General features: G+C 72.3%; 101 protein-coding genes and 1 pseudogene (1 of these 102 cut by a window edge). 42 read left to right on the top strand and 60 right to left on the bottom strand.

Annotation, left to right across the window (positions count from 1 at the left end):
• Positions 1-411 precede the first annotated feature (411 nt).
• A complete protein-coding gene (locus OG875_RS30735) occupies positions 412-675 on the top strand; it encodes a hypothetical protein (RefSeq protein ID WP_330177506.1) in 264 nt (87 codons plus the stop codon).
• A 332-nt stretch (positions 676-1,007) separates the two neighbouring features.
• On the opposite strand, the gene OG875_RS30730 is transcribed toward OG875_RS30735, so the two are convergent.
• Positions 1,008-1,886: an alpha/beta fold hydrolase gene (locus OG875_RS30730; RefSeq protein ID WP_330177505.1), complete on the bottom strand. Its 879-nt coding sequence runs from the start codon at positions 1,884-1,886 to the stop codon at positions 1,008-1,010.
• Between the two features lie 113 nt (positions 1,887-1,999).
• Between OG875_RS30730 and OG875_RS30725 the strand changes: the two genes are divergently transcribed.
• The gene (locus OG875_RS30725) at positions 2,000-3,940 is read left to right on the top strand and encodes an AfsR/SARP family transcriptional regulator (protein ID WP_330177504.1); all 1,941 of its coding nucleotides are present in this window, start codon (positions 2,000-2,002) and stop codon (positions 3,938-3,940) included.
• 344 nt (positions 3,941-4,284) lie between these two features.
• Here OG875_RS30725 and OG875_RS30720 read toward each other — a convergent pair.
• A pseudogene (locus OG875_RS30720) lies at positions 4,285-4,770 on the bottom strand (zinc-binding dehydrogenase); the annotation flags it as partial.
• 396 nt (positions 4,771-5,166) lie between these two features.
• Here OG875_RS30720 and OG875_RS30710 point away from each other — a divergent pair.
• From OG875_RS30710 to OG875_RS30695, 4 genes are all read left to right on the top strand, one after another.
• Positions 5,167-6,234, top strand: a complete 1,068-nt coding sequence (locus tag OG875_RS30710) for an alpha/beta hydrolase (RefSeq protein ID WP_330177503.1) — start codon at positions 5,167-5,169, stop codon at positions 6,232-6,234.
• Positions 6,227-7,534: an acyltransferase family protein gene (locus tag OG875_RS30705; protein ID WP_330177502.1), complete on the top strand. Its 1,308-nt coding sequence runs from the start codon at positions 6,227-6,229 to the stop codon at positions 7,532-7,534. Before OG875_RS30710 ends, OG875_RS30705 begins: the two co-directional genes overlap by 8 nt.
• 76 nt (positions 7,535-7,610) lie before the next feature.
• Complete coding sequence (locus tag OG875_RS30700; RefSeq protein WP_443079305.1) at positions 7,611-9,083, top strand: histidine kinase; 1,473 nt, start codon at positions 7,611-7,613, stop codon at positions 9,081-9,083.
• A complete protein-coding gene (locus OG875_RS30695) occupies positions 9,080-9,763 on the top strand; it encodes a response regulator transcription factor (RefSeq protein WP_330177501.1) in 684 nt (227 codons plus the stop codon). The genes OG875_RS30700 and OG875_RS30695 overlap by 4 nt, the downstream gene beginning before the upstream one ends.
• 660 nt (positions 9,764-10,423) lie before the next feature.
• Here the strand turns inward: OG875_RS30695 and OG875_RS30690 are convergent.
• The 3 genes from OG875_RS30690 to OG875_RS30680 all read right to left on the bottom strand — a co-directional run bounded on the left by OG875_RS30690 (position 10,424) and on the right by OG875_RS30680 (position 14,123).
• Positions 10,424-10,960 (bottom strand): Lrp/AsnC family transcriptional regulator, encoded by a 537-nt coding sequence (locus OG875_RS30690; protein WP_330177500.1) that lies wholly within the window; start codon positions 10,958-10,960, stop codon positions 10,424-10,426.
• Between the two features lie 165 nt (positions 10,961-11,125).
• Entirely contained in the window at positions 11,126-12,553 is a 1,428-nt protein-coding gene (locus OG875_RS30685) for an NAD(P)/FAD-dependent oxidoreductase (protein WP_330177499.1), read from the bottom strand.
• 121 nt (positions 12,554-12,674) lie between these two features.
• Positions 12,675-14,123 carry an aldehyde dehydrogenase family protein gene (locus OG875_RS30680; RefSeq protein ID WP_330177498.1) on the bottom strand — a complete coding sequence of 483 codons (1,449 nt, stop codon included), beginning with the start codon at positions 14,121-14,123 and terminating at the stop codon, positions 12,675-12,677.
• Between the two features lie 227 nt (positions 14,124-14,350).
• On the opposite strand from OG875_RS30680, the gene OG875_RS30675 reads away from it, so the two are divergent.
• Complete coding sequence (locus OG875_RS30675) at positions 14,351-15,766, top strand: APC family permease (RefSeq protein ID WP_330177497.1); 1,416 nt, start codon at positions 14,351-14,353, stop codon at positions 15,764-15,766.
• Positions 15,767-15,998: 232 nt separating this feature from the next.
• Here the strand turns inward: OG875_RS30675 and OG875_RS30670 are convergent, their stop codons facing one another.
• Entirely contained in the window at positions 15,999-16,430 is a 432-nt protein-coding gene (locus OG875_RS30670) for a nuclear transport factor 2 family protein (RefSeq protein ID WP_330177496.1), read from the bottom strand.
• An 86-nt stretch (positions 16,431-16,516) separates the two neighbouring features.
• On the opposite strand from OG875_RS30670, the gene OG875_RS30665 reads away from it, so the two are divergent.
• Entirely contained in the window at positions 16,517-17,086 is a 570-nt protein-coding gene (locus OG875_RS30665; protein WP_330177495.1) for a PadR family transcriptional regulator, read from the top strand.
• 123 nt (positions 17,087-17,209) lie between these two features.
• On the opposite strand, the gene OG875_RS30660 is transcribed toward OG875_RS30665, so the two are convergent.
• Together OG875_RS30660 and OG875_RS30655 are read right to left on the bottom strand one after the other, a co-directional pair.
• Positions 17,210-18,229: a DUF4331 family protein gene (locus OG875_RS30660; protein WP_330177494.1), complete on the bottom strand. Its 1,020-nt coding sequence runs from the start codon at positions 18,227-18,229 to the stop codon at positions 17,210-17,212.
• Positions 18,230-18,520: 291 nt separating this feature from the next.
• Complete coding sequence (locus OG875_RS30655) at positions 18,521-19,411, bottom strand: helix-turn-helix domain-containing protein (RefSeq protein ID WP_330177493.1); 891 nt, start codon at positions 19,409-19,411, stop codon at positions 18,521-18,523.
• Between the two features lie 141 nt (positions 19,412-19,552).
• Between OG875_RS30655 and OG875_RS30650 the strand changes: the two genes are divergently transcribed.
• Entirely contained in the window at positions 19,553-20,572 is a 1,020-nt protein-coding gene (locus OG875_RS30650) for an NADP-dependent oxidoreductase (RefSeq protein WP_330177492.1), read from the top strand.
• 52 nt (positions 20,573-20,624) lie between these two features.
• Here the strand turns inward: OG875_RS30650 and OG875_RS30645 are convergent, their stop codons facing one another.
• On the bottom strand, positions 20,625-21,182 hold the full coding sequence (locus OG875_RS30645; RefSeq protein WP_330177491.1) for an NADPH-dependent FMN reductase: 558 nt from the start codon (positions 21,180-21,182) through the stop codon (positions 20,625-20,627).
• Positions 21,183-21,357: 175 nt separating this feature from the next.
• Between OG875_RS30645 and OG875_RS30640 the strand changes: the two genes are divergently transcribed.
• Together OG875_RS30640 and OG875_RS30635 are read left to right on the top strand one after the other, a co-directional pair.
• On the top strand, positions 21,358-21,957 hold the full coding sequence (locus OG875_RS30640) for a hypothetical protein (RefSeq protein WP_330177490.1): 600 nt from the start codon (positions 21,358-21,360) through the stop codon (positions 21,955-21,957).
• A gap of 268 nt (positions 21,958-22,225) precedes the next feature.
• Positions 22,226-23,557 carry a cytochrome P450 gene (locus OG875_RS30635; protein ID WP_330177489.1) on the top strand — a complete coding sequence of 444 codons (1,332 nt, stop codon included), beginning with the start codon at positions 22,226-22,228 and terminating at the stop codon, positions 23,555-23,557.
• 79 nt (positions 23,558-23,636) lie between these two features.
• Here the strand turns inward: OG875_RS30635 and OG875_RS30630 are convergent, their stop codons facing one another.
• Positions 23,637-24,029 carry a VOC family protein gene (locus OG875_RS30630; protein ID WP_330177960.1) on the bottom strand — a complete coding sequence of 131 codons (393 nt, stop codon included), beginning with the start codon at positions 24,027-24,029 and terminating at the stop codon, positions 23,637-23,639.
• 260 nt (positions 24,030-24,289) lie between these two features.
• Positions 24,290-25,267 (bottom strand): helix-turn-helix transcriptional regulator, encoded by a 978-nt coding sequence (locus OG875_RS30625; RefSeq protein WP_330177488.1) that lies wholly within the window; start codon positions 25,265-25,267, stop codon positions 24,290-24,292.
• A gap of 127 nt (positions 25,268-25,394) precedes the next feature.
• Here OG875_RS30625 and OG875_RS30620 point away from each other — a divergent pair, with 127 nt between their 5' ends.
• Positions 25,395-26,135: an NIPSNAP family protein gene (locus tag OG875_RS30620; RefSeq protein ID WP_330177487.1), complete on the top strand. Its 741-nt coding sequence runs from the start codon at positions 25,395-25,397 to the stop codon at positions 26,133-26,135.
• A 94-nt stretch (positions 26,136-26,229) separates the two neighbouring features.
• Here OG875_RS30620 and OG875_RS30615 read toward each other — a convergent pair whose 3' ends face one another.
• The 5 genes from OG875_RS30615 to OG875_RS30595 form a co-directional block, all read right to left on the bottom strand.
• Positions 26,230-26,682 carry a DUF5707 domain-containing protein gene (locus OG875_RS30615; protein WP_330177486.1) on the bottom strand — a complete coding sequence of 151 codons (453 nt, stop codon included), beginning with the start codon at positions 26,680-26,682 and terminating at the stop codon, positions 26,230-26,232.
• A gap of 156 nt (positions 26,683-26,838) precedes the next feature.
• Positions 26,839-27,363: a potassium channel family protein gene (locus tag OG875_RS30610; RefSeq protein WP_330177485.1), complete on the bottom strand. Its 525-nt coding sequence runs from the start codon at positions 27,361-27,363 to the stop codon at positions 26,839-26,841.
• 9 nt (positions 27,364-27,372) lie between these two features.
• Positions 27,373-29,229, bottom strand: a complete 1,857-nt coding sequence (locus OG875_RS30605; RefSeq protein ID WP_330177484.1) for a SpoIIE family protein phosphatase — start codon at positions 29,227-29,229, stop codon at positions 27,373-27,375.
• A 270-nt stretch (positions 29,230-29,499) separates the two neighbouring features.
• Positions 29,500-30,327, bottom strand: a complete 828-nt coding sequence (locus OG875_RS30600) for an alpha/beta fold hydrolase (RefSeq protein ID WP_330177483.1) — start codon at positions 30,325-30,327, stop codon at positions 29,500-29,502.
• Positions 30,328-30,593: 266 nt separating this feature from the next.
• Positions 30,594-31,109 (bottom strand): MarR family winged helix-turn-helix transcriptional regulator, encoded by a 516-nt coding sequence (locus OG875_RS30595; protein ID WP_330177482.1) that lies wholly within the window; start codon positions 31,107-31,109, stop codon positions 30,594-30,596.
• Positions 31,110-31,224: 115 nt separating this feature from the next.
• On the opposite strand from OG875_RS30595, the gene OG875_RS30590 reads away from it, so the two are divergent.
• Positions 31,225-31,656, top strand: coding sequence for an HGxxPAAW family protein (locus OG875_RS30590; protein WP_330177959.1), 432 nt, complete (start codon positions 31,225-31,227; stop codon positions 31,654-31,656).
• A gap of 24 nt (positions 31,657-31,680) precedes the next feature.
• Positions 31,681-32,361, top strand: a complete 681-nt coding sequence (locus OG875_RS30585) for a hypothetical protein (protein WP_330177481.1) — start codon at positions 31,681-31,683, stop codon at positions 32,359-32,361.
• Positions 32,362-32,426: 65 nt separating this feature from the next.
• Here the strand turns inward: OG875_RS30585 and OG875_RS30580 are convergent, their stop codons facing one another.
• Positions 32,427-33,155 carry an NAD(P)-dependent oxidoreductase gene (locus OG875_RS30580; RefSeq protein WP_330177480.1) on the bottom strand — a complete coding sequence of 243 codons (729 nt, stop codon included), beginning with the start codon at positions 33,153-33,155 and terminating at the stop codon, positions 32,427-32,429.
• A gap of 106 nt (positions 33,156-33,261) precedes the next feature.
• On the opposite strand from OG875_RS30580, the gene OG875_RS30575 reads away from it, so the two are divergent.
• Entirely contained in the window at positions 33,262-33,939 is a 678-nt protein-coding gene (locus OG875_RS30575) for a TetR/AcrR family transcriptional regulator C-terminal domain-containing protein (protein ID WP_443079228.1), read from the top strand.
• On the opposite strand, the gene OG875_RS30570 is transcribed toward OG875_RS30575, so the two are convergent.
• From OG875_RS30570 to OG875_RS30550, 5 genes are all read right to left on the bottom strand, one after another.
• A complete protein-coding gene (locus OG875_RS30570) occupies positions 33,902-34,411 on the bottom strand; it encodes an AAA family ATPase (RefSeq protein WP_330177479.1) in 510 nt (169 codons plus the stop codon). The genes OG875_RS30575 and OG875_RS30570 overlap by 38 nt on opposite strands.
• Positions 34,408-34,800 carry a hypothetical protein gene (locus OG875_RS30565; protein ID WP_330177478.1) on the bottom strand — a complete coding sequence of 131 codons (393 nt, stop codon included), beginning with the start codon at positions 34,798-34,800 and terminating at the stop codon, positions 34,408-34,410. Before OG875_RS30565 ends, OG875_RS30570 begins: the two co-directional genes overlap by 4 nt.
• 189 nt (positions 34,801-34,989) lie before the next feature.
• Positions 34,990-36,168, bottom strand: a complete 1,179-nt coding sequence (locus tag OG875_RS30560) for a LuxR C-terminal-related transcriptional regulator (protein WP_330177477.1) — start codon at positions 36,166-36,168, stop codon at positions 34,990-34,992.
• A 151-nt stretch (positions 36,169-36,319) separates the two neighbouring features.
• On the bottom strand, positions 36,320-38,599 hold the full coding sequence (locus OG875_RS30555; RefSeq protein WP_330177476.1) for a SpoIIE family protein phosphatase: 2,280 nt from the start codon (positions 38,597-38,599) through the stop codon (positions 36,320-36,322).
• A 250-nt stretch (positions 38,600-38,849) separates the two neighbouring features.
• Positions 38,850-41,069, bottom strand: coding sequence for a PP2C family protein-serine/threonine phosphatase (locus OG875_RS30550; protein ID WP_330177475.1), 2,220 nt, complete (start codon positions 41,067-41,069; stop codon positions 38,850-38,852).
• 336 nt (positions 41,070-41,405) lie between these two features.
• Here OG875_RS30550 and OG875_RS30545 point away from each other — a divergent pair, with 336 nt between their 5' ends.
• The 5 genes from OG875_RS30545 (at position 41,406) to OG875_RS30525 (ending at position 47,997) form a co-directional block, all read left to right on the top strand.
• Positions 41,406-41,711, top strand: a complete 306-nt coding sequence (locus tag OG875_RS30545; RefSeq protein ID WP_330177474.1) for a chaplin family protein — start codon at positions 41,406-41,408, stop codon at positions 41,709-41,711.
• A 43-nt stretch (positions 41,712-41,754) separates the two neighbouring features.
• Entirely contained in the window at positions 41,755-43,059 is a 1,305-nt protein-coding gene (locus OG875_RS30540) for a hypothetical protein (RefSeq protein WP_330177473.1), read from the top strand.
• A 120-nt stretch (positions 43,060-43,179) separates the two neighbouring features.
• Positions 43,180-45,246, top strand: a complete 2,067-nt coding sequence (locus OG875_RS30535) for a neutral/alkaline ceramidase (RefSeq protein WP_330177472.1) — start codon at positions 43,180-43,182, stop codon at positions 45,244-45,246.
• Positions 45,247-45,394: 148 nt separating this feature from the next.
• Complete coding sequence (locus OG875_RS30530) at positions 45,395-46,978, top strand: MFS transporter (protein ID WP_330177471.1); 1,584 nt, start codon at positions 45,395-45,397, stop codon at positions 46,976-46,978.
• Positions 46,979-47,124: 146 nt separating this feature from the next.
• Positions 47,125-47,997, top strand: a complete 873-nt coding sequence (locus tag OG875_RS30525; protein WP_330177470.1) for a DMT family transporter — start codon at positions 47,125-47,127, stop codon at positions 47,995-47,997.
• A gap of 32 nt (positions 47,998-48,029) precedes the next feature.
• Here the strand turns inward: OG875_RS30525 and OG875_RS30520 are convergent, their stop codons facing one another.
• The 3 genes from OG875_RS30520 to OG875_RS30510 form a co-directional block, all read right to left on the bottom strand.
• Positions 48,030-49,202 (bottom strand): AI-2E family transporter, encoded by a 1,173-nt coding sequence (locus tag OG875_RS30520; protein ID WP_330177469.1) that lies wholly within the window; start codon positions 49,200-49,202, stop codon positions 48,030-48,032.
• Between the two features lie 83 nt (positions 49,203-49,285).
• Positions 49,286-50,491 (bottom strand): cysteine desulfurase-like protein, encoded by a 1,206-nt coding sequence (locus tag OG875_RS30515; protein ID WP_330177468.1) that lies wholly within the window; start codon positions 50,489-50,491, stop codon positions 49,286-49,288.
• An 80-nt stretch (positions 50,492-50,571) separates the two neighbouring features.
• Positions 50,572-50,811, bottom strand: a complete 240-nt coding sequence (locus OG875_RS30510; RefSeq protein WP_330177467.1) for a DUF2630 family protein — start codon at positions 50,809-50,811, stop codon at positions 50,572-50,574.
• Positions 50,812-51,239: 428 nt separating this feature from the next.
• Here OG875_RS30510 and OG875_RS30505 point away from each other — a divergent pair, with 428 nt between their 5' ends.
• From OG875_RS30505 to OG875_RS30495, 3 genes are read left to right on the top strand one after another with little or no spacing between them, the layout of a single operon-like run.
• Positions 51,240-52,400, top strand: coding sequence for a hypothetical protein (locus OG875_RS30505; protein ID WP_330177466.1), 1,161 nt, complete (start codon positions 51,240-51,242; stop codon positions 52,398-52,400).
• Positions 52,397-53,077, top strand: coding sequence for a DUF1796 family putative cysteine peptidase (locus OG875_RS30500; RefSeq protein WP_330177465.1), 681 nt, complete (start codon positions 52,397-52,399; stop codon positions 53,075-53,077). Before OG875_RS30505 ends, OG875_RS30500 begins: the two co-directional genes overlap by 4 nt.
• Complete coding sequence (locus tag OG875_RS30495; RefSeq protein WP_330177464.1) at positions 53,074-53,847, top strand: PIG-L family deacetylase; 774 nt, start codon at positions 53,074-53,076, stop codon at positions 53,845-53,847. Before OG875_RS30500 ends, OG875_RS30495 begins: the two co-directional genes overlap by 4 nt.
• A gap of 43 nt (positions 53,848-53,890) precedes the next feature.
• Here OG875_RS30495 and OG875_RS30490 read toward each other — a convergent pair whose 3' ends face one another.
• The 10 genes from OG875_RS30490 to OG875_RS30445 all read right to left on the bottom strand — a co-directional run bounded on the left by OG875_RS30490 (position 53,891) and on the right by OG875_RS30445 (position 66,688).
• Positions 53,891-54,820 (bottom strand): MHYT domain-containing protein, encoded by a 930-nt coding sequence (locus tag OG875_RS30490; RefSeq protein ID WP_330177957.1) that lies wholly within the window; start codon positions 54,818-54,820, stop codon positions 53,891-53,893.
• A gap of 204 nt (positions 54,821-55,024) precedes the next feature.
• A complete protein-coding gene (locus OG875_RS30485) occupies positions 55,025-56,716 on the bottom strand; it encodes a glycoside hydrolase family 13 protein (protein ID WP_330177463.1) in 1,692 nt (563 codons plus the stop codon).
• Between the two features lie 105 nt (positions 56,717-56,821).
• A complete protein-coding gene (locus OG875_RS30480; RefSeq protein ID WP_330177462.1) occupies positions 56,822-59,392 on the bottom strand; it encodes a CBM35 domain-containing protein in 2,571 nt (856 codons plus the stop codon).
• A 112-nt stretch (positions 59,393-59,504) separates the two neighbouring features.
• The gene (locus tag OG875_RS30475) at positions 59,505-60,392 is read right to left on the bottom strand and encodes a carbohydrate ABC transporter permease (RefSeq protein WP_330177461.1); all 888 of its coding nucleotides are present in this window, start codon (positions 60,390-60,392) and stop codon (positions 59,505-59,507) included.
• Positions 60,393-60,471: 79 nt separating this feature from the next.
• Positions 60,472-61,434: a carbohydrate ABC transporter permease gene (locus OG875_RS30470; RefSeq protein ID WP_330177460.1), complete on the bottom strand. Its 963-nt coding sequence runs from the start codon at positions 61,432-61,434 to the stop codon at positions 60,472-60,474.
• Position 61,435: 1 nt separating this feature from the next.
• Complete coding sequence (locus OG875_RS30465; RefSeq protein WP_443079304.1) at positions 61,436-62,680, bottom strand: extracellular solute-binding protein; 1,245 nt, start codon at positions 62,678-62,680, stop codon at positions 61,436-61,438.
• A gap of 399 nt (positions 62,681-63,079) precedes the next feature.
• Positions 63,080-64,129: a LacI family DNA-binding transcriptional regulator gene (locus OG875_RS30460; RefSeq protein WP_330177458.1), complete on the bottom strand. Its 1,050-nt coding sequence runs from the start codon at positions 64,127-64,129 to the stop codon at positions 63,080-63,082.
• Between the two features lie 126 nt (positions 64,130-64,255).
• The gene (locus OG875_RS30455; protein ID WP_330177457.1) at positions 64,256-64,657 is read right to left on the bottom strand and encodes a YciI family protein; all 402 of its coding nucleotides are present in this window, start codon (positions 64,655-64,657) and stop codon (positions 64,256-64,258) included.
• 59 nt (positions 64,658-64,716) lie between these two features.
• Complete coding sequence (locus OG875_RS30450) at positions 64,717-65,397, bottom strand: TMEM175 family protein (RefSeq protein WP_330177456.1); 681 nt, start codon at positions 65,395-65,397, stop codon at positions 64,717-64,719.
• Between the two features lie 205 nt (positions 65,398-65,602).
• Positions 65,603-66,688, bottom strand: a complete 1,086-nt coding sequence (locus OG875_RS30445) for a peptidoglycan recognition protein family protein (protein ID WP_330177455.1) — start codon at positions 66,686-66,688, stop codon at positions 65,603-65,605.
• A gap of 540 nt (positions 66,689-67,228) precedes the next feature.
• On the opposite strand from OG875_RS30445, the gene OG875_RS30440 reads away from it, so the two are divergent.
• Together OG875_RS30440 and OG875_RS30435 are read left to right on the top strand one after the other, a co-directional pair.
• Positions 67,229-68,095 carry a hypothetical protein gene (locus tag OG875_RS30440; protein WP_330177454.1) on the top strand — a complete coding sequence of 289 codons (867 nt, stop codon included), beginning with the start codon at positions 67,229-67,231 and terminating at the stop codon, positions 68,093-68,095.
• Positions 68,096-68,199: 104 nt separating this feature from the next.
• Positions 68,200-69,447 (top strand): lactonase family protein, encoded by a 1,248-nt coding sequence (locus OG875_RS30435; RefSeq protein WP_330177453.1) that lies wholly within the window; start codon positions 68,200-68,202, stop codon positions 69,445-69,447.
• A gap of 43 nt (positions 69,448-69,490) precedes the next feature.
• On the opposite strand, the gene OG875_RS30430 is transcribed toward OG875_RS30435, so the two are convergent.
• Together OG875_RS30430 and OG875_RS30425 are read right to left on the bottom strand one after the other, a co-directional pair.
• The gene (locus tag OG875_RS30430; protein WP_330177452.1) at positions 69,491-69,823 is read right to left on the bottom strand and encodes a DUF6191 domain-containing protein; all 333 of its coding nucleotides are present in this window, start codon (positions 69,821-69,823) and stop codon (positions 69,491-69,493) included.
• 123 nt (positions 69,824-69,946) lie between these two features.
• Entirely contained in the window at positions 69,947-71,227 is a 1,281-nt protein-coding gene (locus tag OG875_RS30425) for an FUSC family protein (protein ID WP_330177451.1), read from the bottom strand.
• Between the two features lie 127 nt (positions 71,228-71,354).
• Between OG875_RS30425 and OG875_RS30420 the strand changes: the two genes are divergently transcribed.
• Positions 71,355-72,098 (top strand): SDR family oxidoreductase, encoded by a 744-nt coding sequence (locus tag OG875_RS30420; RefSeq protein ID WP_330177450.1) that lies wholly within the window; start codon positions 71,355-71,357, stop codon positions 72,096-72,098.
• A gap of 22 nt (positions 72,099-72,120) precedes the next feature.
• On the opposite strand, the gene OG875_RS30415 is transcribed toward OG875_RS30420, so the two are convergent.
• Together OG875_RS30415 and OG875_RS30410 are read right to left on the bottom strand one after the other, a co-directional pair.
• Positions 72,121-72,792, bottom strand: a complete 672-nt coding sequence (locus OG875_RS30415) for an ArsR/SmtB family transcription factor (RefSeq protein WP_330177449.1) — start codon at positions 72,790-72,792, stop codon at positions 72,121-72,123.
• A gap of 131 nt (positions 72,793-72,923) precedes the next feature.
• Positions 72,924-73,505 (bottom strand): MarR family winged helix-turn-helix transcriptional regulator, encoded by a 582-nt coding sequence (locus OG875_RS30410; RefSeq protein WP_330177448.1) that lies wholly within the window; start codon positions 73,503-73,505, stop codon positions 72,924-72,926.
• A gap of 43 nt (positions 73,506-73,548) precedes the next feature.
• Here OG875_RS30410 and OG875_RS30405 point away from each other — a divergent pair, with 43 nt between their 5' ends.
• Positions 73,549-74,493 (top strand): DMT family transporter, encoded by a 945-nt coding sequence (locus tag OG875_RS30405; RefSeq protein WP_330177447.1) that lies wholly within the window; start codon positions 73,549-73,551, stop codon positions 74,491-74,493.
• Here the strand turns inward: OG875_RS30405 and OG875_RS30400 are convergent.
• Positions 74,447-75,226 carry an SDR family NAD(P)-dependent oxidoreductase gene (locus OG875_RS30400; protein ID WP_330177446.1) on the bottom strand — a complete coding sequence of 260 codons (780 nt, stop codon included), beginning with the start codon at positions 75,224-75,226 and terminating at the stop codon, positions 74,447-74,449. The genes OG875_RS30405 and OG875_RS30400 overlap by 47 nt on opposite strands.
• A gap of 143 nt (positions 75,227-75,369) precedes the next feature.
• On the opposite strand from OG875_RS30400, the gene OG875_RS30395 reads away from it, so the two are divergent.
• On the top strand, positions 75,370-76,077 hold the full coding sequence (locus tag OG875_RS30395; RefSeq protein WP_330177445.1) for an alpha/beta hydrolase: 708 nt from the start codon (positions 75,370-75,372) through the stop codon (positions 76,075-76,077).
• 166 nt (positions 76,078-76,243) lie between these two features.
• Here OG875_RS30395 and OG875_RS30390 read toward each other — a convergent pair whose 3' ends face one another.
• Together OG875_RS30390 and OG875_RS30385 are read right to left on the bottom strand one after the other, a co-directional pair.
• Entirely contained in the window at positions 76,244-76,618 is a 375-nt protein-coding gene (locus OG875_RS30390) for a VOC family protein (protein ID WP_330177444.1), read from the bottom strand.
• 213 nt (positions 76,619-76,831) lie between these two features.
• The gene (locus OG875_RS30385; RefSeq protein ID WP_330177443.1) at positions 76,832-77,089 is read right to left on the bottom strand and encodes a type B 50S ribosomal protein L31; all 258 of its coding nucleotides are present in this window, start codon (positions 77,087-77,089) and stop codon (positions 76,832-76,834) included.
• Positions 77,090-77,267: 178 nt separating this feature from the next.
• Between OG875_RS30385 and OG875_RS30380 the strand changes: the two genes are divergently transcribed.
• The 7 genes from OG875_RS30380 to OG875_RS30350 all read left to right on the top strand — a co-directional run bounded on the left by OG875_RS30380 (position 77,268) and on the right by OG875_RS30350 (position 84,428).
• Positions 77,268-77,861 carry a GNAT family N-acetyltransferase gene (locus OG875_RS30380; RefSeq protein WP_330177442.1) on the top strand — a complete coding sequence of 198 codons (594 nt, stop codon included), beginning with the start codon at positions 77,268-77,270 and terminating at the stop codon, positions 77,859-77,861.
• Positions 77,862-78,760: 899 nt separating this feature from the next.
• On the top strand, positions 78,761-79,894 hold the full coding sequence (locus tag OG875_RS30375) for a glycoside hydrolase family 19 protein (protein ID WP_330177441.1): 1,134 nt from the start codon (positions 78,761-78,763) through the stop codon (positions 79,892-79,894).
• A gap of 81 nt (positions 79,895-79,975) precedes the next feature.
• The gene (locus OG875_RS30370; protein WP_330177440.1) at positions 79,976-80,935 is read left to right on the top strand and encodes an aldo/keto reductase; all 960 of its coding nucleotides are present in this window, start codon (positions 79,976-79,978) and stop codon (positions 80,933-80,935) included.
• A 336-nt stretch (positions 80,936-81,271) separates the two neighbouring features.
• Positions 81,272-81,682 carry an ATP-binding protein gene (locus OG875_RS30365; RefSeq protein WP_330177439.1) on the top strand — a complete coding sequence of 137 codons (411 nt, stop codon included), beginning with the start codon at positions 81,272-81,274 and terminating at the stop codon, positions 81,680-81,682.
• Between the two features lie 128 nt (positions 81,683-81,810).
• Positions 81,811-82,002: a hypothetical protein gene (locus OG875_RS30360; RefSeq protein WP_330177438.1), complete on the top strand. Its 192-nt coding sequence runs from the start codon at positions 81,811-81,813 to the stop codon at positions 82,000-82,002.
• Between the two features lie 138 nt (positions 82,003-82,140).
• A complete protein-coding gene (locus OG875_RS30355; RefSeq protein WP_330177437.1) occupies positions 82,141-84,051 on the top strand; it encodes a Na+/H+ antiporter NhaA in 1,911 nt (636 codons plus the stop codon).
• 218 nt (positions 84,052-84,269) lie between these two features.
• A complete protein-coding gene (locus OG875_RS30350; protein ID WP_330177436.1) occupies positions 84,270-84,428 on the top strand; it encodes a hypothetical protein in 159 nt (52 codons plus the stop codon).
• A 7-nt stretch (positions 84,429-84,435) separates the two neighbouring features.
• Here the strand turns inward: OG875_RS30350 and OG875_RS30345 are convergent, their stop codons facing one another.
• Positions 84,436-84,927: a DNA-binding protein gene (locus tag OG875_RS30345; protein ID WP_330177435.1), complete on the bottom strand. Its 492-nt coding sequence runs from the start codon at positions 84,925-84,927 to the stop codon at positions 84,436-84,438.
• Positions 84,928-85,099: 172 nt separating this feature from the next.
• Between OG875_RS30345 and OG875_RS30340 the strand changes: the two genes are divergently transcribed.
• On the top strand, positions 85,100-85,423 hold the full coding sequence (locus OG875_RS30340; RefSeq protein WP_330177434.1) for a YkvA family protein: 324 nt from the start codon (positions 85,100-85,102) through the stop codon (positions 85,421-85,423).
• Between the two features lie 24 nt (positions 85,424-85,447).
• Here the strand turns inward: OG875_RS30340 and OG875_RS30335 are convergent, their stop codons facing one another.
• The 10 genes from OG875_RS30335 to OG875_RS30290 form a co-directional block, all read right to left on the bottom strand.
• Entirely contained in the window at positions 85,448-86,191 is a 744-nt protein-coding gene (locus OG875_RS30335) for a carbonic anhydrase (RefSeq protein WP_330177433.1), read from the bottom strand.
• Between the two features lie 313 nt (positions 86,192-86,504).
• A complete protein-coding gene (locus OG875_RS30330; protein ID WP_330177432.1) occupies positions 86,505-87,149 on the bottom strand; it encodes an alpha-ketoglutarate-dependent dioxygenase AlkB in 645 nt (214 codons plus the stop codon).
• A 155-nt stretch (positions 87,150-87,304) separates the two neighbouring features.
• On the bottom strand, positions 87,305-88,261 hold the full coding sequence (locus OG875_RS30325) for an esterase/lipase family protein (protein WP_330177431.1): 957 nt from the start codon (positions 88,259-88,261) through the stop codon (positions 87,305-87,307).
• 207 nt (positions 88,262-88,468) lie between these two features.
• The gene (locus OG875_RS30320; protein WP_330177956.1) at positions 88,469-89,800 is read right to left on the bottom strand and encodes an acyl-CoA dehydrogenase; all 1,332 of its coding nucleotides are present in this window, start codon (positions 89,798-89,800) and stop codon (positions 88,469-88,471) included.
• A gap of 227 nt (positions 89,801-90,027) precedes the next feature.
• On the bottom strand, positions 90,028-90,486 hold the full coding sequence (locus OG875_RS30315; RefSeq protein WP_330177430.1) for an RrF2 family transcriptional regulator: 459 nt from the start codon (positions 90,484-90,486) through the stop codon (positions 90,028-90,030).
• A 95-nt stretch (positions 90,487-90,581) separates the two neighbouring features.
• Complete coding sequence (locus tag OG875_RS30310) at positions 90,582-91,934, bottom strand: LLM class flavin-dependent oxidoreductase (protein WP_330177429.1); 1,353 nt, start codon at positions 91,932-91,934, stop codon at positions 90,582-90,584.
• A 91-nt stretch (positions 91,935-92,025) separates the two neighbouring features.
• A complete protein-coding gene (locus OG875_RS30305) occupies positions 92,026-92,532 on the bottom strand; it encodes a flavin reductase family protein (protein ID WP_330177428.1) in 507 nt (168 codons plus the stop codon).
• 384 nt (positions 92,533-92,916) lie between these two features.
• The gene (locus OG875_RS30300) at positions 92,917-94,101 is read right to left on the bottom strand and encodes an ROK family protein (RefSeq protein WP_330177427.1); all 1,185 of its coding nucleotides are present in this window, start codon (positions 94,099-94,101) and stop codon (positions 92,917-92,919) included.
• A gap of 392 nt (positions 94,102-94,493) precedes the next feature.
• Positions 94,494-96,134, bottom strand: coding sequence for an SDR family oxidoreductase (locus tag OG875_RS30295; protein WP_330177426.1), 1,641 nt, complete (start codon positions 96,132-96,134; stop codon positions 94,494-94,496).
• A gap of 44 nt (positions 96,135-96,178) precedes the next feature.
• Positions 96,179-97,327 carry a DUF475 domain-containing protein gene (locus OG875_RS30290; protein ID WP_330177425.1) on the bottom strand — a complete coding sequence of 383 codons (1,149 nt, stop codon included), beginning with the start codon at positions 97,325-97,327 and terminating at the stop codon, positions 96,179-96,181.
• 190 nt (positions 97,328-97,517) lie between these two features.
• Between OG875_RS30290 and OG875_RS30285 the strand changes: the two genes are divergently transcribed.
• A complete protein-coding gene (locus tag OG875_RS30285) occupies positions 97,518-98,402 on the top strand; it encodes an RNA polymerase sigma factor SigF (RefSeq protein ID WP_330177424.1) in 885 nt (294 codons plus the stop codon).
• 92 nt (positions 98,403-98,494) lie between these two features.
• Here OG875_RS30285 and OG875_RS30280 read toward each other — a convergent pair whose 3' ends face one another.
• Positions 98,495-99,697, bottom strand: coding sequence for a PP2C family protein-serine/threonine phosphatase (locus OG875_RS30280; protein ID WP_330177423.1), 1,203 nt, complete (start codon positions 99,695-99,697; stop codon positions 98,495-98,497).
• Positions 99,698-99,846: 149 nt separating this feature from the next.
• Here OG875_RS30280 and OG875_RS30275 point away from each other — a divergent pair, with 149 nt between their 5' ends.
• The gene (locus OG875_RS30275; RefSeq protein WP_330177422.1) at positions 99,847-100,362 is read left to right on the top strand and encodes a MarR family winged helix-turn-helix transcriptional regulator; all 516 of its coding nucleotides are present in this window, start codon (positions 99,847-99,849) and stop codon (positions 100,360-100,362) included.
• A 127-nt stretch (positions 100,363-100,489) separates the two neighbouring features.
• On the opposite strand, the gene OG875_RS30270 is transcribed toward OG875_RS30275, so the two are convergent.
• The 3 genes from OG875_RS30270 to OG875_RS30260 all read right to left on the bottom strand — a co-directional run bounded on the left by OG875_RS30270 (position 100,490) and on the right by OG875_RS30260 (position 104,039).
• Complete coding sequence (locus tag OG875_RS30270; RefSeq protein WP_443079227.1) at positions 100,490-100,939, bottom strand: response regulator; 450 nt, start codon at positions 100,937-100,939, stop codon at positions 100,490-100,492.
• Complete coding sequence (locus tag OG875_RS30265) at positions 100,936-102,582, bottom strand: sensor histidine kinase (protein ID WP_330177421.1); 1,647 nt, start codon at positions 102,580-102,582, stop codon at positions 100,936-100,938. The genes OG875_RS30270 and OG875_RS30265 overlap by 4 nt, the downstream gene beginning before the upstream one ends.
• 149 nt (positions 102,583-102,731) lie before the next feature.
• On the bottom strand, positions 102,732-104,039 hold the full coding sequence (locus tag OG875_RS30260; RefSeq protein ID WP_330177420.1) for a PP2C family protein-serine/threonine phosphatase: 1,308 nt from the start codon (positions 104,037-104,039) through the stop codon (positions 102,732-102,734).
• A 460-nt stretch (positions 104,040-104,499) separates the two neighbouring features.
• On the opposite strand from OG875_RS30260, the gene OG875_RS30255 reads away from it, so the two are divergent.
• Complete coding sequence (locus OG875_RS30255; RefSeq protein ID WP_330177419.1) at positions 104,500-107,721, top strand: alpha-L-rhamnosidase; 3,222 nt, start codon at positions 104,500-104,502, stop codon at positions 107,719-107,721.
• 230 nt (positions 107,722-107,951) lie between these two features.
• Here the strand turns inward: OG875_RS30255 and OG875_RS30250 are convergent, their stop codons facing one another.
• The 3 genes from OG875_RS30250 to OG875_RS30240 all read right to left on the bottom strand — a co-directional run bounded on the left by OG875_RS30250 (position 107,952) and on the right by OG875_RS30240 (position 111,391).
• Positions 107,952-108,578, bottom strand: a complete 627-nt coding sequence (locus tag OG875_RS30250; protein ID WP_330177418.1) for a hypothetical protein — start codon at positions 108,576-108,578, stop codon at positions 107,952-107,954.
• Between the two features lie 234 nt (positions 108,579-108,812).
• Positions 108,813-110,174 carry an NAD(P)/FAD-dependent oxidoreductase gene (locus OG875_RS30245; RefSeq protein ID WP_330177417.1) on the bottom strand — a complete coding sequence of 454 codons (1,362 nt, stop codon included), beginning with the start codon at positions 110,172-110,174 and terminating at the stop codon, positions 108,813-108,815.
• A 122-nt stretch (positions 110,175-110,296) separates the two neighbouring features.
• On the bottom strand, positions 110,297-111,391 hold the full coding sequence (locus OG875_RS30240) for a LacI family DNA-binding transcriptional regulator (RefSeq protein ID WP_330177416.1): 1,095 nt from the start codon (positions 111,389-111,391) through the stop codon (positions 110,297-110,299).
• Between the two features lie 141 nt (positions 111,392-111,532).
• Between OG875_RS30240 and OG875_RS30235 the strand changes: the two genes are divergently transcribed.
• The 3 genes in view from OG875_RS30235 to OG875_RS30225 are tightly spaced (at most 14 nt apart) and all read left to right on the top strand, a layout consistent with a single transcriptional unit that may run on beyond the window.
• Positions 111,533-112,831 (top strand): ABC transporter substrate-binding protein, encoded by a 1,299-nt coding sequence (locus OG875_RS30235; RefSeq protein ID WP_330177415.1) that lies wholly within the window; start codon positions 111,533-111,535, stop codon positions 112,829-112,831.
• Positions 112,832-112,845: 14 nt separating this feature from the next.
• A complete protein-coding gene (locus OG875_RS30230; RefSeq protein WP_330177414.1) occupies positions 112,846-113,790 on the top strand; it encodes a carbohydrate ABC transporter permease in 945 nt (314 codons plus the stop codon).
• Positions 113,787-113,927 carry the 5' end (the start) of a carbohydrate ABC transporter permease gene (locus OG875_RS30225; RefSeq protein ID WP_330177413.1) on the top strand. It continues 681 nt past the right edge of the window, so the window shows 141 of its 822 coding nt (coding positions 1-141); the start codon lies at positions 113,787-113,789; its stop codon lies off the right edge, out of view. The genes OG875_RS30230 and OG875_RS30225 overlap by 4 nt, the downstream gene beginning before the upstream one ends.

The following is a 113,927-nucleotide window of genomic DNA, read 5'->3' as shown; positions in this document are numbered from 1 at the left end:
GGTCGGCCGGGCATCTTCTGATGGTCGGCCTCGCCGCGGCCGTAGGTCTGGCAAGTAGGTCTGGCAGGACGAACGGTCCGGGACCGTGGTGGCGTCCTGCCGCAACCACAGTGAGACGGCGGGTACCGGCCGTTCGCCGACATCGGTAACGGCAGCCCGGCCGGCGTACGGCGCGATCGGAGAACGTGCTGCCCCTCGGCTGCTGGCTCGACCTCATGCGGCTGTTGAAGGGCCGGCATGCCGTGGCGGGCGGGGGCGACACCCTGCTGCCGCTGCACCCGGGGACCACGGACATCACGCTCGCGAAGGAATGCGCGTACCGGTCCGTGGTGCCGGCCTATCCCGCCCGCGGAGACGACTGCGGCAGCTACGCCGCCCGGGGTGTACGGCGGCGACAGCCCCACAGAAGTGATGTCCACCGCACTGGAGATGCTCGTCGTTCCGAAACACGCGAGGACCCTGCTGTTCGACGATCCGCAAGTGCTGGCGATCGTGCTGCGGTGGCTCACCGGCCCCGGCGGCGTCGCGGGCAACGCCCAGCTGCCTCGCCACGGCCCTGCCCACCGCCATGTGACGCCGGCCGCCGCGCGGTGCCACCGCACCGCGCGGCGCGGTCCGCTCACACCCCGGGCGGCGAAGCCGCCGCCGCACCGGCCCCGGGATACCGCCGCCTGAAGGTCCGGACAGCGCCACGGCCATGAGCACGGCGATCACCACGATGATCCACATCACGCCGGACGACAGCCCGCCGTCCGCGTGGCCTCCGCCGCCACCGAGTGCTTGCAGCACGGTCGCGGGGTGCGTCCCGGCGAGCGGAAGAGATCGTCGAGCCTGCGGCTGCTCGGTCGTGCGAGGTACGCCAGGGACCGATCGACCACAACGCCGCTACCAAACCCGAGGAGCTGGTTGAACAACAAGCTGAAGTTGTCGTTTGTGGTCCGACGGGTCGTCGGACCACAAACGACAATCGGACCACAAACGACAAGTTCAAGGGTCACTTCGTGGGGTCAGCGTGCCAGCAGGTCTCGGATCGCTCCCGTGATCTCGTCCGGGGCTTCCTCGGCCATGAAGTGCCCCGCGTTCGTCAGGCGATGGTCGAGCTCCGGGACCCACGTCCTCCATACCTGGGCGGCGTCGTAGCCGAGTTGGGCGCCCCAGTCCTGCTGGATGACTGTGACGGGCATCGCGAACTGCGATCCGGCATCAAGGTCCGCCCGGTCGTGGGCGACGTCGACACCCGCGGAGGCACGGTAGTCGGCGACGATGGAGTCCACCGCGGCCGCGCTCGCCCGCAGGTACTCGGCGCGCACCTGTTCCGGAATCGCGTCCGGGTCCTTGGCCCACGTGTCGAAGAACGAGCCGAAGAACGCGTCCGCACTGTTGGCGATCATCGTCTCCGGCAGGCCCGCAGGCTGCGCCATCAGGAAGAGGTGGTAGCCCACCGCCGCCGACACACCCTTCAGCACCTTCCACATGTCCAGCGTCGGTACGACGTCGAGGATGCCCAGATGCGTGACGGCCTCCGGGTGGTCCAGCCCGGCCCGGAACGCGACCAGGGCACCACGGTCGTGGCCGACCAGGGCGAACTGCTCATGGCCGAGCCCGGCCATCGTCGACACGATGTCGGCGGCCATCGTCCGCTTCGAATAGACATGCTCGTCCGCGGCCGCCGGCTTGTCGCTCGCCCCGTAGCCGCGCAGGTCGGGACAGATCACCGTGTGCTCGGTGGCCAACTGCTCGGCGACGTGGCGCCACATCAGGTGGGTCTGGGGAAAGCCGTGCAGCAGTACGACCGGGCTGCCGCTGCCACCGATCGCAGCGGACAGCTTCACCCCGCCCGCACCGGGCAGGCGGGTGTACTCGAAACCAGGAATCGTGAGTGCCATGACAGTCCTACTCTCCGTGTCGGCTGGCTGACCGCTCCAACGTGCACGACACCGATGAGCAGCCAGTCAGTACGACACCGCGGATCCGGGCCCGCGCACGGAGGATAGGGAGCATGCGGATCGATGTGCTCGGTACAGTGCAGGCGCGGCGTGACGACGGCAGCCCGATCGACCTGGGCGGACCACGGCACCGCGAGGTACTCGCGCGCCTGGTCGCCGCGGAAGGGCGGATGGTCCCCACCGACACCCTCATCGAGGACCTGTGGTCGCAGGCGAGGACCGGCTCCCTGGGTGCGCTGCGCACCTTCGTCGCCGCGCTGCGTCGCGCCATCGAACCCGAGCGGCCGCCCCGCACACCGCCCCGTGTGCTCATCACGCAAGGACCCGGTTACGCACTGCGCCTGCCCCGCGGCGCCACGGATGTCGGCCGGTTCCAGGACGCCCTGGCCAAGGCCCGCCACTGCCACGACGGCGTGGTGGGCCTTGGTGAAGCGCTCGCCCTGTGGCGGGGGCCGGCCTACGCCGACCTGCCCGAGGCCGCGTGGGCCCAGCGCGAGCGGGCCCGGCTCCAGGAGCTGCGGTTGCAGGGCGTGGAACTGCGGGCGGGCATCCTCCTCGATTCCGGCGAGGGGGCCGCCCTGGTCGCCGATCTCGGCACGCACGTCGCCGAGCACCCCTGGCGCGAGCCGGCCTGGGGTCTGCTCGCGCGTGCCCTGTACCGCGACGGACGCCAGGCCGACGCCCTGGCCGCACTGCGCCGGGCGCGCACGATGCTCGTGGAACAACTCGCGCTCGACCCCAGTCCTGATCTTCAACGCCTGGAGACGGACATCCTCACCAGGTCCGCCACCCTCGAGCCGAACCGCGCACCGGTACCCCGTCCCTGGTCGGGAACCGGCGCCCGGCTGGGCCCGCGCACGACCGTGGACCTGGCCCGCACTCTCGCGCTCGTCGGCGGCGATGCCCTGGTCTCCTCACGGCGCGACCGCCTCGCGGCTGTCCAGGCGGCCGAACAAACAGGGGACGTCGCTCTGACCGCCAGGGTCATCGGCGCCTACGACGTACCCGCGATCTGGAGCCGAGCCGATGATCCCAGGCAGTCCCGCGCCGTGGTGGCGGCTGCCGGGCGCGCCCTCACCGCGCTCGGGCCAGGCGGCCCCACCGACCTGAGGGCCCGGCTGCTGGCCACCGTCGCCGTCGAGAGCCGCGGCGACGCCACCCGCGACACCACGCTGAGGGACGCGCACAAGGCCGAGGCCCTGGCCCGTGGCCTCAACGACCCCCCACTGCTGGCCTTCGCGCTCAACGGGGTGTTCCTACAGTCCTTCGCGCGCCCCGGCCTGGCATCGCAACGCGACACGATCGGAGCCGAACTCGTCTCGCTGTCCACGCGGCACGGGTTGCCGACCTTCGCCATTCTGGGCCGACTCGTGCGCCTGCAATCCGCGTCCGCTCTCGGCGATCTCGAGACCGCCGCCGCGCACGCGGCCGCCGCAGACGACCTTGCCGCCGCCCACGAGTCCCCACTGGTCACGGTCCTGACCGCATGGTTCGGAGCGCGGGTCACCGCCGCCCGCAGCACCGAACCCGGCGGCCCGAGCCCCGCGGCCGCCGCGGCGGCATACCGCGCCGCCGACGACGCCCTCGCGACAGCCGGAATGCCGGGGCTCCACCACGGCCTGCTCCCGCTGGCCCTGCTCGGCCTGCGCCTGCTGCACAATCGCCCCGCCCCCACCGACTCACAGCTGGACTGGGGGCCGTACCTGCCCTGGGCAACGCCCCTGGTACTCCTCGCCCAGGGCAGGGTGGAAGACGCCCGCGCCGCCCTCGCCGCCACACCCGAACCACCCCGTGACCACCTCCAGGAAGCCCTGTGGTGCCTCACCGCCCACGCCGCCGCGCGCCTCGACGAACCCGAGATCGCCGCGCGCGCTGCCGTTCCCCTGCGCGACGCCCGCGCCGAACACGCCGGCGCCGCCAGTGGCATGCTCACCCTTGGCCCAGTGGAGCGCTATCTCACCGAGGCCGAAGCGTGCGTCGCCGCAGACCGGTGATCGGCCCCACCCGGAGCACAGTCGAGGCCGGCGGCCCACCGCCGGCTACGCAGAGACGGCGTACGAGCGCCGGTCCACCCCGCCATCCAAGTGGCCCCGCACTCGGGGCACTTGGCCCGGTCGGCACCGCTCAACTCCGCAGCCACCCGCGTTCGCAACCGGCGTCCCGGCGCCGCTGCCTGGAACGACATGGCGCCGAGCGGTAAACCGCCCCGGGCCGGGCCCCGGCTTCAGCCGCTCATCACCGCCCCCGCACACCCGATCTCCGGCTTGCCCGGCGTCCTCGGACACCCAGCCGGCCCAGGCCCCAAAGCTGCTCAAAACCTTGGAGTCGACAACAGGTATTAAGCGACTTTGAGGACGATCTTTCCCTGGACATGTCCTCGGGCGGCGCGTTCGTGGGCCGCTCGGGCGTCCGCCAGTGGGAATGTGCTGTCGATCGCGACGCGGATCGTGCCCGCGTCGAGAAGGCGGGCCAGTTCGTCGAGTTGCGCGCCGTTCGAGCGGACCTGTGCGCTGGAGACCGTGACGCCCAGCTTCGCGGTCTGTTCTTCCTCGAACTCCCCCGGAAGTACGGCGAACTGAGAGCCGCCGCGTTTGAGTGTGCGCAGGAAGCGGCTGCTGCCGGGGCCGCCGACGGTGTCGAGGACGAGGTCGATGTCGTGGACGACTTCCTCGGGACGACTCTTCGTGTAGTCGATGAACCGGTCGGCGCCGAGCTCCTTCAGGAACGATTCGTGCGCGCCCGATGCCACCGCGATGACATGGGCGCCCTTCCAGCGGGCACGGCATCGCCCGACGCCACTCGGCCCCGACACGACGGTGCTCGTCAACGGCGCGGCGGGCGGCGTGGGGCACCTCGCTCTCCAACTGGCCTCACACCCGGACCCGGTTCACGCCCGGGTTCACGTCCGGGTCCGGTGGGGAGGGGTCGAGGGCGACATCGCCGAGTCGGTCGGCCGGGCCGGGCGGAAGCGCGTCGCGCGGCCCCCGGGGAGCGGCGCGCGGCTGCCCCGGCGGTGATCAACCGGGCCGGGCGGGGACAGGCCCGGCGGATCCGGCCTGGTCCGCAGGTGCTGTCGGCCCGGCGCCGGGGCGTACCCCCTACCCGTAATACCTCAGAGCCAGGCGTGAGATGAGCTCCCCGGCGGGACGCCGACCACAGGACGCGGTCCCTATCTTCCGTACCAGACGCACGACGCACATCCGGTACGGAAGGACCCTCCATGGCGCCCCGCCCGCGCAGCAGCAGCCGTTCGCGTATCAGCGGCTCCCCCGGCAGCCGTCCCCGCCCCGGCCGTGCCCGGCGTACTCTGCTCGCCGTGCTGGTCACCGCGTCGGTGGCGGTGCCGGTGTCCGGCGCCGCCCGTCCGGCGGCCGTACCGGCGCCGGCGCCGGTCCCCGCGCAGCTCGCGCCGCTGACGGCGGCGGATCCCGCCGTGCTCGGCGCCGCACTTGAGGCGCGGTACGCGGCCAACCTTGTCGGCATCCGCGCGGCCGAACGGATGGCCGCCGCCCGCGGCGACCGAAGACGGGCCGCCTCGCTGCGCACCATGGCCGACGCGGGACGGCGTTTCCTCTCCTTCGACGGCCGCGACGGCGGACGTACCGCCGAGGTTTTCGGCGATCTGGCGGCCGCCGGGCGGATCGCCGTGCTGGTGCCGGGTTCGGACACCGGGCTCGACCGGTACGAGCGCTTCCGCGCCGGAGCCGTCGCGCTGCGACGCGAACTGGGTGAAGAGGCGGCGGTCATCGCCTGGCTCGGCTACCGGACGCCCGGCACGGTGAGCCCCGAGGCCCTGACACCAGGGCGCGCTCACGACGCGGCGCCTGAACTCCGCGCCTTCCTCCGTGAGTTGAGCGTGGCCAAGCCCGAAGCGCGGACCACGCTGCTCTGTCACTCCTACGGCTCGGCGGTCTGCGCGCCGGCCGCACGGGGAGCCGCGGGAGCGGCGGCCATCGTCCTGTACGGCAGCCCCGGCACCGGAGTCGACACGGTCGGAGACCTGCACACGACGGCCACCGTCTGGGCGGGCCGCGGCGCCCGTGACTGGATCGCCGACGTCCCGCATGTCCGGCTCCAACTGCCCTTCGCCACCGTCGGGTTCGGGCCCGATCCGGTGTCGGAGGAGTTCGGCGCCCATGTCTTCGACGCGGGGACGGGCGGACACAGCGACTATCTCAAGCCCGGTTCCGTGTCGCTGCGGAACCTCGCCCTGATCGTCTCCGGGGGCTCGCCCGCACCTGCCGGCCCTTCGGACCGGACCGTTTCCGAGGACGGCCGTCATGCGTGAGATCGTCCGGCGGATCGACTCCGCCACCCCGCCCGACCGGGACCGGGCCGTCGACGCGCTGCGGGCCTTCGCCATCCTCGGTGTGGTGCTCGGGCACTGGCTGGTGACCGCCCTGGTCGCCGACAGCGGCACCCTGCGCGGCAGCAGTCCGCTCCGGTACATGCCCCGACTGGCGCCAATATCCTGGGTGTTCCAGACCCTCGCTGTCTTCTTCCTGGTCGGCGGGCAGGTGGGCGCGAAGAGTTACGCGTCGGCCCGTGCCCGGGGGACGACCTACGGGCAGTGGCTCGGTACCCGGATGGCACGGCTGTTCCGACCGGTCGCCGTCGTGCTGGTGGTGTGGGCGACGGCGACGGGCGCGATGCTGGCCTCGGGAGTCGGCTTCGAGACCGTACGGACCCTCGACCGGCTGATTCTCTCGCCGCTCTGGTTTCTGCTGGTCTTCGCGGCCCTGACCGCCGCGACCCCGCTGGTCACGCGGTTGCACCCGCTGTGGCCGCTCGCCGTCGTACTGCACGTCGACCTGCTCCGGTTCGGCCCGACCGGCACCGGCACCGACGGCACGGGCTCCGGCTCAAGCTCCGGGGGTCCGGTCGGCACCGTCCGCCCGGACTGGCTGGACCAGCTCGGCGGCAGCCCGCACTGGCTGGGGTGGCTCAATGTGGCCGCCGGCTGGCTCGTGCCGTACTGCCTCGGCGCGCTCTGGGCACGACGCGGCGTGCCGGGGCGGAGAACGGGATGGGCGCTCCTGGTCGGCGGTGGCACCGCGACCGCCCTGCTGATCCTGTTCGCCGGCTACCCGGCGTCGATGGTCGGTGTGCCCGGCGCCGGGATCTCCAACCTCGACCCCCCGACGCTGGCGGCCGTCACGTTCGGTCTGGCCCAGTGCGGCGCGGCGCTCCTGCTGCTCGGCCCGCTGCGCCGGTGGCTGGTACGGCCGGGAGCCTGGGCGGCGGTGGCACTGCTGAACCTGTCCGCGATGACGGTCTTCCTGTGGCACCAGACCGCGATGATCGCGGTCACCGCGCTCGGGCTGTGGGCGGGCGGCGCCCTGCCCGGACTGCACACCGTGCCGGACGGAACGGGCTGGGTGCTCGCCCGGCTCTGCTGGCTGCCGGTGTTCGCGGTGGCACTGCTCGTGTGCTGGGCGGCGTTCCGTACCTACGAGCGGGGGCGGCCCCGGTCGAACGAGCGGGAACTGCCTCGTCAGCACGGAGAAGGACGGCCGAGGCAGCCCTGCCGGGCCGTGGGTGAGGGGCGTCCCGCCCCGGAAGCGGAAGCGGAGGCGCGACGTGCCTAAGGTGAATCCCGTGGTGAATCCAGCGGAGAGTTCCGCCAAGAGGCGGAAAAGGCCGGAGAGGCCGACGAGCGGGAAGATCGGGACGCAGTGGTACGCGCGGGGCGGGGCGGCGCGGACCGTACGCGCGGCGGCGCGGGCGCTGGGCTCGGATCTGTGGCGGACGGCCGCCGTTCCACCGTCGCGTGAGGGGCGGCCCCGCTGGCTGGAGTGGCGGCCCGCGCTCGTGTCACCGCTCGTGGTGCTCGCGCCGCTCCTGTTCGTGATCAACACGAACCAGTACGCCTTCGACTACCGGATCGGTGTGCCGATCGGTGTCCTGCTCGCCGTACTCCAGTCGGCGTCGCTGGTCACCGCCCCGTTCCTGCCGGTGCTGGCGTGGTGGGCCTCGACGATCGCCCTGGTCGTGGTCACGTCGCTGGCCCACCCCGTCCTCGGCAGCTCGATGTCCTGGACCGACAACGGATTCGCCGTCCAGGTCCTGGCGGTGTTCATGGTCGCGCTGCGGGCCCGCCTCCGGATCGCCGCCAAGGTGCTGGCGTTCAGCGTTCTGGCGGTCGTGCTCTGCGGCGCGCTCGCGCCCAGGCTCCAGGACACCGGCTCGGTGATCGCGATCCTGGTGATCGCGGTGGTGGTCGGGGCCGCGCTGCGCGGCCGTCAGGTGGCCCGTACGGAACTGGTCGTACAGGAGGAGATCACCGCCGAGGAACGGGCGCGGCGCACCCTCCTGGAGGAGCGCAACCGGATCGCGCGGGAGCTGCACGACGTGGTCGCGCACCACATGTCGGTGATCTCCATCCAGGCCCAGGCCGCCCCGCATCTGGCCGAGAACCCGTCCGAGGAGCTGAGGGAGAATCTCGCCGGCATCCGGGAGAACGCGGTCGAGGCACTCACCGAACTGCGCCGGGTGCTCGGCGTACTGCGCTCCGAGGACGCCCTCGCCGACGGCGCGCGGCACGCTCCGCAGCCCAGTCTCGAACGGCTGGACGAGCTCATCGGCAATGTGCGCGCCGCCGGGGTCGGCATCACCACACGTACGGTCGGGAAAGCGCGTCCGCTGCCGCCGGGCGTCGGGCTGTCGGCGTTCCGTATCGTGCAGGAGGCGCTCAGCAATGTGATGCGGCACGCGCCGGGGGCGGAGGTCCGGGTGGAGACCGGGTATCACCCCACGGGGGTCACGGTCCGGGTCACGAACAGCGCCCCCGACCGCACGGCTCTGCCCGCGCTCTCCGCTTCCTCATCCTCCGTCCCGTCCACATCCGCGTCCTCGTCTCCCGCCACCGCCTCCCCCTCGCCGGAAACGGGCCATGGACTGCTCGGTATGCGCGAACGCACCGCGATGCTGGGCGGCGAGCTGGCGACCGGGGCCACGCCGGACGGCGGCTGGGAGGTGACGGCGATACTGCCCACGCGCCTTCCGGCCGGATCCGTCGGTCCTGCCGGATCGGTCAGCTCCGCCGGGCCTGCGGGAAACGCCGGCCGTGCCACTTCCGCCGAACCTGTTGAGGACGAGGACGGCGACGACAGCGACAACATCGAGGACACCGTATGACCATCCCCCGCACGAGCGTCCGCGTGCTGATCGCCGACGATCAGATGATGGTCCGTCAGGGCCTGACCGTGCTGCTGAACGCCGAGCCCGACATCGAGGTCGTCGGCCAGGCCGTGGACGGTCTCGACGCGATCGCCAAGTCCGCCGACCTCGCGCCCGACGTGGTGCTGATGGACATACGGATGCCCGGAGTCGGCGGCATCGACGCGACGCGCCGTATCACCGGCCCGGCCGACGCCACCGTCAAGGTGCTCGTACTGACCACCTTCGATCTCGACGAGTACGTGTACGAGGCGCTGCGCGCGGGAGCGTCCGGCTTTCTGCTGAAGGACGCCTCGGCCGCCGAACTGGCCCAGGCGGTAAGGGTGGTGGCGGCCGGGGACGCCCTGCTCGCGCCGAACATCACCAAGCGCCTGATCGCCGAGTTCTCACGTATGACCGCGGCGCCCCGCACCCAACTCCGCGACCGGGTAGGTGATCTGACGGAACGTGAGACCGAGGTGCTGTCCTTGGTCGCACAGGGCCTGTCGAACGCGGAGATCGCCGCGTCCCTGGTGGTGGCGGAGCAGACCGTGAAGACCCATGTGGGGCGGATCCTGGTCAAGTTGGGCCTGCGTGACCGTACGCAGGTCGCCGTCTTCGCGTACGAGACGGGGCTGGTGCGGCCGACCGGTTACTGAGCCGGCCGCCGGACGGTGACCACGGCGTCGCCGGCCGGCCGCCGTCATGACCACGCGCGGCGGACCTCGGCCTCCGTCTGCTCGCTGCCGAACCCTCGTGCGCGAGAACGCCGTCACGGTGACGGACCCGTCGTGTCCGTCACGGCCTTGGGATCCGAGCCGGAGATCATGCTCGTGATGAACGTCGCGGTCGCGGTGCTCGGAACCGCCGTGCGGTACTGGCGGGTCGACCAATCCGCGCCAGATCGGTTGGCCGCCGTGCACGCCACGCCGGACCGCGTCGGTGCCGGCTCGGCGGCGACGCGGACGTGGCGGCAGGCTCCCGGGCGGTATCACGACCGTGTGCGAACGCCCGCGTGCCCCTCCGATGTCGGCTGATCGGGCCGGGACCGAGTCGTATCGGTGGGTCGGCCCGTCGGCTCACGGGGACTCACGCCCCGAACACCGCGGCCCGGCCAACGGCCCAACCGGTGGCGGAGGTGGACGGCTCCCGAGGCGACACCTCCCCGTCCGGCGCTGTCCGGCGGAAGCCGCCGTCCGGTCCGACGGCCGTGGTCGACGGACGCCGCCGCCCGGCGGCCGGCGGCCGGGGTGCCGCGGCGCGTCGGTGCGAGGGGGCAGGCGGCGCCGCCGTTCCGAGTCGCCGGGGCGGCGCGGGCGTTACGGGCGGGGGTCGCCGCGCCGGGAGGGGGTCCCCGGGGCCGGGGCGTCCAGCAGCCGGGTCTGGACCTCGCCCACGCCCCACCCGTAGGCGAGTTTGTGCACCTCGAGAACGAAGAACGACTCCGTCGACAGGACGCCCTCGATCAGGTGCATCCGCTGGTTGACCAGGTCGGTGAAGTGGTCGGTGTCCCGGCAGATCACCTCGGCCATCACGTCGTACTGACCGGCCGTCAGGATGACGTAGGAGGTCTCCGGATACTCGCGCAGTTCGCGGCACACCTCACGGGCCGTGCCGGGCCTCACCTTCAGCCCTATCATCGCGAAGCGGTCGAAGCCGATGGTCAGCGGGTTGGCGATGCCGACGATCTGGAGGGTGCCGTTCTCCTCCAGGCGCTGGACCCGGTAGCGGACCGAGGACGCCGGGATGTCCAGGTCCTCCGCGATCTGGCTGTACGGGCGGCGGCCGTCGGCCTGGAGGATGGCGATGATCCGCCGGTCGATGTCGTCGAGCGGATGGCCGCTCTGGTTTCCCATGGGGGTGTTCATGCTCTCTCTCGCGAACGGGGTCGGTGCTGTCGGTGCTCCGGCCGGAGCCGGGTGGCGCGGTCTCCATCATTCATCAGGCGGGCGGTGGGTTCCGGCAGGTGACGGGCGGTCGGGGACCGGCGGCTGTGGGAGGGACCGTCACGGGACGGCCGGTCAGGAGTCGAAGCCCAGTCCCAGTCCGTCGAGGGTGCGCAGCCACCGGTCGCGGCGGCCGTGCGCGTCCTCGCGTGCGAGGGAGCGCCGGGTGGCCTGAATGCCGAGGTAGCGCACGGGTTCCGGGGGGAACGGCACGGGAGGGCGGCGGATCATCGCGGGCCGGGTGCGTTCGGTGGGGCGGCCGGCGAGCAGGTCGAGGATGACCTCGGCGCCGTAGCGGGTCGCTCCGACGCCGAGTCCGGTGAAGCCGAGCGCGTATCCGACACGGCCCCGGGACGCCGTGCCCGCGAACATGCAGAAGCGGGTGGTGGAGTCGATGACACCGCCCCAGGCGTGGCTGAACGGGACGTCTTCGAGGCTCGGGAACGCCTCGGCGAACTGGGCGGCGAGGAGTTCGAAGGTCTCGGGGCGCTGGGTCAGGTGCTCGGCCGTGCGGCTGCCGTAGGGGTAGATGGCGTCGTAGCCGCCCCACAGGATGCGGTTGTCGTCGGTCTTGCGCGCGTAGTGGAACTGGTTCCCGGCGTCCGTGATGCCGTGGTCGCCGCTCCAGCCGATGCCGGCGAGCCGGCTGTCCGTCAGGGGTTCGGTGACCAGGGCGTAGTCGTAGACGGGGATCATGGTGAGGGAGAGCCGGCGCAGCAGGGGGCGGTGGATGTTGGTGGCCAGTGCGACGCGGCGGGCGGTGACGGCGGCGTAGGGGGTGCGCAGCCGGACGGGGCCGGTGGGGCGGGTGGTGAGGGCGGTGACCTCGGTGTGTTCGGCGAGGCGTACGCCCTGTGCCAGGCAGGCTTCGCGCAGTCCCCATACGAGGCGGGCGGGGTCGAGCAGGGCGTAGTCGGGGCTGAACAGTCCGGTGTGCCAGAGCGGCGAGTCGACGTACGCGCCCAGTTCCCGGCGGTCGAGGAGGGTGGCCTTCTCGCCGTGCCGGCGGGCGAGTGCGGCGGCGTCGCGGAGGGCGGTGGCCTGCCAGGGGGTGGCGGCGACGGTGACCTTGCCGGTGCGGGCGAAGCCGCAGTCGATGCCGTACGTCTCCAGGTCCTCCTGGAAGGCGGTGAAGTTGGCGGCGCCCAGACGCTGGAGGAGGCCGATCTCGGCGGGCCACCGGTCGGCGCCGTTGGCGAGGCCGTGGGTGAGGCTCGGTGAGCAGAAGCCGCCGTTGCGGCCGCTGGCGGCGTGACCGCAGGTGGACTGTTCGACGAGGAGCACGTCGAGATGCGGATGGCGGCGTTTGGCGAGCAGGGCGGTCCACAGGCCGGTGTAGCCGCCGCCGACGACGGCGAGGTCGCACGAGGTGTCCGCGGTGAGCCGGGGGGCCGCGCGGGGGCGTTCGGGACGGTCGAGCCAGTACGGCGCGGGGGCCGCGTGGCCGAGCCGGTCGCGGGGGTCCGGGCGCCGGGGAACCGGGCGCCGGGGAACGGTGGTCATGTTCTCCTCGTGCGGGGTGTGTCGCGGGGGTGGTGCCCCGGCGGTGGAGGCGCGATGGAGGGGGTGGCCGTGGGGGTGGGCCGCCGGCCCGGCGTCGGTGCGCGGGCCGGGCCGGCGGGGTTCACAGGCTGATGACGCCGGTCCTGGTGTCGGTCATGTCCATCAGGGTCCATTTGCCGCCGATGCGGCCCCAGCCGGTCCCCCGGGCGCCCGCGCCGCCGAACGGCATGTTGATGTCCCACCAGTTGTTGGAGTCGTTGACGATGACCTGTCCGACCTCCATCTCCTCGATGAAACGGAACGCGCTGGTCATGCTGCGGGTGAAGACGGCTCCCTGGAGGCCGAGCGCGTCGGCGTTGGCGATGCGCAGCAGGTCGTCCTCGTCGCGGCCGGTGATGATCGGGACGACGGGGCCGAAGGATTCCTCGCGGGAGAGGAGGCTGTCCTCGGGTACGCCGTCCACGACGGTGAATTCGTAGTAGAGGTCGGTGGGCATGCCGGCGCGGCGCTTGCCGCCGGTGAGGATGCGGGCGCCGCGGGCGCGGGCGTCGGCCATGTGGCGGTCCATCTTCTCGGCGACGCCTTCGTTGTTCAGCGGGCCGAGGAGGGTGGTGGCGTCGAGCGGGTCGCCGAGGACGACGCGTTCGGATTCGCGCAGGACGGCTTCGACGAAGGCGTCGTGGACGTCGGTGTGGACGACGACGCGCTCGGTGGCGCAGCACACCTGGCCGGCGCAGGGGTAGGCGCCGTCGACGGCGGCCCTGGCGGCGGCCTCGATGTCGGCGTCGGCGAGGACGACGACGGGGCCGTTGCCGGAGCACTCCATGAGGGAGCGCTTGAGTCCGGCCGCCGCCGTGATCTTTGCTCCGGTGGCGGAGGAACCGATGAAGCCGATGGCGTGGATGCCGGGGTGGCGTACCAGGGCGTCGCCGAACGGTCCGTCGCCGGGGAGGATACTGACGAGTCCGGCCGGGAGCCCGGCGGCGACGACCGCGTCCATCGCCTTGAGCACGGTGAACGGGGTGTGCGCCGGGGGTTTGACGATCAGTGCGTTGCCGGTGGCGAGCCCGGGGGCGGCGAACTCCGCGAACATGAGCAGCGGGAAGTTCCAGGGCGTGATGATGCCCCAGGTGCCGACCGGGCGGTGGAAGGTGAACATCCGCTTGCCGTTGTCGCGGGAGAGCAGTGTCTCGCCGTTGAGGCGTACGGCGTCCTCGGCGTGCAGCCGGAAGAGCAGCGCGGCCTCGGTGACGTCGGCGACGGACTCGGTCAGTGGTTTTCCCTGTTCCAGGGTCTGGAGGCGGGCCAGTTCGTCGCGGCGTGCGTCGATCTCGTCCGCGATGCGGTGGCAGGCGGCAGCGCGTTCCCAGACGTTCACTCCGGCCCACGCCCGCTGTGCCTCGTGTGCGGCCCGTACGGCGGTGTCGAGGTCGTCCGGGGTGGGCGCAGGGATCGTTCCGACGTGCTCGCCCGTGGCGGGGCTGAGTACGTCGACGGTCGCTGAGCCGGTGCCGTCGGTGTAGGCGCCGTTGATGAACAGTTGTTGTGGCGCGGCGGGCGGGGTGGTCATGGGGCGGGCTCCTCTGTCCGGGCGGGCCGTCGGTGTTCCAGATGATTCATCGACAACAAACAGACGTCAAGACTCATCGATCAGCAAAGCAAAGCCATGGTTCTTGTTGATCCGAGCATCTTGACGCCGAGTTTTTGCTGGCTCTATAAGAAGGCATGCCACTTTCAGCCAATGAGTCCTCGCCATCCACACCACCGGAACGGCCCGCTCCGTCCGGTCCGTCGGCGGTGTCCGCACCCGCCGGGGCGTCCGACCAGCCCGCGCTCGCCAAGAAGATGCGCTGGTACGACGGCTTCGCCATGTCGCTGACCATGCCCGCCGCTCTCATCGCGTCGCTGGGCGCGTCCATAGCCGGGCTCGGCGCCTGGGGGGCGATCGGTCTGTGGGCCGTTTCCATGATCCTCGCCACCGGCACCAACTGGATCTACACCGAGCTGGCCGCGATGTTCCCCCACACGTCGGGCGGTATCGCCGCGTACGCCGCCGAGGGCTGGCGCTCACGCGCCCCCGCGATCGGGCCGATCGCCAGCATGGGCTACTGGTTCCCCTGGACCACGACCCTCGCCGTCTACTCCGGCATCATCGGCGCGTTCGTGCAGGCCCAGTGGTTCCCCGGCCAGGACTGGTCGCTGCATCTGGGGCCCGCCGAGCTCAACTTCCCCATCGTGGTCGGCCTGGCCGTGATGCTCCTGCTGTTCGCCGCCGCCATGGCCGGACTGCATGTGGCCATGTGGCTGGTCTATCTCACCGGCGGCGCGCTGCTCGTCCCGCTGGCCGTCTTCATCGTCGCGCCGTTCCTCAGCGGCGACTGGAGCGCGAGCGGTCTGCACTGGAACCTGCACGGCGCGGCCGGCCTGCGCGAAGCCCTCGTCTGGCTGTACGTGATGGCCTGGACGTCCTTCGGCGTGGAGGTGTGCGCGACCTTCGCCCCCGAGTACAAGGACACCGTGCGCGACACCTCCCGGGCCCTGCGTGCCGGCGTGCTGTTCTGCCTCGGCATCTTCATCCTGCTGCCGCTGGCCCTGTCGGGTTACACGGGTGAGAAGGCCATTTCCGCCGATCCGACCACGTTCTACGTCCAGGCGTTCCAGGACCTGGTGGGCGGGGCGGCGGACCTGATGGTGGTCTTCCTCGTCGCGTCCCTGCTGCTCATCATGATCACCGGGCTCGCCGACGGCTCACGCGTGCTGTACGACATGGGGCGCCAGGGCCTGACCGTACGTCAGGTGGGTGTGCTCAACCGGCGTGGTGTCCCGGCCCGTGCGCTGGTGATCGCGCTGGTGATCAACATCCTGGTGCTGACGGTGCTGAAGACGCCCCTGGCCATCATCGTCACCGGCAACCTCGGCTACATCCTCACGCACATCCTGGCCATCTCCGCCTTCGCGCTGCTGCGCCACGACCGGCCGGACGCGGTGCGCCCCATCCGGCTGCCGGGCTTCTTCGTCCCGCTGGCCTGGGTACTCACGGCGCTGCTCGTCGTCATCCTCGTCGTGGGCGCCACCGGGTTCTCGATCACCGGCTACGGGGGGTACAAGGAACTCGGCATCGCCCTGGCCGTGCTGGCCGTGTCCGTCCTGCTCTGGCTCTACCGCGTCAAGGTCCAGGACCGAAGACCGGACCGGATGTCGCGCGGCGGGTGACTCCCCCGCCCGGCCGGGCGCGCCCATGGACCCGACGGAGATCGACGGTGTCGATCCGCTCCCCCGCGGGACCCTGTCCGCACGCGTCCGGTCCGGGCGTACGGGGCCGTACGCGGCGGAGCGGGTGGCGATGGCGCCGGCCGGAGGGCGCCCTGCCACGCCGGTCGGCGGTGGTGTCCGCGCCGATCACGGCGACCGGACCGGGGGCGGCGGCACACCGGATTCCCGGCTCCTAGCGACCGTCGGTCGCGGGCACGAGGCCGTCGGCGACCAGGCCCGCGAGGACCGCCTCGCCCAGGGCGTGCACGGCGGAGTGGGGACGGACCATCACCGTGAGCTCCTTGATCCGGCCCGCCCCGTCGAACTGGAGCATGTCGATGCCGTGGATCTGTTTGCCGTTCACCGTGGCCCGGAAGAGCAGGACCGCCGACGGGGTGTCCTCGCCGTCGGCGGTGGACTCGGCCGTGCCTTCGAGGTGCCCGATGTAGCGGAAGTCCTCGAACGTGCGCAGCAGGACGCCGAAGAGTCCCAGCACCATGGCCTTGCCCTCGAAGGGAGCGAACTTCACGGGGCTGTGGAGGCGGATGTCGTCGGTGAACAGGTCCTCGAACAGGGCGTGTTCGCCCTTCTCCACGGCCGCGCGGAAGCGTTCGGCGGTCTCCATGATTCCTCCCGATACTCAAGAAAGTGACTAGTCACTTTCTTGAGTATGATGCAGGGGCGGGCGAGGAAAGGAAAGGGGCTGCTTCGATGGCTCTGCGGCACGCGGTACTGGCGGCACTGCTGGACGGTGAGTACAGCGGATACCAGCTGGCGAAGGCGTTCGACATCGGTGTCGCGAACTTCTGGCACGCCCTGCCGCAGCAGTTGTACGCGGAGCTCGCCACGCTGGAGAAGAACGGTCTGGTCGCCGGCCGGCAGGTCGTCCAGGAGACCCGGCCCACCAAACGTCTGTTCACGGTCACCGACGCCGGCCGCGCCGAACTGGAGAGATTCGCCGCCGCCCCGTCGAGGCCCTCGTTCATCCGCGACGATCTGCTCGTCAAGGTCCAGGTCGCCGACCGCGTCGGCACCGCCTCGGTGATCGAGCAGCTGGAGGAGCGGGCGCACGCGGCCGAGGGCAGGATCGAGCTCCTCGGCACGCTGTTGCGGCAGCTGCGCGGCGATACGGACGAGGAGGAGTTCCTCCGCCGGGGCGAGCGCATCGGCCCGTACCTGACCTGTCTGCGCGGCCTCGCCTTCGAACAGGAACACCACGACTGGTGCCGGCGGATCGCGGCCGTCCTGAAGGACAGGCGGACGGCTCCCACCGAACGGTGAACACCTGGGCCGCCCCACCCCTGCCCGGTCCCCCGCCCCGGGCGAACGGTGAATCCGCCGTCCATGCCGCGTCGACCTCGTAGGCGGGGTCGCGTCGCTGCCCGGGTCCGGTGTCGGCCTCGGTCAGGAGGCGGTCGCGGGGTGCGGGTCGCCGAGGTAGGGGAAGTGGTCGAGGGTGTCGGCGTGCGGTGACAGGCCGGTGGGCGGTGCCTCGTTCCTGGTGAGGAAGGCCAGCCGGATGTCGATGACGTCCTCGGTGAAGGTACGGCCGTTGGGGTACGCGGCGGGCCTGGCCGGGTCGAAGCGCAGCACGTCCGGGAGGATGCCGTACTCGTCGAGTGCGGCGATCGCCTCCTCGCGCGAGTAGCCGCCGGTGTGGCCAAGCAGGTGGACGAACTGATCCGTCCACCGGGCCCGGTCGTCGGCGGGCTCGCTCGCGTTGTACTCCTCCTTGGTGTCGTCGGTGTTGAAGAAGCTGCTCACCGACGGGTGCCCGGCGCGGTCCGCGTGTACGAGTTCACCGTCGCGCAGGACGCTGCACCGGCCCCAGACGCGCAGGTCGGGGTCGGGCGCCAGCGTCGCGGTCGGTACTTCGACGGCCATGGAGAACACGTTGGCCGTGCTGTTGGAGTCGACGCCGGTCCACGGGGAGTCCCCGCCGAGATGCGGGACGGTGAAGTTCCGGTTGCCGCTGGTGTCGAACAGGTTCTGGACGCCGTCGAAGTCGAAGTAGAAGGCATCGCTGCGGCTGCCGGCGGCCACTCTGTAGTCGCCGCTGACGACCACGTTGGCCTTGGTGTCGAAGGAGACGGCGGCGTCCGTCACGATCCTGGTGCCGACGGCCTCGGGCTTGCGGGACTCCGCGCCCGTCGCCATGAAGACGCTGTAGGTCTGTGAGCCGTCGGCCGCCGGCGGGGCGAAGACCCAGCTGAAGGCGATGTCGGTCAGGTCGTCGCCGTCGTTGTCGATGTTCAGGCGGTACACGGCGTCGGGGTGCATCGCGTCCGCGTTGGGGTTGGCGTTGAGAAGGAGAACGGTCCGGCTCGGGTCGCCGGGCGCCCCGAAGACGTACAGGTCGCACAGATCGAGGCGCTGGTCGCCGAGCGGCGGCCCGAGACTGAGGCCGGTGAAGTGATTGGACATGTCGGGTTTCCTCTGCTCGCTCGCCGGGGGACCACCAGGGCGCGGGCGGCCGTTCACGCCGCTCGCCGGGGGTGCCGTCGGCACCCGCACCCGGGCCGCCACGCTAGCCCGCCGCGGCGGTCCGGCCGTCGAGGGCGGAGGCGCCGCCGTGGAATGGCCCTCGAATGGGTCACCGCCGGGGGCAATGGCCGGGCGGCACGCCGTCGGGCGCGGACGGCGGCTCCGCCGGTGCGGATCCCCGGCGTCCGGCCCCGACCGCCGGTGCGTCAGGAGTCGGCGGAAGCGCGGAAGTCAGTGGTCCTGGTGTCGTGAGGCGCGAAGGACGTCCCCGGGGGTGTCCGGCGCCCTGGTCGGGCCGGTCGGCGTCAGCGCGGACGAGGCCAGGAGCATCAGGCTGTCGGCGTCCGCCGAGCCGGGCGTGGCGTGATGGATGACCAGATGGGGCCCGCCCGCCCCGCTGATCGCGAGCCTCTCGCGGTGGAGACGCAGTTCACCGACCTGTGGGTGGTCGAACCGGACGGGCGCGCCGCGCTGGGAGCGCACGTCGTGGCGGTGCCACAGGGCACGGAAGCGGGGGCTCGCCAGGGAGAGCTCACCGACGAGCTCGATGAAGCGACGATCGTCCGTGTCGACGCCGACGGCGCGGCGGAGGCTCGCGACGTAGCACTCGGTGGTGCCGTCCCAGTCGAGGTGGAAGGCCCGCTCGGCAGGATCGAGGAACACGTCGAGCAACCCGTTGCCTCCTACGGAGAGGCGCGGCGAGAGCGCGGTCGCAAGGGAGTTCACGGCCAGGATGTCGAAGTAGCGGCCTTCTACGAAGGCGGGATGCGGCAGCGTCGACAGGAGCGTGACGATGCCGGCCGGCACGGTCTCCGCGCGGGGCCGGCGAAGCGTCGGGCGGGGCCGGTCCGTGACCAGGCTCAGCAGATGCGCCGTGTTCTCGTCGTCGAGCTGAAGCACGCGCGCGAGGGACCGGAGAACCTGCGCGGACGGATTGCGGTCGCTTCCCCGTTCGAGGCGCAGGTAGTAGTCGACGCTGATGCCGGCCAGTGTGGCGACCTCCTCGCGCCGCAGACCGGGCACCCGCCGCCCACCGAGATCGGCGACGCCCGCCTGTCCGGGCGACACGCGCGCACGGCGGGCACGGAGGTACTCGCCCAGCTGGTTCGGCCTGTCCGTCATGCGGCCCAGGGTAATCGGCGGGAACAACGGTGAGAGGGGCCCTGCCACTACCTGGCTCACGGGGGCCCTGGCCCGGATTCCGCACGCGCGTTTCTCTTGGCCCGAGGCAGTTCCGCCCGACCCGACAGGAGAGACATTTCCATGAGCGCACAGGTGAATCGCCGGATCGTCCTTGCGGCCCGGCCGCACGGGGACCCGAAGGAAAGCGACTTCGCCGTGGTCGAAGGGCCGCTGCCGGTACCGGGCAGAGGTCAGGCGCTGCTACGGAACATCCTGGTCTCGCTCGACCCGTACAACCGCATCATCATGGGCAACGCGAACAGCGACCAGCCGGCCATCGGCATCGGTGACCCGATGTTCGGCTTCACGATCGCGGTGGTCGAGGAGAGCGACCATCCCGCCTTCGCGGTCGGCGACCATGTCGCCGGCATGTCCGGCTGGCAGGACTACGCGGTGTCCGACGGCACGGACCTCAGGAAGATCGATCCGGACGCGGCGCCGCTGTCGGCGAATCTCGGCGTGCTCGGGATGACGGGACTCACCGCGTGGGTGGGACTGACGAAGATCATCGAACCGAAGCCGGGCGGAACGCTCGTGGTCACGGCCGCCGCCGGGGCCGTCGGAACGGCCGCGGCCCAGATCGGCAAACTCCGCGGGCTGCGGGTCGTCGGAATCGCCGGAGGCTCCGGGAAGACACGCCATCTGTTGGAGGACCTCGGCCTGGACGCCGCCGTCGACCACCGGGCGCCGGACTTCGCGCGGCGGCTCGCCGCCGCCGTACCCGACGGGATCGACACGGTGTACGAGAACGTGGGTGCCTCCATGTTCGAGGCACTGTTGCCTCACCTGAACCTCAAGGCCCAGTTCGCCGTGGGCGGCGTGATGTCACAGATCACCCGGACGGAGGCGTTCGAGGGACCCGACCGCCTGCCGGATCTGCTGAGCGCCGTCATGTACAAGGACCTCACGATTCGCGGTTTCTCCGTACCCGACCACTTCGACAGCTACCCGGACCTTCTCGCCGAGCTGGCACCGGCGCTGGCTCGCGGTGAGCTGCGGTACGCCGAACACGTCGTCGAGGGGCTCGAGAACATCCCCGCCGCGTTCCCGGAGATGTTCCAGGGCCGCGTCATGGGGAAAATGATCGCGAGGATCGGTTAGATCCGACAGCTGAACGGCTGAAGGGCTGTTGAGCTGCTGGGGCGGCATCGGGTCAGCGTCGCAGCGGGCGCAGCGCCTCGCCCCACTCCACGACCTCGTCGATCATTCCGTTCAGTTCGGCGACCAGGCGCTCGGTCGGCTTCACCGTGGTGAATTCCTCGAAGTCGGTGTAGGAGTTCAGAGAAACCTGGGCCCGGACCGTGGCGACCTTGAGTTCCGCGAGTACGAGCCGCAGGTGCTCGACGGCGCGAAGTCCGCTCGCGGCGCCGTAACTCACGAACCCGGCCGCCTTGTTGTGCCACTCGTAGTGGAGGAAGTCGATCGCGTTCTTGAGGCTGGCCGGCATCGAGTGGTTGTACTCGGGTGTCACGAAAACGAAGGAGTCGAGGTCGGCGATGGCGGCGGACCAGTCCTTGGTGTGCTGCTGGGTGTACCGCCTGCCCATCGGAGGTGTCTCTTCGTCGAGCAGCGGCAGACCCGCTTCCGCGACGTCGATCAGCGGGAAATCGGCGTCGTCGCGCTGGGACGCCACCTCGGCCACCCAGCGGGCTACGACCTCACCGACACGTCCGGGGCGGGTGCTGCCGAGAATGATCCCGATCTTGAGCATGGCCACTTCTTCCGGGTCTGGAATCAATTCGTCTCTTTCGCCTACATGCGAATTGTTCCATCTCATCACGTTATGCCGCCAGGTCGGCGTTCCCGGCGGGGACCGGGCCGACTGTCAGTGGCGTGCGATAGACATTCCACTGACAGCGCGGCGGTACGACGACGAGGGAGCGGCCATGGCAGTCGACGGGACACCGACGGGCCCACCACCGACGGTGGACAGGACCGGGAACGAGCCGGTGGACAGCGCCGTGGACGGGACGGTGGACCTGACCGCCGGGCTGCCCGGCCGCACCGGTGCGATCGGCGGGGTCGAGTCGCTGGTCCTCGACGGCCGTCGGCTCTGGTTCGGCTTCGACTTCTCGTCCGACCAGGTCCTCTCGCCGCTGATCGACGACGCGGGAGTCATGACGCGGTTCGCCGCACGGCATCTGCGCCAGCGCACGGGCGTGCACGACGAGAGCTACTGGGCGGAGCTGGTCCGAGCCTCAGTCGACGCCTCCGACCTCGTGTGGAAGGACGAGCAGCGCACCTTCACCACCCGCGCGCTGGAGAGCGGGGACCCGGGGCCCGCGCACGGGCACCTGGTGTATCTCCTCGACGCGGCCACGACGTGGGACGGGCACATACCCGTACACCTCCGGCCCGACGCGGCGCACACCGACGAAGGGACGGCGACACGCCTTCGGCGGCTGATGAGCGCCCGCTTCCCCGTGGCCAACTGGTCCCTGCTGTTAGCGCCGTACCTCCGTGGAGCCGAGCGGATCGGACACTGAACGGCCCGCGACCGGGAACGGGACCTTCGCCGTACCGGAGCCCCCGGTCGGCAGGGCCGGAGCCGGCCTCGTACGTCGTCGGTGCGCGGGGTGCCGCCGGGCGGCGGCCACGGCTCCTTGCCGTAGCCGCCGTCCCCCCACCTGACCGGCCGGGCGGGCAGTACGGAGAGCGAGGAGCGGCCCCTGAACCGAGGGCCGCCGTAAAGTACCTCGTGCCGGTGCGCCGTCACCGCCCACGCCGATACGGCAGTTGACCTGGAGATCATTCATGGACCCCTCAGTCGGTGCGAACTCCCCCTCACGCGGCGCCGGTTCGGTTTCGACGGTTCCCGAGGCGGGGGCCGATCTCGTACGGCGGTGGCGGGAGGAGGGAGAGGAACTGGTCCAGTTGCTCGCGCGGGTCCGCGATCAGGTGGGCGGTGTCGCCGCGTTCCGTCTCGGAGCGGATCCCACCGTCCTGGTCACCGATCCGGAGGCGGTCCAGCACGTGCTCGCCCGGCATGCGGACCGGTACGTCAAACGCTCGCACCGCGCGAGGCCGCTGATCGGGGACGGTGTCCTCGCCGCCACGGGCTCCGCGTGGAAACGCCAACGCCGTCTGCTCCAGTCCCAGTTCACCGGTCCCGGCATGCGCCGTTACGAGGAGCGGATCACCGCCGCCGCCCGCACGACCGCCGGGCGCTGGGCCGGTTACGCCCGTACCGGTGAGAGTTTCGACGTGGGGCGGGAGATGCGCCGCTTCGCCCTCGACGCCATCTGGCGCTCGCTGACCGGGCATCCGCTCGACGACGGCACCGAACGCGAACTGGACGCCGTGGCAGCGGTGGCGGCCGTCCTCCCGACGCTCCCCGCCGATGTCGCGGACGCCCGGGAGGCCGTCGCCGGCGACCTCGCCCGGATCGACGCGGTCGCCGAACGCGCGGTCGCGGCGGCACGTGGCGGGTCGGCCGGGCCCGACGGGCCGGGCCTGCTGCACGTGCTGACCGACGCGGCCACCGAGCGTCCCGAGTACACCGAACAGCTGATCCGCGACGAGCTGGTCACCCTGCTCGCGGCCGGGCACGAGACCACGGCCACCACGCTGACCTGGCTCTTCCTGCTTCTCGACCGGCACCCTGACACCCGCGACCAGGTCCTCGCCGCCGGGGACGAAGGGTCGGCGCCGCGCCGACAGGCGATCCAGGCCCTGGTCCACGAGACGCTCCGGCTCTATCCGTCCGCCTGGATCCTGCCGCGACACGCCGCCGAGGACGACATCCTCGCGGGCTACGGCGTCGAGGCCGGCACGGACCTCCTGGTCTGCCCGTACCTGACGCACCGCGATCCCCGTCTGTGGCCGGACCCGGAGCGTTTCGATCCCACCCGCTTCACCACCCCGGGCCGGCGGCCCGCCCACCCCGGCGCGTATCTCCCCTTCGGTCTGGGTCCCCGGGCCTGTCTCGGCGCGCAGTTCGCGCTCCGTGAATCGACGGCCCTCCTCGAACACCTGCTGCCGCTGCCGACCGTGACCTTCGGGTCGACCCCGGCGAAGGCGGCGTACGGCCTGACGGTCCGCCCCGACGGGCCCACCCCGGCGACCCTCGCGGGACCGCCCGCCTGAGCCTGTCCTTCAGGCGTCGGCTCGGGCGGAGGCTCGGACGGCTCGGGCGGAGGCTCGTGCATTCTCCAGGTTCCGAGGGTCAGGAGTTGGTCCAGCCGCGCGTGCTGAGGACCAACCGGTAGCCGTCCGGGTCTTCGACGCTGGCGCCCCAGGTGTCCCAGTACGGGTTACGGGCCCCCACACGCTTGCCGCCATGGGCTTCCAGGCGTGAGAGCAGTGTGTCGGGCACCGGCTCGTCGAGGTAGACGACGAGCAGGTCCTCCTCGGTGGGCCGGGGTTCGACGGCGGCGTCGTGGACGAGTTCGAGGTGCCAGGAGGCGTCCGGCCAGCCGACCATCAGCAGGTCATGGCCCGTGCCCTCCGTCCGGAACAGTACGTCCAGTCCGAGGCCGCCGACCCAGAAACGTTCCGCCGAGGCGAGGTCGCGTGAGGGCCGTGCGATGCGGATATGGTTCTGGCCGGTGGCGGGCATGGAATGCTCCTCGTCCTCAATCACGTTCCGGCTCCATCGGATTCTGCCTCCGTCATGTTCCGGCTGAATCATGTTCCGGCTGCGGCAGCGTACGCGGGAGCGGGCCGGCGCGGCATCGGCCCATAGGTGCACGGCCCATCGATCGTGAGCCCTACGACCGTGAGACCCACGACCGTAGGGCTCACGACCGCGTGCCGGTCCGGTCGCGGCCGGATCGATGCGGGGTCCCTGCGTCCGCCGGAGGTGGCTCGTGGCGCGGGTCAGGTGCTTCCGTACCGTCGCGCCAGGACGCCCACCGTGTCGGCCATGGCCCGACGGAGTTCCGGCGGCGCGACGACCTCGACGTCGACACCGAGCCGCAGCAGCTCACCGCACGCGTGCTGGGGGCTCTCGGTCGGGATGACCGCCTCCACCCATCCGTCGTCGCCGACAGCGCTCGCCGTGGACTCGACCGCCCGCACCACCTCGGGCGGAAGGTTGTCCGGCAGGCGTCGGAGCCCGCGCGGGGAGAACCGGACGGTGGCTCGGCCGCTGTAACGGCGGGACTGGAAATCGTCCAGGTAGGAGGTCCAGTACGCGCCGAGGTCGAAGTCCGGCGGTCGGTCGAAGCGCTCGTCACCGAGCGTCGCGTCGAGGACCTGGGTGATGCGGTAGGTCGCGATCCGGCTGTCCGACGCGGCGACGAGATACCAGACGCCCGACTTGAGGACCAGCCCGTAGGGGCGGAGGCGGCGGTCCACCTCCTGCGGAGCGCGCCACCGCCGGTAGCGCACCTCCACCACTCTCCGGGTGAGCACCGCGTCGACGAACAGGCCGAGGTACGGCGCCTGTTCGGGCTCCCGGTACCAGGCCGGGGCGTCCAGGTGGAACACCTCCGCGGTCCGCGCCGCTTCCTCGCGCAGTGCCGCCGGCAGCGCGGCCAGCAGTTTCAGCCGGGCACCCGCGACCTCCGACGCGAACCCCAGATCGGCGGCGGGGCCGGGCAGTCCGGCGAGGAACAGCGCCCGTGCCTCGCCCTCGCTCATCCCGGTCAGGCGGGTGCGGTAGCCCTCGAGCAGCCGGTAGCCGCCGCCCCGGCCCGTCTCGGCGTAGACCGGGATACCCGCGACCTGAAGACGTGCCAGGTCACGGTACGCGGTACGCACGGACACACCCAGCTCGTCGGCGACCTCGCGCGCGGACATGCGGCCACGCGATTGGAGCAGGAGCAGCACCGACAGCAGTCGACCAGCGGACATGGTCACATTCTGCCCGGAAACCCTGACAGCCCCTGGCACACGGCCGCCCTACCGTCGGGTCCGTGCCCGGATCCCGGCGAACGAGCCGGGAACGAACCGGAAGCACCGTGCCGAACAGGAGCCCGCCGTGCCGCCTACCGATCCCCCCGACAGCATCGCCGTGATCGAACTTCGCCAGTACACGCTGCGTCCCGGCCGGCGCGACGAACTGATCGAGCTGTTCGACCGGGAGTTCGTCGAAACCCAGGAAGAGGCGGGGATGTCGGTGCTCGGCCAGTTCCGGGACCTCGACGACCCGGACCGCTTCGTCTGGCTGCGCGGGTTCCGGGACATGGCGGCACGACGCCGCGCGCTGGCAGCCTTCTACGACGGCCCGGTCTGGGCCGAGTACGGCCCCCGGGCGAACGCCACCATGCTCGACTCCGACGACGTCCTGCTCCTGCGCCCCCTCGCGGACAAGAACGGCTTCGCTCTCTCCCCGTCCGCACGCCCCCGGACCGGTGCCCCCGCGCCGGACCGATTCGTCTCGGCCACCGTGTGGTCGTTCCCTCCCGGACGTTCCGACGGCGCCGCACTGATCCGGGACGGACTCCTTCCCCTCCTGCACACGACGGGGCCCGCACCGCTCGCCGCCCTCACCACCGAGACCGCGCCCAACACGTTCCCCAGGCTGCCCGTCCGCAGCGGGGAGAACGTCGCCGCGATCCTGACCTCGTACCCCGACGAGAGCACGTACCGGCAACACGTCGCCGATGTCCTGGCCCATCCGGTCGCTCGGGACGAGATCCTGCCGGGCATCGAGCGGGAGCGGACGACGGCCCCCCGGACACTGCGCCTGGCACCCACCGGCCGCTCGCTCCTCCGCTGACCCGCCCGGGTCCACCGGGGACTCAGAAATCCCGGTGTCCGGCACGGGCTTCCGACGCGTCGGCGCCGTACGACCGGCGCCGGCCCCGCCCCCGTCACCTCACGGTGAAATCCGCCGCCTTGGCGTCCAGGGTCGTGGTGCCGTCCTCGGCGGTGGCCAGGGTGGCGACGTGCCAGGTGCCGCGCGGGGAGTCCTCGGCGTCGGTGCGGGTGACGGGGACGGTGTAGGAGCAGCGGACCGTGGAGTCGCCGGAGGGTTCGCACACGGCCGGTTCCGCGGCGGACATGTCCTTGGTGGTCAGCTCGCGGTCGGCGAAGGCCGAATCCTCGGGCCAGGCAAGGACCTTGAGGCCGGTCACGCCGGAGGACGCCGTGACGTCGGTGGTGAACGCCAGTGAGCCGTCGCGGTCACCCTCGGGGGCGGTGTAGCGGGCGGTGCTGTGTGCCAGCGAGGGAGGCTGTTCCTCGGCGTGGGCGAGGGCGAACGCGCCCGCGCCTCCGAGGACGGCGAGCGCGGCGGTCACGGACAGAACGGTACGTCGGGACATAGGAGGCTCTCCACCATCGTCTCAGCGGGATCGAACCGGCGCTCTTGGCCGCGCCGGTATGTAGATCCTCGCTCCGCGGGGTGCGACGGGCGTGAGTACCGGCACTCAAACGGCCTGAGTAGAGGCGGCAGTTGGGCGGGGGGACGCGGCCCGGGGTCAGCGGCCCGCTCCCGGACCGGGTGAGGGACGGGCGCCGGGGCCGCCCTCGTGGGTGATCAGGCGCTCCAGCCGGTCGAAGCGGGCGTGCAGCGCGGCCAGTTCCTGATCTGCGTCGGTCCTCCCCCGTACCTCGGCGTGTTCGACCGCGTGAGCCACTCGCCGGGCGCGGCGTGCGGCGCTGCCGACGAACCAGGTGGCCAGGGAGGCGGTGACGATGCTGAACATGGCGATCCCGACGAGCATCACGACCACCGCGACGACCCGTCCGGCCGGGGTGACCGGGTACAGGTCCCCGTATCCGACGGTGGTGGCGGTCTCGACGGACCACCACAGGGCCAGCGGGAACGAGGTGATCGTGGCCCGGGGCGCGGACTCCTCGCAGGGGACGATGATCCAGGAGCCGAGGAGCAGTACCACGACGACGCCGACGGCCGCCCACAGCGACGCCTTGACGTGCAGCCGCCGCCACCGCTCGTTGCCCAGCAGCTTGTGGAGGAGGTAGGCGGGCGAGAACGGTGGCATGGACCGAAACTAGCCGTCGACGTGGCGCCCGGGGCGGCAGGACACGTCTCCGGTCGGTCCCGTGGGCGGCAGTGGAAGGTCGGCGCCGGGCGGCGCAGGAGGATCCGCGGCGGGCGGTCGGTCCCGGCGGTCGCGGGCCAGCAGCAGGGTGACGTCGTCGGCCGGGGTCGTGGTCGGCAGCGTGTCGATCACCGCCGCGCAGAGCTCCTCCAGCGACGCGGCGCGCCGCCCGAGCGCGTCACTCAGCCGCGCCATCCCGATGTCGATGTCGTGCCGGCGGTCCTCGACCAGACCGTCGGTGTAGAAGGCGATCACGCCGTTCTCGGGCAGTCGCACCTCCCCGGACTCGTACGGGAGCAGCGCGACGCCGAGGGACGTGCCGTGCGGCAGGTCCGGGAAGGTGACGCCGCCGTCCGGGTCCACCACGGCGGGCGGCGGATGGCCCGCCAGCGCCACGGTGCAGGTCCGGGTGGCCGGCTCGTACACGGCGTAGGCGCAGGTCGCCCCCGGCGACGGCTCCGTCGCGGCGCCGTCGTCGTCGTTCTCCTCGGCCAGCCCGACGAACGTCCGGTCCAGCCGCGTCAGGAGCTCGCCGGGTGGCAGGTCCAGATCGGCCAGCGTACGGATGGCCGTGCGCAGCCGTCCCATGGTGGCCGCGGCGTTGATGCCGTGGCCCACCACGTCCCCGACGACGAGGGCCAGTCGGCCGCCGGGCAGGCCGATGACGTCGAACCAGTCGCCGCCGACGTTGTACTCGTCGTCGGCGGGGAGGTAGCGGGTGGCCACGTCCATGGCCCGTCCGCCGCTGACCCGGCGCGGCAGCAGGCTGTGCTGGAGGGCGAGCGCGGCGGTGCGTTCGCGCGTGTAGCGGCGGGCGTTGTCCAGGGTCAGCGCGGCCCTGGCCACCAGTTCCTCGGCGAGCAGTTCGTCGCTCTCGTCGAACGGGGTGGGGTTCCGGGTCCGTACGAACACCGCGACCCCCAGCAGGACGCCGCGCGCCTGGACCGGGACGATCAGCAGCGAGTGCATGCCGAACTCGCGGATCTTCTCGGCCCGTGCGGGGTCCTTCTCCAGCCAGGCGTCGTGGTCGGCGTCGAGCAGCGGCTGGAGTACGGGGCGGCCCGAGGCGAGGACTTCCATGAACGGCGAGTCCTCCGGGACGTAGACCACTTCACCGCTGCCCCACAGCGACTCGGGCGAACCGGTGTGGATCGACGCCCTGCCCGCCCGCCGGAACGTCGGGACGCGTCCCCGGGACGGCCCGAACCGTTCCAGGGGCTCCTCACCGAGCCGTACGGCCTCCGTCAGATCGACGGTCACGTAGTCGGCGATCAGCGGCACCGTGAAGTCGGCCAGCTCCTGCGCCGTACGCATCACGTCCAGGGAGGTGCCGATACGGGCTCCCGCCTCGCTGACCACCGCGAGGCGGTCCCCGGCCCACCAGCGGCCTCCGACGGGCAGGACGAGCAGGCACACCCCGAGCGGGCGGCCGTCGGCGTCGTCGAGGCGCAGGTAGGACGCCGACAGTACGCCGTGCCGGTCCCCCTGTCCGCCGGTGGTCGGCACGCGGAACTCGCGGCCGGTGACGGGGGCGCCGGTGGCCAGCACCCTCCGTACGGTGGTCTCCGTGTCGTCGGCGTCGCCCGCCAGTGCTTCCCGTGGCGGGCGGCCCAGACGGGCGGCCACGGGGATGCCGTCGTAGCCGGTGAGCGCCTCGTTGGCCCAGACGCAGCGCAGGCCGGTGTCCCAGACGGCGAGCCCCAGCCCGGACCCGTTCACCAGGCCGTGCAGGGCCGCGGCGGTGTTCACTGCCGTGTGGGCGTTCGCGGTGCCGGGGATTCCGGGGCGTGGGGCCTGTGCTGCCATGGTGGCGACCTTCGGGTGTGCCGGGGCTGTGCCGGGACTGTTCTGCGAGGGCTGTTCTCCCGACAACAGTCCACCCCGTGCGCTACTTCCCCTTTTGCCCATATTGCGGACGGCGGCCGCGGGAACGTTCGCCGGGGTGGGGGTCACCTCGGCCACCGGTCCCGTACCGGTCGGAGCCGACGCGGATCCCGCAGGCGCCGCGTCGCACCGTCCCCGGAGTTCAGCCCCGGAGGGTCATCCACACCCGGAGGTTCAGCCTCGTGCGAAGGTTCAGCCTCGTGCGAAGGCGAGGAGGTCGGCGTTGAACCGCTCGGCGTACTCCGGGACCATCGCGAGGCCGTGCGGCGCGCCCGCGTAGACCTTGTACGTCACGTCCTTGACGAGCTGCGAGGACTTGTCACCGGCGGCCACGATGGGGACGATCTGGTCGTCGTCGCCGTGCACGATCAGCGTGGGGACGTCGATCGTCCCGAGGTCGTCGGTGAGGTCGGTCTCGGAGAACGCCTTGACGCAGTCGTACGCGCCCTTGACGCCGACCGACATTCCCCACAGCCAGAACTCGTCGCGGGTCCCCGGTGTGACGGGGGACCCGTCGCGATTGGCGCCGTAGAAGGGGGCGCTGAGGTCCCGGTAGTACTGCGAGCGGTCCTTCTGGACGCCGTCCCGGATCTCGTCGAACACCTCCATCGGGAGTCCTTCGGGGTTCGCGTCCGTCCGGAGCATGAGCGGGGGGATCGCCCCCAGCAGGACCGCCTTGGCGACCCGGCCGGTGCCGTGCCGGCCCATGTAGCGGGTGATCTCACCGCCGCCGGTCGAGTGGCCGACCAGGATGACGTCGCGCAGGTCGAGGGCCTCGATGAGCGCCGCCAGGTCGTCGGCGTACGTGTCGAGGTCGTTGCCGTCCCAGGGCTGGCCGGAGCGTCCGCCGCCGCGCCGGTCGTGGGCGACGGCCCGGTAGCCGTGGTCGGCCATGAGCTGCATCTGGGGGTCCCAGGCGTCGGCGACGAGCGGCCAGCCGTGGGAGAAGACGACCGGCTGCCCCCAGCCCCAGTCCTTGTAGTAGATCTCTGTGCCGTCCTTGGTGCCGACGAAGGGCATGGCGCGTTCCTTTCGGACTGATCCACCGGTCCGTGTGTGCCGTGGAGTTCGGCGCCCGGCCGGAGTCCGGGAGGCGCGCCGTGGAACCGGCACCCGACGCACGGATGAATCGACGGAGGGGCCGGCGGCGAGATGCGGCGGCCCGGCGCGTGAGCACGTCGTCCCCCCCACGCTACCGGAGGTACGGCACGCGGGCGCGTCGACCGTTCTCGCCGGTCGGCGGGGGTGAGCGCGTGTCCTGCCGCGTACGTTCCGCGATCCCGGCGTCAGGGGGCCGGGGACGCGGGAGCAACGGGTGGGCAGGTGGCCTCGCGCTCCCTCAGTTCGGCGAGGTAGCCGCTCATGAGACTTCCGGTGCGGCTCAACCACTCGGCGAGGACGGCGACTTCGTCGGGCGAGTAGTCGGTGAAGACCTCTCCGAGGCGGGCGTAGAACGGTTCGTAGACCGCCCGGATCCGCTCGGCGGCGCTCTCGCGTGCGACGACGCGGACCCGGCGGCGGTCGGCGGGATCGGCACGGCGGACGACGTATCCGGCGCTCTCCAGCCGGTTGACGACCCCGGTGATCGCGCCGGTGGTCACGTCCGCGCGTACGGCGAGTTCGCCCGCGGTCATCGGGTCGGGGCCCGCGCCGAGGATGTGCCCCATGCAGGTGAGGTCGGTGATGTTCAGACCCAGCCGCTGCGCCACGGCGTGCTGCGCCACCAGGCTGGTGGCGATCAGACGGTCCATGGCGGCCAGTGCCTCGGCGGGGGTCGCCGCCGGGCGCTCCTTGCCTCCCACGGATAGTCTCCTTAGTATCTAAGAGGTTTAGTTCATGAATGACCTTGCTGATCCGACCCTATCCGCCGACGTGGGTGCCGCGTGACGCCGTGAGCGAGGAGAGACCGTGAGCCGACTGCACGAGGACGTCGACCTCGGACACACCCTCGCGGGCTGGACGGGCTGGGCCCTGGCCCTGACGGGTACGGCCGTCGCCGGGGTGGGGATGTGCGTGTGGCGCCCCGGGATCCCGCTGGGGCTCGCGATCTGCGCGCTGGCCGTGGTGGTCACCTGGGTTCTGCATCTCGTGGGCTGGGGCAAACCGGCCGGTCCGCGTCCGCGCGAGCAGTGGGACTGGCGGATCCGGGACATCGAGGCCCGGACGGGGCATCCCGGCTGTGCGGGCTGCCGTCTGGCGGGACGGGTGCCGCCGCCCGCCGCGGCCGAAGACCGTACGCCCGGAGACCGGGCGCCCGACGGCGGGGCGCTCCGGCCGGCCGGTGGGCTCCCGGTCGTGCCGTCCCCCGCGCGGCCCGCCGTGCCGCCGGTCGGCGAGGGCGCTCTCTGACGGTGACTTGTAGGGTGGGGCGCCATGCCCGCGTCCCACCCCTTGCTGACGACGTTCCTCGACGCCGCCGACGGGCGTTTCCCGCCCGTGGACGGCCGGGTGACGGTGCTCCCCGCGCTGCCGGGCGGGCTGGAGTGCTCGGTCGCCTTCACCGGGCACGCCGTGGTCGCCACGGCGCTGTCCGCCTCGGAGGTCGAGGCCCGGGGACCCGACGGCTACGGGGCCTCGCTGGCTCCCGACTTCCTGAGGTTTCTGGCGGGGCGCGGGGGCTGGATCGACACCCTCGACCTCGTGCTCGTCGCGCGCGGCTCGGCGGGGCCCCCGTGTCTGGCCGAGCGGTTCGATCTCGACGACCACCCGCGTGTCCGCCACGCCCGGTCCCTGCGCGGCGATGTCCGCGTCCACGGCGACGAACGCGGGCTGGTCACCCTGGCCGACGGTCTGGCGGGGCGGCGTGAGACGAGCGTCGAACTGGACGAGCCCGACGCCACGGGTGGAGGCACCGGAGCCGGGCTGGGGCGGTCGCTGCTGCGGGACTCCCTCAGCCTGTCCCCGGCCGGTGAGCCGGTGTTCGCCGCTGTCGCGCCCGGAAACGCCCGCTCGCTGCGGGCGTTTCTGGCGGCCGGATTCCGTCCGCTGGGAAGTGAGGTGATCGTCCGGCCCCGGCGGTCGGTCCCCGGGTCGGACACCGGTCCCCCGCCGTGAGGCGCCGCGCGCAGGGCTCGCCCGGCGGCGTACACGGTCCGGCGCCGGGGTGAGCGCCGCCGGGCTCAGGCGCGGTCGACGGGGGCGCCGGGGTGGGCCCCGGTGTGGGCGAGGGCGCCGGGGGTACGGCAGCCGACGATGGCCGGCGCCTCCCGGACGAGCGTGTCGTCGGTGAGCGCGTGGACCATGAACAGGGCGAAGTCCACCCGGCGGGTCAGGTTCCCGGCCAGCACCGGGTCGCCCACGTGCCTGCTCCACACCGGCAGGCCCTCGCTCTCCCCCTCCTCCAGATCGCTGCCGCGCACCACGGTCCACCGGGTGTCGCTGGCGAACACCCGGCGGCATGCCTCCACCTGGTCGTCGATCTCGGCGAAGCGGACGAGCCTGGCCAGCACGGTGGCGATCCGGATGCCCGCGGTGAACCACCACGCGTAGCGGTCCTTGCCGTCACGGGTGATGTGCCAGCCGCACGAGAAGATCAGCCGCGCGCCCGGCCTCGCGTGGTCGAGCACCGCCCGCGCCGTACCCGACGCGTACCGCTGCACCCGCCACGGCACCAGCACCGTCAGCACGCCGTCGCAGTCCGCCACCGCGCGCCGGATCACCTCCGGGTCGTTGGTGGGCCCCGGGACCACGGTGATACGCCCGTCGAACGCGGCCAGCTTCGGCACGCTGCACTCACGGCACACGCCGACCACCTCGTAGCCCCGGTCCAGCGCGTGCCGCACCATGTACTGCCCGAGTTTTCCCGAGGCACCGACGACGCAGACCCTCTTCACACGATCACCGCTCACAGCGCGGCCCCCTTTGCGCGACACGTCTACCTTATGTTGTAAGGCACGTTATCCTTACACCGTAAGTCGGTCAACGGGTGTGCGGAGAGGCGAAGAGGTGCGGCGGGTGCGCGAAGGGGGCAAGGGACGGCGCGGAGGGTCGGCGCGCGCGCCGCTGAGCCGCGAGCGGGTGATCCGTACGGCGGTGGCGGTCGCCGACAGCAAGGGATCGGCGGCGCTCACCATGCGCGCCATCGCGGAACCGCTGGGCGTGGAAGCGATGTCCCTGTACCACCATGTGGCGGGCAGGGAGGACGTGCTCGACGGCATGGTGGACGCCGTGTTCGCCGAGATCGAGCTGCCGCCCCTCGACACGGACTGGAAGAGCGCGATGCGGCGCCGCGCCGAGTCGGCCCGCGCCGTGCTCCGGCGCCATCCCTGGGCCGTCGCGCTGATGGACTCGCGCACCCGGCCCGGCCCCGCGACCCTGCGCCATCACGACGCCGTCCTCGGCGCACTTCGCGCCGGAGGGCTCTCCGTACCGGCGGCGGCGCACGCGTTCTCGCTGATCGACAGCTACCTGTACGGCTTCGTGATGCAGGAGTTGAGCCTGCCGTTCAGCAACACGGCGGAGCTGGACGCGGTCGCGGACGGCATCGTGCGGGAGATGCCCGCCGACGCGTACCCCCACCTGATGGAACTCGTCACCGAACACGTCCTCCAGCCCGGCTACGCCTACGCCGACGAGTTCGCCTACGGCCTGAACCTCATCCTGGAGGCCCTGAGCCCGGGCGAGGGTCGCTGAGTTCCACCGGTGGATCGAACAGGGCCCGCTCGGACTCGGTCGGGGCCTCGAAAAGCGCTTCGTACCGCGCGATCAGGCCGGGCGTGATGATCGCGGCTCCCGGCGTGCGGTTGCGCGGGGCGATCCGCCGATTCAGTTCGGCCGTCGGCACGGCGAGGTAGCGCAGTTCCACTGCCGCACCGAGTTCGTGGGCCCGTTGCCGCTTCTCGTCCCGTTCCGCCCGTTCCCAGAAGCCGTTCTCCAGAATCACGATCTCTCCCCTCGCCAGCAAGTCCTGCGCGTGCGACCACAGTTGACGCTCGACCCGCTCCCGCGCCGTCTCGTCGAACAAGTCCAAGCCCAGGGCCGAGAGCCACTCGTCGGGACAGAGACGGACGGCCGGGAGACTCCGGGCCAGGCGTTTCGCCTCCGTCGTCCTGCCCGCACCCGGGAGACCGCACAGGAGGATCAGTCGCGGGCCCACCCGCGTCATCCCGACGAGTCGCGAGCGGCGAGGAGTTGGGAGACGCGTTGGGGTGATACGCCGAGGACGTGGGCGATGTCACGGCCCGTCAGGCCCTGGGCCTTGAGGGCGTCGGCGGTCCGGCGGAGGTAGGCCGCCGCCTTCAGTTGCGCCCGGTGGGCGTCGACGGTCGCCTGGGTCGACGCCTTGACGTGGCGGTTGAGTTCCTCCCCCAGGTCCACGCTGACCTGGACGCCGCGATCGGCCCCGGGGACACGCGCGGCCTCCATCAGCGCCCGACCGCGCCTCGCGGCTTCGCTCAGCCGGGGTACGTAGGCCGGTTCCAGTCCTTCCATGACGAGCTTCCAGCCGTCGTCGATCCGGTGGGCCACGACCCGGGGCAGGTCCATTGCCGACACTTCGACACCTCTTTCGGGGACGGGCACTCAGTCTAGCCCCCCTGGACCAGAGCATCAAGGGGGACTGGACGAACGAGTCGGAGTACGGGCTCCGAGACCTGACCGCTCCCTCGTCGCGGGGAACGCGCGACCCCCTGCGGGTGAACAGAGCGAGGGGCCCGGCGGCCACAGCCGGCACGCGGCCGGGGTTCAGAGCACTCCGGGAGCTCCGGGTGCGGCGGGCGGGCGGGGCCGGGGGGCTGCGTCCGGACCGTGGACGGGCGGGATCAGACCGGGCTGGTAGTGGCGTGCGAACAGCGTCGCGACCAGGTCGCGGCGGCTGCGGACCCCCGTCTTGTCGAAGATCGACTTGAGATGGTCCTGCACCGTGTGCGGGGAGAGCCGGACCTGCTGGCTGATCGCGGCCGTGGAGTGACCGCGCAGGACGAGCGAGACGATGTCGCGTTCGCGGCGGGTCAGCGCGTAGGCGGCGACGATGTGGGCGGCGTGTTCGCCCGGTCCGGCGGGTTCGATCGAGACGGCGACGGTGGCCGGCGGCTGATCGCCCAGTCGCCAGGCGTGCAGCCGGACCAGACCGCGCGACCGGCTGCGCAGCAGGGACGAGAGGGAGTCAGCCGCGCCGGGGGCCCGGACGGCGGCGGCGACCGCGTACACGGCCGGTGGCAGGTCCGCCGGCGGACGCCTGGAGGAGCCGGGGCGGCGTACCGGACGGGCGTGCGGCAGGAGGTCGTCGAACCAGGCCGCGGCCGAGGACGTGAGGTGCAGGGCCCGGTAGCCGGAGTCCAGCAGCACGAGGGCCGGGGAGGCGGGTGACGGTTCCCGCCGGACCCGGTCGATGAGGTGGATCCTGCGCAACTCCTCGCCGAGGGGACGGGACAGGGCCCCGGCGAGGGCCAGGACGTCCGGCCCGACCGGCGCCGTGTCGCCGACACCGATGATCAGGGCGCCCCAGGCGTCGCGGGAGTCGCGCAGGACGACCCGCAGTTCGTCCTTCTGGCCGAGCGGTCCCATGATGTCCCGGTAGCGCGGACTGCGCTCGGGCCGGCCGCCGCTCTCCTGGCTGAGCAGACCGACGGGCACGGGTCTTCGTGCCAGCTCGGGGAGGGAGTTGACGTCGCCCTCCCGGTATTCGATGTCGAGCATCCGGGGCATCAGCCGGGCCGGCACCCCGTCGCGGTAGTCGCCCCCCGTGTTCATCAGCGTCCACGGGTCGACCGTGACGCCCGCCCACACGTCGGACGGCAGCACCGGGGTCACGGCCCGCATCACCCCGGCGAACATCCCCTCGACCGTGCGGGCGGCCCTGGCCACCCGCACCGCTTCGTCCAGGATCCTGCCGAGACGCGCGCGTTCCCCATTGTCAGACATGCCCCCAGATTAGGGGCGTCGGGGCCGCGAATAGCCCAACTTCCCCGGACATAGCGCCTGTTGGGGCCTTTCGCTCCGGGGGCGGATGCCGCGTGCGCGACCCGTACCCCGGTGTCCGCCCGTCGCCGTGTCGTGGTTCGCGGGACAGGACTCAGTCGAGATCCTGCTCGACCCAGATGGTCTTCCCGCTCGGGGTGTAGCGGGTCCCCCACCGGCGGGCGAGGGCGGCGATGATCATGAGGCCGCGGCCGTTCTCGTCCTGGGCACGGGCGTGACGCAGGTGGGGCGAGGTGGTCGTGTTGTCCGAGACCTCGACCGTCAGCGCGCGGTCGCGGATGAGGCGTACCAGCGGGTTGCCGCCGGCGTGCCGGATCACGTTGGTGACGAGCTCGCTCACCACCATCTCCGTCGTGAACACCTGGGCCGCCAGGCCCCAGTCCTCCAGTTGCCGGCCGGCCCGGTCCCGGGACGCGGCGACCACTCCGGGGTCCTGGTCTCCCGCCCAGGTGGCGACGCTGTCCTCGGGCAGCCGGTGGGTGAGGGCCGCGAGCATGGCGGCCCCCTCGCCGGATCCGCGGGTCAGCAGGCCCTGGACGACGCTGTCGCAGAGGGCCTTCGGGTCGCGGCCGACCTCTGCCGCGGACCGCCGCAGCAGGGCGACGCGTTCCTCCAGGTCGATTCCGGTGTCCGGGAACGCGTGGGAGCACAGGGTCAGCACGCTCTCGGGCGGGACGGTCCGGCGGGCCAGTTCGTAGCTGGCGCCCCTGCCCAGCGGCGGGCCGATCGGCAGGTCCACGGGGGCGACCTCGCCGTCGGGGGTGGTCAGCAGCGGGGCGGGCCATCCCGCGGAGGCGGCGGACAGCTCGCCGGTCACCGGGTCGTAGACGGCGTACAGGCAGCGCGGGGAGTCCTCGGCCGGGGGCGCGTTCGCGCCCGGTGGACCGCCGTGCCGGGAGAGGAACTGGCCGGTGGCGTCGTCGAGATGGGCGAGCAGTTCGTCCGGGGGGAGGTCGAGGGCGGCCAGTGTGTCCAGCGCCGTACGGTACTGGCCGGTGGCCACCGCGGCGTCGAGGCCCTGCTGGGGCACCTCTCCGATGGCCAGGCCGACGCGGGCGCCGGACAGCGCGATGACGTCGAACCAGACCTTGTCCTGGACGTCCGGTGCGCAGAAGTGCGCCGTGGTCACGGCGGACAGGTCCGGGAACGTGCGGGGCAGCAGGTTGCGCCGCAGCGTGACGGCCATGGTGTGCTCCCGCGCGTAGGTGCGGGCGTTCTCGATGTGCACGGACGCCCGTGCGCTCACCTGCTCGGCGAGGCTCACGTCGGCCTCCTCGAAGGGCACGGGGTGGCGTGGTCCCCGGTAGAAGCCGACCAGTCCCAGTACACGTCCGTGCGAGGAGAGGGGGGCCACGATCATCGAGTGGATTCCGGCGTCCCGGAGGGCGCCCGCGCGGGCGGCGTCGTGCATCAGCCAGTCGGAGGGCGAGGTGGTGGGGTCCAGCAGCCGGGGTGTGAGGTCGGTGAACACCTGCGAGTACGGGGTGGCGGAGGCGTAGTAGCTCATCTCCCCGACGGCGTGGGTGGCGCGCAGGCCGCCGGGGGCCTCGAAGGCGGCGCGGCGCAGGACGACGTCGGTGCCCACCGGCGGGAGAGGTGCCTCGCCGCCGTGCAGGACCGCGTCGACGAGGTCGACCGAGACGGCGTCGGCGAAGTCCCGGGTGGCGACGGTGGCGAGTTCGCGCGCGGTCCGGGGGGCGTCGAGTCTGGTGCCGATCTCCTGGTGGGCCCGGCGCAGGAGCCGCGCGGCCCTTTCTGCGCGGTCCTGTTCGGTGACGTCGTGGATCACCGCCCCGGCGCCGATGACCTCCCGCTCGTCCCGCAGCTGGAACGCGGTGACGGCGAAGACGCGGGACCCGCCGTGGCCGTCGTGTCCGTCGATCCGTCCCTGGGCGGCCGTCTCGTCGCCGTCGAGGACCTTCCGCAGGAAGGGGGCGAGCGGCACTCGCGAGCCGAGGTTTCCCACCCGGTGACGCAGTACGCGGGCCGCCGGGCGTCCGCGCATGGCGAGGGCGGCGGCGTTGGCGCGCAGGACGCTCAGGTCGGTGTCGTAGACCTCCAGACCCGCGGTGGACCGCTCGAACGCCGAGCTGTCGAAGGCCGCCTCGACCTGCGCGGCGTGGAGGCTGGGCGCGGTGCCGCGCAGGGACACGACGGTCTCGGCCCGGTCGCGGCAGGCGCTGAGCAGCAGGGCGGCGGGCCCGGGGCTCCCGTTTGCGTCGGTGAGCCGGCCGAGGAGCCGGTCGAGGGCCACCCCGGCGGGGACGCCGACGATGTCGCGCGAGGTGATGTCCGGGTAGTTGTGGGCCGCGTCGTGCCACTCGGAGACGTTCCCGCCCCCGTCGATGGTGAATGAGCTTTCCCGTGCCATCATCGGCACCTCCTCGCGCAGCCTCCCCCGGTGGTGGTCCACTCGTCCGGCTGTGCGCGTGAGGACTCGTACGCACCCTGTCGTTCGCCGGTCGGGGCCCGGACCCGCGGCCCGGTCCGGCCGTGTCGCCGCGGCCCGTCCCGTCGGTCCCGCACCACCGAGTGTGGGCGATCCGGGGTGCCGACGCGAACGGGGACCGGTGACGGGCCCGCCCGCCGGACCGGGGAGCCCGGGTGCCGGATCACGGTCGGCGTCACCGCCGGGTGTCCGTGCCCGGGGCGGGGTGCGAGCGGATGAGCAGCAGGGCGATGTCGTCGTGGCGGGGTACGGCCTGCTTGGCCCGCCGGACGAGGGCGTCGGCGAGTTCGTCCAGGTTCCCTGTGTCCGCCCGGGCGACCTGCTGGGCGAGGCTCCGGGTGGTGTCCTCGATGTCGGTGCCGGGGACTTCGACGAGTCCGTCCGTGTAGAGGACGAGCAGGCTGCCGGGCGGGAAGGGGACCTCGGTGGTGGGGTACTCGCCGCCGGGGTCGATGCCGAGCAGCAGTCCCGGCGCCAGGTCGAGGATGTCGGTGTGGCCGTCGGGGTGGCGCAGCAGGGCCGGGGGGTGTCCGGCGGTGGCGAGGCGGGCGCGGTGGCGGAGCGGGTCGAGGTGGGCGATGAGGCAGCTGGTGAAGAGGCCGGGTTCGAGGTCGGTCAGCAGGCGGTTCGTCCGGGCGAGAACGGCGCCGGGCGGGGTGCCCGCCGTGGCGAGGGCGTGGATGGCGATGCGTATCTGTCCCATGAGGGCGGCGGCGTGCACGTTGTGGCCTTCGACGTCACCGATGACGGCGGAGACGGTGGCGGGTGCGGACGTGCTGTGGATGAGGTCGTAGAAGTCGCCGCCGATGTCCGTGTCGGGACCGGCGGGCAGGTAGCGCGCCACGACGTCCACGCCGGGGGCGTGGGGCAGGGAGTGGGGCAGCAGGCCGGTCTGGAGGGCGCGGGTGAGTGTCTGCTTGGCGTCGTAGAGGCGGGCGCGGTCCAGGGCCTGGGCGATCAGGCCGGACAACGAGGTGAGGACGGCGCGTTCGGACGGGGGGAAGGTCCGTGCCCGGTCGTAGGACAGGACGAGGGAGCCCATGGCCCGCCCGGAGGCGATGAGAGGCAGGAAGGCCCAGGCGTTGCGCATGGCGAAGCGGGGCGCGTCGGGGTAGGAGCGGCGGAATTCGGCGTACGTGGCGAGGAAGATCGGTTTGCCGGTGGCCAGGGATTCCCGGTGGGGGGCGAAGGCGCTCACGGGTTCGTTGTCGATCCGTTCGACGAATTCGGTGCTGTAGCCGCGGTGGGTGACGACGCCCAGCCGGCCCTCCTCCACGGTGAGCAGGACCAGGCCCTGGGCGCCGAAGCCGGGGATGAGCTGGTCGCAGACGATGCGGGCCACGTCCCTGACGCCGACGGCCTCGGTGAGGGCGACCGCGAGATGGGTGAGGTGGTAGAGGGCTGTCGCGCCGACCGGCTCGCCGAGCACGGTGGCCTGTCGTCGGGACGGGGTCTGGGCGGCCGGTGGCCGCGACGCGCTGCCGGGGCCCTGTTCCGCCGTGGCGGGCGGGGCGGCGGGCGGGGCCGTGAGCGCGTCCGCGGGTGTCAGGGAGACGCTGATGCCGTGGTCGCCCGGGTGGAGGGTGAAGTCGAGGCGGGTGCCGGATGGTCGGACCGCGGTGAAGGTGGTGGGCCGGCGGGCGATCACCGTCTCGCGGAAGCTGTCCTCGAAGACCGGGTCGCGCAGCCAGGACAGAGTCTCCCAGGGGCGCTGGCCGAGTACGAGGGTGCCACCGCCGCCGACCAGGTCGAGGGCGGCGGGGTTGTAGAAGGTGACGCGGCCGTCCAGGTCCAGGGCGCAGCACCCGGTGGGCAGCCGTTCGGCGAACTCGTACGCGGCCCTGGCCTGGGTGGGGTCGGGGTCGGGCGGGCGGGTCGGGGCCATGATGCGCGGTTTGTCGAAATGGAGGGACGTCCGGCCGGTGACCGCGTGCCCGAGGACCTGTCCCACGCGCCGGGAGCAGAGCGCGATGGCCTCGCGTTCCTCCTCGCTGGGCTCGGGCCGGTGCCAGACGGGCCATGCGAGGACGATCCCGCCGCGGATCGGTCCGCCGGTCACGGGTGCGGAGGCGAGGACGAAGTCGTACGGGAGCAGCATTCCCAGCTGGGGGTAGTGGCGGGCGATCTCCTCCTGGCCGCCGAGCCAGACCAGCCGTTCCTCGCGGACGGCGTCGGCCACCGGGGTCGCGGTCTCCAGGGGGACCCGGGCCCAGGGGGCGGCGAGGTCCCAGGGCAGGCCGCCCAGCAGGACGAGGCGCAGGACCTGTTCTCCCTGGGGGAGCATGTAGACCAGGCTCACGGGGGAGCCGGTCCGTCCCATGGCCTCGGCCAGGGTGTCTTCGAGCTGCTGGATCCAGGCTCGGCCGTCGGTCGACGCGCTCACGGGGCGTTCCATACGCCTCACCCTCTCGGCGTCGCGCGACGCCGACCGTCGGTCGGCGGCCCGGGGGCCGTTCCCGCCGGCGCGTCCTGCGCCGGGGCGTACGGACGGGCCTCGCGGATCCACTCTCACCCCCATACGGGCGATATGTTCACTTTAACCGCTTATGCAATGAAATTCCCGAGGCGGCCGACCGGGCCCTCGCGGCGGAAGCAGAATCGTTCCTGATGATCTCCCTGGTGAGGCCGCGTGTCGAACGGTGCGACGCGTCGTTGGTGGAGTGCGGCCGGGGCCTCCGGCCGGGGTGATCGGTCGACGGCCCGGATCGGATCCGGGTGGAGGAGAAGCGCGATGAGCGTGGAGACACGGGACGTGAGCGGCGCGCGGAACGCGGGGATGCGGGTGGCGGTGCTGGGCGCCGTGGCCGGGGCGGCGCTCCTTCCGGCCGGTACGGCCCAGGCGAGTGTCGTCGGGGTCGGGAACGCGGTGTTCGGCAACACGTGCGTGAACGGGAGCGAGGCGCGGGCGGCAGGCTCCACGGTGTCGGGCAGCGGTCTGGGCAGCGGGAACTCCGCAGGACTGCCGCTGAGCCTCACGCGTAATCACTGCGGCAACAGCGGCATCGTCTGCACCGCTCTCTTCCGGTCCAGCGTGTGACGGGGCACCGGCCTACGGGCGGCGGTGTCGGCCGAGGAGAGGCGTGACGGCCGGGGAGACGGCGACCGGCACCGCCGAGGCCGGGCAGGCGACGGCGGTCACGGCCCGGAACCGGGCGCTGGTGGAACTGCTCGCGCAGGGCGGCCGGACCCTGACCCTGCTGCGGCGGTGGGTGGGCGCCGATCCCGGCTGCGGTCTGGCACGGGGCCTGCTGACCCTGGCGACCGGCGACCGGCTGGACGACACCGTCCTCCGGGAGCAGCTGGTGACCGCCCACCGGGACGCGCGGGCGGCCGGTGAGCGCGAGGCCAGTGTGGTGTACGGGGTGTTCCTGTTCACGCACCGCCACCACCGACTGGCCGCCGACCATCTCCTGACGCACTTCGCACGCTGGCCGGCCGACGAACAGGCCGGGCTGATGCTGGGCGCCTTCCCGTCCTGCGACGACCCCGCGTACCGGGCGCTCGGCGACACCCTGGTCGAGGAGCAGGCCGCACTGGCCGGCCCCGGCAACTGGGCGTGGACGGCCTGGCTCGCCACCTTCCGTGCCGAGCAGGGACGGGTCCGCGAGGCACACGGGCTGGCGGAGCGGGCGCTGACCCTCTTCCCCCGCTCGGGTGTCGCCGCCCACGCCCTCGCCCACGCCCAGCACGAGCTGGGGGCCGGACCCGCGTCGACCGCGTTCCTGGACGGGTGGCTGGCGGGCGACCCGGGGGCCCTCCAGACCCGGCATCTGAGCTGGCACGCCGCGCTCCAGGCGATCGCCTGCGGCGACTTCGCCGACGCCCGGCGCCGCGCCGACGCGGCGCTCCCCCCGGTGGACGTCGGCATGCGGGCGGCCACCAACTGGCGTCTCCTGCTGGTCGGGCAGGCCCCGGCCGGGCGCAGCGACCCGCTCCTGGTGCGGGAGCTGCTCGCCGCACCGGGCGGTACGGCGGAGGTCTTCCACACCTTCAACCTCGCCCTCGCACTGGCCGTGGAGGCCGCGACCGACGACCTGGAGCGGCTGGCCCGCCGTGCCGCCGCCGACGAACGCCCCGACTTCCGCGAGGTCCTGGCCCCGGTGGTCCGGGCACTCGCCGCGATCACCGCGGGCCGGCCACGGGCGGCGGTCGACCTGCTCACGGCGCTGGGCGGGCGGACCGGGCGGATCGGCGGCGTACGCGTGGAGCGGGAGATCGTCCAGGACACCCTGGCCCGCGCCCTCGTCGACACCGGGCAGCACGCCCGCGCGGCGGCCCTGCTGCGCGAGCGCTCCACCGCCCGCCACCACCACGCGTACGAGGAGCTGCTGCTCACCCCTCCCCGGGCATCCGTGTCTCCCCCCAAGGGACTTACTGGCCGGTAGAGATCTGTACGGCGGAGGCCGGGCCCTCTACCGTCGGGGCACGCGCCGCCCCGAGCCGCCGACGCCCCGCACCGCCGACCGGGAACGGGCGTCCTGTCCCTCTCCCGCCCAGGAGGTTCCATGCCACCCCCCACCCCCTGTCGTGCCGGAAGCCGGCTCGCCGTCCTCGCCGTGGTCGCGGCCCTGGGAGCGGCCTCGTTCACCGCCCCTCCCCCGGCGCTGGCCTCCGGAACGGCCGCCGCCGAGGGAGGGGCCTATCTCGTCGGGCGCGGCATCGCCGACGTCACCGGCGAGGCCGCCGAGACCGGCATGATGGGCTACTCCAGCTTCGACCAGAAGACCTCCGGCATCCACCAGCGGCAGCGGTCCCGGGCCTTCGTCGTCGCCGACCCGTCGACCGGCAGGCGCGTGGTGTACGTCAACGCCGACCTCGCGATGATCTTCCAGTCCGTCCGGCAGGGCGTGGTCTCCCGCCTCAAGGAGCGGTACGGGAGTCTGTACGGCGAGGAGAACGTGCTGCTGTCCGCGACCCACACCCACTCGGGGCCCGGCGGCTACTCGCACGACGTCGCGTACAACCTCTCCGTCCTCGGTTTCCAGAGCGCCACCTACCGGGCGATCGTGGACGGCATCGTGGAGTCCGTCGCCGAGGCCCACGACGATCTGCGGCCCGGCACGATCAGCCTGGGCACCGGCACGCTCACCGACGCGAGCGTCAACCGCTCCCGTACCGCCTTCGACCGCAACCCGGCCGCCGACCGGGCGGCGTTCCCCGGCGGGATCGACCCGGCCATGACGGTGCTGCGTTTCCGGCAGGGCGACAAGGACGCCGGGGCGATCAGCTGGTTCGCCACCCACAACACCTCGCTCACCAACGAGAACACCCTCATCAGCCCCGACAACAAGGGCTACGCCTCCTACGCGTGGGAGCACGACCTGGAGGGGGTGCGCTATCTCGACAACACCCCGGGGTTCGTCGCCGCCTTCCCCAACACCAACGCCGGTGACATGTCCCCGAACCTCAATCTGCGGCCGGGTTCCGGTCCGACGGAGGACGAGTTCGAGAACACCCGGATCATCGGTCGGCGCCAGCTCGACAAGGCGCGGGAGATCTACCGGGACGCCCGGCCGGTCGGCGGCGGGGTCGACTCCCGGCTCGCGTACGTCGACATGGAGAACGTGACGGTCGGCGGCGCCTACACCCCGGACGGGCAGGAGCACCGTACGTGCCCCGCCGTCGTGGGCGCGTCCACGCTCGCGGGCAGTGTCGAGGACGGCCCGGCGATCCCCGGGTTCGAGGAGGGCATGCAGACTCCGGTAGCCGCGATCATCGAGGCGCTACAGGTCGACACCCCGGCCTGGCTGGCGACCTGCCAGTACCCGAAGGCGAGCCTGGTCCCCACGGGGCTGCTGAGTGAGGTCCACCCGGTCACGCCGAAGATCCTGCCGCTCCAGATCATGAAGATCGGTGAGCTCCATCTGGTCGCGGGGCCGGGCGAGTTCACCATCACCTCCGGACTCCGGGTCCGCCGGACCGTCGCGGAGCAGCTCGGTGTGCCGCTGGACCGGGTGCTGCTCCAGGGGTACGCCAACTCCTACAGCCAGTACGTGACGACGCCGGAGGAGTACGACACCCAGCAGTACGAGGGCGGCTCCACCCTCTACGGCCGCTACACGCTGCCCGCCTACCAGCAGGAGTACGCGCGGGTCGCGGCGTCCCTGCGCGACGGCACCCCGCTGGAGCACGGGACGGCGCCGCCGGACGAGTCGGGGCGGCAGTTCAACTTCCAGACCGGTGTCGTGTACGACAGTCCGCCGTCGGGCAAGGCGTTCGGCGGTGTGCTGACCCCGCCGGACGCCTCGTACGCGCGCGGGCGGACCGCGACCGTCGAGTTCGCCACCGGGCATCCGAAGAACAACCTGCGCCGGGGCGGCACCTTCCTGGAGGTGCAGCGGCTGGTCGACGGGTCCTGGACGCGGGTGCTGGACGACGGTGACTGGCGGACGAAGTACCGGTGGACCCGGACCAACGGGCTCACGGGCACGTCGAAGGCCACGATCAGCTGGGACATCGGGGCGGACACGGTCCCGGGGACCTATCGGATCGCGCACTTCGGCGACGCGAAGAACCTGTTCGGGAAGATCACGCCGTTCACGGGGGTGTCTTCCTCGTTCACGGTGAGCTGAGGTTCGGGGGCGCCTCGGGCGGGCCGCGGCCGGTCCGACGCGCCCCACCCCTCGCAGACCGGCGGGAATGACCGATTCATGATGTTCTGACCTGAACGGTGAGCTGCTGAGGTGCGGCAGCGGAGGTCCACTGCGAAGGAAGACATCGATGAGTGATCCGTCGACGCCCGGCCCGCAGGACGGCACAGGTCGCGGGGGCGATCCGGGGACCGCCGCCCCCGAACCCGTGCAGGAGGCCGATCCGCACCGCTGGTGGGCGCTGGCCGTCATCGCGACCGCGCAGCTCATGGTGGTGCTCGACGCGACGATCGTGAACATCGCGCTCCCCTCCGCCCAGCGTGACCTCGGCATCAGCAACGGGAACCGCCAGTGGGTGATCACCGCGTACACGCTGGCCTTCGGGGGCCTGCTGCTGCTCGGCGGCCGGGTCGCCGACCTGGTCGGCCGTAAGCGCACCTTCATCATCGGCCTCATCGGTTTCGCCGCTTCCTCCGCGCTCGGGGGCTCGTCCAACGGGCAGGAGATGCTGTATCTCTCCCGCGCGCTCCAGGGCACCTTCGCCGCGCTCCTGGCGCCCTCCGCGCTCTCCCTGCTCACCACGACGTTCCCCGCCGGCAAGGAACGCGCGCAGGCGTTCGGGATCTTCAGCGCCATCGCGGGCGGCGGCTCCGCCATCGGTCTGCTGCTGGGCGGCATCCTCACCGAATGGCTCAGCTGGCGCTGGTGCCTGTACGTCAACGTCCCCATCGCCCTCTTCGCCGTCATCGGCGCCCTCACCCTGCTCAGGGACCGGGCGGGGGCGAAGGGCGCGCGCCTGGACATCCCGGGGGTGATCCTCGGCAGCGGGGGTCTGGTCGCGATCGTGTACGGGTTCAGCCGGGCCGAGCAGAAGGGGTGGACCTCCACGGAGGTCCTGACCGTGCTGAGCGTCGGCGTCGCGCTGCTGGTCGCGTTCACCTGGTGGCAGACGAGGTCGCCGAGCCCGCTGCTGCCGCTGCACATCATCCGGGAGCGCAATCGCGGCGGCTCGGTCATCGTGATGGCGATGGCGACGATCGGGCTGTTCGGCTCGTTCCTGTTCCTCACGTACTTCCTCCAGACGATCCTCGGCTACTCGCCGCTGACCGCCGGCCTGGCGTTCCTGCCGCTGTCGGCCGGCATCATCATCGGCTCGACGCAGATCTCCGCCCGGCTGCTCCCCCTCGTACCGCCGCGTTTCCTGCTGGTACCCGGGCTGCTGCTGAGCGCCGGGGGCATGTTCTCGCTGACCTTCCTCGACATCCACTCCAGTTACGCGGGGCACATCCTGCCCGGCACGCTGCTGCTGGGCTTCGGGCTCGGGCTGACGTTCCTGCCCGTGATCTCGACGGCCACGATGGGCGTCGCCACCCAGGACTCGGGGGTCACCTCGGCGACGGTCAACACCGCGCAGCAGGTGGGCGGTTCCATCGGTACGTCGCTGCTGAACACGATCGCGACGACCGCCACGGCCACCTATGTGGCCAGTCATCTCGCGGCGGCGACCCGGCAGGGCGCCCTGTCCCCGGCCGACCGGACCCGGATCGTGAACACCGGCACGGTGCACGGTTTCACCGTCGCCATCACCTGGGCGGCGATCATCCTCCTGGCCGCCGCGGTCATCGGCGCCGTGCTGATCAACGGCCGCTCGCCGCGGGCCCGCGCGGCGGAGGAGGCGGCCGCGAGCGGGACGGCACCGGGGCCGGCCGCCTGACGGACCGCCCGACGGGGTGCGTGGACCGGGCCGACGCGGTGGCCGGACCGGGGCCCGTGACCTGCGGTTGGTCCGTTCGGCCCCCACCTGGCCGCATCGCCCGCGATGACCGACGGCACCGGCGGAGCCGCCCGCATGATGGGGCCGTGATCAGTGTCCTGTTCGCCGTGCTGACCGCCCTCAGCAACGGCTCCGCGGCCGTGCTCCAGCGGCGCGCCGCCTCGACGGTGCCCGACTCCGCGACGCTCCGCCTGTCGCTGATCCGGCATCTGCTGCGCAAGCGCGTCTGGCTGGCCGGGATCGGGCTGGTGATCGTGGCCGCGTTCTGCCAGGCCGTGGCGCTGGCGACCGGGCCCATCACCATCGTGCAGCCGATCTTCGTCATCGAGCTGCCCCTGACCCTGCTGATCGCGAGTCATGTCTTCCGGACCCGGCTGCCGTTCGCAGGCTGGTTCGGCGTCGCCGCGGTGACCATCGGTCTGGTGCTGGGCCTCGGGGCGGCGGCGCCGTACGGCGGCAAGGAGACCGTGGACACGCTCGCCTGGGTCCCGGCCCTGATCGTCACCGGTGTCTTCGAGGTCCTGGTGATCGCCGCCGGGCGGCGGGCGCGGGGCAACGCCCGCGCCGCGCTGTTCGCGCTCGCGGCGGCCTGCGCCTACGCCCTGACGGCCGCGCTGCTCAAGGACGCGGTGGCGCGGATCGACGACGGGGCGGGGGCCGTCGCCTTCTTCACGTCCTGGCAGCTGTACGCCACGGCCGTGGCCGGGATCGGTGCGCTGTTCCTCCTCCAGAACGCCCTCCAGGCGGGCTCCCTGGTGGCGTCCCAGCCGATGCTGACGCTCGGGGACGCGCTGATCAGCATCACCTACGGGGTGACGCTGTTCGGCGAGGGCGTGCGGACCGGGTGGTGGCTGCTGCCGGAGCTCCTCGCGCTCGTCCTGATCGGGGCGGGCTGCGTCGAACTGGCCCGCTCCCCGCTGGCGGGAGGCACCGCGCCGCCGAAGCCGCGCGCCCGCTGACGGGGCGGCGGCGGCAGCGGCAGCGGCAGCGGCTACGAAACGGCGGGTCCGCCCTGCGGGTGTACGGTCGCGGGCTCCGGATCCGGGTCGGGGCCGGGCTGGGCGTCCGGGTCGGCGTCGGGCTCCCGGTCCGGCTCCGGCCGCTCGTCGCTGAGCTGTTCGCGTACGTAGGTCCAGCCCACCCCGATCAGCGCGGCGACGGGCACCGCGAGGAGACTGCCCACGATGCCGGCCAGGCTCGCCCCCAGTGTCACCGCCAGCAGGACGACCGCCGCGTGCAGGCCGAGCCCCCGGCTCTGGATCATGGGCTGGAAGACGTTCCCTTCGAGCTGCTGGACCAGGACGATGATGCCCAGCACGATCAGGGCGTCCATGGGGCCGTTCGACACCAGCGCGATGAGGACGGCGACGAATCCGGCGAACAGGGCGCCGACGATGGGCACGAAGGCCGACACGAAGGTCAGCACCGCCAGCGGCAGGACCAGCGGCACTCCCACGATCCACAGACCGAGTCCGATGAAGACCGCGTCGAGCAGACCGACGAACGCCTGGGACCGTACGAACGCGCCCAGCGTGTCCCAGCTGCGGGCGGTGACGATCGGCAGGTCGGTGGCGAGCCGGCCGGGCAGCTGGCGGGTCAGCCAGGGCAGGAACTTCGGCCCGTCCTTGAGGAAGAAGAACATCAGGAAGAGCGCCAGGACGGCGGTGACGACCCCGTTGACCACGGTGCTGAGGCCCGTGACGGCCGCGGTGACGACGCTGCCGACGCTGTCCTGGAGCCGGGAGGCCCCGGTGTCCAGGGCGCCGGTGATCTGGTCGTCGCCGATGTTCAGCGGCGGCCCCGCCGCCCACTCGCGCACCTTGCCGATGCCGTCGGTGACGCCGGTCGTCAGCTCACCCGACTGGGACGCCACGGGGACCGCGATCAGCGCCACCACCCCGGCGGCGACCAGGAGGAAGAGCACCGTCACGACCGAGGACGCGAGGGCAGGATGCCACCCGTGGCGGCGCAGGAAGCGGGCCACGGGCCAGGTCAGCGTGGTCAGCAGCAGCCCGATGACGAGCGGCCAGACGATCGACCACATCTGCCCCAGAAGCCACACAACCACCCCCGCCATGACGAGAATCACCAGCATCTCGACAGAGACACGGGCCGAGGTGCGCAGCGCGGCACGGGTTTTCGCGGAACTCAACGTGGCAGACATGGGGGCCACCCTATGGGCACACCGCCGGGGTCATCACGGCCGTCCCGGCCAGGCGGACGCGGTCGGCGCCCGCCGGCCCGCCCTCAGGAGCGGAGGAACTCCGCCAGTCCCGTGACGAGACGGTCGACGTCCTCGGTGTCGGTGTACGGGGAGAGGCCGACGCGCAGGCCGCCGGTGTCCCCGAGGCCCAGGTGGCGGGAGGCTTCCAGGGCGTAGAACGAGCCCGCGGGGGCGTGGACCCCGGAGCGGGCCAGGAAGTGGTAGGCGTCGCTCGCGGCGCGTCCCTCGAAGGTGAGCAGTGTCGTCGGGGTGCGCAGCGCGGCGCGGGAGTGGCGGGTCACGCCGTCGAGCGCGGACAGGCCCGTTTCGGCGTACGCGCGCAGCGCCGTCTCGTGGGCGGTGATCTCCGCGTAGGCGGCGCGCAGGCGGGTACGGCGGTCGCCCGTCCCGTCGGGGGCGAGGTCCGCGAGGAAGTCCACGGCGGCGCGGGTGCCCGCGAGGGCCTCGTAGGGGAGGGTGCCGAGTTCGAAGCGCTCCGGCACGGTGTCGGTGGAGGGTGCGAGTTTGTCCGGGCGCAGTGTCTCCAGCAGGTGCGGGGAGGCGGCGAGGACGCCGTGGTGCGGGCCGAAGAACTTGTACGGGGAGCAGACGAAGAAATCCGCGCCGAGCGCCTCGACGTCCACGAGGACGTGGGCGGTGTAGTGGACGCCGTCGACGTACAGCAGTGCGCCGGCGTCGTGGACCGGGCCGGCGATCGCGGCGATGTCCGGCCGGGTGCCGATCAGGTTCGAGGCGGCGGTCACGGCGACGAGCCGGGTGCGGTCGGTGAGCAGGGCGGTGACGGCTTCCACGGGCAGTTCGCCGGTGGCCGGGTCGAAGTCCGCCCAGCGCACCACGGCTCCCGCCTGCTCGGCGGCCCGTGTCCAGGGGCGGATGTTGGCGTCGTGGTCGAGCCGGCTCACCACGACCTCGTCGCCGGGCGCCCAGCTCCGGGCCAGGACGCGGGCGATGTCGAAGGTGAGCTGGGTGGCGCTGCGTCCGCTGACGATTCCCGTCTCCCGCGCGCCCAGCAGGTCGGCCATCGCGCGGCGGAATTCCCGGACGATCGTCTCGGCGTTGATCTCGCCGGGTGCGACGGAGCCGCGCACGGAGAGGGGGTTGCTCAGCGCGGCGGTGACGGCCTCGATGACCGACGCGGGCGTCTGGGTGCCGCCGGGGCCGTCGAAGTGCGCGACTCCGGCTCGCAGGGCGGGAATCCGGCCGCGTACCGCTTCGACGTCGTACGTCACGAGAATCCCTCACCCTTGTCCCGGTCCGGGGCATCCGTCCCGGCTCCGGGCAGATCATCGCAGAAGTCGGAGATCGGTGCTCACTGCTGGTAGGACTCGACCTCGGCGACCGGGCGCGGTTCGACCTGCTCAGGATCCTCGCCCTGGTCCGCCCCCGCTCTGCGCCGCCGCAGCAGGTCCCAGCACTGGTCGAGGCGTTGTTCGAGCACCTGGAGGCGGGCCCGGTCGGCCGGGGCGAGGCCGGTGCCGGGGGCCTGTTCACGGAGCCGGTGTTCCTCCGCGACCAGGGAGTCGATCGTGCGCAGAATGTCGTCCGCCATCACTACCTCCGGTGTCGTGGCCCGCCGGGCGGCGGGCCGGCCCCGCGCCCGGTGCCTCCGGCGGCACCGGGCCCCCGACGGGCGGGAGCGCCGCGCCGGGGGGTGAGCCCGTCGCTTCTCGCCGGCCCGTCCGCCCGTCGAACCTGAGCCCCGCACCCGACCTCATGTCCCTTGTCCCGTACGGGAATTGGCTCTCCTGTCGGCAGGAGGACAGTCTCGGCGTGGTGGGGTCGGTCCCTCGGGCGGCCTCTCCTCCGCCGCCCCCTCCCAGGCTCTCACCGGGGCGCCCCCTGTCAACCGCGGCGTGTTCCCGTCGGGGGGACGCCGGTGGCACGGCCCTCGGGAGGGGGGCCCTTGCACCGGGCAGTGGTCTAGACCTAGCGTGGTGGTTCTTGCGGCCACTCCCGTTCCGTACAGAGGACCGATCCTTGATCGACATCGTTGTTGTGCTCCGTGCCGAAGACGCCGTTCTCGACTTCCTGTCCGTTCTCGCCGACGGAGAGGCCGCCCTCGTCCTCGCCGATCACGGCCGGACCCTCACGTTCCCGGCGGCCCAGAGCACCGCCGAACGGCTCGCCCGGCTCGCGCCGCACATCCGTCCGGCCGACCGGGGCGCCGTGTCGCCCGGCCCCGGCTCCCTGGCGCGGCTCGTACGCGAGGCGGGCGGCGACCGCGAGGCGCGGATCTGGACGCACTCGCCCGCGGACAACCGGCGCGGCCGGGGCACGGTCGGCCGGGACACGGCGATCGGCTGCGCGGGCCGCGACGTGCGGCACGCCGTGGGCTACTCGCCGTTCCTCCAGGTCGTGAGCGAGATCGACCGCCCCCTGGACCGCGAACGGATCGCCGCCAAGCTCGACTTCGTCAACCGGGAGTGCGAGCACCTGCTGACCGAGCCGTCGCCGGAGTACGTGGTCCAGACCCCCCGTATCCCGGCCACCGAGCGGTTCTTCGCCACCGACCCGGACGAGCGCGAGCGCCTCTTCGCCCTGCTGGCGAGTCTCGACGACGAGGCCGCGTCCGTCACCGACCCGTGGGAGTTCGGCAGCTCCCCGTACGAGAAGGACCGGCTGGACGCCACCGCCGCCTGGGTGCTGGGACATCGGGCCGGGACCGGCGGGCCGCTGGTCGAAGTGGGCGCGTGCGAGGGCGCCCTGACGCACCGTCTGGTGGCGGCGGGCCGCACGGTGCACGCCACCGAGCCCAACCCCGTTTTCCGGAAGCGTCTTTCACAGGCCCTGAGCGGTGCGGAGAACGTACGGGTCCGCGCCGACGACCTCGCGGGGCTCACCGGGCCGGACGGTCCGCGCGCCGGGGCGCATCTGCTCATCGAGATGCTCTACTACGGCCAGGAGCTGTCCCTGCTGGACGAGTTGCCCACCGACCATGTCTTCGTGGCCCTCGAACCGGAGGCCATGGACACCCGGGTGCGGCCCTGGCTGGCCGGGTCCGCGACCTGGCGGGAGGTGGAGAGCGTGCGGCTGGTCCCGCCGCGGGTCGAGACCGTCTGCGCGGGCCGCGCGTATCTCATCAAACGCGGCAGCGACGGCCTCCTGCTGCGGCGCGGCGCGGGCCGAACGGCCCGATGAACGACACGAAGGCGCTCGGGGCCGGGCCGTACGACGTGTGCGTGGGGCTCGGTTACCACTGCGAGTCCACCTATCAGCTCCGGCGGATCACCGGCAACGAGTCGGCGCACTTCTTCGACTGGCTCGACCTCGATGCCGAGGCGGTGATGGAGTGCGTCGCCGACGACTTCGCCGAGGTGCTGCGTCCGGGGCGGGTGGAACCGTTCAGCGACGGTCTCTGCGCCCTCGACCGGGGCACGGACATCCGCTACTTCCACGACTTCCGGCCGTCCGACGGGCACCGTCTCACCCAGGGCGACATCGACGCCCAACTCGACGGCGTCCGAGCCAAGTTCACCGCGCTCGCCGCGCGCTGGCGGGCCCTCGCGGCGTCCCCGGCGCGGGTGCTCTACGTCCATCACGACGCGTTCGACGAGTGCGTCGCGCGGGACCTGGGCCGGCTGCGTCAGGTGCTCGCCACCGCCCACCCCCGTCAGCGGTTCTCGCTGCTGTGGCTGCGCCGTACGCCGCCGCCCGACGCGTCCGCCCTCGCCCCCGGTATCGCCTGGGGGACGGTGGCGGAGGCTCCCGGCCGCTGGGAGGGCGACGACGCCCGGTGGGACGAGGTGTTCCGCGCCGTACCGCTGTCGCCCGATCCTCTCCGGCCCGCTCCGCACCCGAGGAGACACCCCGTATGACACCGCCGCCCCCCGCCACCGTCGTGCTGTCCCCGCACTTCGACGACGCCGCCCTCTCGCTCGGCGGGCTCGTTCCCCGGCTCCCCGGCCCGGTCACGGTCGTGACGGTGTACGGCGGTGAGCCCGCGTCCCACCATCCCGTCTCGTGGTGGGACGGCGTGTGCGGTTTCTCCACGGCGCGCGAGGCGTACCGGGCGCGCCGGGCCGAGGACGCGCGCGCCTGCGCACTCCTCGGGGTCGACAGCGTCGTCCTCGACCACCCCGACGGCCCCTACGGCGACGGGTCCGATCTCACGGCGATCGACGGCTTCCTGGCCGAACTTCCCCGGGAAACCGTGCTGTTGATCCCTCTCGGCACCAATCAGCCGGACCACGAGAAGGTCCGGGACCGGGCGCTGGAGGTGATCGCGAAGCTCGGCCGCGCGCTCCCGCTCGTCTACGCGGACCTCCCCTACACCGGCCACCTCGACGCGTGGGGAACCCCCGGCGTCGACGCCGCGCTCGCCGGCAGTCATCTGTGCGGGCTCGCCTACCAGGACATGACGAGCCGTCATACGCTGCGCCCCGTGCACGACCTCACGCTGTCGGACGACGCGTGGGCGCCGAAGCGTGAGGCGGTCCTCTGCTACGGCTCCCAGCTCGCCCCGCTGGCCGCCGACCACGGCATGCTGCTGGCCCGGAACGGACCGCTGCGGGCCGAGCGGGTCTGGGCGCTGGAGGAGGCGGCCGTCCCCCTCGCCGGGCGTTCCCCGGGCGACGGGGAGGTCTGACGAGGAGGACGGGCGCGCGGGTGGCGCCTGACGGGCGGCCGGGTCACCAGCCGTACGGGCGCGGGGGCTCCTGGCCGGGCACCGGGGCGTCGGCGTCGCGGGTCGCGGTGCCCGCGCCCCGCCAGACCGGCGGGGCGGGCGCGGTGTGCGCGAAGCCCGGCACCACGCCGGCGCCCGGCATCCGGGCCGGCTCCGGGGTCTCGCGCTTCCGGGCGGGGGTGTCGTTCCACTCGCCGTCGCCGAGGACCAGGAGCGGGTCGAACATCACGATGACTCCGGCGACCAGCAGGAAGACCAGCGGTCCCAGCAGCATCGGGAACATGATCGAGGGCAGCGAGGCGCCGACGCCTCCCGGGCCGGTCACGTTGCCGGCGAGGTGCACGCTGACCGCTGCCATACCTGTGTAGTGCATTCCGGTCACGGCGACACCCATGATGACGCTCGCGAGGAGGCTGGGGAAGAAGCCCCGGACGGACACGGCCGCCCACAGCGCGGCGGTGGCCGCGACGACGGCGATCACCACGGAGACCGTCACGATCGTCGTGTCGTACTGGATGCTGCCCGCCAGGCTCATGCCCGCCATGCCGAGGTAGTGCATCGCGGCGACGCCCAGTCCGGTGATGATCCCGGCGGTGATCAGGACGGCCGGGCGGACGCCGAGGTAGCCCACGACGAACACCCCGACGCTGACCACCAGAACCGCCACGACCAGGCTGGCGACCGTGAGCGGGATGTCGTACCTGAGGGGTGCCTCGCGCACCTGGAAGCCCATCATGGCGATGAAGTGCATCGTCCAGATCCCGCAGCCGATGGAGGCCGCCCCGAGGGACAGCCAGCCCGGTCTGAAGGACTGCTCCGCGCGCAGCGACCGGGTGACGCAGCGCAGTCCGAGCGCGCTCCCGAGGCAGGCCATCACGAACGCCGCGACCGGCGTGATGACCCCATAGCTGAAACCGTCGATCGTGCCGTGCATGTACAGCGCCCCCATCTCTCACCACGTATGGAGGTTATGTGTAGAGCCCACATGGCTGGATGACAACCCTCATGACCCAATAAGATCGAACTCCGACGTACAAATACCCCGTATCCGTCGATAGTTGGCTCGCTGTCCCAGCTGGTGGACCCCTGACCACCGGGTCTCCCGGTTCACCGGCCGGGACGGCGGGCCGTCACGTCCTCACGCCGCCGGCGTCCCGGCACCGGGCCCGGCCTCGCCCAGGTCCAGCCAGACGCAGGTGTCGGCCGGCAGCCACCGGCCGCCCGTGTCCCCCGGCAGGGGCCCGCTGCTGAGCAGGACCCGGGCCCCGGCCGGCACCGCGACGGGATCGGCGCCCAGGTTGGCCAGGCAGCGGAAGCCTCCCGGCCGGTCGAAGCAGACCGTGTCCGGGCCCGCGCCGGGCACCGGGCTCAGCGTCTCGGGCAGTCCGGCCAGCCGTTCCCGGCGCAGCGCCAGCGCCTCGCGGTAGAGCGTCAGGAACGAGTCCGGGTCCCCGGTCTGCGCCTCGACCGACAGCGCGACCCAGGCGGCGGGCTGCGGCAGCCAGGGGTCACCGGGGGCACCGTCCGGCGAGAAGCCCAGCGAGGGGCCGCCCGCGGTCCACGGCAGGGGTACGCGGCAGCCGTCCCGGCCCCGGTCGGCGCCCCGCGAGCGGCGGAACGTCGGGTCCTGGATCAGGGCGTCGGGGATGTTCCGCACCTCCGGCAGCCCCAGTTCGTCGCCCTGGTAGACGTACACACCCCCCGGCAGGGCCATCGACATGAGCGCGGCGGCGCGCGCCCGGCGGCGGCCGAGGACGGGGTCGCTCGGGTCGGACAGACGCTTGTCGCCCATGTCGAAGGAGGTGTCCGCACGTCCGTAGCGGGTGACGTGGCGGATGGTGTCGTGGTTGGAGAGCACCCAGGTCGGGGGCGCGCCGACGGGCCGGTGCGCGGCGAGGGTGCCCGCGATGACGTCGCGCAGCGCGCCCGCCTCCCAGGCGCAGCAGAGGAATTCGAAGTTGAAGGCGGAGTGGAGTTCGTCGGGTCGCAGATAGCGGGCGAACTGGTCGGGGGTGGGCAGCCACACCTCGCCGACGAAGGTGCGGTCCCCGTCGTAGCTGTCGAGGATCTTGCGCCAGTCGCGGTAGATCTCGTGGACGTCGTCGCAGTCCTGGTAGGGCAGATCGGTGGGGTCGGGGTGCGGGCCGGCGTCGGGCAGGCCGGGCTTCTTCATGAGGCCGTGGGCGACGTCGATCCGGAAACCGTCCACGCCCCGGTCCAGCCAGAAGCGCAGGATGGACTCGAACTCGGCGCGTACGTCGGGGTGTTCCCAGTTGAGGTCGGGCTGTTCGGGGGCGAACATGTGCAGGTACCAGGGGCCGGGGGTGCCGTCCGCCTCGGTGATCCGGGTCCAGGCGGGGCCGCCGAAGTACGACTGCCAGTCGTTGGGGGGCAGTTCGCCGTCCGGGCCCCGGCCGGGGACGAACCAGAAGCGGTCGCGCGCCGGCGAGCCGGGCCCGTCGGACAGCGCCCGGCGGAACCACGGGTGCTGGTCGGAGCAGTGGTTGGGCACGAGGTCGATGAGGACGCGCAGGCCGTGGGTGTGTGCTTCGGCGATCAGTGACTCGGCGTCGGCGAGTGTGCCGAAGCGGGGGTCGATGTCCCGGTAGTCGGCGACGTCGTAGCCGCCGTCGGCCATCGGTGAGGTGTACCAGGGGGTGAACCAGAGCGCGTCGACGCCGAGCCGGCGCAGGTACGGCAGCCGGTCGCGTACTCCGGCGAGGTCGCCCGTGCCGTCGCCGTCGCCGTCGGCGAAGCTCCGTACGTAGATCTGGTAGATCGCGGCGTGCCGCCACCAGGCGGTGGTGGAGGGGGTGGCGGTGTCGGTCACGGGGGCTCCTCGGGGGGATGGGGTCCGGCCCCGCCGGGTGGGGCGGGACCGGACCGTGGAGGCGTCGCTGCGCCGGGCGATGTGCTGACGGGCCGTACGGGGTCGCTACCAGCCGCTGTTGCCGGTGCCTCGCGTGATGGTGAAGCCGCCGGTGAGGTCGAGTCCGCCGGCCGGTGCGCCGGTGACGGTGACGCCGGAGAACGTGCCGGCTCCGGCGGCGTTGATCTCGATGCCGTGCGTGCCGGAGTTCTGGATCCTGACGTTCCTCAGGGTGAGGTTGCTGACGGTCTTCTGCCAGGAGACGAGAACGCCGCTGTAGGTGCTGTCGATGATGTCGATGTCCTGGACGAGTACGGGCGCCGTGATGTCGGAGGAGTCGGCGTAGATCCACAGGGCGCCGAACTCGCTCTGCCAGTTGGGCTCGTAACCGCCGGTCCGTTGCAGGGTGTTGCGCTGGACGGAGGTGGTGCCGCTGAACGGCACCGGGGCGAAGCGGCTGCTGACGGCGATGCCGGCCGATCCGGTGACGGTGTCGGCGAACACGTTGTCCTCGACGCGGTTGGCGTCGCCGCCGTAGATTCCCACGCCGTTGGCGAGCAGGGGCACTTGGACGGTGTTGAAGCGGTAGCCGCTGTTGCGGACGGCCTGGGCCTCGGAGAACATCGCGAGTCCGTCGTCGCCGGTGTTGCGTACGCTGGTGTTCCACACCTCGGTGTTGGCGGTGCCCTTGTGCAGGTTGATGCCGTCGGCGAAGGTGTCGCGGATGCGCAGGCCGCTCACGTACAGGCCGTCGGTGGGGGCGTCGATCCACAGACCGACCTTGGTGTGCTGGATCCAGATGTTCTGGATGGTCGATCCGGTGCCGAAGTCGCCCTCGATGGCGGCGTGGAAGTTGGCGTCGTCCCGGTAGGAGACGTCACCGGAGATCGTCAGGTCCTGGACGGTGTTGGTGCCGCCGCGGCCGAAGAGGCCGCCCTTGCCGTCCTTGCCGCGCAGGACGGTGTGCCACTCCCCCGCGCCGCGCAGGGCGATGCCGGTGAGGTTCACATGGCCGGAGATGTTGTAGGTGCCGGCGGGCAGCCACAGGCCGGTGCCCTGCGACTTGGCCGTGCCGACGGCCGAGTTGAGGGCGGCGGTGTCGTCGCCGCCGTCGTTCGGGGTGACGCCGAGGGTGGTCGCGGAGACGAAGCCGGTGGACGGCATGGCGGCGGCGCCCGGCGCGGTCTCGGTCTCCAGCAGGTCCAGGGTGTACCGGGCGGCGGTGTCGCCGGAGTCCTTCTGGAACTTCAGGACGGTGCCGGCGGGGAAGCTGCCGAGGGTGGTGCGGGTCTCGTCGAAGAAGTGGTGCGCGGAGCCCTGCGAGGGGTCGTTGTTGTACGGGTAGCCGCCGTACACCCAGGCGTACTTGGACGACAGGTCGAGGTCTTTGACCTGGGTCCCGTTCGCGTAGACGCTGAGGGTCGCGGACGTTCCGGTGCCCGCCGCGTTGTCCGGGATCGAGTAGCGCAGGGTCAGCGCGTTCGCGGGCTGGGTGAGGGTGAACTGCACGTACTCGCCGGTGCTGTCGAGGACGACGGCCTTCCGGCCGGACGCCTCGGAGGGGACGCTGAGGAAGGTGCGGTCGGGGCCGATGGTGGAGGCGTTGGTGCTGCCGCTCTCCGCCTCGTACTGGGTGTACGGGACGGTGGCGCCCCGGCGGGCCCCCGCGGCGGCTCCGGTCACGGTGACGCCGTCGAGCTGGAAGTCGCCGGCGTCGCCGGTCTCGGTGCGCAGGGTGAGGGTGTTGAGGGAGGCCCGCAGCGGTACGTCGGTGGTGGCCGTGCGCCACTGGCCACCGGTGGCGGGCAGGGTGACCCGGCGGATCTTCGTGCCGTTGGCGGTCAGGCTCGTGCTCGCCGCCGCCGTGCCGGGGGTGCGGTAGCGGACGGCGAGCGGGTAGGTGCGGGCGGCGGGCGCGTCGACCGGGAAGACCGCGCGCGCCCCGGCCCGGGTGAAGCCGGTGAGGTAGCCGCTTCCGCCGTAGCCGGAGGCGGAGTTGGCCGTGGCGGGGCCACCGGAGGTGTACGCGTTCTCGGCGTCCTGGGCGGGGGCGTCGGCGGGAGGTTCGGTGGGGGCGTCCGGGGTGGTGGCCCGGAAGTTGTCGAGGTTGACGTTGCCGCTGTCGGTGGTGGTGAAGGTGAGGGCGACGGTGTTGGCGCCCTGCCGGTAGGAGACCGGTTCGTCGCGGGTGGTCCAGGTGGACCAGTTCGCGGTGGCGGGGAGGCTGATCTGGCGGACCTTGGCGCCGTTGACGTACAGGCTCAGCGTCATGGGGGCGGTGGTGCCGTTCGCGTAACGGATCGTCAGCGACCCGTCGCCGGCGACGGCCGAGGAGACGGTGAAGGAGGTGGAGGCGCGGCCCTTGTTGCCGTCGGTGTAGCCGCCGACGAAGCCGGAGCCGGTGTATCCGGGGTGCTCGGTGGAGCGTACGGCCCCGCCGGACAGGGTGCCCGACTCGGCCTCGACGGTGGAGGTGCCGAGGGCGGCGGCGGGTGCGGCGGACCGGGGCGCGGCGGCGGGCGCGGCGGGTGCCGCCGCCGCTCCGGGTGCCTGGGTCAGGGGGACGAGCAGGGCGAGGAGGAGTGCGGTGACGGCGGATCGGGCGGCTCTCGAACGCGCTGGGTGTACGGGTGTCACTGCGGTCTGTCCTTCCGGGATGAGCACCGATGGGGCGGTGGGGTGCCGTGGGGGACTGCCGTGACGACGGCTGTCGTCACGGAGCGGGTGGGGGGTGCCGGCCGGACAGGGCTCAGCCCTTGAGGCTGCCCGCGGTGAGTCCGGCGATGATGTGGCGCTGGAAGATCAGGAAGAGGACGAGCAGCGGGACGCTGGCCATGACCATGCCCGCGAGCAGCTGGTTGGCCGGCATGAACTCGGACAGCCGGTTGAGTGCGACCGTGATGGGCTGCCGGGCGGGATCGGGCAGGACGAGCATCGGCCAGAGGAAGTCCTTCCAGACGCCGACGATCGCGAAGATGGACACCACGGCCAGTACGGGCCGGGACAGCGGCAGCACCACGGAGACGAGGACGCGCAGCGGTCCGGCGCCGTCGATGCGGGCGGAGTCGATCAGTTCGGCCGGGATCTGGTCGAAGAACCGTTTGAGGATGAAGATGTTGAAGGCGTTGGCGGCGGCGGGCAGCCAGATCGCCCAGGGGGTGTTGATCAGGTTGATGTGGAGGAGGGGGAGGTCCACGACGGTGAGGTAGGTCGGCACGAGCAGGGCGGAGACCGGCAGCATGAGGGTGGCCAGCATCATGCCGAGGATCACGTTGCCGAGCAGGGGCCGCAGTTTGGACAGCGCGTACGCGGTGCTGACGGCGACCAGGAGCTGGCACAGCCAGGCGCCGGCGGCCAGCACGAGCGTGTTGAGGAAGTGCCTGCCGAGCCCGACGTTGGTCCAGGCGCCGGTGTACGACTCCGGGTGCCAGGTTCGCGGCAGCAGGGTGATGTCGGGGTCGACCAGCTCGGCCGACGACTTGAGGGCGCCGGTCGCCATCCAGTAGAGCGGGAAGACGAAGGCGAGCGTGAAGCCGATCAGCGTCATGGTCAGCACGAACCGGTAGAGGAGCCGGCTGGTGCCCCGGGTCATCTCGGTGGGGGCGATCAGGGTGCGTACGGGGGTGTCGGCGGCCATGTCGGTGCCTCGCGGTCCTCTCGGGTGCTCGCTCTGGTCCCGCTCGTGCGGGTCGTTCGGGCGATGCCGCCGGGCGCCGTCAGTCGGTGCTCCGGGTCAGCCGCAGGTAGCAGGCGGCGAAGCTGCCCAGGACCCCGAAGAGCAGCAGACTCATGGCGCTGGCCAGGCCGAAGTCGTTGTAGACGAACGCGTAGCGGAAGAGCAGCAGGAGAACGGTGACGGTGGCGTCGTCGGGGCCGCCGCCGGTGAGGATGTACGGCTCGACGAAGACCTGCATGGTGCCGATGATCTGGAGGAGCAGCGTGATCATCAGGATGAACCGCATCTGCGGGAGGGTCACGTGCCACAGCCGCCGCCGGATCGACGCGCCGTCCAGCTCGGCGGCCTCGTACAGATCACCGGGTATCGAGCCGAGCGCGGCCAGATAGATGAGCGTGGTGGTGCCCATGTTGGCCCAGGTGGACACCAGGACCAGGGAGATCATCGAGAGGTTCTCGGACTCCAGCCACTGCTGGGCGGGCAGCTGGAATATCTCCAGGGTGTTGTTGAAGAGTCCGGGGCCGGGGTCGTAGAACCAGCGCCACAGCAGCATCGTGACGATGGGCGGCAGCATCACCGGCAGATAGACCGTCATTCTCAAGTAGCCACGTCCGTGGCGGAGTTCGCCGAGGATCACCGCCGTGGCGAAGGGGGCGGCGAAGCCGAGGACGAGGGCGAGCAGGGTGAACCGGCCGGTGTTGCGCCAGGCCGTCGCGAAGAGCGGGTCGTCGAAGAGGCGGCGGAAGTTGTCGAGGCCGACCCAGGTGGCGGGTTCCGCGAAGTTCACCTGCTGGAAGGCGAGGAGCCCGCCGCGGACGATGGGGTACCAGGAGAACACCGCGAAGCAGAGCACACCGGCGGTCAGGAAGAGGTACGCGGTGAGGTTCTCCCGTACGCGCCGGCGCGGACGGTCCGGGCGGGCCGGTCCGGGGGCGGGTACGGGGGGCGGGGCCCGGTGCGGGGCCTCGGGCGCGGGGGTCGGGGTGGAGGTCCGGAGTGCCATGTCACTCGACCGTGGCGAGCAGGGCGTCGACCTTCTTCGCCGCGTCGCCGAGCAGCCGGTCGAGGTCGGCGTCCTTCTTGGTCAGCACGGACTGCATGACGCCGTCGAGGACGGTGTATATCTGCTGGGCGTTGGGCGGCTCGACCTTCTGCTCCAGCTGCCCGTTGCGCGCCATGAAGGGGGCGAAGTTCTTCTGCGGGACGTTGGCGTGCTTCGCGTGGACCGTGTCGACCTTCGTCTGGACCTCGTCGGTGTAGAGCCGGTCGAGGGGCAGGCCGATCGGGACGTCCTGGTCACCGATGCGCTTGTCGTTGAACTCCGTCCGGTCCGGGTTCAGATACTTCCACTGGACCCAGCGGACACCGGCCTCGAGCTGTTCGGGCGACGCCTTGGGGTTGAACATGAAGCCGTTGCCGCCGCCGAGGGTCGCGGACCCGGGCATGGCGGCGACGCCGTAGTCCTCGTACGCGCGCTCGAACTGCTTGACGATGGTGGGGACGTTGTCCGGTCCGGCCATGTACATCCCGAGCTTGCCCGAGCCCATCATCTTCTGGACGTCGGCGATCTCCAGGAGCTGGCGGGTGCCCATGCTGCCGTCGGTCCAGCGCATGTCGTGGAGCATCCGCAGCGCGTCGCGGCCGGCCCGGTCGTCGAACGCGGCCTTCCACCGGTCGCCGTCCTTGACCGCGATGTCACCGCCCATGGAGTAGACCCAGGAGGTGAAGTGCCAGCCGCCCTGGTTGTTCTTGCTGTAGTCGGCGTAACCGACCGTGCCGTCGCCGAGCGCGCTGATCTTCTTCGCGGCCGTCCGCACCTCGTCCCAGGTGGTGGGCGGGGTGTCGGGGTCGAGTCCCGCCCGCTCGAACAGCGCGCGGTTGTAGACGAGGCCCAGTGAGTACTGGCCGTTCGGCAGACCGTAGATCTTGCCGTCCTGTCCCTTGAAGACGTCCTGGAACTCGGGGCGGATGTCCGCCAGGTACGGCACGTCCTTGAGGTACCGCGTGATGTCGGCGCCCTGGCGGCGCTGGATCAGCCCGGCCGGGTCGGTGAAGTAGACGTAGTAGACGTCCTCCAGCTGACCGCCCGCCAGTTTCGCCGCGAAGGTCTTGGGATCCATCTGGCCCTCGTGGGGCTCGATCCTGATCTTCGGGTGGGCCTTCTCGAACGCCTTGACGTCCTCCTCGAAGATCTTCCGGTCCACCGGCTGTGTCGTGGGCGGCATGTCGTTGACGCTGATGGTGACCACGCCGTCCTTGCCGACGCCCGACGGCTGCGACGGGCCCCCGCAGGCGACCGGACCGAGCATCAGCGCCACGGCCAGTGCCGGGCCGAGCGCGCGGCGTCGTGCGATGCCATCCATGTCCATGGGGATCCCATGCCTTCCTGGCGCAGACTGCAAATGGTTTGCGTGACTTGCAGGGACTCGGCCGCTGCGTCGTCTCGTCGGCGCCGACAGTAAAAGTGGGATATGCAAAAAGTCAATGAGCGTGCGCAAAAACTAAATTCAGCGCCCGGGTCGTCTCGGAGGCCGCGGGTGACACTCCGTCATCGGAGACCCGGCGGACGAACGCGGACCGGCTCGGCCGGGAACGCAGGGAGGGGGTCCGGCCGACGGCCGGACCCCCTCCCGTACGGACGCCTCCCGTCAGGCGTCCACCGCGCGTCGGCGCCGCGCGGCGGGCGGCGGAGGCGCCGTTGAGCTGCGCACGATCAGCTCGGTGTCGAACATCATCGTCTCGCCCTCCGTCGCGTGCCCCTTCATCTGCGAGACCAGGGAGGCGATCACGGCGGCGGCCATCGCCTGCACGGGCTGACGCGCCGTCGTCAGCGGCGGGTCGGTCGCCACCATGTACAGAGAGTCGTCGAACCCGACGACCGAGAGGTCCTCGGGGACCCGCAGTCCCTGCCGCCGCGCGGCGCGAATGGCGCCAAGTGCCAGTGCGTCGCTTGCGCAGACCACGGCGGTCGCCCCGTACGCCAGGAGCCGGGGCAGCGCGGTGGCGCCGCCCTCCATCGAGAAGAGCCCGTGGGCGACCAGCCGGCGCCGGTCCTCCGCCGGACCGGTCCCCGCGCCCGCCCGCTGCGCGCAGAACGCCTGGTAGCCGGCGAGCTTGCGGGCCGAGGGGACGTGTCCGACGGGGCCGAGGATCATGCCGATCCGCTCGTGTCCGAGCGAGGAGAGATGGCCGAGCACCTGTTGGGCGGAGGCCGAGTCGTCGATGGAGACCTGGGCGACGCCGGGATTCTCGTCCGCCGCGTTGAGCAGCACGATCGGTATCCGGCGTTCGCGCAGCGCGCGCCCGTGCTCGGGGCCGGCGTCCGCGTAACTGGCCCCGACGAAGATGATCCCGCCGACGTTCTGCTTGAGGATCATGTCGATGTAGTGGGCCTCGGAGACACCGTCGGCGGTGCGGGTGCACAGGACCGGGATGAGGCCGCGCTTGTTCAGAAGTCCCGCCAGAGCCTCCACGAAGGCGGGGAAGATCGGATTCTGCAGATCGGGGACCACGAGTCCGACGAGGGCGGCCCGTTCCCGCTGCATGCCGCGCGGTCGCTCGAAGCCGCAGACGTCCATCGCCGTCAGCACGGCGTCGCGGGTCGCCGGTGCCACGTCGGTCGCCCCGTTGAGCACCCGGCGGGCCGTCGTCTCGCTGACGCCGGCGAACTCGGCCACCTGAGAGAGTCTTTTCTTCACGCCACCAACCTACCAACCCGGTGCGCAAGAAATGAAGATCGGTTACGCAATTTTCCGACACCGATCTCGGTGGAGGGTCGGGCTCCCGGGCGATCGGGTCGGCGGCCCGTCGGCCCCGTCCCCTCGTCACAGGTCGCCCGCGTGGTCGGTCATCACCTGCCGTACCTCGACCGGTCGCTGGGTCGGCACCCCGCCGGGGCCGGGCACCGCCGAGATCCGCGCGGCGATCTCCAGCGCGCGGGCCTCGGACACGACGTCCACGATGTTGAAGCCCGCGAGGAATCCCGTGGTCTCCGGGTAGGGCCCCTCGGTCACCAGGGGCGTCGCGCCACCGTCCGACCGTACGGTTGTGGCGAGTTGGGGATCGGCGAGCGCGGTGAACCGCATCATCTCGCCGGTCTCGGTCAGCTCCCTGGTCAGCTCCGCGTAGTACGCGAAGTGGGCGGCCGTGTCGGCGGGCTCCCACCGGTCCATGGGCTCGTCGAAGACGCCGCTGTCGTGGTTGACCATGAGCATGAACTTCGGCACGGGGCTCTCCTCCGTCTCGGCTGCCCGCCCAGTGTGGCGGCCCGACCCGCGAGTCACGGTCAACTCCGCCTTCGTCTGTGCGCGCGCCCTCCCCGCAGGCGGCGAAAGGCGAAGGAGACGGCGGCGCTCAGTGCCAGGAGGGCGATCAGTGCCTCCGGTCCCTCGCCGGGGAAGACGTAGCCCGCCGGGACCGCCAGCACGAAGGCGGTCAGGTCGAACCAGAGCTCGCGTCGCGGGGGCCTGCCCGCCTCCCCGGCCGGAGGGTCGACACGGTCGACCACGTGCCGGATCACCAGGAGTGTCCCGGCCGCGAGGACGTTCACCCCGGCGTACGCGGCGACGGCGATCCCCGCCCCGTACGAGCCGAGGACGTTGGAGACGAACGGCAGGACGCTGATCGTCAGCAGCAGGAACAGCGTCAGCCGTACGAGAACCGGCGGGCTGACGCGGACCGACCGCATCTCCTCGCGGTGACGGCGCCAGTAGCTCGCGATCGCGTAGAAGCTGACCAGGAACGACAGATAGCGCGGTTCCAGATCGGCGAGTGCCCGCCGCAGCGTGGCGTCGTCGGGGCTCGCGCCGAGGTCGGGCACCTTCAGATCGAGGGCGAGCAGCGTCATGGCGATGGCGAACACGGCGTCGCACAGGGCGAACAGACGCATGACGTCCCGTTCGTCACGGTCCTCTTCGGTCAGGCTCTTCCTGGCGGAGGGCCGGCCGGGGTTCCGGTGCTCCGCCATCGCGTGCCCCCTGCCTGAAGCCGGTCGGTGACGCCGGGTGGTGCGGCGGGCCCGGCGAAGTGGATCATCGGCTTCAGTCTCCCCCGGAGGGCGGCGCGGGCCGGGGACCCGCGCCGCCGCGCGCGGGTGGACCGTGCGCGGCGGCGGGGACGGCGGACCGGGTGTCCCGTGAGGAAGGAACCAGGCCAGGAATCAGGCCAGGGGGTCAGGCCAGCAGCCGCTTCCAGTCCGTCGCGTCGAGGACGCCGGTCGCGTGGGACCGGTCCGCGCCGGCGCGGTGCAGGGTGGTCACCGCCCGCGCGATGTCGGCGTTGTCGCCCGCCCGCACCCGTGGGGTGATCAGCGGCCAGATGTCGGAGCCGAGGTAGCCGGTCTCGTCGGTGCCCGCGCGGACCATGGCCGCGCAGGTGTGCTTCTCGACGCGGTGCACGTCGGCGAGGCTCACCACCGCGCGCGTGGTGGCCGCGCCGAAGACACCGTCGACCGGTACGCCGGAGAAGCCCCGGGCGCGCAGCAGGTACTGCGCGGCACGCACCTGCGGGCCGACGGCTCCCGGCCGCAGCAGCGGCCAGACGGTGGGCCGGTCGGCCGGTGCGACGCCCAGGGCCCCGGCGACGGCGTCGCGCAGCTCCTGGAGTCTGCCGTAGAGCACCCCGCCGGGGCACTCGGTGGAGTTGAAGTCGCGGTGGCCCATGATGTCGGTGACCGGCCGCCCGTACTGGCCGGCGATCCACGCGACGAGCTGGACGAGCGAGTTCCACAGCGCGGGGGTTACGTCGACCGAGGTGTAGAGGCCCTCGTTCTCGATGCCGATGACCTCGCTGTTGCGACCGCCGACATTGGCGCCCTGCACGTGCCGGATCCCGCCGCGTACGACATCGAGGCTCTGGTGGCGGCCTTCGAGGACGAAGCCGCCGCGCGAGTTGGTGAACTGCTGACCGGAGTCGCCCCAGCCCTGGCCGTCCATGTGGAAGTTCTGGATCGACCGGCAGATGGCCATCGCGTGCTCCAGCGAGTAGTCCTCGCTGTTGCCGGGCTCGGCGGTGTGGTGCACGACGATGTACGTCGGCACCCGGTCGAGTACCACGATCTCCTGGTTCGGGGGCCGGGCGCCCCATTCGGCGGTGGTGTGAATCCGCGGCTCGGGGGCGGCGAACGGCGAGTCCGCCGGGCGGCGGGCGGGGGCGGCGGTGGCCGGGCCGTGCGCGGCGAGTCCGAGGGCGCCGACCGCCGTGGCGGTCAGTCCGCCCTTCAGCACCGAACGACGGGCGGGGCCGGGTGTGGTGACCATGTCGATCTCCTTGGGACGTGGGGGGAAGGGGCTCCCGGGTTCAACGACGACAGGTGTGCCGGGCACCAGGCGTACGCCGCTCCGGTGGGGCGGAACGGCGGTGCCTCGATCCACGACACGACCAGACAAGCAATTCCGCCATGTCCCCGACAACCCTGTCGGGGGTCGTATCCGACGCTCTTTCGGCGCGCTGAAACCGCGCGCGCTCACGAATCACCCGGGGGCCGGACGAATCGCACCGCCCCGCCTTTGCTCGAACCAATGGCGACGACGGGGCGGGCCGTCGAGAGGGGCGGTGGTCGCGGTTCTCCCGTTCTGCTGCCGCCCGTTGTCGGATGCCTGATACCCGATGTCGCACGAACGGCGTTGGGCAGAACGGGGGAAATCCTCGGGCCCTAGTCTGCTCATGCCTTCACGTACGGTCCGATCGAACGATCATCGGGCTTTCATGGCGCAGAGACACGCGACCGAGGAGGACACGCCGTCCTCCTTCTCCGTCCGCCCGCGCCGATGAGCCGATGAGCCGATGAAAGGCCCGACATGTACCTCCTCCCCCGCGCGCTCCCCCTCGCCCGTGGCGCCCTGGCCGTCACCTCGCTCTGTACGTGTCTGCTGCTCGCCGGGTGCGCGGGAGAGGGACAAGGCCCGGGTCAGGACCAGCGGCAGGAGCGGAAGGCGGCGCCGGCGCCGAGCGGAGCGCCACCGGGCGGGACGGCGGAGGGGAAACCACCGGAAGGGGCGGGCGGGGGACGCGCGGGAACGGCCGCCCGCGCGGTCCTCGGGCTCGCCGGAACGCCCGTGGAGGCGGCCCTGTTCCGGGACCTCCCCGGTCTCGGTCCCGTCACCCGGTCCCACATCCCCGTCGGCACGCGTCAGGCGCTGGTCGTCACCGGCGAGGGCAGAAACTCCCCCGTCTCCGGCGTGGTGCTGTACGAGCGCGACGCGGACACCGGCTGGCGTCCCGTCACCGGCCGCTGGCCCGCGCACAACGCGCTGCGCGGCTGGACGTACGAGCACCGGGCGGCCGATCTGCGCTCCCCGATCGGCGTCTTCACGCTCGGCGACGCGGGCGGCAGGCTGCCCGATCCCGGGGCGAGGCTGCCCTACGACCAGGACGAGGAGTTCCAGTCGCCCGGCACCGGCTTCCGGGGTGAACCGCTGGAGGGTTCCTTCGACCACGTCGTCGCCATCGACTACAACCGCACGCCGGGCACGACCCCGCTGGACAAGGTGCGGCCCCTCGGACCGGGCCGGGGTGGCGGTGTCTGGGTCCATGTCGACCACCGGGGACCCACCCAGGCGTGCGTCTCGCTGAGGCGCGGGCACATGGTCGAGCTGCTTCGTCTGCTGGATCCGGCGGAGCGGCCCGTGATCGTGATGGGCGACGCCGGGGCGCTCCGGGACTGACGGTGGTGCCGGAGGTGCCCTTGCCGAGCGGGGCGGAAGGGCGCGAGGGTGTCTGCCACCACACCGGCAAGCACTCCCCCCACGAGTCCTCAGAGGTGCCCGGCATGAGAAACGACCGCGTACGAACGGCGATCACGGCAGACACGACCACGACGGAGACAGGAGCGCGGAGCGCCACCGGAGCGGGCGGGTCGTCGGCGGGCGGGCCCAGTCGCCGCCAGGTCGTCGGCCTGCTGACGGGCGCGCTCACGGCGCTCACGATCCCCGGCGCCGCGACCGCGACCGCGTCGGCGACCCGTTCCGGACAACTCCTCGCGACGGGGCGGCTGTTCATCGGCACGTACACCTCCGGCGGGGGTACGGGCATCGGTCTCGCCTCGTACGACACGGTGACCGGAGCCATCACCTCGACGGGGACGCTGCCCGGCGTCGGGGACCCCTCGTACCTCGCGGCGCACCCCGACGGCACCACGCTGTACGCGGTCGACGAGCGCCAGGACGGCGGCGTCACCGCGATCGCGCTGGGCGAGGACGGCGGCCACACGGTCCTCGGGACGCGGAGCACCGGCGGCTCCTCGCCCTGTCATCTGTCCGTGCACCCGGGCGGGCGGTGGCTGTTCAGCGCGAACTACGGCTCCGGCAGTGTCGCCGTCCATCCCGTCGAGGACTCCGGGGCGCTGGGTGAGCGCACCGGCCTGGTCACCCACGGCGAGCCCGCCCCGGGTCCCGGCCAGAACGGCCCGCACGCGCACCAGATCGTCACCTCCCCGGACGGCGGCCATGTGCTCGCCGTCGATCTGGGCACCGACAGCGTCTACACCTACCGGCTGGACGAGTCGGCGGGCACGCTCGGCCGCGTCTCGTACGCGACCCTTCCGCCCGGCGCGGGACCCCGGCACCTGGTGTTCCACCCGTCGGGGCGATTCGCCTACGTGGCCAACGAGTTGAACAACACGATCACGGTCTGCGGGTACGACCCCGCCGACGGGACCCTCACCCCGGGAGAGCCGTCGGCCACCGGCGCCGGAGGCGCGGGCGACAGCTTCCCGTCGCAGCCCGTGATCACGGCCGACGGCGCCTTCGTGTACCTGGCCAACCGGGGGCACAACAGCCTCTCCCGCTTCGCGGTGACGGACGACGGCGCGGCTCTGCGGCTGCTGGACACGGTGCCCGTCGGCGGCGACTGGCCGAGGCAGCTCGCGCTGTCGCCCGACGGCACGCTGCTGTTCGCCGCCAACCAGCGGTCGAACAACGTCTCGGTCTTCCACGTCGACCCGACAGCCGGTGAACTGACCCCGGCGGGCGCCCCGTTCGCGTCCCCGGTCGCGGTCTGCGTGCTCCCGCTCCCGTAGGCCAGGGCGCGGGTCGGCGGGGACAACCGGGGGGCGCGGCCGGTCAGTTGGGACCGTCCGGCCGGCCCTTCGGTATCCGTACGACCGCGGTCCCGCCGTCCAGGTCCACCATGGTCCGGTGCGGCGGGGCCCCGTCCTCCTCGTCGTCCCGGGTCAGGAGCGCCGACCGGCGCTCCGCCAACTCGCTCTGCTTGCCCGGCGAGAGTGTGGCGTGCAGCAGTTCGAAACCGGTGGTCGAGACCTGACCCTGCCGGGCGCTGTTGCGCCAGGGCAGCACACCGGCCCGTCCGGCGCGCAGCAGGAGTTGATCGAGGAAGGCCAGGGCGGTCAGCAGGATGACGAGGCCCGGCAGAGTCACGAAGACGGCGAATCCCATACGCCAGTATCTCCCGCGTCCCCGGGCGGGTCACCGCTCGGCGGCGCGTAACTCCGGTCGCGGGACGGCGAGATGGCGGGATGGCCGGACGGCGGCAGCACTCCCGGCACTTCCCGGTCGGGGCTACTCGTCCCCCTTGTCCTTCCGGCGCCGGCGCATCGGCGCGGGCCGCTTCCGGCGGCGCAGCCACTGGGTGAACGCGGTCAGCCGGGGATGCCGTTCGCGCTGTTCACGGGTGGATCGGTCGAGTTCCTCCATGAGCCGCTGGGAGCGGTGGTCGGTGTCGAGTTCGTCGAGGAGCCGGTCGATCTCCGACAGCAGCGCGCCGTGCAGCTGCCACTGCCGGGGGTGGCGCTGCACGCCTTCCAGCAGCAGCCGCGCGACCCGCTCGCGGGTCGCCGCCGCCGCGCCCAGGGTCCCGGCGAGGCGGTTCTCCGCCGCCTCGGCGGCCTCGCTCGCCTGGGTGGTGACCAGGACGGCGAAGCTGACGATCGCGTCGGCGACCTGGGCGAGCAGTTCCTCCAGGGCGGACCCCACCTCGGGTGCGAAGAGGTCCTCCTCCTGGCGTTCCCGCGCGAGGTCCGTGATCGTACGGGTGAGCACCCGCAGCACCACCGCGCAGATCTCCAGCGTGTCCAGGCCGGTCCGGAGCACCACGCGGTGCAGCAGGCCCTCCTTGACGCGCGGGTTGAACCGCAGGCTGTCCTCCGCCTGGCGCAGCGCGGCGTCCACCTCCGCGATGCCGTGGTCGAGCCGCCGTGCCTCCCACAGCCGGGCCGCGGCGCGTTCGACCGGGGTCGGGGTGGTCAGCTCCTCGCCGACGTCGCGCATCAGCCGGCGCATCTGCCGGGCCAGGTCCTCGATGGAGTCCCCGGCGGGTCCGACCCAGACGGGCGGGACGAACACCACGTTGAACAGCAGGCCCACCACCGCGCCGATGACCGTCTCCACGACCCGGTCCCAGCCGGTGTCGGCCGCGTGCGTCACGCCCAGCACGAGCATGGCGCTGATCGCGACCTCGGGCACGAACTCGTTGACGCGGACCAGACGGCCCGCGAGCAGCGAGGCCAGGATGATCAGGCCCAGGCTCCACCAGGACAGCCCGACGAGCACACTGAATCCGATGGCGATCAGCACGCCCGCGACGACGGCGTTCACCCGGCGGACGCTGGTGGTCAGGGTGGAGTAGAGGGTCACCTGGACCACGAGCAGGGCGGTGAGGGGCGCGGTCAGCGGGGCGGCTTCGTCGCTCAGCCAGAGCGCGACGAGGTAGGCGAGCGTCGCGGCCACCGTCGAGCGCAGCGTCTGGGTGACACCCGCGTCGTTGCGCAGTTCCAGCACCCAGGTCCACAGCCGGTGCCCGGTGCCACCCCTGTCGTCACGGTTCGCGGGCAGCAGTCTCATGAGCAGCACCCTGCCCACAGACCCCGCCCGGATTCCTCCCGACACGCGGCGGGGGTCGCTCCCGACGAGCGCGACGGGCCGTCGGGCGCCAGGATCGGGAGCGGGGGCCGGGACGAGAGGGAGCATCATGCGGATCGCAGTGGCCGGAGCGACCGGGAACATCGGGACCCTCACCGTGGCCGCGCTCGAACGGGCCGACCACGACATCGTCCGGGTCAGCCGCTCGTCGGGGGTCGACCTGCTGACGGGCGAGGGGCTCGACGCCGCGCTGGCCGGCGCCGACGCGGTCGTGGACGTCACGAACAGCCCGGCGACCGAGCGTGCGGAGACCCTGGCGTTCTTCGGTACCACGACGCGGAACCTCCTCGCCGCGGAGGAACGGGCCGGGGTACGGCACCATGTCCTGCTCTCGATCGTGGGCATCGACCGGGTGGACGGCGGCGCGCACTACGCCGGGAAGCGGGAGCAGCAGCGCCTGGTCATGGCGGGGCCGGTGCCGTGGACGATCGTCCCGGCGGCGCAGTTCCACGACTTCGCGGCGATGGTGGCGAGTTGGAGCGAGCACGACGGGGTCGCCGAGATCGCGCCGCTGCTCGTGCGGCCGATCGCCCCCGCCGACGTGGCCGACGTCCTCGCGGAGGTCGTGGCGGGCGAGCCGCGGGGACGGTATGTCGATGTCGTGGGGCCGGATCCGCAGGACCTGGTGGACATGGCCCGGCGTACGAACGAGGCGCGCGGTCACCGGGTGCGCCTCGTACCGACGTGGTCGTCCCTCTTCGGCCCGGAGATGGCGGGGGACGTCCTGCTGCCGGGCGAGGACGCCCGTGTCGCGCCGACCACCTTCGAGGCGTGGCTGGCGGAACAGGGGTAGGGCGACCGGCAGAGGGAGTGAACTAGCCGAGCCGCATGCCCCGTGGCCGTGCGGGGGCGGGGGCGTCGACGGGGGCGCCCGGGTCCGGTGCGTCGAGTTCCGGGAGGATCTGGGTGATCAGCGAGACGCGCCGGGCGCCCTCGGGTGCCCCGGCCGCCGCCTCCGGGGTGTCCGGGCGGTAGCGGGCGAGGAGTGCGCCCATCTCCTCGCGCAGGGTCAGCGTCTCCTCGGAGGTCAGCCGCAGCGGCCGGTCGCTCATGTCGAAGGCGTTCCGCCACTGTTCGGGCATCGTCTGAAGTTCGCCGAGGACCCGCTGGGTGCGCAGGGTGTACGCGGCGGCGACCGACTGGAGGTAGGCGAGCGCCGCTTCGGGCTCGCTCGTGGCCAGTTCGGGGTCGCTGAACCACGTCGACTGGTGGACGGCACGCCACCAGCGCTCCCGCGCGTTGCCGCGGCCGGTGTCCTCGGCGACGAACCCGGCGTCGCCGAGCTGGCGCAAGTGGTAGCTCGCCGTACCGGAGTTGACCCCCAGCCGCTCGGCGAGCCGGGTGGCGGTCGAGGGGCCGTGCTTGCGCAGCAGTCCGACGAGCTGGACACGGACGGGATGGGCGAGGGCGCGCAGTCCCCGGGCGTCCAGGACGACGGCGTTCGCCTCGGACACGGCGGCGGGGGGAGCGTCATTCGATTGCGGCATGACGGACAGCCTAGACCGCGAAGAGTTCTTCGCAAAGACTTGTTCGCGAACAATTCTTTGCGGTTCTGCGGTTCTGCGACTCGGCGATGGTGCGATCGCGCCTAAGCCCGCGCGCGCCCGCGCCCGCGATGTCAGCCGCGCGGCGTCTCCGTCGCGGCCAGCCACTTCGTCAGCAGGGTTTCGAGGTGCGCCGCCTCGTCCTCGGTCAGCGCGGACAGGAGGCGGCGCTCGTTGGCCATGTGGTCGGCGAAGGCGCGGTCGATGAGCGCGCGGCCCTCCGGGGTCAGCGCCACGACCCTGCCGCGCCCGTCGCTCTCGCTCGCGCGCCGGGAGACGAGCCCGGCCCGTTCGAGCCGGTCGACGCGTTTGGTCATCGCTCCGGTGGTGACCATGGTGTGCTCGGCCAGTTCACCGGGGGCGCGTTCGAACGGCGCGCCCGCCCGCCGCAGCGTGGCCAGCACGTCGAAGTCGCCCTCCCCCAGCCCGTACCGCCGGTAGACGACGCACAACTCCTCGGCGAGGCAAGCCCCGAGCCGGTGCAGCCGTCCGATCACCCCTTGCGGGCGTACGTCGACGTCGGGCCGCTCGCGGGCCCATTCCCGCTGGATACGGGCCACGCGATCGAGGCCGCCGTCGCCACCGACGCCGGCACTGACACCGACACCGTCGCCGCCGAGGTGTCCGGCGCCACTCTCGCCGTCAGGAGTTCTCATCACACCCTCGATAATACCTTCCCGAGAAGATATTATCGCTTCCATGGAAGGTACTTCCCGCTGGTCGCTCGTCACCGCCGTCGCGCCGATCGCCTGGGGCACGACGTACTTCGTCACCCAGCGCCATCTCCCGGCGGACCATCCGCTCTACGGGGCGGTGTTCCGGGCGCTGCCCGCCGGGATCGTCCTGCTGGCGGTGAGCCGGCGACGGCCGTACGGCGCGCTGTGGTGGAAGGCCCTGGTGCTCGGCACGCTCAACATGGGCGCGTTCTTCGCCCTCGTCTACGTGGCGGCCCAGCTCCTGCCGACCAGCATCGCCTCGACGGTCATGGCCACCGCGCCCGTGATGATGATGCTGTTGGCCTGGCCGCTGCTGGCGGAGCGTCCACGCGCGCTGCCGGCCACCGGCGCGGCCGTCGGGCTCGCGGGCGTCGCGGTCATGCTCCTCACCGACACGTCCGGGGTCGATCCGCTCGGGGTGCTCGCCTCCGTGGCCGCGATGGCCCTGTCGTCGACCGGCTACATCCTCACCAAGAAGTGGTGCCCCGAGGTCGACGTACTCGCGCTGACGTCCTGGCAACTCGTCGCGGGCGGACTGGTTCTCGTGCCGGTCGCGGTCGCCGTCGAGGGGGCGCCGCCGGTGCTCGACGGGACGGCGGTGGCCGGTTTCGTCTACCTGTCCGGCGTCGCCACGGCGCTCGCCTTCACCGCGTGGTTCAGCGGCCTGCGGCACCTGAGCGCGGGGACGGTGGGACTCGTCGGCCTTCTCAACCCGGTCACCGGAGTCCTGCTGGGCACACTCGTCGCCGGGGACACCCTCACCGCCCGGCAGGGCGCGGGGCTGGCGCTGGTCCTCGCCGGTATCGCGCTGGGGCAGTGGGGGGCGGCGCGCGGCCGTGGTCCGGTCGTTCTCCCCCGTCCGGTGCGGCGGCGGGCGGACCTCAGTGGACGTGGAACCCGCCGTCCACGTACACCGACTGGCCCGTGACGTACGCCGACGCCCGGCTCGCCAGGAACACGGCCGCGCCCGCGAAGTCCTCCGCGACCCCGTTGCGCCCGGTCATCGTGCGGGCGGCCAGCGCCGCCACCCGCTCCGGGTCGGACGACAGCCGCCGGTTGAGCGGCGTCATGACGAACCCCGGCACCAGCGTGTTGCAGGTGACCCCGTACGGCGACCACGCCTCGGCCTGCGAACGGGCCAGCGACTCCAGCGCGCCTTTCGACACCCCGTAGACACCGCTCTGGACGAACGCCCGGTGCGCCTGCTGGGACGAGACATGGATGATCCGCCCGAAACCGCGCTCGGCCATGCCGGGGCCGAAGCGCTGCCCGAGCAGATGGGGCGCCTCCAGATTCAGCGCCATCGTGGCGTCCCACACGTCGTCGCCGGTCTCGCCCAGCGGCGGGCGCAGATTGATCCCGGCGCAGTTGACGAGGGTGTCGGGTTCACCGAACACCTCGGCCGCCTCGTCGGCCGCCGTACGGACCCCCGCACGGGTACCGAGATCGCCGCCCACCCAGGCCACCCGGCAGCCGGCCGCCGTCAACTCGTCAGCCGTGGCGGCCAGTTCGGCCTCCCTGCGGGCCACGATCACCACGCTCGCCCCGGCCTGCGCCAGGGCCCCGGTGATGGCCCGGCCGATGCCGGAGCTGCCGCCGGTGACCAGGGCGACCCGGCCTTCCAGCGAGAAGAGTTCGGAGAGGTACGCCTGCGATCCCATGGCCGCAGGGTAGACGCCGTACCGGGGCCCGTGCGGAATCGATCCGTCGTACGGGGCATCCGGCGCGACCCCGGCACCGAATACCTTCTGTGGCGGGCGGGCCCCCGTCCGCCACCGGAGACAGAAGAGAGGCCAGGCACCCCGTGCCCGTCAGTGATCCCCGTGCCCCGCTCCCGCCCGCCCTGGTGCTCGACAGGTCGGTCCGGCGGCCCCGTACCGCCGTGCTCCTGCTGCACGGGGGTCGCTCGGAGGGCATGGAGGCGCCGCCCCGGTGGAATCTGGCCGCCGCGCGGATGCGCCCGTTCACCAGGTCGGTGCTGAGGGTCACGGAGGGGCACGACGTGCTGGTGGGGCGGGTGCGCTATCGGCATCGCGGATGGAACGGGGCGCGCGCGGACGCGGCGGTGGACGCCCAGCGGGCGCTCGACGAGCTGGAGGAGCTGGCCGGCGCGGTCCGCGTGGTGCTGGTCGGGCACTCCATGGGCGGGCGCGCCGCGCTGGCCGTCGCGGGGCACGAGCTGGTGCGGGGCGTGGTGGGCCTCGCCCCCTGGTGCCCCGCCGGGGAGCCGGTGGAGCAGCTGGCGGACCGGCGGATCGTCCTCGTGCACGGCGACCGCGACCGGACGACCGACCCGCTGGGCAGCCGCGACGTGGTGCGCCGCGCACGTGCGGCGGGGGCGGACACGTGCGCGGTGCTGATGACGGGCGGGGACCACGCCATGCTGCGGCGGGCCCCCGAGTGGCACACGCTCACCAGCGAGCTGGTCGCGGGCCTGCTGGGTCTCGCTCCGCTGCCCGGCCCGGTGCGACGGGCCTTCGAGGAGGGCCTGGACCCGGCGACGAGCGACTGAGGCGGGGCGTGGAGGATCGGGCGTCCCGGATCGGGCATCGGGCATCGAGCATCGGAGGTCACGCGTACGGGACGGTGGGCTTCCCGGCCGCCGCCACGCCGCTGATGGGTACGACCCCCGCCGCCCTGGTCGCCGCGCACGGCGATCGCCCGCGCTCCGTCGCGGCTCAGCCGTGGCCGGTGTCGATGACACAGAAGCGGTTGCCCTCGGGGTCCGCCAGGACGACGAAGTCGGCGTCCTCGGGATAGTCGTCCCAATTCACGCGCTCGGCGCCGAGGGCGAGCAGGCGTGTCACCTCCGCGGCCTGCTCGGCGGCGTCGGCCGCGTAGAGGTCGAGGTGGACCCTGGGCCGATCCTGCACCGGCGTCGTACTGAGGCCGAGGGAGAGGCCCGGTCCCGGGCCGCCTCGGGCGGGGACAAGGACCACCCAGTCGTCCTCCACCTCGCCGTCCCGTGGCACGTAGTCCAGGGCCCGGCTCCAGAAGGCCGCCGCGCGCCGCACGTCGGCGGCGCCCATCACGATCGTCCCGATACGGATCACGCCGCGATCGTGCCAGAGGGCGCGGGGTGTGTTCAACGCGTTTCGCCGCTGCCGCGCCGATCGGTCGCGCGACGGCGGCACGGCGCCGCGGGGCACGATGAGCAGGGCGGGCGGCCGGACGGCGACACGCGAGGACCCCGGCGCTGTGACCGTTCGGTCACACTGCCGGGGTCCGGGGTTCTCCGTCGTCCTGCCGACGCGTCCCGGTGGCGCTCACCCGCGCTTCGAGGCGTCGCCGTAGCGCCGCTCGAACCGTTCCACACGGCCTGCCGTGTCGATCACTCGCGATCTGCCGGTGTAGAAGGGATGGCTCGCCGATGATGTCTCGACGTCGATGACGGGGTACCTGTTCCCGTCCTCCCACTCGACGGTCCTGTCGGAATCCGCGGTCGAGCGCGTCAGAAACGCGACGTCGGCGGCGCGGTCCCGGAATACCACCGGACGGGACTCGGGGTGGATACGAGGCTTCATACGTAACCCTTCCTTTCGCCGACCATCCGGGGCGTTCATGGCCCCCGGTACAGGTGACAACGGCTCCCGGACCCGGGATATTCCACCGCGTACGGGCCGCTCACCGGCGGCGGAACAACGGGCAGTTGGTCGGTACGCGCCCCCGGCTGACCAGCCCTTCCGGTGATATTCTCGACATATGGCTGACCGAATACATCGGGTCATCATCGAAGGTTCCCGGATCAGCACCCCCCGGCTGACCCTTCGACCATGGCGGCGCGACGACGCGGTGGCGGCGCTGCCGGTCTACGGCGTGCACGAGGTGTCCCGGTGGCTCGCCCCGGCGCTCGAACCGGTGTCGGGCCTGCCGGCCATGGAGCGGGTGGTCGAGCGGTGGGTGTCCGAGTCGGAGACCCTCGAACCTCCGCAGGGGCGCTGGGCCGTCCTGCTGCGGGAGAGCGGCCGACTGGTCGGAGGGGTGGCGCTGCTGCCGCTTCCGCCGCTCGGCAGCGATCTGGAGATCGGCTGGCAGCTCGCCCCCGACATGTGGGGCCAGGGTCTGGCGGCGGAGGCGGGGCACGCGGTGGCGCACCGGGCCTTCGAGTCGGACGCGGGGGTGGAGGAGCTGTTCGCGGTGGTACGGCCCCGGAACAGCCGGGGCGCGGCGACGGCGCGCCGGGTCGGCATGGAGTGGGTGGGCGAGACGGAGAAGTACTACGACCTGTTGTTGCAGGTCTACCGTCTGCGCAAGGGTGACCTCGACGCGGGCGGCCCCACGGCGGCGTTGCGCTAGGCCGTGTCTGACACATAGTGCCGTCCGCCCGCAGGGCGGGGCGTGCGCCCGTCGCGGAGCGGCTGATGTCCCCGCCGGTGCGTGCGCTCGCGAGGCGGAGGATCGTCGTCGTGGATGGTCCGGGCGTACGTGGCCGACTCCGACCACACAGGGGGCACCTCCCGTGCCCCCTCGGGGGCTTCGGGGGAGAGCGTGCGTGCCGGGCGTCGCGCGCCAGGCGATATATGTCAGACACGGCCTGGAGCCTGTCGTTCGGATCGGGCCGGATCGGTGAGCGCCCGCCGCGTCAGCGGCCGACGTCACGTGGGTGCCGTGGATCGCACGGCGGAGGAGGGAGGCATGGCCGAGGCCATGCCTCCCTCCGGTGCCGTCAGCGCGGCGACGCGTGGCGCCGGGGCACGCGAGCCCGGCACGATCCGAACGACAGACCCGGGCCCCGCCCTGCCCCCGGCGGAGCGGCCCGGACACGCGGGCGGCCGGGACGGGCGGCCGTCCGGGGCGCGCCGGACGCGTGCGGCGGGGGCAGGTGCGCCGCACGTGTGGAGCCGGGGCGTCGGCGACCATCTGCGCCGTCACCTCGCGGGGCGCGCGCCGCACGCGTGCGGCCGGGGGGTGACAACTCCCCCTGTGAACAGGAGCGTTGAGTGGTGTGGTCAGGCACGCGCGGTCTGAAGGCCGGGCGCGTGTCCGTGTTCCGTACTGCCCGGACGGCGGGTGCCCGCGCGGAGCGGGCCGGGGCCCGCAGGACGTGAATCGGCCAGCCTTGCCATGAACTTGACAAGGTCTAGACCTTCCCATTCAATCCAATCGACACACCTCCCGCACATCTCCTCCTCAGTCCGGTCGGCCCGCCGACCGGACGCGGTGCGCCGTCGGCGCGAAGGGACAGACATTCAGAGATGTTGAGCTCATCCGGCAGAGGCCCTTCCCTCGTCAGATCCGCGATCCTCCTCGCGATCGCGGCCCTCGTCGCCACCTTCTTCACCGCCCCCGCCGCCCAGGCGGCCGACGGCCAGATCAGCGGTCTGGCGGGCAAATGCGTCGATGTCGCCGGGGCGAGCAACGCCAACGGCACCCCCGTACAGCTCTACGACTGCAACGGCAGCGGCGCCCAGCGCTGGTCCAACCCCGGTGACGGCACGCTCCGCGCGCTCGGCAAGTGCCTGGACGTCTCCGGCAACAGCACCGCCGACGGGGCCCTTGTCCACCTGTGGGACTGCACCGGCGCCGCGAACCAGCGCTGGCTCGTCTCCGGGGCGAACGACATCGTCAACCCGCAGGCGAACAAGTGCCTCGACGTCCAGAACCGCAGCTCGGCGAATGGCGCCCGGCTCCAGATCTGGACCTGCACCGGGCAGTCGAACCAGAAGTGGAACGCCCCGGCGAGCGGTGGCGGCGGGAACCCGCAGCCGGGTGGATTCGTGGTCAGCGAGGCGCAGTTCAACCAGATGTTCCCGGGCCGGAACTCCTTCTACAGCTACAGCGGTCTGACCGCCGCGCTGAGCGCCTACCCGGCCTTCGCGAACACCGGCAGTGACACCGTCAAGCGCCAGGAGGCCGCGGCCTTCCTCGCCAACGTCAGCCACGAGACCGGCGGGCTGGTCCATGTGGTCGAGCAGAACACGGCCAACTACCCGCACTACTGCGACACTTCGCAGTCCTACGGCTGCCCGGCCGGTCAGGCCGCGTACTACGGGCGCGGTCCGATCCAGCTCAGCTGGAACTTCAACTACAAGGCCGCCGGCGACGCGCTGGGCATCAACCTGCTCAACAACCCCTGGCTCGTCCAGAACGACGCGGCCGTCGCCTGGAAGACCGGTCTCTGGTACTGGAACACCCAGAACGGCCCCGGCACCATGACCCCGCACAACGCCATGGTCAACCAGGCCGGCTTCGGCCAGACGATCCGCTCCATCAACGGCTCCCTGGAATGCGACGGCCGCAACCCGGCGCAGGTCCAGAGCCGCATCAACAACTACCAGCGCTTCACCCAGATCCTCGGCACGACGCCCGGCGGCAACCTGTACTGCTGACCGACCTGCCACCACTGACGGACGGCCCCGGGGGAACTCCCCCGGGGCCGTCCGCCGTTCCGGCCACCGTAGGGTGCTCGTGTGACGAACCAAGCGGAGACCACGGGCGGCGACCGGCTGCTCTACGGATGCATGGGGCTCGGCGGCGGCTGGGACACCACGCCCTACGGCCCGGCGGACATCGACGCCGCCGAGGCGGCCGTCCGGGCGGCGCTGGACAGCGGGATCACCACGTTCGACCACGCCGACATCTACCGGCACGGCAAGTCCGAGGCCGTCTTCGGCGAGGTCCTCTCCCGCACTCCCGGACTGCGCGAACGGGTCGTCGTCCAGACCAAGTGCGGTATCCGTCTGGCCGAGGGCGACCGTCCGGGCATCTACGACCTGCGGGCGGCGAGCATCGTCCGGCGGGTCGAGGAGAGCCTGACCCGGCTGCGTACTGACGTCATCGACGTCCTGCTGCTGCACCGGCCCGACCCGCTCGCCGACCCGGACGACATGGCGAGCGCGCTCACCTCGCTCCACGAGCAGGGTCTGGTGCGGCGGTTCGGTGTGTCGAACATGGGCGGCGCGCAGATCGCCGCGCTCCGGGCGGCGCTCGGACTCCCCCTGGTCGCCAACCAGTTGGAGATGAGCCTGGCCCGCCGGGACTGGGTCGAGGCCGGGGTCCTGGTGAACACCCCGGAGGCGGCCGACGGCGGCTACCCGCTCGGGACCACCGAGTACTGCTGGGCCAACGGGATCACCCTCCAGGCATGGGGAGCCCTCGCGCAGGGCCGCTACACCGGCCGTCAGCAGACCCCGGACGAGGTGGCCACGGCACGGCTGGTCGCCTCCCTGGCCGAGGCGAAGAACACCACCCCGGAGACCGTCCTCCTGTGGTGGCTGCGCCGCCATCCGGCGCGGATCGTACCGGTCGTCGGCAGCGCGCGACCGGAACGCATCCGCGCCTGCGCCGACGCGGCCCTGCGGGAGCCGGAACTCACCCACGAGGAGTGGTACGACCTCTGGCTGACGGCGCGCGGCGCGCCGCTGCCCTGAGCCCGCGAGGGGCGCCTCCCCTCCGTCACCCGTGCCCGCCCACGCAGCGGGGATCCCGCTCCCCCGCCGCGCAGAACATTCCCCGCGTTTCTCCCGCCACGGTCACCCGCACGGCGCTGTACGGCAGAGGCGTCACCTCGATCGTCGCGTTCTTCCGGTGGCTGTGTGTCGGGGCGGTTGAGGGGGCGGGTGGGTCACGAGCCGGGGCGTGGACGGAGCGGGAGCCGGGGCGGGCTGGGTCCGGGGCGTCTGAAAGCGGGGCGAGCGGGCACCCGTGCCCATGAGAGCGATACAGGAGAAACAGCGCGACAAGCGACGCACGTGAGGTGAACACGCATGAAAGGCACGAGGATCACCGACGTGACCCCCGGTACCGGTGTGTCGGCCGGCGACAGCCCGGAGGGCATTCACGAGGCCCGTGACACCGCCCGAGCCTTCACCGGCGAACTCGTCCCGGCCCCGGGCTCCGGGCTGGTCGACACCATCGTGCTGGTGGTGTCCGAGCTGGTGACCAACGCACTGCGGCACGGCGGCGGACGGTACCGGCTCGAACTCTCCGCCGCGCCCGACTCGGTGACCGTCGCGGTCAGCGACCCGAACCCGGCGCCGCCACGCGAGCGCGCACCCGATCTGGACGGGGGCGGCGGCGGGTTCGGCTGGCACATGGTGCGGGGCATGGCCCGTTGTCTGGCGGTCACCCCCGGCCCCGGTCCGGGCAAGACGGTCTACGCGGTCGTCGCACGCTAGCGCGCCCGCGTCCGTCACACGGCGGTCGGCGTACGGCAGCGGTCGGCGTACCAACCGGCCCTCGCGCCGCGCACCGCACGATGACGGCGGTCGGGTGTCCCGCTCATGATCTTGGGTACGCGGCCTGCATGTTGAAGCACCGACGTATGCGAATCCTGCTGGTCCTGCTGGTGAGTTGGGCCGCGACCGCCGGCGTGCAGAAGTTCCGCGGGGAACTGCCGTGGTCGACGGCCGCCTCCCAGGCCGTGCTGTGGGCGGGGCTGGTCGCGTTCGTCTGGTGGTTCGCGGAATGGACGCAGGTACAGCGCCGCCGCACCTGACGCGCACCCGGCCGACGCGCACCCGCCTCCCCCGCCCGAGAGCCGTACGGGAGGCCCCCGCCCGCCGGCCCGAAGAGTTCGCGGCCGACACACGGCCCGCTCCCCGCCGTGCCCGTCCGGCGCGTGGAGAATCCAGAAATGACGGATTCCTCATCGTCCGCCGGAAACACCGGGAACACCGGGTACTTCGGGCGGACCGAAGGCGACGGACCGGCGCGGACGCCGTGGCGGGCCCTTCTGCGTACGGAGACGGGCAGCGCCGCGGTCCTGCTGGCCGGTGTGGTCGCGGCGCTCGTCTGGGCGAACATCGACCTCGGGTCGTACGACCGTTTCTGGCGGACCCGGGTGGGGCTGTCGTTCGGCACCCACAGCCTCTCGCTCGATGTGCGCGAGTGGGTCAACAGCGGTCTGATGTCGGTGTTCTTCTTCGTCGTGGGTCTGGAGGCGCGCCGTGCGCGGGACATCGGCGAACTGCGCGGCGGCGGGGCCCTCACCCTGCCCGTGATCGTCGGGATCAGCGGCATGCTGGTGCCCGTCGGCGTCTATCTGCTCGTCAACTCCGGTCACGGCACCATCCACGGCTGGGGCGCCGCGATGTCCACGGACACCGCCTTCGCGCTGGGTCTGCTCGCGCTGCTCGGCGGGCGCCTGCCCACGGCGCTGCGTACGTTCGTCCTGGCCGTCACCGTCGTGGACGACTTCGTGGCGCTGGGGGTCATCGTCTTCGCCTACAGCGAGCGCGTCGCGCCCGTCGCGCTGGTGGTGGCCGTCGGCATCCTCGGCGTCGTCGTGCTGCTTCGCTCCCAGGGCGTACGCCGGGGCGGCTGGTACGCGCTGCTGGCGACGGCGGCGTGGGTCGCGCTGTGGGAGTCCGGTGTCGACCCGGTCGTCGTCGGTCTGGTGATGGGTCTGCTCGCGTCCGCCTATCCGGCCGCGCGCGGTGATCTGGAGCGTGCCACCGGTCTGTTCCGCCGGTTCCGGGAGCAGCCGACACCGGAACTGGAACGGTCCGCGCGGATCGGGCTGGCGACGGCTCTCTCGCCGAACGACCGGCTGCTGCGGATGTACCACCCGTGGTCGAGCTATGTGATCGTGCCGGTCTTCGCGCTGGCCAACGCCGGGATCCGGATCACCGCCGACGACCTGTCACGGGCGTTCTCCTCGCCCGTCACGCTGGGCATCGTGTGCGCGCTGGTCGTCGGCAAGCCGGTGGCGATCCTCAGCTCCGCGTGGCTGAGCACGCGGTTGAGTCACGGCCGGCTGCGCCCGCCGGTCGGCTGGGGCGCCGTCGCCGCGGGCGGGACCGTCGCGGGGGCGGGGTTCACGGTGTCGCTGCTGATCGCCACCCTGGCCTTCCGGGGCGAGCAGTTGGAGAACGCGAAGATCGGCACGCTCACCGCGCTCCTCTGCGCCTCCCTGGTGGCCTGGACCGTCGGCACCGCGATCGGGCTGCTCCCGAAACGGCGCCGGGACCGCGCCCTGCTCGGCACGGCCGGAGCGGTCGTCGATCTCGCGGTCCCGGTCGACCCCGGACGCGACAAGGTGCGCGGCCCGCTGGAGGCGCCCGTCACGGTGGTGGAGTACGGCGATTTCGACTGCCCGTACTGCGGGAAGGCCGAACCGGTCATCCGTGAACTGCTGGCGGACTTCGGCGACGTCCGCTACGTGTGGCGGCACATGCCGCTGACCGATGTGCATCCGGGCGCGATGCTCGGCGCGGAGGCGTCGGAGGCCGCGCACGACCAGGGCGCGTTCTGGCCGATGCACGACCGGCTGCTCGCGCACGAGGGAACACTGCGGTTCGCCGACGCCGTGCGCCTCGCCGCCGGGATCGGCCTGGACACGGAACGTTTCGAGCGAAGTCTGCGCCGGCGTCACGGCGCGGAACGGATCGCCGAGGACGTGGACTCCGCCGATCTCAGCGGCGTGTCGGGAACGCCGACGTTCTTCGTCAACGGGCGGCGTCACCAAGGGGCGTACGACATCGGCCACCTCTCGGCGGCGGTGCGCACCGCGCGACGGCGGGCGGCGCTCACGGAGCCGGAGTGACGGGAACGCCGCTTCCCGGACCGGGGACGGAACGGGCTCGCCCGACGGCGGGGGTGGGGCGACGGCCTCGACGGACGATGGCCGCGCACGGGCGTGTGCGGGCCGCCCCTCCCGCGATTCCGCCGCCCGGAGTTGGGTGGAGAAACGCTGGGGACGCGGCAAAGGGGGCGGTTCGTACGGGGTCGGTTCGGGTCGGTTCGTCACGGCGGTTCGGCGACGTGCTGGAGGCCGCGTTCGCCCTCCACCGGGGCGAGTTGTACCGGGCCCTGCGGCTGCCGCTGCCCGGGTCACCCGTCGACGAGCGGGCCGCCGGTGAGGCGCTCACCTCGTACGTGCTGCGCGGTTCGGACGACCCCGCGTACCGCTTCACGCCGTGACACCCCGTCAGACGCCGTCGGCCCGTTCGGTGTCGTGGGCGTCGTCCTGGCCGGTGTCGGCCTGCTCGGCGGGCGTACGTCCGACCAGGCGTTCGTAGCGCTGACGGGCGGCCTGCGGGGTGCCGAGACCGAGACCGAAGGCGATCTCCTGCCAGGTCAGGCCCCGGCCCCGGGCCATCCGCAGGAGCCCCGCCTCCAGTTCGTCCATGTCACCGCGGGCGCGCGGGACCAGGCTCAGCGCGGCGGTGATGTCGGCGTGGTCCACGGCCGGTTCGTCCGGTTCCGGCTTCGCCGCTCCGCTGAGCAGGAACGACACGAGCCTGACGGCCTCGTGCGGGGCGATGACGGACGGGTGGGCCTGGCGGCGGCGTTGCGCGTCGGTGGCGGCGTGCCGCTCCGCGATGCGGAACAGGGACGCGGCCACCCGGTGCGCGCGGGCCCGCTCCGGGTGGGGCGGGGTGAAGGGGTCCGGTGCGTGCTGATCGGCGGTGGTCGGCATAGGCCAAGCATGAGCCGGCACACAGGACGATGTCAACATCGTGTGTTGAACGCTTCGTTCAACATGCGGATGACGTCAGCCGCGTACGGTGGAGCGGCCCATCGCGGGAACACGCCCGGGGAGAGCCGGCGTCCCGCTCCGAGGGACCGGCGCCAGGGAGGCTACGGAACCGATGGACACCCACCTCACCCCCGCCCTGGTCGTCGCTCTGGTCGTCGTGCTCCTCGCGATGCTCGTGACGGCGGTCGTCCTGTTCGTCAAGGTCTTCCGCGCCCGCGCCCTGCTGCGCCGGGCCGGCATACCGCTGCGCAACCGCGCCGCGTACTGGGGCGCCCTCGTCTACACCGTGAGCCCCGTCGACCTGCTGCCCGACCCCGTCTACCTGGACGACATCGGCGTCCTGCTGCTCGCCCTGCGCTCCCTGCACGCGGCGGCGGCGAACGCGAAAGATCGCGGACGAGACCCACTCGTCCGCGATCCCTCGGTTTCCCCGTGAGGAAGCCCTGACGGGCTTCGTGGATCAGCTGATGCGGTGCACCAGCTGCGTGTTCAGCTCGTAGCGCGCGCCGACGATCTGGAGCGTGCCGGCGGAGACCTTGGCCGCGAGGTCGGGCTCGGCCGCCAGACGCGAACGGACCAGGTTGACCTGACGGCTGATCGTGGAGTCGACCCGCGCGTCGCCGTGCTGCGTGTGGTCGATCGCGGGCTCGATCTGGTCGGCTATGTACTGGATGTGGTCGGGCAGGGAAGCACCCGTCTCCTCCGCGTGCACGGCTGCGGCGACGGCGCCGCAGGACTGGTGCCCGAGGACCAGGACCAGCGGGATACCGAGTTCGAGGACGCCGTACGCGACGCTGCCGAGAACGGCCTCGTCCAGCACCTCACCGGCGGAGCGGACGGTCATGAGGTCGCCCAGACCCTGGTCGAAGACCAGCTCCGGAGGTACGCGGGAGTCGATGCAGCCGAGTATCAGCGCGAAGGGCGACTGACCCGAAACGAGCTGCTGCCGTACGGCGTTCGACTCATGGGGGTGCTGCTGGTGCTGGGTGCGCCACCGCTGGTTGCCCGCGGAGAGGGCCGCGAGCGCGGCGGCGGCGGTGGACGGGCGGGTCGAAGGGGTCGGGGTGGTGGCACTCGCCGATGAGGCGCCGGCGATGAGTCCGGTTCCGGCCACGGATGCGACGGCCGCAGTGGCGGCGGAGGCACGAAGAAGGGCGCGGCGGCTGGTCGCCGTCTGCGTCTGAGGGTGTGTGGTGAGGTTCACGGACGGACGTTAACGCCCGTCACATTAAAGGACTTTAATGCAAAGGAACTCTTGGCTCGCTCTTGAATATCTCTTGGCGAAATATGATCCAAGAGTGACCGTTCACGACCACATCGCGACGCCTTGTGCACAGTGACACGCTCAACCAACCGCCTCCGCACCGCCGTTCACCAGGGCCGAACGACATCTGAGACAGCGGGAGTTCATCTGTGCGACGGTCATGTTTCAGCCAAACGTCACCCTGTGGACGTTGACACCGTACGCGTTCGGGTGCGTGCGGCCCAGTTGGCTCCCCCGGCCCCGGGTGGCTCGGTCAGCGCACTCCGCGTGGCCGGAACTGGATACTGATGCGCGCGCCCACCGCGCGGGCCGTCTTGGGGATCGCGTGCTCCCAGGTGCGCTGGCAGGAACCGCCCATGACGATGAGGTCGCCGTGCCCGAGCGGTCTGCGGACGGCGGTGCCGTGACCCCCACGGGGCCGCAGCACCAGATCGCGCGGGGCCCCGACGGACAGGATCGCCACCATGGTGTCCTCGTGGGAGCCCCGGCCGATCCGGTCGCCGTGCCAGGCGACGCCGTCGTGACCGTCCCGGTAGTGACAGAGTCCGGCGGTGACGAACGGCTCGCCCAACTCGCCCGCGTAGTACGCGCTCAGCGCCTCGCGGGCATCGGTCAGGACCGGGTGCGGCAGTTCCTCCCCCGTACCGTCCGCGCGCTCCCCGTAGAAGGCGAGGAGCCGGGGCACGGCCACCACGCGCTCGTACATCTGCCGGCGTTCGGCCCGCCAGGGCACGTCGGAGGCCAGCCGCTCGTACAGCGCGTCGGCGCCGCCGAGCCAGCCGGGGAGCAGATCGATCCACGCGCCGTCGCCGAGCACGGTCCGCCGGACGTCGCCGAGCGGACCGAGCCGGATCTCATCGCTCTGGTCGAAGAGCGAACCCTGCGCGTGTGCGGTCATCCGCCCAGCATAACCACACACTCGAACGTACGACCGATTGCCAGGTCCCGCGCCGGTCCCGCACAGATCCCGCGCCGATCCCGCACCGGGCCCCATCGGACTCGCATCGGGTCTGCGGCAGGTCCGCGGCGCGCGGGCCGGGTCGGCGGGCGCGGTCAGCCGAAGCAGCCGACCGGGCGGGCGTGCGCCGGATCGAGGGCGTTGAGCACCAGGCGGTACACGACCGGGCTGTACGCGATTCCCAGGTGCGCGCTCAGGTCGGCCGGGCAGTGGTCCTGGAGGGTGATGTTCTCCACGGGCGCGTCCGGCCCCGGCACGAGGTACTGCTGGCGGTAGGGGGTGACCACCTCGTCGGTGCGGGTGACGACGGTCGTGTGACGCACGCCGGGCACGGTGTCGCCGTCGGCGTCCAGCCGCGCGTTGACGTCGGAGCCGATCGTCTGGTCCTTCGCGGCCCGGCCGGCCATCTGTGCGGCGGTGTCCAGTACGCGCAGCGACTTGGCGAGCGACGCCATGCCGTACGCCGTCGTGCCGTGGTTGCTCGGCGCGATGCCGACCAGCCGGTGCGTCTTCGCCGCGCCTCCTTCGAACTTCAGGTACCAGCGCGGCAGCAGGCCGCCGCCCTGGGAGTGCCCGACCAGGTCGACCCGCGCGGCGCCGGTGGCGTCCAGCACCTCGTCGACGAAGGCGGCGACCTCCTTCGCGGACTCGGGGATGTGGCCCCGGCCCTTGAACACATCGCCGTCGGGGGCCCCGAAGTTGAGGGCGAAGACGCAGTGACCGGCCTTCTCCAGGACGGGCGACAGCCCCGACCAGTTGGCGTGCGCGTTCGCCCAGGTGCCGTGGATCAGCACGACCGGGCGGGGATGCGCGGCGCTCGGCCGGCAGGTCCAGTCGTTGGCACCGGGCGGCGCCGCCTCGGGGGCCGCCTGCGACCGGGCGAACGCCTCGGCGAACCGCGCCAGTCCGGTGTGCGGCGGGGCGGCCGTCGTGCCGGGGGCGGAGCCTCCGGGCACGGACGGGGACAGGGGGGAGGAGGACGAGGGCACCGCAGCCGTGACGGCGAGCACCAGGGATCCGGCGAGTGCGGCGGCGACATGACCGAGCTTCAAGGGTGGCTCCTGCGGGGATGGCCCCGTCCGGCCCCGCACGCGGGCCCGGCCCACCCGGGCCGGGGGACGCGACGGCGGACGAGGGGCGGCCGTCGATGACGCCCGCCATCCGACCCCATCGCGCCGCGCGGCGGCCGGATTGCCCCATCGGTGGGCGCGGAGCCGGGACGCCACCCCGCCCTGCCCGCCCGGCCCCGTCCGCGAGGGTCAGAAGCGGGCGCCGAACGGCGGGTGGGTGCCGTTGAGGTAGTGGTCGCCGATGTCGCGGAGCCGGTGGGTGGGTGAGCTCTGCGCCGTCAGCGCGCGGGCGTTGCGCCAGAACCGGTCCAGGGCGGCGCCACCGTCCGACACGGTCGGGGTCTGGGTGAGTTCGAGGACGCGGGTGGTGATGTCGACGGCCGACCGGCTGGTGACGGCCTCGGCCGCGGCGACCAGGACGGCGATCTCGGCGCGCTCGTCCATGCCGATGTCCCGCCCGGTGCCGAGTCCCCGCTCCAGGGCGTCCGTCGCGCGTTCGACCACGGCGGCGGAGGTGTGCGCGGCGGTCGCCAACTCCCCGTAGGCGAGGAGGAGATACGGGTCGCCACTGGGCCGTACGGCGTAGCCCGGGGCGTCGGGCGAGGCGGCCCGGAGCGCGGGCCGTACCGCCCGGCTGACGTCGCGGGCCTCGGCGAGCGCGCCTTCGGCGATGCCGAGCGCGACATGGCTGAGGACGAGCCGCAGGGCGAGCGGGGCGAGCGCGGTGAACGCGGGGACGGCGTGCTCGTCGCCCGGCAGGGTGCCGAGGATGCGGCCGGCGGGCACCGGCACCTTGTCGAAGTCGACGGTGCCGGCGCCGGTGAGCCGCTGGCCGAGCCGGTCCCCGTCGGTGGCGGCGAGGACGCCGGGGTGGGCCGGGTCGACCAGGGCGATCAGCGACTCGCCGGTGCGGGAGGAGGTCGCGCCGACGACGAGCCGGTCGGCGACGGTGACCCCGGCGGCGAAGGATCTGCGGCCGTTGAGCAGGAAGCCGGAGCCGGACGGGGAGAGGACGGGGCCGGGACCGCCCTCCGGGTCGGGGAGGTCGGTGGAGCCGCCGAGCAGCGGGCCGGGGGTGAGGGGGTGGGGGTCGTGACCGTGCGGCGTGGCGTCGGGGGCGCCGAAGAGGCGGGCGCTCCAGGACAGCACGTAGTGCCGGGCGACGAGTTCGCCGATGGAGCCGTCCGCCGCCGCGATCTCGCGGATCACGGCGGTGGCGGTGCGCCAGTCGGCGCCGCCCTGCCCGCCCTGCCGGTCGTGGCCTCGGTGGCCTCGGCGGCCGACCGGGTCGTGGTCCGGGTCGATGTCCGGGCCGTGGCCGGCCTCCGCCGGGTCGTGATCCGCGTCGGGACCGGTCTCGGCCGCGCCCCGGACGGGGGGTGCGGGTGGGGTCAGCAGCGCGGGCAGACCGGCTTCGCGCAGCCGGGCCACCTCGTCGTACGGCGGCTTCCCCGCCCGGTCGCGGGCGATCGCGTCGGCCGCGAGATCGTCGGCCACCTCCCGGGTGACGCGCCGCCACATCGCGTCGTCGGGCACGGCGGGCCCGCGCGGGACGCCGGTTCGGACCACGGGTTTCGTCGGCACGGTGCCGGACACCTCCACCATCCCCGGTTTTCCCACTGGATTAGTAGGAATACTGGCACGGAGTCACCGCCACCCCAAGTACGTGTTCATATGGTGGACCCGCGTTCCGCTTGGCGGACGGGACGGGGACCCGCGCCGGGTCGGACATGAACTCCGGCCCCGGGTCAGGGGTTTGTCCACGCCTCGGGGTCCGCCGCCAGCGCGGACACGTCCGCCGGAAGCCCGGCCGAGGCGATGTCGGCCAGGGTCACCACGTCCAGGATCTGGCGGACGTTCGCCCGTACCGCGATCCACAGCGGGAGCAGCGACTCGGCGGGGCCGGTGTAGGACAGCTCCGGCGGACGGACCCCTCGTACCGAGACGAGGGGTCCGTCCACCGCGCGGATGACATCGGCGACGGTGATGGCGGCGGCGGGCCGGGCGAGCCGGTATCCGCCGTTGCCGCCGCGCCGGCTCAGCACGAGACCGCCGCGCCGCATGTCGTTGAGGATGCCTTCCAGGAACTTGTGCGGGATGTCCTGGGCCGCGGCGATGGCCTCCGCCTTGACGGGCGCCTGGTCCCGGGACGTCGTGAGCTCCAGCGCGGCTCGTACCGCATAGTCCGCCCTGGCTGAAATGCGCATGCGCGCAGTATCGCGTACGGGCTCCGCCCCGGTCCCGGCCCCACCGCCGGTCCGCTCCCGCCGCACGGTGTCCGCCCGGTCCCGCCGCACGGCCGTCACACGGGTGCGGCGGCCCTGTCCACCGTGTCGAACAGCCGGTTGGCCGGGCGCGGCAGACCGTAGTGCTCGCGCAGCGTGGTGCCGGTGTACTCGGTGCGGAACAGGCCGCGTTCCTGGAGGAGCGGGACGACCCGGTCCACGAAGACCTCCAGGCCGGAGGGCAGCAGCGCCGGCATGATGTTGAAGCCGTCGGCCGCGCCGCTGTCGTACCAGTGCTCGATGGTGTCGGCGACCTGCTCCGCGGTCCCGGCGAAGGTGCGGTGGCCCCGTCCTCCGCCGAGCCTGCCGATCAGTTGACGCACCGTCAGACGCTCCCGTCTGCCCAGCTCCACGACCAGGGTGAAACGGCTCTTGGCGCCTTCGATCTCGTCCTCGGTGGGAAGGTCGCCGGGCAGTTCCTCGTCGAGCACCAGCCGCTCGTCGGGGACACCGAGCAGGCGGGCCAGCTGGCGCCGGCCGTACTCGGGGACGATGTGCCGCTCCAACTCGGCGTCCAGTTCCCGTGCTTCGGCCTCCGTGGCACCGATGACCGGCACGATCCCCGGCAGGATCTTGATGCCCGACGGGTCCCGCCCGAGGGCCGCGGCACGCCGTTTGACGTCCTGGTAGAAGAACACGCCCTCCTCCAGGGTCTGTTGCGCGGTGAACACCGCCTCGGCGTAGCGCGCCGCGAAGTCCTTGCCGTCCTCGCTGGACCCGGCCTGGACGAGGAGGGGGTGGCCCTGCGGGGAGCGCCGTACGTTCAGCGGACCGTCGACCCGGAAGTGGGGGCCCCGGTGGTCGATGCGGCGGACCCGTTCGGCGCGCGCGTACACCCCGCGTTCCTTGTCGGCCACCACGGCGTCGTCGGCCCAGCTGTCCCACAACTTGGTGGCCACGTCGAGGAATTCGGCCGCCCGCAGATAGCGCTCACGGTGCGAGGGGGTGTCGTCCAGCCCGAAGTTGCGGGCGGCGTCGGCGCCCGCCGTCGTGACGATGTTCCAGCCGGCGCGACCGCCCGAGACATGGTCGAGGGAGGCGAACCGGCGGGCGAGGTTGTACGGCTCGTTGTAGCTGGTGGAGGCGGTGGCGATGAGCCCGATCCTGCTGGTGGCGCCGGCCAGGGCGGTGAGCAGCACGGTGGGTTCCAGGATGCTGGCGGGCCGGCGTCCGGGGTCGCCGTGCAGGACGGGGCCGTCGGCGAGGAAGAGGGAGTCGAGTCTGCCGCGCTCGGCGATGCGGGCCAGGTTCTTGTAGTGCTCGACGTCCGTGCCGTCGGCGGGGCTCTCCGGGAGACGCCAGGCGGCCTCGTGGTGGCCGGAGGTCATCAGGAAGGCGTTGAGGTGCAGGGGGGTGCGCTCGCGTGGCATGGGTGGCTTCTCCTGGGGTGGGCGGGGCGAGTCCGGGGGTACGGGTTCGACGTCAGGCGGGGACGGGTTTGGCGTCCGGCGGAGCGGGTGATCAGAGCGGCAGATAACGGCCGTCGTGGAAGAGCAGCGGGCGCCGGGTCACGTGGTACTCCGCCTCCTCGACCCGGCCGACGACGATCCGGTGATCACCGGCGGGCACGATCTGCTGGATGCTCAGCCGCAGCCAGCCGGCCACGCCGTCCAGCACGGGCTCCCCGCCCGGCAGGCGGTGCCAGGGCGTCGGCGCGGCGAACCGGTCGACGCCGCTCGTCGCGAACGTCCTTGCCAGTGGCTCCTGTTCGGCGGCGACGAAGTTGACGACGGCCGAGGAGGCGCGCTCGACGGTCGGCCACGACGAGCCGGTGACGGAGATCCCGAACGACACGAGCGGCGGGGAGAGCGAGAGCGAGGTGAGGGAGGTGGCGGTGAATCCGGCCGGACCCCGGCCGGCGTCGGCGGTGATCACGACCACGCCCGCCGGATATCGGCGGAAGGCGTTTCGGAACAGCTCCGGGGAAATACCCGGAGCGAGGGAACGCGAAGGAACGGTGACAGTCATTTTCTCCCCCGGAAAGAGAGTCGGAGAGCGGCGGAAAGGGCAGGACGAGGCAGCTGACGGCACGCTGGGACCCTGGCGATTCGCCGCGGGAACCCGGTACGGGAACTCGCCGCGGGAACAGCGGCAATCACGCGGGCAGGGGCGCACCCGGAAAAAGGCCGGGCGCGACCGCCGGTGTGAGGCGAGGTCAGGTGAGGTGAGGTGGACCGTGGCGCGAGGAGAGTTCAGGCGCGACAACAGGGGCAGGGCACGTACCGCGGATTCCGCTGCCGAAGGGTCATGAATTCATTGTCCGGTGTGGCTTCGGAGCCGGTCAACAATGCAACTTCCTGAATTAATCGGGTTGTTCCGAGGTCCGCGAGGGGCAGGACGTCTCGTGACGGCTCATGAGACGGCCGCCGGTGCCGGCAGGGACCCGAGCGGATCCGCGTACAGGGCCCCGAGCGCCACCGCCGCGCCCGCCGTGGACAGCACACGGCCGGTGAAACTGCTTGCCACCACGGCTTGTTCGGGGTCGTCGCACACCAGGGAGCGGGCCGCCACCTCCGCCCGCAGGTCGGCCAGGCAGTGCGGCAGGAGCCCCGTACCCGGTTCCACCACCACCAGCACCTCGGGGTCGAACATGTCCAGCAGCAGTGCCACGGCCCGGCCGATCACCCTGGCCCTGCGGCGGAACAGCTCCAGCGCACGGGGCTCCCCGGCCAGCGCGTGTTCCAGCAGCACGGTGAAGGAGGGGACGGGGAAGCCCTGTTCGGCCGCGAGTCGCACCATGGCCTGTTCGGAGACCTCCGACGCGAGGCCGCCGTCACCGCCCACCGGCAGGTGCGCGACGCTTCCCGCGCCGTTCCGGGGGCCCGCGTGCACCTCTCCGGCGGTGGCGAACGCGGCGTCCACCACCGCTCCGACGAACAGCAGTACCGCGCTCCCGTGTGCCGACGCCCGGCCGAGCAGTTGCTCGGCGCGCGCCAACGCCCGTGCGTGGCTGTCCACATGGACGGGCAGCCCGGTCGCGGCGGCGAGGTGGTCCCGTACGGCGACGTCCCGCCAGCCCAGGTGCGGATGGAGCAGGATCGTCCCGGTGGCGGGGTCGACCCGGTGACCGGTCGCCACGCCGAGGGCCAGCACGGACCGGCCGCCGGAGTGGGCGGCGAGAAGCCGGGGCAGCCGGCCGGCGAGGGAGTCCAGCACCTGGCCGGGCCGCGGACGGCCGTCCGGGTGCGGCCGGCGGTCCTCGGCGACGATCCGGCCGCGCAGATCCATCAGGGAGAGCGTCGAGTGGGTGACGGCGATGTGCGCGCCCGCCACCAGATGACGGCCGGTGTCGATGTCGACGGGGATGTGCGGGCGGCCGAGCCCGCGCGGCCCGGCGGTCTCCGGGCTCTCCCGGAGCAGTCCCTCGGCGAGGAGCCGGGCGGTGTGCCCGGTGACGGACGCGGGCGACAGACCGGTGAGCCGGGCGACGGTGCTGCGCGCGACGGGGCCGTGGTCGAGGACGGCGGTCAGTACGGTCCTCGTGCCCGGGGCGCGTCGCGGCGGGTCGGTGCTCGGCGGGATGTCCGCGCGCCGCACCTGAGTCGGACGTACCTGAGTCGGACGTACGGGAGTCGGGGGTACGGGAGCGGGACGGGGGACGGGCACCGGCGGTTTCGTCACGGGTGTCTTCCAGATCCGGGAGGCGGCGGCGACTCCGGGGACCGTCCCGTCGGGAGGTCGTTCCGGGCCGCGTGGGCGCGTGGCTCTCAGCCCCGGTGACACGCCGCGGAGCACACTCGCTGGAGGTCGATGTGACCCCGGCGCGTCAGGTGTGCGGATCGCTGCATGCCCGGCAACGTAGCCGCAGCGGCCGGACGGGGTCAATGACGGGCCGCATCCTGGACGGGCGGCCTCCGGCACCGCGGGCAGCGACGCCGCCGGTCCCGGGCGCCGCCCGCGGGAGTCACCGCCGTGCGTGCCGCCGGCCGTCAGTGCCGCGCCCCGTGGAGGACGGGCACCGTCCCGTCCTTGGCCGCCGCCTTCGCGATGTTGCGCGCCATGCCGCCGAAGACGCCGGAGTGGAACGGCGCGACGCTCCACCAGTAGGCGTGGCCCAGCAGTCCGCGCGGGTGGAACACGGCACGCTGCCGGTAGTGGGTACGGCCCCGCTGGTCCCGCTCGACGCGCATCTCCAGCCAGGCCAGACCCGGCAGCCGCATCTCGGCGCGCAGCCGCAGCAGCCGGCCCGTCTCGATCTCCTCGACGCGCCAGAAGTCCAGCGAGTCGCCGACCCGCAGCCGGGCGGCGTCCCGGCGTCCCCGGCGCAGCCCGACCCCGCCCACCAGCCGGTCCAGCCAGCCCCGTACGGCCCAGGCCAGCGGGAAGGAGTACCAGCCGTTGTCGCCGCCGATCCCCTCGATGACCCGCCAGAGCGCGTCGGGGCTCGCGTCGACGGTCAGTTCGCGCAGGTCGGTGTAGAGGCTGCCGCCCGCCCAGTCGGGGTCCGTCGGCAGCGGGTCGCTCGGCGCGCCGGGCACGGAGGCGGAGGACCAGCGGGTGGTGACCTGGGCGTCCTGGATCCGTTTGAGGGCCAGGGTCAGGGCCGCCTCGAAGCCGACGGGGCGGCCGGGCAGATCGGGGACGTACCGCGCGATGTCGTGCTCGCGGCAGACGACCTCGTGCCGCAGCGACTCGGCGAGCGGCCGGGCGATCGAGCGGGGTACGGGGGTCACCAGGCCGATCCAGTGGCTGGACAGGGTCGGGGTGAGGACCGGCACGGGCATGATCAGCCGGTGCCGCAGCCCTGCGACGGCCGCGTAGGTGTGCATCATCTCCAGATAGGTGAGGACGTCGGGGCCGCCGATGTCGAAGGAGCGGCTGACGTCGTCGGGCATCCGCGCGCCGCCGACCAGGTAGCGCAGGACGTCGCGTACGGCGATGGGCTGGATCCGGCTGCGTACCCAGCTGGGGGTGACCATCACCGGGAGGCGTTCGGTGAGATAGCGCAGCATCTCGAAGGAGGCCGAGCCGGAGCCGATGATGACGGCGGCGCGCAGGACGGTGGTGGGCACGCGTGAGCCGAGCAGGATGTGCCCGACCTCGGCGCGGGAGCGCAGATGGGGCGAGAGGTCCCGCTCGGGTACGCCGGCCGGGGTGAGGCCGCCGAGGTAGACGACGCGGCGGACGCCCGCCGCGTGGGCCTGTTCGGCGAAGATCCGGGCGGCGTCGGCGTCGGTGCGCTCGAAGCCGGGGCCGGTGCCGAGCGAGTGGACCAGGTAGTAGGCCACGTCGACACCCCGCATGGCGTCGGCGACCGACGCGGCGTCCGTGACGTCGCCGCGTACGACCTCGGCCCGCCCCGCCCAGGTGTGGTCGCGCAGCTTCTCGGGCGTACGGGCGAGACAGCGCACCCGGTGCCCGGCGTCGAGCAGTTCGGGGACGAGCCGGCCCCCGATGTAGCCGCTGGCGCCGGTGACCAGGCAGTGCAGGGCGGGGGCAGGGTCACCGGGTGCCGGGCCGCCGAGGGCAGCCGCGCCGGGCGTCGCCGCTACGGGGGCCTGCGCCGGGTCCGGGGTCCCCGCCGGGCCGGGAGCCGCCGGTTCAGGGGCCGTCGGGTCGCCGTTCGTCATGGAGCCCTCCGTCGGCCGGGTGTGGTGCTTCCCACCCTCTCCCGTCACGGCGCGTCCCGCCCGCCCTGCCCCGCCGCGATCCGCCGGTTGCGCCGCACCGACGACCAGAAGGAGGCGGCGATCAGCACGACGCCGATGAGCCCGGTGATGATCTCGCTGATCTGGTACTGGATGGTGACGAGCAGGATCACCGCCAGCGCGCCGATCGCGTAGTGCGCGCCGTGCTCCAGATAGACGTAGTCGTCGAGGGTGCCCTGGCGGACGAGATAGACGGTGAGCGACCGGACGTACAGCGCGCCGATTCCGAGACCGAGCGCCATGAGCACGATGTCGTTGGTGATGGCGAAGGCGCCGATCACCCCGTCGAAGGAGAAGGACGCGTCGATGACCTCCAGGTAGAGGAACATGAAGAACGCGGCCCGGCCGGTCAGGGCGGCGAACGACGGTCCGCCCCTCCCGTCCCGGGGCTTCCCGTCCCCGCCGGACGGCGCCGGGATGTCCTTCCGGGCGTCCTCCTGGGCCTCCTCCTCGTCGGCGATCCTGTTCTCGAAGAAGCTGGAGAGCCCGCCGACGATCAGATACGTGACAAGGCCGGCGAGCCCGGAGGTGAGGACGGTCTGCGCCTTGTCCGCGTGCGCCCCGCCGTGCTGATGGGCGTGGGTGGCGACCGTCATGGAGGCGATCAGCAGCACGATCAGCGACAGGCAGACGGACAGCGAGTCGACGCGTCCGAGCCTGGCCAGCGGGCGTTCGATCCAGCTCAGCCAGGTGATCTCGCGGTCCTCGAAGAGGAAGTTGAGGAAGATCATCAGCAGGAACATGCCGCCGAAGGCGGCGATCGACGGGTGGGCGTCGGTCACGAGCTGCTGGTAGCGGTCCTTGTCGTCGACCGCGAGGCGAACCGCGCTGACGGGGCTGAGTTTCGCGGTGACCGCGACGATGACGACGGGGAACGCGAGTCTCATGCCGAACACGGCGATGAGGACACCGATCGTGAGGAAGATCTTCTGCCAGAAGGCGCTCATCTTCTTCAGGATCCCGGCGTTGATCACCGCGTTGTCGAAGGACAGCGAGACCTCCAGCACGGTCAGGATCGCCACGATCCCGAGTGCGGCCCATCCGTCGTAGAGCACGGCCACGGCGAGGCCGAGCACGGTGAACCCGAACGCCCAGCCGAATGTTTTGAGTACCACGAGTCACCAAGCCTTCCGCGGACATGCTAGGACCTCTCCCGCGATCTTCGTCCGGGGCCTGCCGTTAGAAGGGCCGGTTCGGGGGCAACACTTGCCAGGCGGCAACTATTAGTCCACCGTAGGACCGGACGGGCCCTCCGCAGCGGCGACGCGGCGGAGGGCCCACACCAACAGAGGCGATGAAGTGACGATGAGTACGCATTCCCCCGCCGGCCCTCCGAGCACCGGAGCGGCCACCACTCGCACGGACGCGCCGTCCGGCGAGCTTCCCTGGATCGAGGACACCGGGAAGGTGTCCCCCAAGGACGCACGACAGTTGTCGAAGCTCTTCTTCGAGCGGCTCCGGACGCTCGAAGAGGGCACCCACGAATACCAGTACGCCCGCAACACACTGATCGAGATGAACCAGTCGCTGGTGAGATTCGCGGCGCGGCGTTTCCGCAATCTCGGCAACGGCGACATGGAGGACGTGCTCCAGGTCGGCACGATCGGTCTGATCAAGGCCATCGACCGGTTCGACCTCTCCCGCGAGGTGGAGTTCAGCTCCTTCGCGGTGCCGTACATCCACGGCGAGATCAAGCGGTTCTTCCGTGACACCACCTGGGCCGTCCATGTGCCGCGCAGGCTCCAGGAGTTGCGCACGGACCTGACCAGGGCGCAGGACGAGCTGACCGAGCGGCTCGGCCGCCGGCCCACCGTCGCCGAGGTCGCCGGGCGGCTGGGGCTGACCGAGGCCGAGGTCATCGACGGACGGGTCGCGGCCAACGGCTACACCGCCGGTTCGCTCGATCTGCCGGGCGACTCCGACGACGGGCCGGACAGCGGCGGCCGGGCCTTCGCCGACACGCTGGGCGCGTGCGATCCGGCCATGGAGCTGATCGAGGACTTCCACGCGCTGGCCCCGCTGCTGGAGCGGCTGGACGAGCGCGAGCGCGGGATCGTCGAGATGCGGTTCGGGCGCGAGATGACGCAGTCCGAGATCGGCGCCGAGCTGGGCGTGTCGCAGATGCATGTGTCCCGGCTGCTCTCCCGCATCCTGACCACCCTGCGGACGGGCATGCTCACCGAGGAGTGACAGCGGGCGCCGCCCGGCCGGGCGGCGCGGAGACGGAAGGGGTGCGGGTGCCGGACGGCGCCCGCACCCCTTCGCCGTGCCGGCGCCGGGTGTCAGTCCTGTTCCGGCGCCGGTTCCTCGGCGGGCGGCTCGGGAACCAGTGATTCGGCGCGGAGTTCGGGCTCGGCCCGGCCGGTCCAGTCGAGGCACAGCGCGAGCGCGTCGTCCGGCGGGTCGGCCTTGCGGAACTCGGCCAGGGTGCGCAGCAGGGCGCGCGGCACCGTCGCGGCGGGCAGCAGGCTGGTGGAGTTGATCGCGCGGGCCAGCGCCCGTTCGCCGTACGGCTCACCGTCCGGCGAGAGCGCGTCGTACACGCCGTCGCTCACCATGAGCAGCCGGTCGCCGGGCAGGACGTGGAACTCCTGGGCCTCGTAGTGGGACTCCTCGAACATGCCGAGCGGCAGCTGGGCTTCGAGGGGGACCCGCTCGACCGTCCGGCCGCGGCGGCGCCACAGCTGGGGCGAGCCCGCGTCCACGACCTCCACGCGGCCGGTCGCCAGCTCGAAGCGCATCAGCAGCGTTGACACGTGCGACGCGCCCCGGTGCTGCTCGTAGATCGCCTGGTCGGCGAGGGCGGCCTGGCCGGCGATGTCGAGTCCGGAGCGACGCGCGTTGCGCAGGGCGTTGACGGCGAGATTGCTGAGCAGGGACGCCTGGATGCCCTCGCCCATGCCGTTGGTGACGGCGACGGTCAGCTCGTCCGCGTCCGCCGCCCAGTCGAAGTTGTCCCCGTGGATGGCGTAGGCCGGCTCCAGCTGGGCGCCGATGGAGAACTCCTCGGCGCTGCACGCGCGCGCCGGGAGCAGTTGCCACTGCATCTCGGCGGCGAGGGTGAGCCGGCTGACCCGGCGGGCCCGCTGGTAGGCGTCGGTGTCCCGTTCGGCGACCAGGATCTCGTGGCCCAGCAGATCGGCGACATGGGCCAGCTCGTCCACGGCCTCGGGGGTGGACCGGTCGGAGGGCAGCCGGACGGAGAGGATGCCGGTGCGTTCGCCGCGTACGGTCACCGGAAGGTGGTGATCGACGGCGTCGCCGTGCCGCACCTGCTGCTCACGCGGTTCCTGGCTGCCGAACGCGCGTCCCTCGGGGCTGTTGTAGAGCGAGAGCGGCTGTTCCTTGCCCGGCAGCGGATCGTACGGGGTGAGAACCGTGAAACCGTAGTCCGCGAGGAACAGCTGGACGCGGGTCGCGCCGTGGGAGACGGCCAGCGCGTCGCGGACCTTGTCCACGAGTGCGTGCGGCGCGGCTGCCCGCACGGATCTTCCGAGTACATCGTCGCTATGCGTCACGGTCTCTCAGACATTCTTGGTGGGCGGACGGGATTCGGCTCGCGGGCGGCGCCGATTGCGGCTCCGGAGGTGGGGCAGAGCTGACAGGGGGCGCCGTCGGGTGACACAGTGGACGGATGTCCCCCCTCACCGGTCAGCCGCCTTCTCGCGAGAAGATGGCCGAGGCCGCTCGCGCCGCCTCGGAACTGCTTGAGGTGTTGTGGGGGCGCGGCCAGGAGGCGGCGCCGTCCGGGACGGTGTCGCCCTCGCAGCTCCGGGCCCTGCTCGTGCTGGAGAGGTACGACGGGACGAATCTGCGCTCGCTGGGCAAGGCGCTCGGCTCCCGCCCTCCGTCGGTGAGCCGGCTGTGCGACCGGATGGAGGCGCTGGGCCTGGTGGAACGGCGTACCAGCACCGCCAGCCGCCGTGAGGTGGAGCTGCGGCTGAGCCCGCGCGGACACAAGGTGCTGGACGAGCACCGGGCGATCCGCGCCCGCGAGGTCAGCGCCGTTCTGGAGGGCATGGACCCGGCGGCGGTGGCGGCCCTCACGGACGGGCTGACCGCGTTCCACGCGGCGGCCGCCGCCCGGCTGGACGAGGCGGCGCGGACGCGCCCCGCCGACGACGGGGGCACCGCGGCGGACAGCGCCTGACGTCATCGCGCTCCATTCCCGCTGACAGGTGGTGGACGGTGCGGGGATCGGAGTGCCGTCCCGGCGGAGACAGTTTCCATATGACAACAGTCTCTGCCGTGCAGTTTAACAGCGCGCCACGCCCGTCTCAGAACATCCGGGGCAGCTTGACCACCGTGACGAAGAAGTCGTCGATCTGCCGGATCGCCCGGATGAACTGGTCCAGGTCGACGGGCTTGGTCACATACGCGTTGGCGTGCAGCTTGTAGCTGCGGAGGATGTCCTCCTCGGCCGCCGACGTGGTGAGGACGACCACCGGGATGTGGCTGAGGTCGGGGTCGGACTTGACCTGTTCCAGCACCTGGCGGCCGTCGTACTTGGGCAGGTTGAGATCGAGCAGGATCAGATCGGGGCGCGGTGCCTCGGTGTGGTCCCCGCGCTGGTAGAGGAAGTCCAGCGCCTCCAGCCCGTCCCGTACGACGTGCAGCGTGTTGCCGATCCTGTTGTCCTCGAACGCCTCACGGGTCATGAGTTCGTCGCCCGCGTCGTCCTCGACCAGGAGTACCTCGACGGGCTGGGGCTGGGGAGAAATGCTCATACGGTGCTTCCTTCGGTGGTGGTGGCCGCCGGGACCGACGGGGCGGCGGCATCCGGCCGGACCGGGAGGGTGAAGGCGATACGGGTGCCGTCGGTGTGGTCCGTGTCGATCCAGATGCCGCCGCCGCTGTGCTCGACGACCTTCTTGCAGAGTGACAGACCGATGCCCGTCCCGGCGTACGTGTCCTTGGCGTGCAGCCGCTGGAAGATGATGAACACCTTCTCGGCGAACTCCTCGGCGATGCCGATCCCGTTGTCGGTGACGCCGAACGTCCAGAGGTCCGCGTCCGCCTCGCGGTCCACCGTGACGGTGATGTGCGGGACCCGGTCGGGGTGGCGGAACTTGACGGCGTTGCCGATGAGGTTCTGCCAGAGCATCGTCAGCAGCGTCGGATCGCCCACGACCTCGGGCAGCTCCGCCGGGCGCTCGATGACGGCCCCCGTCTCCTCGACGGCGACCGAGAGGTTCCGGACGGCGCGGTCCAGCGCCGCGTCGAGGGCGACCGGTTCCTGGGCGTCCTGGACCCGGCCGACGCGGGAGAAGGTGAGCAGGTCGTTGATCAGGACCTGCATGCGCTTGGCGCCGTCGACCGCGAAGCCGATGTACTGCGTGGCACGGTCGTCGAGCTGGTTGCCGTACCGCTTCTCCAGCAGCTGGCAGAAGGAGGCGACCTTGCGCAGCGGCTCCTGGAGGTCGTGGGAGGCGACGTACGCGAACTGCTCCAGCTCCGCGTTGGACCGCCGCAGTTCCACCGCGCCCGCGTCCAGGTCGGCCGCCTGGCGGGCGAGTTCGTCCTCGTTGGCGCGGGCGGTGACGAGTTCGCTGACCACCCGCAGCCGCATGGCCTCCACGGCCTCCGCGAGGGTTCGCAGGTCGGCCGGCCCGTGCGCGGGGATCGCGTGGTCGAAGTCGCCTCCCGCGACCCGCCGGGACGCCGTACGGACGGTCGCCAGCGGCCGTACGACGGTGAAGTGCACGAGCACGGTCATCGCCACGCCGATCAGCAGGAACGCCCCCAGGGCGGCGGTCAGTGCCTGGTCGCGGTCGGTGCGGGCGTCGGAGAAGGCGGCCCGTGCCTTGCGCTGTTCCTCGGTGAGATGGTCCTGCTGGGCGGCGAGCGCCGCCCGCACCCGGTCGAAGGCGCGCTTCGCCTCGGCCAGCGAGGCGGGGTCGTCGCCGGGCCTGCCCTCCAGGGCCGGGGTGGCGAACTCGGTGCGCCACCGGCCCGCCGCGTCGTCGACGTCCCGCAGGTCGGCCTCCGGCCGGTCGAGCCCGTCGATGAGTTCGACGAGCCGTGCGCGGGCGGCGGTCTCGTCGGCGACACCGCGCCGGTACGGCTCCAGCGCGTCCTCGTCCCTGGTGAGGAGATAGCCGCGGACGCCCGTCTCCTGGTCCAGGAGCGCGGCCTGGAGCCGGAACGCCTGGGTGCGGGCCGGGGAGACCTCGTCGATCAGATGGTCACCGGTGTCCGTGGTACGGGCGAGCATGACGGCCGCCACTCCCCCGGCGAACAGCGTCATCGTGCACAGGGCGGCGACGGCCAGCAGGAACCAGCCCTGGACGGTCAGCCGCCGCAGGATCCGGACCTCGTGGCCGAGCGGGGGGCGCGGCGCGGGCGCCGGGGTCCCGGTCCCGTGGGCCACGGTCGCGGAAGCTCCGGTCTCCGCCCCGGGCTCCGTGCCGGTCGCGTGTGGGCCGGTCGCCGGGCGGGGCGGGGGCACGGCGCCGGTGGCCGGCGGGGTGGCTTCGGTGGCGGGCGGCGTCCCGGGGGGACGTCGCGTGGTCTCGGACATCAGGTGGCACCGTTCCATTCGAGGTGAAGCACGGCGACGTCGTCGGCCAGGCCACCGCCGCTCGCCGCAAGGGTCTGCGCGGACCGGATCAGCGTGTCGACGAACATGTCGGCCGGCTGGTGGGCGTGGCGCCGGGCGAGATCCAGCAGCCCGTCCTCCCCCAGCCGTTCGGAACCCGAGCCGATCCGGCCCTCGATGAGCCCGTCGGTGAACAGCATGACCGCGCCGTGCCGGTGGATCGGGACCGCGGTCACCGGCCAGGCCGCGTGACCGGGCAGCAGGCCCAGCGCCGGCCCGCCCGGCACCTCCTCCAGGTGTACACCACCGCCGGGCGAGCGGATCAGCGCTCCGGGATGACCCGCGCGCTGCACCGACATGTGGTCCTCGGCGGGCAGCCGGGTCAGACAGGTCACCGTCGCGAAGATCTCGGGCCCGGCCCGCTCGGCGACCAGTATCCGTTCGAGCAGACCGAGGAGCTGCTGCCCGCGCGCGCCCGCCAGGACGAAGGAGCGCCACGCCACCCGCAGGCACACCCCGAGCGCCGCCTCGTCGGGCCCGTGCCCGGAGACGTCGCCCACCACCGCGTGGGTCATCCCGTCGGGGGTCTGCACGACGTCGTAGAAGTCCCCGCCGAGCAGGGCCTGGGAGCGGCCGGGCTGGTAGCGGGCGCAGATGGCGACCGAGGTGTCGAGGAGCAGCGGGACGGGCAGCAGGCCGCGTTCCAGGCGGGCGTTCTCCTGGGCGCGGAGCAGGCTCGTCTGGAGGGCGGAGGCGGCGAGTTCGGTGTGCTTGCGCTGGATCGCGTAGCGGATCGCGCGGGTGAACAGGTCGGGTTCGACCCGTCCCTTGATCAGATAGTCCTGGGCGCCGGCGGCGACGGCGGCGAGGCCGGCCTGTTCCTCGGCGAGCCCGGTCAGGACGACCACGGCCGATCCCTCGGCGTGCACGAGGACCCGTTCCAGGGCCTCCAGGCCCTGGGCGTCCGGCAGATGGAGGTCGAGGAGGATGCACTGGGGGGTCTGGGTCTCCAGCGCGGTGATCGCCTCGGCGAGTGTCCCGGCCAGGCTGAGCCGCAGCGGGACGTCGCTGTCGGCGACCAGTTCCTCGACGAGCAGGGCGTCGCCCGGGTCGTCCTCGATGAGGAGCACCGTGGGCGGGCGCCCGTTCCACAGGGCGTCCGCGGCGTCGTCACCCTGTGACGCGTCCCTGCTCGCCGGGACGCGGCCCCGTGCTCCCGCGCCGGGGAACGAGGAGGTCCCCGGTCTGCCGGAGCCGGATTCGACCACGGTGTGAGGGCGGGTGCCCATGGCAGTTGTTCTCCTCTCGCCACGGGCGCGGCGGCCCGTGGGACCTCCGGGTGCGTCCGGGTTGAGACTAAAGCGATCAGTTACCCCATGACAACATTTTCCTGGATCGCACCGGGGCGACCGCGAAGGCGCCTGTGCGGCACGGTCGGCCCCGTCACCTCGCCCGGAGTACCCGGAGTGATCCTGACAGAGAAGAGGACCGTACATACAGATCGGCGACAAACTGGCTCCCGGTACTCCCCGGCGGGGTGGCCCCGCCGGGGACGGCCGCCGGGGGCCTCCGGGGCGGATTCGGCCGGCGCCGCGATCGGTGGGGACTGAAAGGGTTCAGTCCGATCGCCTCCTCGCCCGCGAATCACCTGCTTGGCAGAGCAATCGGTCCGCGATGCCTTGACGTGTCGGGAGAGCGCCCCTACGTTCCCGCGATGAATCGATTCATTTCCAAGGTACTGGGGTTGACGTGATCAGTAGACGCCGCATGCTCACCACCACGACCGCAGCCGCACTGGGCACCACCCTCGCCACGGCCACCACACCGTCCGCGCGGGCCGCCGAACCCGCCCCGGCGGGCGCCGCACCGGGACCGGGCCGGGCCGGAGCGCTCCGGGTCGGCACGCCGACCGTCGAGTACGTACGTGATCCGCTGGGCCTCGACACCACGGAACCCCGGCTGACCTGGCCCCTGGTGTCCGACACACCCGGCCAGACGCAGAGCGCGTACCAGATCCGGGTCGCGTCCGCCCCCGACCGGCTCGGCGCGCCCGACGTGTGGGACAGCGGCCGGGTCGAGTCGGACCACTCGGTGCTCGTGCCGTACGCGGGGCCCGCGCTCGCACCGCTGACGCGCTACCACTGGTCGGTGCGGGTCTGGAACGCGGCCGGCGAGGTCTCCGGCTGGAGCGGCGACGCGTGGTGGGAGACGGGGCTGATGAGCACGGCGGCCTGGTCCGCGCGGTGGATCGCGGCGCCGGCCGCGCTGGGCGGCGCCCCGAGCCTGCGCGGCGCGTCCTGGATCTGGTTCCCCGAGGGCGATCCGGCCGCCGACCTGCCGGCCGGGACGCGCTGGTTCCGCCGCGCCGTCGACATCCCGGCGGGTGTCACGGGCGCCCGGCTGGTGGTCGGCGCCGACGACGCGTACACCGTGTACGTCAACGGGACCGAGGTGGGCCGGACCGAGCCCGACGGGCCCGCCGAGAACTGGCGCCGGCCCGCCGTCGCCGACGTCACGGCCCGGCTGCGCGCGGGCGCCAACGTCGTGTCGGCGAGCGCGGTCAACGCCACCGCGAGCCCCGCCGGGTTCATCGCCGTCCTGGAGCTGACCTCGGCCGACGGCGTCACCACCGTCCCCACCGACGACACCTGGCGCAGCACGCGCCAGGAACCGTCCGGCGCCTGGCGGGAGCCGGGCTACGACGACAGCGCCTGGTCCGCCGCCGGGGAGGGACCGGCCTGGGGTTCCGGGCCGTGGGGCGCGGTGGCGCCCGCCCACTTCCCCGCGACGCAGCTGCGGCACGGCTTCCGTCTCACGGACAAGCCGATCGCACGCGCCCGGCTGTACGCGACGGCCCTCGGCCACTACGAGGCGCACCTGAACGGGCAGCGGGTCGGCAAGGATCTGTTCGCCCCCGGCTGGACCGACTACCGCACGCGCGTGCAGTACCAGACGTACGAGGTCACGGCCCTGGTCCGGCGGGGTGCCAACGCGCTGGGCGCGCATCTGGCGCTCGGCTGGTACGGCGGCAACCTGGGCATGTTCGGGCCGCACCACTACGGCGAACGGCCCGCGCTGCTGGCCCAGTTGGAGGTCACGTACCAGGACGGGACGCGGGAGCGGGTGCTGTCGGGCGACGGCTGGCGGGCCGCGGCCGGGCCCGTCGTGTCGGCCGACATGCAGGCGGGCGAGGTGTACGACGCGCGGCGGGAGACGGCGGGCTGGACCTCACCGGGCTTCGACGACACGCGGTGGCTGCCCGCCGAGCGGGTCGACGGTGTCGCGACGGAGGTCGTCGCGCAGGTGGACGGCCCGGTGCGGGTCATGAAGGAGATTCCGGCCCGGACGGTCACGCGCGTCGCGCCGGGGGTCTTCGTCTTCGACCTCGGCCAGAACATGGTCGGTTCGGTGCGGCTGCGGGTGTCGGGCGCGGCCGGGACGACGGTTCGGCTGCGGCACGCCGAGGTGCTGAACCCGGACGGCACCCTCTACACGGCCAACCTCCGCACGGCGCGCGCCACCGACACGTACACGCTCAGGGGCGGGGGCGAGGAGACGTACGAGCCGCGCTTCACGTTCCACGGTTTCCGCTACGTCGAGGTCACCGGCTTCCCCGGCACGCCCCCGGCGAGCGCGGTCACCGGCCGGGTGACGCACACCTCGGCGCCGTTCACCTTCGAGTTCGACTCCGACGTGCCGATGCTCAACCAGCTGCACCGGAACATCACCTGGGGCCAGCGCGGCAACTTCCTCTCCGTCCCGACCGACACGCCAGCCCGGGACGAACGCCTCGGCTGGACCGGTGACATCAACGTGTTCGCCCCCACGGCCGCGTACGTCATGGAGTCGGCGCGCTTCCTCACCAAGTGGCTCCAGGACCTGCGGGACGCGCAGACCGACGAGGGCGCGTTCACCCATGTCGCCCCCGACATCGGCAATGTCGGCGGCGGCGCGGCGGGCTGGGGCGACGCCGGGGTCACGGTGCCCTGGGCGCTGTACCAGGCGTACGGGGACGAGCGGATCCTCGACGTGTCGTGGGACTCGGCGGTCAGGTGGCTGGAGTACCTGACGGCGCACAGCGACGGCCTCCTGCGGCCGGCGGACGGGTTCGGCGACTGGCTCAACATCGAGGACGAGACACCGAAGGACGTGATCGGCACCGCGTACTTCGCGCACGCCGCCGATCTCACCGCGCGGGCGGCGCGGGTGCTGGGCAGGGACCCGGGGCCGTACGACACCCTGTTCGGCCGGGTCCGCGACGCCTTCCGGGCGGCGTACGTGGGCGCGGACGGGCGGGTGAAGGGCGACACGCAGACGGCCTACGTGCTGGCGCTGTCCATGGATCTGCTGCCCGAGGACGTCCGGGGGCGGGCCGCCGACCGGCTGGTGGCGCTGATCGAGTCGAAGGACTGGCACCTGTCGACGGGCTTCCTCGGCACGCCCCGGCTGCTGCCGGTGCTCACCGCCGCCGGCCGCACGGATGTCGCGTACCGGCTGCTGCACCGGCGCACCTTCCCCGGCTGGGGGTACCAGATCGAGAGCGGGGCGACCACGATGTGGGAGCGCTGGGACTCGATCCGGCCGGACGGCGGTTTCCAGGACGCCGGGATGAACTCCTTCAACCACTACGCCTACGGGTCGGTAGGCGAGTGGATGTACGCCAACATCGCGGGCATCGCGCCGGGCCGGGCCGGGTTCAAGGAGATCGTCATCAGGCCCCGGCCCGGTGGCGAGGTGAAGCGGGCCGGGGGCCGGTACGCCTCGCTGTACGGGCCGGTGACCACACGCTGGGAGTCGGGGCCGGGCGGGTTCGACCTGGAGTGCGAGGTGCCGCCCAACACCACGGCCGAGGTGTGGGTGCCCGCGCGGAGGACGGGCGATGTCAGGCACACCGGGGCGGCGTTCCTGCGGAGGGAGGACGGCTGCGCGGTGTACGCGGTGGGGTCGGGGCGCCACCGGTTCACGAGCTGACCGGTACAGCACCTGGCCGGCCGGTGAACCGGGCGGTTCACCAACTGCCTTGATTCACCAGCCGGTCGGGACGGAAGCCGCCTCAGCTGAAGCCGCCGGGCCGAGGCGACCGGGCGGAAGCGGGCCGGGTACGGGAGGTGCTCCCGTACCCGGCCGGCCCGGTGCGCGTACGCCCGCCGCCGCGGTGCGCCTGCCCGGTGGTCCCGTGCGTGCCTCGCCGACGGGACGGGTCAGCCCCCGAGCAGCGGCGGCAGTCCGAGGAGACCGCCGAGGAGGCCGTCGACCGGATTGCCGTTGCCCGTCGGCTCGTCGGCCGGTGGGGCGGTCTCCTCCCCCGGCTGCTCGGGCGGTGTTCCGGCCTCGCCGCCCGCCGAGCCGTCCGCGGGCGGGGTCGCGCCCGGAGCCGGCCGGGTGGGAGCGGTGTCCGTGCCGGTGTCCGGCTCCGTCTGCTGCCCGCCGGCGGGCGTACCCGCCCCGCCCGCCGGGGTCTTGCCCGGCGCGACGGCGTCGACGACGTCGATGCCCCCGTCGCCCCCGTCCCGGCCGGCCGCTTCGGCGGGATCCGCCGTCGCCGACGGCGGGACGACGCCCTCCACCCAGCCCCAGTCCGAGGGCAGGGTCCCGTTGGGAATGGTCGGCTCCCAGCTGGGCTGCGCGGGCTCGGCCTCGTCTCCCTCGACCTCGACGGCCTCTGCCACCCGGTCCGCCAGCCCCGGTATCCGCAGGAACGGCGCGCTGGAGTCGCCTCCGACCAGCGAGGCGGCCACGGTCGTCGCGTAACAGGCGCAGACGACGGTGACCGCCCAGCCGAACCGCCGGAACGTCCGGCTCCGGCGTCCGGTGCTGTCGACGAACACCGAGCGGCTCTCCCCGCCGCCCGGCCCCGGCCCGTACCCGGGCGCCGCCTCCGTCGTGAGGCCGGCCGCGCTGTCGGGTCTCGTTTCGCGTGCGCTGTCTCCGTGTGCGTTCACTGACTCCGCATCCCCCTGGTCTCCTGTCCGAAAGTTGTTCGATTCACCCGTTCGGACAGGTCTTCGGAGCCGGCGGCACGACGGATTGGTCGGACTATCCGATGGGCCGAATCTGGTCGGTCACCCGCGCGCGGTCAGCGAGGCGGTGTGCTCCCGCACCTGTTCCGGCGTCAGATAGACGTCCGTGAACTCGAAGTCGTGCAGCGAGGCGGGCTTCTGCGCCTGGAACCCGGTCCGGACGAAGTCGTCCCCGGCCACCGCGTTCAGCACCCAGTTGGTCAGCACCCGCGCCTTGGCCACATTGGTCCGCAGCGCCGACCAGTGGTAGCCGCGTGCGACGGCCTGGGCGGGCAGCCCGCGCAGTTCGATCCCCATCGGCTTGGAGACCGCGTCCCGGCCGCCGAGGTCCACGACGAGGCCCAGGTCCTTGTGTTCGTACGGCCGCAGGGGCTGGTTCCGTACCGTGGCGATGACGTTGTCGGCGGCCGTACGTCCCTGGCGCAGGGCGTGCTGGGCGGTCGGCGGGCAGATCGCGTCGCCGCCCTTCACCAGATCCGGCACCGCCCCCGCGTCCCCGAGCGCGAAGACACCGTCGAGTCCGGGGACCCGCAGCTCGGTCGAGACCGCGAGCCGGCCGTGCACCGTCTCGGCGCCGAGCGTGCGCACCAGCGGGCTCGCCACCACGCCCGCCGTCCAGATGAGCGTGCGGCAGGGCAGCACCCGCCCGTCGGTGAGGGTCACCTCCTCGGGCCCGGCCTTGGCGACCGACACCCCCAGCGACACCTCGATACCGCGTTCGCGGAGGATGCCGAGGGCGGTGGCCCCGAGCTTGTCGCCGAGTTCCGGCATGAGCTTGGGCGCGATGTCGACGAGATGCCACTTGATCTGCCGGGGGTCCAGCCGCGGATAGCGCCGTACGGCGTGGCTGGTGACCCGCTGGAGACAGGCGGCCGTCTCGGTGCCCGCGTAGCCGCCGCCGACCACCACGAACTGGAGGCGCGCCTCGCGTTCCTTCTCGTCCTGGCTGGCGTCGGCGAGGTCGAGTTGCGCGATGACGTGGTCGCGTACGTAGGCGGCCTCGGCGAGGGTCTTCATGCCACGCGCGTTCTCCACGAGACCGGGGATGTCGAAGGTGCGCGTGATGCTTCCGGGGGCCAGCACGATCTGGTCGTAGGGCTGGTCGACGATCTCGCCGGTGATCTTCCGGATCACACAGATCTTCGCCTGCGGATCCACTCCGATGGCCCCGCCGGGGATGATCCGCGTGCGGTGTTTCCTGCTGCGGCGCAGTGAGACCGCGACCGACTGCGGGGTGAGCACGCCGGAGGCCACCTGGGGCAGCAGCGGCAGATAGAGCTGGTAGGAGAAGGGGGTGACCAGCGAGATCTCCGCCTCGTCGGGCCCCAGTTTCCGCTCCAGGCGGCGCACGCACGCCACCCCCGCGAAGCCTGCGCCCACTACCAGAATCCTCGATCGTGCCACGGTGTCCGTCCCTTCCCGATGGTGCTGGGTCGCCCTTCACCTTCCCCGGCACGCGGCTCTCTCACGGGCGGACGTCCTCGGTCGAGGATTCACACCCGTGCCCGCTTCGCTCCCCGCGCGGTTCAGTCCCTGCCGGGCTTCACCACGGCGGTGCTGTTCCTGACGACCAGACGGGTGGCGAACTCGATCCGGGTGTCGGCCTGGTCGGCCCGCTCCGCCGGCTCCGGCCTCCCGGCGCGGTCGGCCCTGTCCGTACGGGGCCCGCCTCCCTGGTACGCGCGCCGCAGCCGCAGCAGCATCCGGGCGGCCTCCTCGGCCATCTCCACCAGCGGCTGGTTCACCGTGGTCAGCGCGGGGCTCGACCACTGGGCGAGCGGGATGTCGTCGTACCCGACCACGGACAGGTCCTCAGGCACCGCGACCCCGAGCACCCGCGCCGCCTCCAGCACGCCGAGCGCCTGGAGGTCGCTCCCGGCGAAGATCGCGGTCGGCCGCTCGTGGAGGGCGAGCAGCTCCATGGCGTGGTCGTACCCGGCCTGGACGTGGAAGTCGCCGAACCGCACCAGACGGGGGTCGACCTCGACCCCGGCCATCGCCATGGCGGAGCGGAATCCGTCGAGGCGGGCCAGGGAGCACAGCATGTCCTCGGGGCCGGTGACGACGGCGATGGCGCGGTGGCCGAGGTCCAGCAGATGGCGGGTGGCGGCGAGCCCGCCGGCCCAGTTGGCCGAGCCCACGGACGGTACGTCGGGCTCCGGGTCACCGGCCGGGTCGATGATCACGAACGGGATGGCCCGTGACCACAGCTTCTTCTTGAGCTCGTCGGGGAGGGTGGAGAACACCAGCACCACACCGAGCGGGCGGCGCCGCAGGACGCCCTCCACCCAGTCGACGCCCGGTGAGTGCCGGGTCCCGGTCTCGGTGAGGACGACGCTGACGCCCGCGCTCTTGGCGACGTTCTGCATGCCCCGGATCAGCTCCATCGACCAGGCGCTGTCCAGTTCGTGGAAGACGATCTCGATGAGCGGCGCCTCGGGGAGGGACGCCGAGGAGCGCCGGTAGCCGTGTGTCTCCAGCAGCTCCTCGACCTTGACGCGCGTCGGGGCGGACACATCCGGGCGCCCGTTCAGCACCTTCGAAACTGTCGAAAGGGAAACGCCCGCCTGGGAGGCCACCTGAGCGAGGGTGACCCGCCCCGTACTCCTGTCATCTCGCATGCGCCGAGGATAAAGCACGGCCTTGTGTAACGGTTTCGCCGAGTGCTGACCGCGTGGTTGACCGGTCTCGGGGCGGACTCTACGGTCGCACTCCAACAGAGACTTTCGGGAAGATTACCGATACTTTCGAGAGGTCGACCGATGAAGACACGCGTACGGTTCCGTCGGGCCGTCGCAGGCGGCGCGGCACTGGCTCTGAGTCTGGGCCTGGCGGCCTGCGGTGGCGGCGGTTCCTCCGGCAGCGCGGACGAGTTCCACGTACTCGTCTACGGCGACGCGGCGAACCGGGCCGAGAAGGCGATCGTCGCCACGTTCAACAAGACCTCCGAGGTCAAGGCCGTACTGGACACGGTGCCGGGCGCCGACTACCAGCAGAAGCTCCAGACGGTCATCAACACCCCGCAGGCGCCCGACGTGTTCTTCAACTGGGGCGGCGGCAGCATCCAGCCCTTCGTCGAGGCGGATCTGCTACTGCCGCTGGACGACATGATCAAGAAGGACCCGGGGCTGAAGGACAACTTCCTGCCGTCGGTCTTCGAGACGGCGCGGGTCGACGGGGCGTCGTACGGCGTGCCGATGCGCGGCACGCAGCCGGTGCTGCTGTTCCACAACAAGAAGGTGCTGGCCGACGCCGGCGTCGAGGCGCCGCGCACCTGGGACGACCTGCTGGCCGCCGTGAAGGCCCTGAAGGCCGAGGGCGTCACGCCCATCGCGCTCGGCGGCGGCGACAAGTGGACCACGATGATGTGGTTCGAGTACCTGTACGACCGCGTCGCGGGCCCCGACCTGTTCAAGAAGGCGCTGGCCGGTGAGAAGGAGGTCTGGGACAGCGCCGACAGCAGGAAGGCGCTCGGCATGCTGAGGCAGCTCATCGACGCGGGCGCCTTCGGCACCAACTACGACTCGGTCAAGTTCACCGACGGCGGCTCCCCCGCCCTGCTGGCGAGCGGCAAGGCCGGTTTCGAACTGATGGGTTCGTGGGCCTACTCCACCCAGCAGGAGGCCGATCCCGACTTCGCCGCGAAGGAGCTCGGTTACGGCACCTTCCCGAGCGTCGAGGGCGGCAAGGGCGACGCGGCCAACCTCGTCGGCAACACCAACAACTTCTATTCGGTCCGCAGGTCGACGGAGCACGCCGACGCGATAGCCGAGTTCCTGAAGCTGATGTACTCCGACGCGTTCGTCGAGGCGCAGTTGTCCCTGGGCAATCTGCCGACCACCACGAACACCGTGAAGTTCCTGGACTCCGCCGACAACCCGGAGTATCTGACGTACCAGTACGACCTGGTGGACAAGGCTCCCGCGTTCCAGCTCTCGTGGGACCAGGCGTACCCGCCGAAGAACATGACACCGATCTACGTGGCGGTCCAGCAGTTCTTCAACGGGCAGCTCGACCCGGACGGGTTCGTCAAGGCCATGCAAGCCCTCACCACCGTCTGAGAGTTGGCCTCCCCATGGTTTCCCTCTCCGCTCCGGTGAAGGACGGGCGCCGGGCCGCCAAGGCCGGCGTCCCGGCGTCCCGCGGTCGCGGGACCGCCCGGCCCGGTCTCGGCTGGGCGCTGCCCGCCGTCGTGTTCTTCGCGCTGTTCGCCGTCGTGCCGCTGGTCCTGGTGGCCGTCCTGTCCTTCACCACCTGGTCGGGGCTGGGCTCACCGGAGTTCGCCGGCGCCGACAACTGGGTCGCGCTGTTCCACGATCCGGTGATGATCAAGAGCCTGTGGCTGAGTGTGCTGCTGACCGCGCTGGGCGTACTGGTCCAGACCCCGCTGAGCATTCTGCTGGGGGTGTGGGCGGCGGGCCCGCAGCGCAACAGGGCGGTGCTGTCGGCCGTCTTCTTCGTCCCGCTGCTGCTGTCGGCCACCGCCGTTTCGGTGCTGTGGCGGGCCCTGCTGGACCCGAACTTCGGGGTTCCCTCGCAGGCCGCGTGGCTGTTCGGGGACGGCAACCTCCTCGGCAGCCGTACGGGCGCCGTCGCCGTACTGGTCCTGGTGAGCACCTGGCAGTTCACACCGCTGCACGCCCTGATCCACCAGGGCGCGGCCCGCGCGATCCCGGTGGTGCTCTACCAGGCGGCGGAGATCGACGGGGCGGGGCGGGTGCGGCGGTTCTTCCACATCACGCTGCCGCAGCTGCGCAACTCGATCATCACGTCGGTGATCCTCATGGTGGTCGGCGGGCTCACCACCTTCGACACGGTGCTGATCCTCACCCAGGGCGGGCCGGGCACCGACACCACCATCAGCGCCTACTACATGTACCAGAAGGCGTTCAAGGGCTTCGAGTTCGGCGCGGGCGCGGCCATCGCGCTGCTGCTGGTCGTGGTGGCGACCGCCGTGTCGCTGGTCGTGGTGCGGGTCTCGGGCTTCGACCGGATGGCCGGGACCAAGGAGGGCATATGAGGCGCCGCCGCCCCAACTACCTGGCGGGCGCGGGTGTCACGCTGTGGCTGTTCGTGGTCGCGCTGCCGCTGTACGTCCTGCTCGGCGCCGGTGTGCGCTCGCGCGCGGACTACGGCGCGGGCGGACCGCTGGGCCTC

Origin of the sequence: Streptomyces sp. NBC_01498, assembly GCF_036327775.1 — a bacterium.
Taxonomy (GTDB): domain Bacteria; phylum Actinomycetota; class Actinomycetes; order Streptomycetales; family Streptomycetaceae; genus Streptomyces.
Note: the sequence above shows the minus strand (reverse complement) of the source record. Positions and strands in the feature narration are given on the sequence as shown.

Excerpts from the sequence above, each read along its gene's own strand:
- OG875_RS30735 (WP_330177506.1), top strand. The coding sequence starts at position 412 with ATGTCCACCGCACTGGAGATGCTCGTCGTTCCGAAACACGCGAGGACC.
- OG875_RS30730 (WP_330177505.1), bottom strand. The coding sequence starts at position 1,886 with ATGGCACTCACGATTCCTGGTTTCGAGTACACCCGCCTGCCCGGTGCG.
- OG875_RS30725 (WP_330177504.1), top strand. The coding sequence starts at position 2,000 with ATGCGGATCGATGTGCTCGGTACAGTGCAGGCGCGGCGTGACGACGGC.
- OG875_RS30710 (WP_330177503.1), top strand. The coding sequence starts at position 5,167 with ATGGCGCCCCGCCCGCGCAGCAGCAGCCGTTCGCGTATCAGCGGCTCC.
- OG875_RS30705 (WP_330177502.1), top strand. The coding sequence starts at position 6,227 with ATGCGTGAGATCGTCCGGCGGATCGACTCCGCCACCCCGCCCGACCGG.
- OG875_RS30695 (WP_330177501.1), top strand. The coding sequence starts at position 9,080 with ATGACCATCCCCCGCACGAGCGTCCGCGTGCTGATCGCCGACGATCAG.
- OG875_RS30690 (WP_330177500.1), bottom strand. The coding sequence starts at position 10,960 with ATGGGAAACCAGAGCGGCCATCCGCTCGACGACATCGACCGGCGGATC.
- OG875_RS30685 (WP_330177499.1), bottom strand. The coding sequence starts at position 12,553 with ATGACCACCGTTCCCCGGCGCCCGGTTCCCCGGCGCCCGGACCCCCGC.
- OG875_RS30680 (WP_330177498.1), bottom strand. The coding sequence starts at position 14,123 with ATGACCACCCCGCCCGCCGCGCCACAACAACTGTTCATCAACGGCGCC.
- OG875_RS30670 (WP_330177496.1), bottom strand. The coding sequence starts at position 16,430 with ATGGAGACCGCCGAACGCTTCCGCGCGGCCGTGGAGAAGGGCGAACAC.
- OG875_RS30665 (WP_330177495.1), top strand. The coding sequence starts at position 16,517 with ATGGCTCTGCGGCACGCGGTACTGGCGGCACTGCTGGACGGTGAGTAC.
- OG875_RS30660 (WP_330177494.1), bottom strand. The coding sequence starts at position 18,229 with ATGTCCAATCACTTCACCGGCCTCAGTCTCGGGCCGCCGCTCGGCGAC.
- OG875_RS30655 (WP_330177493.1), bottom strand. The coding sequence starts at position 19,411 with ATGACGGACAGGCCGAACCAGCTGGGCGAGTACCTCCGTGCCCGCCGT.
- OG875_RS30650 (WP_330177492.1), top strand. The coding sequence starts at position 19,553 with ATGAGCGCACAGGTGAATCGCCGGATCGTCCTTGCGGCCCGGCCGCAC.
- OG875_RS30645 (WP_330177491.1), bottom strand. The coding sequence starts at position 21,182 with ATGCTCAAGATCGGGATCATTCTCGGCAGCACCCGCCCCGGACGTGTC.
- OG875_RS30640 (WP_330177490.1), top strand. The coding sequence starts at position 21,358 with ATGGCAGTCGACGGGACACCGACGGGCCCACCACCGACGGTGGACAGG.
- OG875_RS30635 (WP_330177489.1), top strand. The coding sequence starts at position 22,226 with ATGGACCCCTCAGTCGGTGCGAACTCCCCCTCACGCGGCGCCGGTTCG.
- OG875_RS30630 (WP_330177960.1), bottom strand. The coding sequence starts at position 24,029 with ATGCCCGCCACCGGCCAGAACCATATCCGCATCGCACGGCCCTCACGC.
- OG875_RS30625 (WP_330177488.1), bottom strand. The coding sequence starts at position 25,267 with ATGTCCGCTGGTCGACTGCTGTCGGTGCTGCTCCTGCTCCAATCGCGT.
- OG875_RS30615 (WP_330177486.1), bottom strand. The coding sequence starts at position 26,682 with ATGTCCCGACGTACCGTTCTGTCCGTGACCGCCGCGCTCGCCGTCCTC.
- OG875_RS30610 (WP_330177485.1), bottom strand. The coding sequence starts at position 27,363 with ATGCCACCGTTCTCGCCCGCCTACCTCCTCCACAAGCTGCTGGGCAAC.
- OG875_RS30605 (WP_330177484.1), bottom strand. The coding sequence starts at position 29,229 with ATGGCAGCACAGGCCCCACGCCCCGGAATCCCCGGCACCGCGAACGCC.
- OG875_RS30600 (WP_330177483.1), bottom strand. The coding sequence starts at position 30,327 with ATGCCCTTCGTCGGCACCAAGGACGGCACAGAGATCTACTACAAGGAC.
- OG875_RS30585 (WP_330177481.1), top strand. The coding sequence starts at position 31,681 with ATGCCCGCGTCCCACCCCTTGCTGACGACGTTCCTCGACGCCGCCGAC.
- OG875_RS30570 (WP_330177479.1), bottom strand. The coding sequence starts at position 34,411 with ATGACGCGGGTGGGCCCGCGACTGATCCTCCTGTGCGGTCTCCCGGGT.
- OG875_RS30560 (WP_330177477.1), bottom strand. The coding sequence starts at position 36,168 with ATGTCTGACAATGGGGAACGCGCGCGTCTCGGCAGGATCCTGGACGAA.
- OG875_RS30555 (WP_330177476.1), bottom strand. The coding sequence starts at position 38,599 with ATGATGGCACGGGAAAGCTCATTCACCATCGACGGGGGCGGGAACGTC.
- OG875_RS30550 (WP_330177475.1), bottom strand. The coding sequence starts at position 41,069 with ATGGAACGCCCCGTGAGCGCGTCGACCGACGGCCGAGCCTGGATCCAG.
- OG875_RS30545 (WP_330177474.1), top strand. The coding sequence starts at position 41,406 with ATGAGCGTGGAGACACGGGACGTGAGCGGCGCGCGGAACGCGGGGATG.
- OG875_RS30535 (WP_330177472.1), top strand. The coding sequence starts at position 43,180 with ATGCCACCCCCCACCCCCTGTCGTGCCGGAAGCCGGCTCGCCGTCCTC.
- OG875_RS30530 (WP_330177471.1), top strand. The coding sequence starts at position 45,395 with ATGAGTGATCCGTCGACGCCCGGCCCGCAGGACGGCACAGGTCGCGGG.
- OG875_RS30520 (WP_330177469.1), bottom strand. The coding sequence starts at position 49,202 with ATGTCTGCCACGTTGAGTTCCGCGAAAACCCGTGCCGCGCTGCGCACC.
- OG875_RS30510 (WP_330177467.1), bottom strand. The coding sequence starts at position 50,811 with ATGGCGGACGACATTCTGCGCACGATCGACTCCCTGGTCGCGGAGGAA.
- OG875_RS30500 (WP_330177465.1), top strand. The coding sequence starts at position 52,397 with ATGAACGACACGAAGGCGCTCGGGGCCGGGCCGTACGACGTGTGCGTG.
- OG875_RS30495 (WP_330177464.1), top strand. The coding sequence starts at position 53,074 with ATGACACCGCCGCCCCCCGCCACCGTCGTGCTGTCCCCGCACTTCGAC.
- OG875_RS30490 (WP_330177957.1), bottom strand. The coding sequence starts at position 54,820 with ATGCACGGCACGATCGACGGTTTCAGCTATGGGGTCATCACGCCGGTC.
- OG875_RS30475 (WP_330177461.1), bottom strand. The coding sequence starts at position 60,392 with ATGGCCGCCGACACCCCCGTACGCACCCTGATCGCCCCCACCGAGATG.
- OG875_RS30470 (WP_330177460.1), bottom strand. The coding sequence starts at position 61,434 with ATGGCACTCCGGACCTCCACCCCGACCCCCGCGCCCGAGGCCCCGCAC.
- OG875_RS30450 (WP_330177456.1), bottom strand. The coding sequence starts at position 65,397 with ATGGCGGAGCACCGGAACCCCGGCCGGCCCTCCGCCAGGAAGAGCCTG.
- OG875_RS30445 (WP_330177455.1), bottom strand. The coding sequence starts at position 66,688 with ATGGTCACCACACCCGGCCCCGCCCGTCGTTCGGTGCTGAAGGGCGGA.
- OG875_RS30440 (WP_330177454.1), top strand. The coding sequence starts at position 67,229 with ATGTACCTCCTCCCCCGCGCGCTCCCCCTCGCCCGTGGCGCCCTGGCC.
- OG875_RS30435 (WP_330177453.1), top strand. The coding sequence starts at position 68,200 with ATGAGAAACGACCGCGTACGAACGGCGATCACGGCAGACACGACCACG.
- OG875_RS30430 (WP_330177452.1), bottom strand. The coding sequence starts at position 69,823 with ATGGGATTCGCCGTCTTCGTGACTCTGCCGGGCCTCGTCATCCTGCTG.
- OG875_RS30425 (WP_330177451.1), bottom strand. The coding sequence starts at position 71,227 with ATGAGACTGCTGCCCGCGAACCGTGACGACAGGGGTGGCACCGGGCAC.
- OG875_RS30420 (WP_330177450.1), top strand. The coding sequence starts at position 71,355 with ATGCGGATCGCAGTGGCCGGAGCGACCGGGAACATCGGGACCCTCACC.
- OG875_RS30415 (WP_330177449.1), bottom strand. The coding sequence starts at position 72,792 with ATGCCGCAATCGAATGACGCTCCCCCCGCCGCCGTGTCCGAGGCGAAC.
- OG875_RS30410 (WP_330177448.1), bottom strand. The coding sequence starts at position 73,505 with ATGAGAACTCCTGACGGCGAGAGTGGCGCCGGACACCTCGGCGGCGAC.
- OG875_RS30405 (WP_330177447.1), top strand. The coding sequence starts at position 73,549 with ATGGAAGGTACTTCCCGCTGGTCGCTCGTCACCGCCGTCGCGCCGATC.
- OG875_RS30400 (WP_330177446.1), bottom strand. The coding sequence starts at position 75,226 with ATGGGATCGCAGGCGTACCTCTCCGAACTCTTCTCGCTGGAAGGCCGG.
- OG875_RS30385 (WP_330177443.1), bottom strand. The coding sequence starts at position 77,089 with ATGAAGCCTCGTATCCACCCCGAGTCCCGTCCGGTGGTATTCCGGGAC.
- OG875_RS30380 (WP_330177442.1), top strand. The coding sequence starts at position 77,268 with ATGGCTGACCGAATACATCGGGTCATCATCGAAGGTTCCCGGATCAGC.
- OG875_RS30375 (WP_330177441.1), top strand. The coding sequence starts at position 78,761 with ATGTTGAGCTCATCCGGCAGAGGCCCTTCCCTCGTCAGATCCGCGATC.
- OG875_RS30365 (WP_330177439.1), top strand. The coding sequence starts at position 81,272 with ATGAAAGGCACGAGGATCACCGACGTGACCCCCGGTACCGGTGTGTCG.
- OG875_RS30360 (WP_330177438.1), top strand. The coding sequence starts at position 81,811 with ATGTTGAAGCACCGACGTATGCGAATCCTGCTGGTCCTGCTGGTGAGT.
- OG875_RS30355 (WP_330177437.1), top strand. The coding sequence starts at position 82,141 with ATGACGGATTCCTCATCGTCCGCCGGAAACACCGGGAACACCGGGTAC.
- OG875_RS30345 (WP_330177435.1), bottom strand. The coding sequence starts at position 84,927 with ATGCCGACCACCGCCGATCAGCACGCACCGGACCCCTTCACCCCGCCC.
- OG875_RS30340 (WP_330177434.1), top strand. The coding sequence starts at position 85,100 with ATGGACACCCACCTCACCCCCGCCCTGGTCGTCGCTCTGGTCGTCGTG.
- OG875_RS30330 (WP_330177432.1), bottom strand. The coding sequence starts at position 87,149 with ATGACCGCACACGCGCAGGGTTCGCTCTTCGACCAGAGCGATGAGATC.
- OG875_RS30320 (WP_330177956.1), bottom strand. The coding sequence starts at position 89,800 with ATGTGGCGGCGCGTCACCCGGGAGGTGGCCGACGATCTCGCGGCCGAC.
- OG875_RS30315 (WP_330177430.1), bottom strand. The coding sequence starts at position 90,486 with ATGCGCATTTCAGCCAGGGCGGACTATGCGGTACGAGCCGCGCTGGAG.
- OG875_RS30310 (WP_330177429.1), bottom strand. The coding sequence starts at position 91,934 with ATGCCACGCGAGCGCACCCCCCTGCACCTCAACGCCTTCCTGATGACC.
- OG875_RS30305 (WP_330177428.1), bottom strand. The coding sequence starts at position 92,532 with ATGACTGTCACCGTTCCTTCGCGTTCCCTCGCTCCGGGTATTTCCCCG.
- OG875_RS30295 (WP_330177426.1), bottom strand. The coding sequence starts at position 96,134 with ATGACGAACGGCGACCCGACGGCCCCTGAACCGGCGGCTCCCGGCCCG.
- OG875_RS30285 (WP_330177424.1), top strand. The coding sequence starts at position 97,518 with ATGAGTACGCATTCCCCCGCCGGCCCTCCGAGCACCGGAGCGGCCACC.
- OG875_RS30275 (WP_330177422.1), top strand. The coding sequence starts at position 99,847 with ATGTCCCCCCTCACCGGTCAGCCGCCTTCTCGCGAGAAGATGGCCGAG.
- OG875_RS30270 (WP_443079227.1), bottom strand. The coding sequence starts at position 100,939 with ATGAGCATTTCTCCCCAGCCCCAGCCCGTCGAGGTACTCCTGGTCGAG.
- OG875_RS30260 (WP_330177420.1), bottom strand. The coding sequence starts at position 104,039 with ATGGGCACCCGCCCTCACACCGTGGTCGAATCCGGCTCCGGCAGACCG.
- OG875_RS30240 (WP_330177416.1), bottom strand. The coding sequence starts at position 111,391 with ATGCGAGATGACAGGAGTACGGGGCGGGTCACCCTCGCTCAGGTGGCC.
- OG875_RS30235 (WP_330177415.1), top strand. The coding sequence starts at position 111,533 with ATGAAGACACGCGTACGGTTCCGTCGGGCCGTCGCAGGCGGCGCGGCA.
- OG875_RS30230 (WP_330177414.1), top strand. The coding sequence starts at position 112,846 with ATGGTTTCCCTCTCCGCTCCGGTGAAGGACGGGCGCCGGGCCGCCAAG.